Annotated in this window: 83 protein-coding genes (1 of these 83 cut by a window edge); 20 read left to right on the top strand and 63 right to left on the bottom strand. The window is 59.5% G+C overall.

Annotated features, from left to right (window positions below):
* The 8 genes from DNI29_RS17605 to DNI29_RS17570 all read right to left on the bottom strand — a co-directional run.
* Positions 1–3108 (bottom strand): DUF6531 domain-containing protein (locus DNI29_RS17605; RefSeq protein ID WP_123823306.1); only part of this gene is annotated, 3108 nt, incomplete at its 3' end.
* Positions 3109–3159: 51 nt separating this feature from the next.
* On the bottom strand, positions 3160–3996 hold the full coding sequence (locus DNI29_RS17600) for a hypothetical protein (protein ID WP_123823305.1): 837 nt from the start codon (positions 3994–3996) through the stop codon (positions 3160–3162).
* Positions 3997–4034: 38 nt separating this feature from the next.
* Positions 4035–5891 (bottom strand): type VI secretion system Vgr family protein, encoded by a 1857-nt coding sequence (locus DNI29_RS17595; protein WP_110979431.1) that lies wholly within the window; start codon positions 5889–5891, stop codon positions 4035–4037.
* A 182-nt stretch (positions 5892–6073) separates the two neighbouring features.
* Positions 6074–6667, bottom strand: coding sequence for a hypothetical protein (locus DNI29_RS17590; RefSeq protein ID WP_110979430.1), 594 nt, complete (start codon positions 6665–6667; stop codon positions 6074–6076).
* 79 nt (positions 6668–6746) lie between these two features.
* A complete protein-coding gene (locus DNI29_RS17585; RefSeq protein WP_110979429.1) occupies positions 6747–7226 on the bottom strand; it encodes a hypothetical protein in 480 nt (159 codons plus the stop codon).
* Positions 7227–7338: 112 nt separating this feature from the next.
* On the bottom strand, positions 7339–8148 hold the full coding sequence (locus tag DNI29_RS17580; protein ID WP_123823304.1) for a hypothetical protein: 810 nt from the start codon (positions 8146–8148) through the stop codon (positions 7339–7341).
* A 506-nt stretch (positions 8149–8654) separates the two neighbouring features.
* Complete coding sequence (locus tag DNI29_RS17575; RefSeq protein ID WP_238388134.1) at positions 8655–9335, bottom strand: spheroidene monooxygenase; 681 nt, start codon at positions 9333–9335, stop codon at positions 8655–8657.
* A gap of 162 nt (positions 9336–9497) precedes the next feature.
* Complete coding sequence (locus DNI29_RS17570; protein ID WP_110979427.1) at positions 9498–10007, bottom strand: pyridoxamine 5'-phosphate oxidase family protein; 510 nt, start codon at positions 10005–10007, stop codon at positions 9498–9500.
* Between the two features lie 102 nt (positions 10008–10109).
* Here DNI29_RS17570 and DNI29_RS17565 point away from each other — a divergent pair, with 102 nt between their 5' ends.
* Positions 10110–10727 (top strand): acyl carrier protein phosphodiesterase, encoded by a 618-nt coding sequence (locus DNI29_RS17565; RefSeq protein WP_110979426.1) that lies wholly within the window; start codon positions 10110–10112, stop codon positions 10725–10727.
* A 551-nt stretch (positions 10728–11278) separates the two neighbouring features.
* Here DNI29_RS17565 and DNI29_RS17560 read toward each other — a convergent pair.
* Both DNI29_RS17560 and DNI29_RS17555 read right to left on the bottom strand, forming a co-directional pair.
* Positions 11279–11794, bottom strand: coding sequence for an FKBP-type peptidyl-prolyl cis-trans isomerase (locus DNI29_RS17560; protein WP_110979425.1), 516 nt, complete (start codon positions 11792–11794; stop codon positions 11279–11281).
* 310 nt (positions 11795–12104) lie between these two features.
* Complete coding sequence (locus tag DNI29_RS17555; RefSeq protein ID WP_110979424.1) at positions 12105–13025, bottom strand: isoaspartyl peptidase/L-asparaginase family protein; 921 nt, start codon at positions 13023–13025, stop codon at positions 12105–12107.
* A gap of 209 nt (positions 13026–13234) precedes the next feature.
* Here DNI29_RS17555 and DNI29_RS24215 point away from each other — a divergent pair, with 209 nt between their 5' ends.
* A complete protein-coding gene (locus tag DNI29_RS24215) occupies positions 13235–13786 on the top strand; it encodes a hypothetical protein (RefSeq protein WP_123823303.1) in 552 nt (183 codons plus the stop codon).
* 85 nt (positions 13787–13871) lie between these two features.
* Here DNI29_RS24215 and DNI29_RS17545 read toward each other — a convergent pair whose 3' ends face one another.
* The 4 genes from DNI29_RS17545 to DNI29_RS17530 form a co-directional block, all read right to left on the bottom strand.
* Positions 13872–15854: an AAA domain-containing protein gene (locus DNI29_RS17545; RefSeq protein ID WP_110979422.1), complete on the bottom strand. Its 1983-nt coding sequence runs from the start codon at positions 15852–15854 to the stop codon at positions 13872–13874.
* 458 nt (positions 15855–16312) lie between these two features.
* On the bottom strand, positions 16313–16870 hold the full coding sequence (locus DNI29_RS17540; RefSeq protein WP_123823302.1) for a hypothetical protein: 558 nt from the start codon (positions 16868–16870) through the stop codon (positions 16313–16315).
* A 191-nt stretch (positions 16871–17061) separates the two neighbouring features.
* On the bottom strand, positions 17062–17922 hold the full coding sequence (locus DNI29_RS17535) for an SDR family oxidoreductase (protein WP_110979420.1): 861 nt from the start codon (positions 17920–17922) through the stop codon (positions 17062–17064).
* 435 nt (positions 17923–18357) lie between these two features.
* Complete coding sequence (locus tag DNI29_RS17530) at positions 18358–19227, bottom strand: helix-turn-helix domain-containing protein (protein ID WP_110979419.1); 870 nt, start codon at positions 19225–19227, stop codon at positions 18358–18360.
* A gap of 166 nt (positions 19228–19393) precedes the next feature.
* On the opposite strand from DNI29_RS17530, the gene mgrA reads away from it, so the two are divergent.
* Positions 19394–20386, top strand: a complete 993-nt coding sequence (gene mgrA, locus DNI29_RS17525; RefSeq protein WP_110979418.1) for an L-glyceraldehyde 3-phosphate reductase — start codon at positions 19394–19396, stop codon at positions 20384–20386.
* Positions 20387–20565: 179 nt separating this feature from the next.
* Here mgrA and DNI29_RS17520 read toward each other — a convergent pair whose 3' ends face one another.
* The 9 genes from DNI29_RS17520 to DNI29_RS17480 all read right to left on the bottom strand — a co-directional run bounded on the left by DNI29_RS17520 (position 20566) and on the right by DNI29_RS17480 (position 32608).
* Positions 20566–20991: a DUF1810 domain-containing protein gene (locus tag DNI29_RS17520; protein WP_110979417.1), complete on the bottom strand. Its 426-nt coding sequence runs from the start codon at positions 20989–20991 to the stop codon at positions 20566–20568.
* A 304-nt stretch (positions 20992–21295) separates the two neighbouring features.
* On the bottom strand, positions 21296–22021 hold the full coding sequence (locus DNI29_RS17515) for a M48 family metallopeptidase (RefSeq protein WP_110979416.1): 726 nt from the start codon (positions 22019–22021) through the stop codon (positions 21296–21298).
* Positions 22022–22110: 89 nt separating this feature from the next.
* Complete coding sequence (locus DNI29_RS17510; RefSeq protein ID WP_110979415.1) at positions 22111–22617, bottom strand: PPC domain-containing DNA-binding protein; 507 nt, start codon at positions 22615–22617, stop codon at positions 22111–22113.
* Positions 22618–22761: 144 nt separating this feature from the next.
* Positions 22762–23634, bottom strand: a complete 873-nt coding sequence (locus DNI29_RS17505) for an aldo/keto reductase (protein ID WP_110979414.1) — start codon at positions 23632–23634, stop codon at positions 22762–22764.
* Positions 23635–23817: 183 nt separating this feature from the next.
* A complete protein-coding gene (locus DNI29_RS17500; protein ID WP_123823301.1) occupies positions 23818–25605 on the bottom strand; it encodes a S41 family peptidase in 1788 nt (595 codons plus the stop codon).
* 146 nt (positions 25606–25751) lie between these two features.
* Positions 25752–27248, bottom strand: a complete 1497-nt coding sequence (locus DNI29_RS17495; protein WP_110979412.1) for an efflux transporter outer membrane subunit — start codon at positions 27246–27248, stop codon at positions 25752–25754.
* Between the two features lie 295 nt (positions 27249–27543).
* Positions 27544–30711, bottom strand: coding sequence for an efflux RND transporter permease subunit (locus DNI29_RS17490; protein ID WP_110979411.1), 3168 nt, complete (start codon positions 30709–30711; stop codon positions 27544–27546).
* Between the two features lie 298 nt (positions 30712–31009).
* Positions 31010–32158, bottom strand: coding sequence for an efflux RND transporter periplasmic adaptor subunit (locus DNI29_RS17485; RefSeq protein ID WP_110979410.1), 1149 nt, complete (start codon positions 32156–32158; stop codon positions 31010–31012).
* A 174-nt stretch (positions 32159–32332) separates the two neighbouring features.
* Positions 32333–32608, bottom strand: a complete 276-nt coding sequence (locus DNI29_RS17480; RefSeq protein ID WP_110979409.1) for a hypothetical protein — start codon at positions 32606–32608, stop codon at positions 32333–32335.
* A gap of 204 nt (positions 32609–32812) precedes the next feature.
* On the opposite strand from DNI29_RS17480, the gene DNI29_RS17475 reads away from it, so the two are divergent.
* Positions 32813–33709 (top strand): methylated-DNA--[protein]-cysteine S-methyltransferase, encoded by an 897-nt coding sequence (locus tag DNI29_RS17475; RefSeq protein WP_110979408.1) that lies wholly within the window; start codon positions 32813–32815, stop codon positions 33707–33709.
* A 154-nt stretch (positions 33710–33863) separates the two neighbouring features.
* On the opposite strand, the gene DNI29_RS17470 is transcribed toward DNI29_RS17475, so the two are convergent.
* From DNI29_RS17470 to DNI29_RS17440, 6 genes are all read right to left on the bottom strand, one after another.
* Positions 33864–35243: a sensor histidine kinase gene (locus DNI29_RS17470; protein WP_110979407.1), complete on the bottom strand. Its 1380-nt coding sequence runs from the start codon at positions 35241–35243 to the stop codon at positions 33864–33866.
* Positions 35244–35438: 195 nt separating this feature from the next.
* The gene (locus DNI29_RS17465) at positions 35439–36116 is read right to left on the bottom strand and encodes a response regulator (RefSeq protein ID WP_110979406.1); all 678 of its coding nucleotides are present in this window, start codon (positions 36114–36116) and stop codon (positions 35439–35441) included.
* Positions 36117–36381: 265 nt separating this feature from the next.
* Complete coding sequence (locus tag DNI29_RS17460; protein ID WP_110979405.1) at positions 36382–39717, bottom strand: UTP--glucose-1-phosphate uridylyltransferase; 3336 nt, start codon at positions 39715–39717, stop codon at positions 36382–36384.
* A 207-nt stretch (positions 39718–39924) separates the two neighbouring features.
* Positions 39925–40878: a UTP--glucose-1-phosphate uridylyltransferase gene (locus DNI29_RS17455; RefSeq protein WP_238388133.1), complete on the bottom strand. Its 954-nt coding sequence runs from the start codon at positions 40876–40878 to the stop codon at positions 39925–39927.
* A 589-nt stretch (positions 40879–41467) separates the two neighbouring features.
* Complete coding sequence (locus DNI29_RS17445; RefSeq protein ID WP_202910499.1) at positions 41468–42586, bottom strand: VWA domain-containing protein; 1119 nt, start codon at positions 42584–42586, stop codon at positions 41468–41470.
* 35 nt (positions 42587–42621) lie between these two features.
* On the bottom strand, positions 42622–43170 hold the full coding sequence (locus DNI29_RS17440) for a CbrC family protein (RefSeq protein WP_110979403.1): 549 nt from the start codon (positions 43168–43170) through the stop codon (positions 42622–42624).
* A gap of 394 nt (positions 43171–43564) precedes the next feature.
* Between DNI29_RS17440 and DNI29_RS17435 the strand changes: the two genes are divergently transcribed.
* Positions 43565–46003, top strand: a complete 2439-nt coding sequence (locus DNI29_RS17435) for a zinc-dependent metalloprotease (RefSeq protein ID WP_202910497.1) — start codon at positions 43565–43567, stop codon at positions 46001–46003.
* Positions 46004–46222: 219 nt separating this feature from the next.
* Here the strand turns inward: DNI29_RS17435 and DNI29_RS17430 are convergent, their stop codons facing one another.
* The 7 genes from DNI29_RS17430 to pxpB all read right to left on the bottom strand — a co-directional run bounded on the left by DNI29_RS17430 (position 46223) and on the right by pxpB (position 51391).
* Entirely contained in the window at positions 46223–46585 is a 363-nt protein-coding gene (locus tag DNI29_RS17430) for an Imm51 family immunity protein (protein WP_110979402.1), read from the bottom strand.
* 174 nt (positions 46586–46759) lie between these two features.
* Positions 46760–47314: a peptide deformylase gene (locus DNI29_RS17425; RefSeq protein WP_110979401.1), complete on the bottom strand. Its 555-nt coding sequence runs from the start codon at positions 47312–47314 to the stop codon at positions 46760–46762.
* A 154-nt stretch (positions 47315–47468) separates the two neighbouring features.
* On the bottom strand, positions 47469–47669 hold the full coding sequence (locus DNI29_RS24210; protein ID WP_123823300.1) for a hypothetical protein: 201 nt from the start codon (positions 47667–47669) through the stop codon (positions 47469–47471).
* An 18-nt stretch (positions 47670–47687) separates the two neighbouring features.
* Positions 47688–48878: an NRAMP family divalent metal transporter gene (locus tag DNI29_RS17420; RefSeq protein ID WP_238388132.1), complete on the bottom strand. Its 1191-nt coding sequence runs from the start codon at positions 48876–48878 to the stop codon at positions 47688–47690.
* A complete protein-coding gene (locus tag DNI29_RS17415; RefSeq protein ID WP_110979400.1) occupies positions 48875–49654 on the bottom strand; it encodes a LamB/YcsF family protein in 780 nt (259 codons plus the stop codon). The genes DNI29_RS17420 and DNI29_RS17415 overlap by 4 nt, the downstream gene beginning before the upstream one ends.
* Positions 49651–50658, bottom strand: coding sequence for a 5-oxoprolinase subunit C family protein (locus DNI29_RS17410; RefSeq protein ID WP_110979399.1), 1008 nt, complete (start codon positions 50656–50658; stop codon positions 49651–49653). Before DNI29_RS17410 ends, DNI29_RS17415 begins: the two co-directional genes overlap by 4 nt.
* Complete coding sequence (gene pxpB / locus DNI29_RS17405) at positions 50648–51391, bottom strand: 5-oxoprolinase subunit PxpB (protein WP_110979398.1); 744 nt, start codon at positions 51389–51391, stop codon at positions 50648–50650. Before pxpB ends, DNI29_RS17410 begins: the two co-directional genes overlap by 11 nt.
* Positions 51392–51523: 132 nt before the next feature.
* Here pxpB and DNI29_RS17400 point away from each other — a divergent pair, with 132 nt between their 5' ends.
* Positions 51524–54052, top strand: coding sequence for a M1 family metallopeptidase (locus tag DNI29_RS17400; protein ID WP_110979449.1), 2529 nt, complete (start codon positions 51524–51526; stop codon positions 54050–54052).
* Between the two features lie 22 nt (positions 54053–54074).
* Here the strand turns inward: DNI29_RS17400 and DNI29_RS17395 are convergent, their stop codons facing one another.
* The 19 genes from DNI29_RS17395 to DNI29_RS17305 all read right to left on the bottom strand — a co-directional run bounded on the left by DNI29_RS17395 (position 54075) and on the right by DNI29_RS17305 (position 78923).
* Positions 54075–54536 carry a hypothetical protein gene (locus DNI29_RS17395; protein WP_110979397.1) on the bottom strand — a complete coding sequence of 154 codons (462 nt, stop codon included), beginning with the start codon at positions 54534–54536 and terminating at the stop codon, positions 54075–54077.
* A gap of 35 nt (positions 54537–54571) precedes the next feature.
* Positions 54572–56932, bottom strand: a complete 2361-nt coding sequence (locus DNI29_RS17390) for a DUF5682 family protein (RefSeq protein ID WP_110979396.1) — start codon at positions 56930–56932, stop codon at positions 54572–54574.
* Positions 56933–56962: 30 nt separating this feature from the next.
* Complete coding sequence (locus tag DNI29_RS17385; protein ID WP_110979395.1) at positions 56963–57445, bottom strand: DUF6985 domain-containing protein; 483 nt, start codon at positions 57443–57445, stop codon at positions 56963–56965.
* 7 nt (positions 57446–57452) lie between these two features.
* Complete coding sequence (locus DNI29_RS17380; protein WP_110979394.1) at positions 57453–58103, bottom strand: SMI1/KNR4 family protein; 651 nt, start codon at positions 58101–58103, stop codon at positions 57453–57455.
* A gap of 94 nt (positions 58104–58197) precedes the next feature.
* Positions 58198–58779 carry an SMI1/KNR4 family protein gene (locus DNI29_RS17375; RefSeq protein ID WP_110979393.1) on the bottom strand — a complete coding sequence of 194 codons (582 nt, stop codon included), beginning with the start codon at positions 58777–58779 and terminating at the stop codon, positions 58198–58200.
* A 55-nt stretch (positions 58780–58834) separates the two neighbouring features.
* Complete coding sequence (locus DNI29_RS17370; protein ID WP_110979392.1) at positions 58835–59539, bottom strand: SMI1/KNR4 family protein; 705 nt, start codon at positions 59537–59539, stop codon at positions 58835–58837.
* 68 nt (positions 59540–59607) lie between these two features.
* A complete protein-coding gene (locus tag DNI29_RS17365) occupies positions 59608–60705 on the bottom strand; it encodes an ATP-binding protein (RefSeq protein WP_110979391.1) in 1098 nt (365 codons plus the stop codon).
* 307 nt (positions 60706–61012) lie between these two features.
* Positions 61013–62611, bottom strand: coding sequence for a DUF5691 domain-containing protein (locus tag DNI29_RS17360; protein ID WP_110979390.1), 1599 nt, complete (start codon positions 62609–62611; stop codon positions 61013–61015).
* On the bottom strand, positions 62611–64023 hold the full coding sequence (locus tag DNI29_RS17355; RefSeq protein WP_110979389.1) for an SWIM zinc finger family protein: 1413 nt from the start codon (positions 64021–64023) through the stop codon (positions 62611–62613). The genes DNI29_RS17360 and DNI29_RS17355 overlap by 1 nt, the downstream gene beginning before the upstream one ends.
* Before the next feature lie 59 nt (positions 64024–64082).
* On the bottom strand, positions 64083–64433 hold the full coding sequence (locus DNI29_RS17350; RefSeq protein WP_110979388.1) for a hypothetical protein: 351 nt from the start codon (positions 64431–64433) through the stop codon (positions 64083–64085).
* A gap of 356 nt (positions 64434–64789) precedes the next feature.
* Positions 64790–65374 carry a hypothetical protein gene (locus DNI29_RS17345; RefSeq protein ID WP_110979387.1) on the bottom strand — a complete coding sequence of 195 codons (585 nt, stop codon included), beginning with the start codon at positions 65372–65374 and terminating at the stop codon, positions 64790–64792.
* 114 nt (positions 65375–65488) lie between these two features.
* Positions 65489–67789: an efflux RND transporter permease subunit gene (locus tag DNI29_RS17340; RefSeq protein ID WP_110979386.1), complete on the bottom strand. Its 2301-nt coding sequence runs from the start codon at positions 67787–67789 to the stop codon at positions 65489–65491.
* Between the two features lie 280 nt (positions 67790–68069).
* Positions 68070–68945: a glycerophosphodiester phosphodiesterase family protein gene (locus DNI29_RS17335; RefSeq protein ID WP_110979385.1), complete on the bottom strand. Its 876-nt coding sequence runs from the start codon at positions 68943–68945 to the stop codon at positions 68070–68072.
* 108 nt (positions 68946–69053) lie between these two features.
* Positions 69054–70553, bottom strand: a complete 1500-nt coding sequence (locus tag DNI29_RS17330) for a calcineurin-like phosphoesterase C-terminal domain-containing protein (RefSeq protein WP_110979448.1) — start codon at positions 70551–70553, stop codon at positions 69054–69056.
* 139 nt (positions 70554–70692) lie between these two features.
* Positions 70693–71967, bottom strand: coding sequence for a DUF5689 domain-containing protein (locus DNI29_RS17325; protein ID WP_123823299.1), 1275 nt, complete (start codon positions 71965–71967; stop codon positions 70693–70695).
* Positions 71968–72094: 127 nt separating this feature from the next.
* A complete protein-coding gene (locus DNI29_RS17320; protein ID WP_110979383.1) occupies positions 72095–73564 on the bottom strand; it encodes a SusD/RagB family nutrient-binding outer membrane lipoprotein in 1470 nt (489 codons plus the stop codon).
* A 34-nt stretch (positions 73565–73598) separates the two neighbouring features.
* Positions 73599–77084 (bottom strand): SusC/RagA family TonB-linked outer membrane protein, encoded by a 3486-nt coding sequence (locus DNI29_RS17315; protein WP_110979382.1) that lies wholly within the window; start codon positions 77082–77084, stop codon positions 73599–73601.
* A gap of 131 nt (positions 77085–77215) precedes the next feature.
* Complete coding sequence (locus DNI29_RS17310) at positions 77216–78235, bottom strand: FecR family protein (RefSeq protein ID WP_110979381.1); 1020 nt, start codon at positions 78233–78235, stop codon at positions 77216–77218.
* A 118-nt stretch (positions 78236–78353) separates the two neighbouring features.
* Positions 78354–78923 (bottom strand): RNA polymerase sigma-70 factor, encoded by a 570-nt coding sequence (locus DNI29_RS17305; RefSeq protein ID WP_110979380.1) that lies wholly within the window; start codon positions 78921–78923, stop codon positions 78354–78356.
* A 269-nt stretch (positions 78924–79192) separates the two neighbouring features.
* On the opposite strand from DNI29_RS17305, the gene DNI29_RS17300 reads away from it, so the two are divergent.
* The 5 genes from DNI29_RS17300 (at position 79193) to DNI29_RS24205 (ending at position 82157) form a co-directional block, all read left to right on the top strand.
* A complete protein-coding gene (locus DNI29_RS17300; RefSeq protein WP_110979379.1) occupies positions 79193–79735 on the top strand; it encodes a TonB family protein in 543 nt (180 codons plus the stop codon).
* A gap of 271 nt (positions 79736–80006) precedes the next feature.
* Positions 80007–80222, top strand: coding sequence for an SRPBCC family protein (locus DNI29_RS24970; protein ID WP_238388131.1), 216 nt, complete (start codon positions 80007–80009; stop codon positions 80220–80222).
* A 95-nt stretch (positions 80223–80317) separates the two neighbouring features.
* Positions 80318–81112, top strand: coding sequence for a thymidylate synthase (locus tag DNI29_RS17290; protein WP_110979378.1), 795 nt, complete (start codon positions 80318–80320; stop codon positions 81110–81112).
* A 14-nt stretch (positions 81113–81126) separates the two neighbouring features.
* Complete coding sequence (locus DNI29_RS17285; RefSeq protein WP_110979377.1) at positions 81127–81441, top strand: hypothetical protein; 315 nt, start codon at positions 81127–81129, stop codon at positions 81439–81441.
* 509 nt (positions 81442–81950) lie between these two features.
* The gene (locus tag DNI29_RS24205; protein WP_123823298.1) at positions 81951–82157 is read left to right on the top strand and encodes a hypothetical protein; all 207 of its coding nucleotides are present in this window, start codon (positions 81951–81953) and stop codon (positions 82155–82157) included.
* A gap of 9 nt (positions 82158–82166) precedes the next feature.
* On the opposite strand, the gene DNI29_RS17275 is transcribed toward DNI29_RS24205, so the two are convergent.
* The 3 genes from DNI29_RS17275 to DNI29_RS17260 all read right to left on the bottom strand — a co-directional run bounded on the left by DNI29_RS17275 (position 82167) and on the right by DNI29_RS17260 (position 84867).
* On the bottom strand, positions 82167–83003 hold the full coding sequence (locus tag DNI29_RS17275) for an aminotransferase class IV (protein WP_110979375.1): 837 nt from the start codon (positions 83001–83003) through the stop codon (positions 82167–82169).
* A 41-nt stretch (positions 83004–83044) separates the two neighbouring features.
* Positions 83045–84178 carry a DNA-processing protein DprA gene (gene dprA, locus DNI29_RS17270; protein WP_110979374.1) on the bottom strand — a complete coding sequence of 378 codons (1134 nt, stop codon included), beginning with the start codon at positions 84176–84178 and terminating at the stop codon, positions 83045–83047.
* 326 nt (positions 84179–84504) lie between these two features.
* Complete coding sequence (locus DNI29_RS17260; protein WP_110979372.1) at positions 84505–84867, bottom strand: MerR family transcriptional regulator; 363 nt, start codon at positions 84865–84867, stop codon at positions 84505–84507.
* Between the two features lie 220 nt (positions 84868–85087).
* Here DNI29_RS17260 and alaS point away from each other — a divergent pair, with 220 nt between their 5' ends.
* The 6 genes from alaS (at position 85088) to DNI29_RS17230 (ending at position 93457) form a co-directional block, all read left to right on the top strand.
* Entirely contained in the window at positions 85088–87772 is a 2685-nt protein-coding gene (alaS, locus tag DNI29_RS17255; RefSeq protein ID WP_110979371.1) for an alanine--tRNA ligase, read from the top strand.
* 161 nt (positions 87773–87933) lie between these two features.
* Complete coding sequence (locus DNI29_RS17250) at positions 87934–88845, top strand: energy transducer TonB (RefSeq protein ID WP_110979370.1); 912 nt, start codon at positions 87934–87936, stop codon at positions 88843–88845.
* Between the two features lie 57 nt (positions 88846–88902).
* Positions 88903–89871, top strand: coding sequence for an LIC11966 family surface protein (locus DNI29_RS17245; RefSeq protein ID WP_110979369.1), 969 nt, complete (start codon positions 88903–88905; stop codon positions 89869–89871).
* A 180-nt stretch (positions 89872–90051) separates the two neighbouring features.
* The gene (gene gatB, locus DNI29_RS17240; protein ID WP_110979368.1) at positions 90052–91509 is read left to right on the top strand and encodes an Asp-tRNA(Asn)/Glu-tRNA(Gln) amidotransferase subunit GatB; all 1458 of its coding nucleotides are present in this window, start codon (positions 90052–90054) and stop codon (positions 91507–91509) included.
* Between the two features lie 105 nt (positions 91510–91614).
* The gene (locus tag DNI29_RS17235; protein WP_110979367.1) at positions 91615–92133 is read left to right on the top strand and encodes a TlpA family protein disulfide reductase; all 519 of its coding nucleotides are present in this window, start codon (positions 91615–91617) and stop codon (positions 92131–92133) included.
* 178 nt (positions 92134–92311) lie between these two features.
* Positions 92312–93457: a TlpA disulfide reductase family protein gene (locus DNI29_RS17230; RefSeq protein ID WP_162303651.1), complete on the top strand. Its 1146-nt coding sequence runs from the start codon at positions 92312–92314 to the stop codon at positions 93455–93457.
* Between the two features lie 78 nt (positions 93458–93535).
* On the opposite strand, the gene DNI29_RS17225 is transcribed toward DNI29_RS17230, so the two are convergent.
* The 3 genes from DNI29_RS17225 to DNI29_RS17215 all read right to left on the bottom strand — a co-directional run bounded on the left by DNI29_RS17225 (position 93536) and on the right by DNI29_RS17215 (position 95759).
* Positions 93536–94378: a hypothetical protein gene (locus tag DNI29_RS17225; protein ID WP_110979365.1), complete on the bottom strand. Its 843-nt coding sequence runs from the start codon at positions 94376–94378 to the stop codon at positions 93536–93538.
* Between the two features lie 75 nt (positions 94379–94453).
* Positions 94454–94975 carry an acyl-CoA thioesterase gene (locus DNI29_RS17220; protein WP_110979364.1) on the bottom strand — a complete coding sequence of 174 codons (522 nt, stop codon included), beginning with the start codon at positions 94973–94975 and terminating at the stop codon, positions 94454–94456.
* 130 nt (positions 94976–95105) lie between these two features.
* Positions 95106–95759 (bottom strand): protein-L-isoaspartate(D-aspartate) O-methyltransferase, encoded by a 654-nt coding sequence (locus DNI29_RS17215; RefSeq protein WP_110979363.1) that lies wholly within the window; start codon positions 95757–95759, stop codon positions 95106–95108.
* A 211-nt stretch (positions 95760–95970) separates the two neighbouring features.
* On the opposite strand from DNI29_RS17215, the gene DNI29_RS17210 reads away from it, so the two are divergent.
* The 3 genes from DNI29_RS17210 to DNI29_RS17200 all read left to right on the top strand — a co-directional run bounded on the left by DNI29_RS17210 (position 95971) and on the right by DNI29_RS17200 (position 98377).
* Positions 95971–97386, top strand: coding sequence for a sugar transferase (locus DNI29_RS17210; protein WP_238388130.1), 1416 nt, complete (start codon positions 95971–95973; stop codon positions 97384–97386).
* Positions 97387–97524: 138 nt separating this feature from the next.
* Positions 97525–98115, top strand: a complete 591-nt coding sequence (locus DNI29_RS17205; RefSeq protein ID WP_110979362.1) for a riboflavin synthase — start codon at positions 97525–97527, stop codon at positions 98113–98115.
* Positions 98116–98170: 55 nt separating this feature from the next.
* On the top strand, positions 98171–98377 hold the full coding sequence (locus tag DNI29_RS17200; RefSeq protein ID WP_110979446.1) for a hypothetical protein: 207 nt from the start codon (positions 98171–98173) through the stop codon (positions 98375–98377).
* Positions 98378–98465: 88 nt separating this feature from the next.
* Here the strand turns inward: DNI29_RS17200 and DNI29_RS17195 are convergent, their stop codons facing one another.
* The gene (locus DNI29_RS17195) at positions 98466–99056 is read right to left on the bottom strand and encodes a phosphatase PAP2 family protein (RefSeq protein ID WP_110979361.1); all 591 of its coding nucleotides are present in this window, start codon (positions 99054–99056) and stop codon (positions 98466–98468) included.
* Positions 99053–99136: the final stretch of an oxygen-dependent coproporphyrinogen oxidase gene (hemF, locus tag DNI29_RS17190; RefSeq protein WP_110979445.1), read on the bottom strand. 873 nt of this gene lie beyond the right edge of the window; only the last 84 of its 957 coding nucleotides appear in the window; the start codon falls outside the window, past its right edge — the gene reads right to left on this strand; its stop codon occupies positions 99053–99055. Before hemF ends, DNI29_RS17195 begins: the two co-directional genes overlap by 4 nt.

Genomic DNA, 99136 nt, shown 5'->3' with positions numbered 1-99136 from the left:
GTGCCAGCGCTGCTGCACCCCGCCGCTGAGCGTGCGCTGCAGCTCCAGACCCTGCTCGTCGCGCTCGATGCGACTAAGCCAGCTGCCGGCCCGCGCCTGAGTAACTTCGCCCAGGGCATTGCGTTCCAAGGCTAGGTCAGCTCCTAAAGAGGAGTGGAGCCGAACTCGTTGACCACGCTGATCATAGGTCGACGAGACGGTATGCGAGCCCTGTACTTCAACCAACACCCGGCCCAGATCGTCGCGCTCTAGCACCACGGTGCTTTCCGCGGTGTGGGCTTCGCCCAGGGCACCATCGGGTGCGTATGTGTACGTGATGGGCGCTTCCTCATTGTGCCTGACAGTCAACACCCGGCCGGCGGCATCGTATTCGTAACGAGTAAAGCGGCCGGCTGGGCGTTGCACTTCGGTTACGCGGCCGGCCACGTCGCGCTGGTAGTGGCGGGTGAGTCCATCGAACCCGATTTCGGTGACTACCTGTCCGGCGGCATCCAGCTCAAACCGGTACTGCTCGCCCTGTTCATTCTCTACACCGGTCAACTGCCCTTCCGTATTGTAAGCAAAGGCGACCTGCAAGCCTGCTTCCGTACGTGTATCCAGTTGATTGAGGCCCGTGTAGCGGAACTCTACTGTCCGTTTGGCGTCCTGGGCACGTAGGACGTTGCTTTCCCCATCATAGGTAAAGAGTTGCTCGGTGCCGTCGGCTTCGCGCACGGCAATAAGCTGCCCGAGCAAATTGTAGTGCTGGCGGCGTACGTTGCCGCGCGCATCGGTCAGGTGCGTGAGCCGTCCTAGCTGGTCGTATTGGTACGAGCTGATCTGCCCGCTGGCCGTCACGACGTGGCTGATGTTGTGCTGCCCGTCGTAGCGCAAATGCGTGGTTTGCCCGGCCACATCCGTCAGGTCCAGCAGTTGGCCCTGGGCGTTGTAGGTGTAGTGGGTGGTAGCCCCGGCCGGGTCGGTGCGCGCTACCAGATTGCCGTTGGCATCATAGAGCCACTGCCACACGGCTTGGTTCGGGTCGGTCAGCTGCTCGGGCAGGTCCTGGTCGTTGTATTGCGTGGCAACCCGTGCACCATCCGGATACGCGACCAGCGTCTGGTTGCCGCGGGCATCGTACTCGTAGCTGGTGGCCTGGCCCAGCGGGTCACGCTCCAGCATCAGGTCGGTGTCCTCGTTGTAGGTCCACTGGCGCACGGCGCCCAATGAATCGAGCATTACTACGACCAAGCCGTTGTGGTGGGTGTAGTGCTTGGTGTAGCCCACCGAGTTGGTGACGACTGTATGCTCGGGGCTTTCGTAGCGCAGCCGGGTGTCGTAAATGCCCCCGTCGCCCCAGGTGCGCAGGCAGCGGGCCTCGGGGCCGGTGCCGTCGTATTGGAAGTAAAAGCTCAGGCCCACCCGGTTGGTTTCGCGCACCAGCAGGTGGTGCTCGTAGGCAAAGGTCATGGCATGGCCCAGCGCGTCGGTGGTTTTGACCATATCGCCCTCCGCAGAATACTCGTAGCGCACCGCTGCGAAGGTGCCTTCAGCACCCGGGTTGGGTAGGGGAGCGTGCAGGGCCGTCAGGCGGCCGCGTGAGTCCGTGTCGGCTCGCAGCTGACGGCCAGCACTGTCGGTTATGCGGCTAAGGAATCCCTGAGGGGTGTAGGAAAAGCGAATAGCAAAGCCATTCTGGTCTTCCACGGCCCGGAGCAGGTACACGTCATGGACGACTTGCGAATCGAACCCATACCAGAGTCGTTCTTCCTTGTTCCAGATGCGGAAGCCCTGCGCTGCGTTACCAAATGCCTCTAGTTTTTCCGTGCGATTGAAGCTGCCCGCCTCCCCGATAGGAGCGTTAAACAGGGCCAAGCGACCATCGGCCATGCGCAGGGCCAGGGTGCCATCCTCTTCCACGGTCAGGGCCAGATCGTAGCGGTGATGCCAACCGTGGCCTAGGGCCCCTTGGTGAGTGGAGCGCGAATACCAGATTCGCTCCCACACGAAGGGAATGGGGCCGGGTAGCTCAAAATCAACCGCTTCAGTAAACACAAGGCCAGCCGCCACGTCGACGGGGTGGCCTTCGCGAGTACACTTCTTGGGGCCGACGCAGTCTTCTACCGCCTCCAGTTTCCGAGCCTTGGCGCCGGCTTTAGCTACCGCCTTTTCGGTTCGCCGGGCCTTCTTGGCGCCGGTCATTACCTTGCCCATGACTTTTAGCTTGCCGGCCGCTGAGCGAGCGGCGCGGCTGGCCAGGCTCATCACATGGCCTTCCACATCAGCAATGCGGGCGGCGCGGCTGGCCATGCGAGCTACGCGGCTGGTTTTGGCCGCTGCATTCAGGGCGGTGCCGGCGCCGGCCGTGGCGGCAGTCAGGCCTACCTCGAAGGCGACCTGCCCGGTCACGTTGCCCCAGTCGCGCGGCGACATGTTCTGTAGCTTATCACCCACTTTTTGCCAGTTCTCGCCGTTGCTGGCCCAGGCCGCTGCGTTGCTGATGCCTTGCCCCGCACTGCTGGCCGCATTAGACCAGTTCTGCGAGTCGCCAGCCCACTTGTAGGCGTTGGTAGCACCTTCGGCAATGGCGTTGGCGGTATCTACGGGGTGAGTTACGGCATCCCAGCCGCCCTTGGCCAGGCCCCAAAGCCCTTCGGCCAGGCCCTTGCCGCCTTCCCAAACGCCTTCGGCTACCCCCAGTTGGAAGCGGCCAATGTCGCCAACCGGCCCCAGGGTTTTAAGGAAATCATCGGCCTGATCGGCCAGGCTTTTTTCGGGTGCCGGGGGCGGAGCACAAGCGGCCTGGGCGGCGGCCAGGCTGAAGTGAATGCCTACCTTTCCGCCCAGGCCACACTGTAGTTTAGAGTCCTCGAGTAATAAGTGGGCCGGTCCGAGTTGTACGTCATTCTTGACCGGGCTCCAGGTGATGGGTACTACCAGGCAGGGACCCTTCGTGATAGAGCACACCCCCATCGGCGGAACGTTGACCGAGGGTATCTTATCCAGGTCGGTAGCCAGATTCTGGCCGTAGATGGAAGTGCGAGCGTTGAAGGTGACGTTGAAGGTAGCGGGTAGCGTTCCTTTGTCACAGGTCAGAAAAACGCCGGCGGGAACATATTTCTTGGCCATAATAAATCAAGCTAAGCCCTCTAAGGATGATAGGTGGGATAAAGTGGGCTATCAGGCCCGGGCGGCCTGTAGGGTACACACCGTTTTACTCATAAACACGCCCTCTACCCCGTAAACGGTAAACTGGGCTGCGTTAAGCAGGGCGGAGTAATGGTCAAACTCGTAGCTCTCGAGGTGCTGGCTCCGCAGGGTGGTGTCCAGGTCATATTGGTCGGTTAGGGTGCGCAGAGCTTGTCGCGCTGCTTCAGCTGGGTAGGCCGCCGTGTCTACCTGTCCTTTCACCACCAAGCCCAGCTGCACGTCGGCGGGAGGCTGGGGCTGACGGGTTATCTGTGTTTGGAGGGGTAGGTCCAGGTTACCCAAAAACCGGGCAATGGTGCGGGGGCGGCCGGGTAGGGGCTCCTCACTGTAGGCCTGATTATACAGGGCCGGAAACAAGCTGCCGTACTCGTAGCCGCGCCGGAGGATATCTTCCAGGTACCCATCGCCGTGTAGTACCTGGCCAATACCCGCTACCATGCCCGGGGTTATATAGTCGGAGCGGCGGTATTTCTTGAGCAGCTTTGGCTCCAAGTCGGCCCACTGGGCCCGCAGTTCCGGTTTGTTGCAGACGCGCAGCAGTCCACCGGTAGCATCCGTTTCGATAAGAAGGCGGCGCCGAAGCTCGGTCGTATCAGCATCAAGCTGGGCCTGGCCATGGAGTTCCGTCTGCGTGAAATCCAGCACCGACACCTCATATAGCCAGCCTTCGGCGGTTTGCTGCAGGGGCTGCTTGCGGAAGGTTGTACGGCGCGTGTTTTCGTAGAGCAGATTTCCCAGCAGATTGGTCGTCTGCACCGTTACGGTGTAGTCTTGGGGGGTAGGAACCAAAGGAAATGACAACGTCATAGCAGAAGCTAAAGTACAAGCTTAGGAAACGCCCGGCGCTACCCGTTGATTTTCACGGTACTGCCCGATATATCTACCGTGGCACCACTGCTGATTTCCATCTTGCCCGTTGTAGAAACGCTCTTCTCCTTGGCGCTAAACTTCATTTTAGCGGTAGCATCGGCGGTAATATCTTTCTCTGCTTTCAGGGCAATGCTCTCGGATGCCGAGGTAACTTTGATTTCCTTCTCGGCTTCCATCGTGATATTCTTGGCGTGCATCTTGATTTCGCCTTTATCACCGGCTTCCAGCGTGATGGTAGAGCCCAGCACCGTTACCGGGCCGTTGCTTTTGATGGTGATGCTGCCGTCGCCGTTGAAGCCCACTTCCATGGCGGTGCCCTTGTTGTTGGAGTTGGAGATGACAATCTTCTGCTGGCCGGCCGTATCGGTCATCACGAACTTGTTGCCTCCGGCGGTCTGCAGGCCCTTCAGGTTATTTTGGGGGTTGGTGTACTTGGCGCCCTGCTTGTTGCTGGGGTGGAACAGGTTGCCCAGAATCAGGGGCTGCTCGGCGCGGTTGTGCTCGTAGCCCACCAGCACCTGCGAGCCTACCTCCGGGGTGAACAGCTGCCCTTTGCCATCACCAGAGTAGGGCGTGCTGATGCGTACCCAGTCGCTTTCGGCGTCGGTGGGCTTCTCTACGGGCCAGTAGTAGCGCACGCGCACCCGGCCCAGGCGCTCGGGGTCCTGCAAATCAAATACTTCGGCCAGCTCAGGATGGCCTACGGGCTGAGCACGGTAAGGGCCCAGGGGCGGGTGCTCCGAGGACCAGGGCACTGCCTCGAAAATGTTAGTGTAGTTGCCCAGCTCATCCACCGTGTGCACGATGGACGTGATAAAGTACTTGCCAAACGACTCCTCACTTTCCACGTAGCTGCCCAGGCCTACCCCCGAGGCATTAATGACACTACCCAGCTGCATGTCGGGGTTCTCGCCCCAGCCGTTGCAGCTTACCAGGTTGGTAGCGTGCTGCGACTTATAACGGGCCGCTACCTGCTCGGCGGTGGCTTGGCTGTCGAGGGCTACTACGGAGGGCAGTTGCATGGGGTTCGGGAACAGCCGCTCCGACTCCGAGAGAGCAAAGCTGGCCAGCGGGTTCTGCCCCAGCCAGCTCACGCTCTGCGAGGCCGACGTGGACTTCAGGGTTTTGTGCTGCTTCAGGTTGTACTGCGACACCACGAAGGCCGAGTGGCGCAGCGAGATGTTCAGGTTAAAGGAAGCGCGCACCCCGTCGCTGACAAAGTCGATTTCCTGGCCTGTAGGGCGGCCCAACTGCAGCTGCTTGCCATCGTAGTAGAACCACTCGCCGTACTGAGCGGCCAGGCGGTGCAGGAAGGCGAAGTTGCTTTCGTCGTACTGGGCCAGGTAGGGGATGGGGGCTGTGTGCTTGGGCTGAGCGCGCAGGGCCAGCAGGTCGGCGGGGTAGGGCTGGAGCACTTTCTTGAAAATAGCCGCCAGGCCTTGCTTCAGGAAGGTGCGGCGCACGGGGGCATCTTCCAGCAGGTAGGTAGGGCTGTAACCCTGCACCTGGAACGAGCCGGTCAGGTCGCCTTGGTTGCCTACCTCTATCTGCGTGACAATGCCCTGGAAGGTGAAGTCGAAGTCGGTTTTGCCGCCGTTGCCCAAGGCACCTAATAGGTCGTCGGAAGTGCCGAACGAGATGGTGATGCTCTTGCCGCACAGCTCCTTATGGGCCCTCGAGAGGAAGGTGCCGGTGTTACCCTCCAGCCGATCAAAAGGGATATTCAGGCTGAAATGATGGTGCCCAAACAACGACTGGCTAATGGATAAGCTGGTAAACTCCAGAATTTCTTTACCCCCAATCTGAATGCGGGTATCTACCTGTAGTGCCATATACGTGAGGAAGGAATGTGCAACAACTAGCGTTGGGTGGAGGGTAGGGTTATGCTAACGGTACGCGGTAAAAATGGTCGGTAAGGTAAGAGAATCAGCAGACTTAGAGTCCCTACCTCTTCGCCGGATACCAACTGTGAAAACCGGTTGTTGTCGGGTGGCAGCCGACAACGGCTGTTCCGCTACCGGGAAGCTACATATAACCCAATGGCGTGCACCATGGAGGAATCGGCGAAGTGGGAGCTGGGCAGGGTAGCCGCGACCACCACCTTGCGGGCGTTGGGGTTGGGCTGGTAGTTAAACGAAATAGGGTGGCGTTGCCAGGGGGCTTCTTTTACTTCCATAACGTGTCCCGTCTTGCCCGGGCCGAAAACCCGGCGCAGCTCACCCAACTGGATCAGCCGGTCAGCAGGGGGTGAGAAGCTGTAGGGGTTAGTTGTAGCAGCGGGGGTAGCAGGAACCGGATGATGGGCTGAAATGAAAACGTAATCGGGTTGGCGCTGCTGATTCAGATCAACCCGAATGCGATAAGGGCCGGATATTAGAGTAAACGAAGTGCTATCGGGACTGAATTGAGGAGGCGAATCGTGTCTACTCAGCTGCTGGCTCCGCAGATTGGTGATAGGGGTGCCTTTGGCCATTTGAGACGCATACCGATTTACAATGGAAAGCAGGCTCACCGGCTGCTCAAGGGTGGTAGAGGGCTTGGTGCCGGACTCTGTAGCCGTACCACAACCCAATAGCCCCAGAGCCAGCGGGATTATGTATGCTTTCATCCTGTTCAATACCATTTCGTTAGTAGTAAACGTGAAGAATTCCTTATAGAAGCCAGTGCCTAAATGCCTATTGCTGCTCTTACTCTCGCGCAAAAAGGGAAATAGAGTGCACCATAGCTGAGTCAGCGTACTCCGGCGTCGGTAGCAGGGCCCAAATGCTCGCCTCCTGGCTTTTGGTAGAAAGCAGAAAGCTGAACTCCACCGGATACCGTCTCCATTCTTCCTGCTTGGTAAGCATAGCTGGCCTGATCTGCCCTGGTCCAAAGATGCGCCGGAGCTCTCCTAACCGAAACAAGCGGTCAGGTTTGGGTAGGGCAGCTAAGGTAACCGTATCCTGTGAGGGCCTTAGCGCCGAGATAAAAACCGTCCTCATGCGTTGCTCTTCATCCAGATAGGCTTGCACTACACAGGCGTTCAAGGTGAGGATATATGAGGAGCTATCTGGGGTAAAGCTGGGCACGGTATCACCACCATACCATTTGCTTTTTGGGGTGGAAAGTGGTTTGCCCTCTGCCATTTGCACGGCATAGTGCCCCACTACTTCTACTACGCTCGGCATATGGGTGGGAGATGGCGCAACGGGCGTGAATTTCTGCGTCTGGCCGCATCCAACTGCAAAGGCACTCAATAGGCTGTATATAAATAAGCTGCTGGGCCGGGCCATTGGTGACTTACTTTTTGGTCACATTATACAGGGCGATTTTTTTGGCCCCCGGAAAGAAGTGTATTTCCTGCCCCACGCTGCCTTCGGGTTTTTCGAAGCCACGGGGAACCAGGCTTACAGCATACTCATGAATTTGCAGTACAGCCCCCACTTTCAGAATGCCCTTCTTAATCCAGTTCTGCATTACATCAGGAACCATATGTACGCAGCCATGTGACACGCCCAGGAGCATGGTTTCTTTGCGCTGCAATTCCCGATTCATTAAGGTTACCATTTCAAACTTGGAAGTAGTGTGCAAAAAGTCACTCAGTATCTCTTCCTTCTTCCTGCCTGGCTTCGATACCGAGTCTAACTTCCGGTTGCCGTTATAGTCAACGAAATACTTGATGGATACACTGCCAAAGTCGTTGAAAATCCACTTAGTAGGAAGATCACCCTTCCATTGTCCAGTTAGTGAACGGACATTAAAAACGAGTTTTGTAAAATCTACTAATTCCTCGTAACGCCTTTCCAGAGTATAACGAGCACCAGCCGGGTTTTTCAGGAATTCATCCCGCCAGACTGGTAGCGTATGCAGGTGTTGCCACTTACCCTGCATGAACACCTCCACGTAGCCTTTAGCATCCAAACGGATATCGGCTCCCCAAGGCACTACCGAGAAAGGCCACCGACCAGAGCTGATATGTGGACCTACGCTGCCAATCACGAAGCGGCCATGCCTGGTAGAGGAAGATGCTTTTCCCGGTGCATACGGCTCGCCGGCCGGACCGCCCTCAGCATCAAAAACGGTTCCAGGGATAAGAGTGAAGCTATACATAGGATGCAAAGTCTAGCGTAAAATCCTGGTTGATTGTCCTTGAAAAGAAAACCACTTGCCCGTTGATATCAACTGGCCTCAGAAACGGAGCATAACACTTTGCCTACGTAACAGAGGGTAAAACACCAAACGGCTACACTAGTTGAGGGCTGCGCACGGTAATGCGTGGCAATACGCTTCTGTAAAGAGGCAACTGGACAAATCATAGGTAATATCAATAATATGGTAGCTCGCCAAGATAGAAAACTTTGCGGTAAGCCTCTCGCAAAAGGCACGGTAACTCTAAGTCCTAACGCACAGCGTAGGTTTAGCTGAACAGGTGATAACGCTCTGTAAAACCTTGTTTTAGCCGGTTAAGCACATTTTCTGCTTCCAAGGCAGCTATCTGCTAAGCAGGCGGGTTAGTGTGTAAAATTGAGGTAGGGGCCCCCAATAAAAATCAACTCAGCCGGGCTGCTTCAACTAGAGTGCAGACTGTGGGCAAAAGTTGTTGACGCTAGCGCCCGTTACAGCACTCGGCCGTCCCAGGTACCTTCGGTGCGCACCACCCGAAACCGGGCGAACAGCTCCTCGCCGTACCAGTTTTCCTGGCGCGTGAGCTTGATAACCTGCTTATGTTTTTCGCTGCGGTAGGCGTAGTCCTGCATGGCCTGCTGGGATTCCCAGAGGCTAAATGTAGCCTGGCGCACCACCGGCAGCTCGCCCAGCCCAATGGCGGCCTGCACGCCGGGCGCGTGGGCTACGGTGGCGCTGGTAGGAGCTACATAACGCCAAAAGCGCGGCGTTTTCTGCCACCGGATAGAGGCACGGGTAAGCACCGCCACGGGGCCGGCGGCTTCGACGGCTTCGGTGGGGTAGGCGAAGGGATTTACACCGTCCCAAAGCCCGTGCGACTTCAGGGGGGCTAACTCGGCAGTCCAGATTTCAGAGGTGCGCTGCTGGTACTGCTGCCACAAGGGGTGCTCCGTAAAGAACCGGGCGGCGGCCGCTTCTGACTCCCACACGGCCATAAATCCGTAGCGCCGCAGATTGGGCAGCGCCCCGAAGCCGCCGGCCCCACTCCCTAGCAGCTTCTGAAACTGTAGGCCAGCCACCTGCTGCAAAGGCCGCTGGGCGGTGCCCATCTGCGCGAATCCCCACCGCTTCTGGTCGGGCTGGAGGGTGAGAATGGAAAGGGTAGTGAGCACCTGAAAAAAGAGTTAACGAAATGGCCTGGTGTTTTTCGGCACAACCTACGCCTTCATTAATAATAGCGAAGGTCTGCCGAAAAGCTGCCAGGAGCGAGTACGAAACAACAAAAAAGGCCGGAATTGCTTCCGGCCTTTGCCATGCTAGAGGGGGTAGCCCTTCTAGCTCGGGTTCACTTTGGCGTGCTCGTCGCCGGTAGGCTGGTACCGCTCGCCGGTAGCTACGGCTTTCACATAGCCGAAGGCGCGCACCAGCACGTTGCTGGGCTGGTCCCAGTACTCGCCGCGGTCAATAGTAATGCGCAGCAAGGCAATATTGGGGTCCTCGGGGCCTTTTGGGAACCAGGCGCGCAGGCCTTCACTCCACAGCTCCTTGATTTTAGCCTGATCTGTAAGCACCGAAGCCGTGCCGGAGATGGAAACGTACAGGTTATCCTCGGGCTTGGAGTAGCCCAGGTTTACGTGCTGGTCTTTGCGCACCTCATAAATCTTGGCCGAATCTTTCTCCGTGAAAAACCACAGGATGCCGTCGGCCTCGGGCTTATGCGTGTACATGGGGCGGCTATGCAGGCCACCTTCCGCGTCGGCGGTGGTTAGCATAGCTATTTTAATATCCTGGATTCGTTCGATCAGCTTGGTCACGTCGTGACTTTGGGCAACTTGCTCAGCCATTATGTTCAGGTTTTGGTTTTGGTAGAGTAGGATGGTTCAGGAAATACGCGGCCCGCGCCCGAAGGTTCAGTTGTGCCATCTTTGCCCATTGTACCCCCGCCCATGAACTTCCTCGCTCACCTGCTGCTTTCCGGCTCTCCTGCCACTACCCCGCATTACGCCGACATAGTAGTGGGCAACTTCGCCGCCGAAGCCGTACGCGGCCGCGCCGGCCTGCTGGCCTACCCCGAAACCGTGCAGCAAGGCATTCGGCTCCACCGCTTTATCGACAGTTTTACCGATGCCCACCCGGCCGTGCGCCGCACTACCGCCCGCCTGCGGGCGGCGGGCCTGGGCAAGTGGGCCGGGGTAGTGGCCGACGTGGGCTACGACCACCTGCTGGCCCGCGACTTTGCCCACTACCACCCCGATACGGCCGAACCCCTGCCTGCCTTCGCCCAGCGCCTGTACGCACTGCTCCACCAGCGCCGCCACGAGCTGCCCGAGCGCCTGCAGGAAATGCTGCACTATATGCGCCAGCACGATTGGCTGACCGGCTACGCCCACCCCGCCGGCCTGGAGCGGGCCCTCTTGGGCCTCTCGCGCCGGGTGCCCGCCGCCGCGGTGCTAGCTACTGGAGGCGCTGCATTTCTGGCGGAGCTGCCCGCATATGAGGTAGATTTTCAGGAGTTCTGGCCGGAGCTGCGGGCGGCGGTAGAGGATAATAAATGGAAGAGGTGAACTTTGTTACTCACTACTTGCCTAGCAAATAGCATTGCATTATAATCACTAAAAATTCATATTAGCTTTAATCACCATGCATATCTTATTACTACTTAATTCCGATCCTTTATCATTTTTATTGTTCCTGGTTAGGGCAGTTCCTATCGTCGGGCTTTATATAATATTCTTCTTACTTCTTAAACAAAAGCATCAAGTCGTAAACTTTAGAGTAGCTGTAGGTATAGCCTGTTTGCTGCTTTTTATTGGAGTACACGCCTGGTCATCTGAATATAACATGGCAAGGGAAACAGCTATAGATTACTTCTTGTTGCTAATCCTATGTATTCCATTGGTACTGGTAATATTGTCTTACTTTCGGCTAAAAAAGATGCGTAAGTAAAACTCATGTTAATAATACTGAGGTGTAAATATTATTTATGTGGGATAGAGTTTATCGTGCAATACCTTTTTTGTTTTAGTAAGGTAACACCCCGATTTGCATCTGCTACAAACGAAAAAAACGGGGCTACTTGGCCCCGTTTTCTTTAACGATCATAAGCGCAATAGGCCTAGTGATGATGGCCGCCTTCGCCGTGGACGTGGCCGTGGTCGAGTTCTTCGCGGGTGGCGTCGCGGACGGCGGCTACTTTGCCGTCGAAGTGCATGACCATGCCGGCGAGGGGGTGGTTGAAGTCCATCTTCACCGAGTCGGCGCCGATGTCCACTACTTTGCCTTGCATGTGGTGGCCCTGGTTGTCGGCCATGGGCAGGAAGTTGCCGACCTGCAGCATCTCCTCGTCAATCTGCCCGTCGATTTCGAACACGTTCTTCGGGATGTCCACCACAGCCTGCTGATCGTAGTCGCCGTAGGCTTGCTCGGGGGTGAGGGAGAAGCTGAACGAGTCGCCGGCCTGCTTGCCATCGAGCTGACGCTCGAACTCTTCGGGCAGGCCGCTCTGGCCGAACAGAAATACCATGGGGGCATCTTCCTCGGCCGATTCCACAAGGACTTTCTCTTGATTTTCGTCGGTTACGCTCAGGTCGTAGGTGATGGTAACGACTTTGTTTTCGCTGATTTGGGCCATACTTCGGGTGGACAAGGACGTCCGGGGCTGGAAGTGGAGAATTGGGTTTCGGTAGGCTAGTTACGGAAATAGCCCGGATTTGTCGGTGCCTAGGCTGCCGGTATTGCCATTTGAGCGGCTGTGAGGGCCTTTGTAAAATTTTGGCATGGCCAGCATGTACCCAAAACCTAAGCGGCGCCGCGCACTACCGCTGAGCGAATCATTCCTGGTTTAGCCGTTTTCAACCACTTTCCAGCGAAAAGCCCGTTGGCCTGCGCTGATGCAGACCAACGGGCTGATGGGTTTGCGCACTGCTGAGGGGGTAGGGGCGCTACTTCAGTTCCTCGCGCCACACGGTCACGAAGGGTTCCTGTTCTCCAATGCGGTAGGCGCAGCGCATGATGTTGGTATTACTTTCCACCGCCACGTTGCCGTCTTTGTCAATGGCAATGAAGCCTTTGTCTCCTTTCAGGTCTTCATCGCGGAGTTGCACGGCCTCACGGCAGGCTTCGGGGGCGCTTAGGCCGCGGTACTTCACCAGGGCGTACACTTCGTGGGCAAGGGCCCCGCGCAGAATTACTTCGCCGTCGCCGGTGCAGGACACGGCGCAGGCTTCGTTGGCCGCATAGGAGCCGCCCCCGATGATGGGACTGTCGCCGACGCGGCCTTTCAACTGCCCTTCGATGCCGCCGGTGCTGGTGGCCACGGCCAAGTTACCGTCCTGGTCGAGGGCCACGGCGCCCACCGTGTCGTGCTCCTGGGGTTGCTTTTCCTCGTCCTGAATGATTTCCAGCCATTCTTTGCGGGCCTTTTCTGTCTCGAAGTAATGCACGGCTTCCATGGTCAAGCCGTGTTGCAGGGCAAATTCCACGGCTCCTTCATCGGAAATATGCACATGCTCACACCGCTCCATTACGGCACGGGCCAGGCTAACCGGGTTCTTCACGTAGCGGACGCTGTTTACGGCCCCGGCCCGCAGGGTGCGGCCGTCCATGATAGAGGCGTCCATTTCAACCTCGCCCTGTTTGTTGAGGCTGCTACCTCGGCCCGCGTTGAAGTGTTCATTGTTTTCCATGCTGCACACGGCGGCTTCTACTGCTTCAACCGCAGAGCCACCCCGGTGCAGGATTTCCCAGCCGACCTGCAGCGCCTCCTGCAGCCCCTGGCGAATGGCGGCTTCCAGGTCTGGGGTCATTTTGGCGGGGTCCATCGTGACAGCGCCACCGTGAAGTACAATGGTGTAGGTTTTCATAGCGAGGGAAGGGGTAGGGTGGTAGCGGTGGTACGCACAAAAAAAAGCCCCGTTCGTAGCGAAGGGGCTTTTCCGTGTTAGTACGGGGTACGGGGGAAAATACGGAGAGCAGTAATAAAGATTTATTACTTAACTGTCAATTTGATTAGAAGTGGATTGCCAAGGCCAAGCTGGTTATGTCTAGCTTTATGCCCTAAATAGGCACTACTATGCGTGGATTCATCCTATCATTTTTGTTCGGCCTCTCTATTGTATTGATTGGGTGCAGTACTCAGGCTTCTGCAGGATTGTTGGTCGGAAAAAATCAAGTTAGCGTTCAAAAAGCTTCACAATGGAAGCTTATATCAGCTAATTCTGGACAGGCCACGACATTATGGCCTGATTCAACAGTTGCTTATCGGAAAGTGCAGCTATCCAACGTTATAGCGACAGGCTCTATTTACACGGCTACAATACTTTGCAAGCAGGACTCACTGGGTACATTGCAGATGCGGGTTCAGCTGGATCCGCAAAAACATTCCATCAAGAAGTTGCAGTTACTTTACTTCGGTAATAGCTCCAAGCATAAGGTCAAACAAATTGGCGATGGAGTCGGGCATTATGACCAAGAGAACCAACGGTATTACTTCAACGTGGCTTACCAAACGATTTCGGAGCTGCCTGGAAACAGACGATTCTTTAGTGACCTATACGAAATTAAGGGCTGGATTTCTACTGAAACAACTACCGCAACACTCCAACCAATAACCCTCGCGCCTTAAAGAAACGTCACCTCCAGCCGCTGTATACTCAACTTTATGGAGCATACAGCGGCTACAGGTGTCTGATACCAAGTAGCTTGACTACTTACTGCAGCTCCCAGGCGGTGCGGTAGGCCCCGATGCTTTCCACGTAGTCGAGGAAGGCTTTGTAGAAGGGGTGAGAGCCCAGGGTGCTGGAGTCGCCGACGAGCAGGAGCTTGCGGCGGGCGCGGGTCATGCCCACGTTCATGCGGCGCACGTCGGAGAGGAAGCCAATGTCGCCCTGGGTGTTGCTGCGGGTGAGGCTGATGGCAATAATGTCGCGTTCCTGGCCCTGGAAGGCGTCCACGGTGCCGATGCTGAGCATGCGGTGCTCTAGCAGGCCTGCCAGCTCATCGTTGTCTTCCACCGCATCTTTGAGGTAGTTGATCTGGGCGCGGTAGGGGGCAATAACCCCGATAGTGAGCAGATCCTCGGTGTGGTCGGCGGCGTCGTAGGGCTCCAGGAGCTGGGCCAGGCGCTTGAGCAGCAGGTCAGCTTCCTCAGGGTTGGCAATGGAGCGGCTCTCGTCGATGCCCAACTCCTGGAAGCCGAAGCCGGCCGTATCCAGAAACTCCACGGCCATATCCGGGGCGAAGCGCAGGTCGTAGTCGGGCAGGTCGGCGTGGGCCACGCTGGGCGCGGCTTTCAGCCGGCCCTCGTAGAACTGCTCCGAGCTGAACTCCATGATCTGCTCGTGCATGCGGTACTGAATTTCCAGCATGCGGGCCGTTTCGGGCTGACGGCGGATGCACTTCTCGAACAAAGTTTCGCGCAAGCCCTGGGCCGCGGCCTTCTCGCTTTTCACGGTGGGCGGCAACTGCTGGTGGTCGCCGGCCAGCACCACGCGGTTGGCCTTGGTAATCGGAATCCAGCAGCCCGGCTCCAGGGCCTGTGCGGCCTCGTCGATGAACACCGTTTCGTAGGAGAGGTGGCGGATAGCGCGGTTGCCGGCTCCTACCAGCGTGCACGTAATCACCTGCACCTGCTCCAGGAGGTCCTCCGTGATGTAGCGCTCCAGCTGGTCCGACTCCTGCAGCAGCAGGTGAGCCTGCTCTTTCAGCTGACGGCGCTCCTCGCGCTCCTCCCAGCCGAAATGGCGCTTGAACTTACCGGCCTGCTCGCGGTACTGCTCGGCGGTCTGGCGCATGCTTTTCAGCTCAGGGTAGCTCTTATGCGCCATAATCTGGGCATCCAGGGTATGCTCCAGCAGGAGGTCCGACACCCGCGAGGGGTTGCCCATGCGAATGACGTTGACGCCGCGCTCGGCCAGCTTTTCGGTGAGCAAGTCCACGGCCGTGTTGCTGGGGGCGCACACCAGCACCCGCCGCTCCCGCCGGATGGTTTCCAGGATGGCCTGCACCAGGGTGGTGGTTTTGCCGGTGCCGGGCGGGCCGTGAATAATGGCCACATCCTGGGCCGCCAGTACGTGGCGCACGGCTGCCAGCTGGCTTTCGTTCAGGGGCGAGGGGTAGTACAGCGTGGCTTCCGATTCGGGTTTGTAGCGGGCCGGCTTGGCGCCCAGCAGCACGTCGCGCAGCTCGGCCAGGCGGCTTTCGTAGGCGCCCATCACTTTGCCCAGGGCGTACTCCATCTCGCGGTAGCTGACCTCGTCGAAGGTTAGGTCCACGCCCAGCTTGCCCTCATCCACCCAGTCGGGAAGGTCTTCCTTGGTGGTTGCCAGCAGGATTTTGTTGCGCTTGACACTGGTAATCACACCCGAAAGGGTAGGACGGTCGGTGGCGGCGCGGCCGGGAATATTTCCGAACAGGGCCGCGTTCTTGCCCACCTGAAACAGGTGCAGCCCGCCGACTCCGGCCGGGCGCTCCAGCTCAATAACCAGCTTGCCGCCGAAGCCAATGTCCTCGGAGGTTATTTTGACGGGGTACCAGGTGAGGCCCCGCTTTTGGCGCTCGGCAATGGTGGCTTGGGCGCTTTTGATTTTGAATTGCTCTAGGTCCTCCTGCTGCTCGAGCTTCATGAGGGCCTGTACCTTGCGCAGCTCTTTTTCCAGCGCGTAAGGGTCAGTATAGGTAGGTTGTTCAGCCAACAGATTTGGGTATTTGGGATTCGTTGGTAACAACGAAAACAGAAATAAGGTGGCCGAAGGTCGGGGAGAAATTTAACTTTGGCGGCTTATATTCTATTTGTCATGGGCTACATGAGAAACATGCCTAATCCTCCAAAATCAGTTAGCCCGCTAAAGAAATTTATTTCGACGTCTCGCTCAATTGTTACCAATCAAGTGGAATTGCCCCTGGGCATACTGCGTCTGAAGAACAATTTGTATTGGCTGAAACAGCATGGAATTGCCCCTGACAGCTGACGAGCTGGGGATAGTAGAAGCATACCACTCCCAGATTATAGACTTCCGTTAGGAGAGGAGCGCCGTCATTGGGCGCCCAACGCTTTGCGGAAAGAAGATGAAGAGCGTGATACTTTGACAGAGGCATACCGGCCTCAACTGCTCTCTATTCTGCAAAGGGTTCTAAATGAATTGTCTAATTACTAATTATGGCTCAGAATCTGCGTGTAGTGTTTCTGTATCTTTTTATCTGCTCCGAATATGAACAGGTATAGTATTGATTGATCGAAGATAGAAATAACACTTTTGCGTCCGGAGCCGCCCTCCTGGTTGTCACTGACCTCGGCCAGAAGCAGGTTGTTGCTCAGGCGAGAGAACATGATAACCAGACAGCCTTTCTCTGCGCCTGATGCGGTGGTCAAGTTGGCAGTGATGGGTGAATAATAGGGTTTGTGATAAGTTGACTCATCGAGGCTGAATAGAGAATCCAGCAATTGGCTTTCCTTTTTGGTGCCCACGTAGCCCCAGTGGTTTTTTAATTGCTCAGAGAAATTAGACTGAGGTAGCGAAACGATGCTGTCAAACACAGCGATGCACGATGGTTTCAGCTCATTCAGTTCCGGGCTTTTCAGGATGTAACGGTAAGCTTCTTGATAGTATAGTTGAGCTTGTGCATTGGGGAGTTGCTGAGAGTAACAAGCTAATGGAAATAGACACAACAATAAAAAACGTCGAAGTCCCCTCATATTGCCAACAAACAAAAGGTTATAGGAATCATTTTAAGAGCGAGCCAGCACAATTTTGGCCAAAAATTCCAGATGCTCGTGCAACGCCTTCATGGTTTTGATGGTGAATTTATACAATGACAGCGGCGCACTCGACTTGCACCTAACAATAAAGCCCAGCAGCATTGCCAGGCTTTATTGTTAGGTGCAAGTCGAGAGTTATTTATTCACAGCTTGAATATCTCCTTCACTCCCTCTTTCAGCGGGGTAGATGGGCGGCCCAGCCAGTCGGCCAGCTCGGCGGTGACGGTGGATTCCTGGCCGTTTTTGATGTCGGTGAGGAAGCCGGTGATGCGCTCTACCGCTACCTCGGGTAGACTCTGGGTACGCAGTCGAGCTTTGAACTCTTGCTCTTCAATGGGGGTGTACGCCACGGGCCGGCCGGACAGCTCGCTCAGGGCCTGGGCCACGTTGGTGAAGGAATAGGTAGCGGCGCCGGTGAAGGTGAAGATGCGGTTCTCGCAGGCGTCATCGGCCAGCACGTTGGCAATGGCCTCGCCCATGTCGCGGCGCAGGGCGAAGGCCACGCGGCCCTCCCCGGCCGGGAGCTGAATGCCCTTATCAAACACCTGCGGACCTACGAACTGGGGTAGCGTGTCCATGTACAGAATGTTGCGGAATAGCAGGTAAGAGAGGCCACTGGCCCGGATGTAGTCTTCCGTCTGGAAGTGGCGCACCATAAGTTGGTTGGTGAGAGTAGCGGGGTCCTGGAGGGCGCGGCCGGTGTAGGCTATGCACCGTACGCCGGCTTTTTTGGCGGCATCTACCACGTTGTAGTGCTGCTGCAGGCCGTCTTCGTCGGCCCCGCCGGATACCAGCAGCACTTTGCTGATGCCTTGCATGGCCTGCTCCAGGGAGGCTGAGTCGCGGTAGTCGCCTACCCGGATGCTCACGCCCTGGGTTTGCAGGTGGGTGGCCTTGGTTTCGTCGCGCACCAGGGCAGCGAGTTGGTGGGCGGGGAGCTTGCGCAGAAGCTGCTCCAGAACAACGGAGCCGATGTGGCCGGTAGCGCCGGTTATCAGAATCATAGGAAAATGGGTTACGGATACACTGCAAAGGTGCTCCGTGACCAGGCCGCCGGGAAGAGCAAAATGGCGGGAAGGTTGGGCAAAATGGCGGAATGCGCAGGCGCCCCCTGAAGTATCAGCCACCTTAGCCATAAGCTATAGGCTAGTTCCCCCAAGCGGCCTGGATTCAAGGGTGGGAGTTTAACACAATAGCACCAGAGCAATTACAGCATCACAACTAGCCATAACGTCATGTCGAGCTTGTCAAGACATCTCGCGTGCTGACGTTGTAGTGCTAACTCAACGATTCGAGCGAGATTCCTCGACAAGCTCGGAATGACGTTCTTTTGTAGTTATTCTACCCCATCCGCCACCCCTAACCCCACGCCGCTTGATGCGCAGAATCATCTGAGGAGGGGAACTAGCTAGCTCTATTTCGCAGCTTGCTACCGCTACTCAGCTGGCCTGCTTATAGGCCGTGGGGGAGAGGCCGAGGCTGTTGCGGAAAAACCGGCTGAAGGCCGATTGGTCGGTGAAGTGCAGCAGGTCGGCTACCTGGGCTACGGTGAGCTGCTGGTTTTGCAGCAGGGCTTTGGCTTCCAGCATCACGGCTTCCTCAATCCACTCGCCGGCGGTTTTGCCGGTGGTCTGCTTTACCGTTTCGGTGAGGTGCTTGGGCGTGATGCACAGGTGGTCGGCGTAGAACTTCACGCTGCGCTCGGAGGTGCTGTGTGTGTTTACTAAGTGCTTGAACTCGGCCGTGAGCAGCTGGCTGCGGGTTTGGGTGGCCTGGAGCGCCGCCTGCTGCTGGTCGTAGAGGCCCACTACCTCAAAGAGCAGACTGTTAATCAGGCTTTTGATGACCTGGTTGCGGTAGGGAGCTGGGGCCTGAAACTTCTGCTGCAACAGCCGCAACGACGCCGTGATGCTAGCCGCCTCCGCGGCTGCAAGCGGCAGCACATGGCGGGTGGCATTCTCCAGAAACTGAAAATGATCAACGGGAATGTGGTTGCGGGTGGTGATAAACTCCGGGGTAAAGAAAACCGACAGGCTGTCGTGGTCAGCGGAAAAAGACGTCCATTCCTTGATGATGTGGGGCGTAATGAGCATCAGGCTGCCCGGCTCGATGGCGTAAGTTTCCAGGTTGGCTTTCAGCTCCGCCGTGCCGCGTAGGCAGATGCCAATCTTGTAGTAATTGCCCCGGTACGGCACCCCAAGGGGCGGACCGCCGGTGTGCGTGTGCTCGTCGAGGAAAAACACGTCTGCCACCTCGTCGTTGGGGCGGACGAAGTACTGCAGCCGGTAGGTCGGAATCAGGGTGCTCATCGGGCGGTTGAGGCAGAGGGAAGGGGTAGGGCCTGGCGCGGGCCGGGTTGTCGGGCAAAAGGTCGGGAAAAGTAGGCTGGTCGGCGCAAAAACTCCCGGCACCGTACGAAGTATTTCCGGCTTCCTGCGTACTTGCCGCCCTAACGGTATCTACCCTTTCCTACCCATGCCCTACCAACCAAGCCCTACCCGCTATTCCTCCATGCAGTACCGCCGCTGCGGCCGCAGCGGCCTGAAGCTGCCGGCCGTGTCCTTGGGCCTCTGGCACAACTTCGGCGACGTGGACGTGCTCCAGAACTTCCGGTCTACCCTGCACCGGGCCTTCGACAGCGGCGTGACCCACTTTGACCTGGCCAACAACTACGGTCCGCCTCCCGGCTCGGCGGAAATCAACTTCGGCCGCATCCTGAAAGAGGATTTCCGCGGCTACCGCGACGAACTCATCATCTCCACCAAGGCCGGCTACCACATGTGGGAAGGGCCCTACGGCGAGTGGGGTTCGCGCAAGTACCTTATTTCCAGCCTCGACCAGAGTCTGAAGCGCATGAAGCTGGAGTACGTGGACATCTTCTATTCTCACCGACCCGACCCCGATACGCCCCTGGAGGAAACCATGGGCGCCCTCGACCAAGTAGTGCGCCAGGGCAAGGCCCTGTACGTGGGCATCAGCAACTACCAGCCCCAGGAGGCCGCCGAGGCCATGCGGATTCTGCGCGAGCTGGGCACGCCCTGCCTGATTCACCAGCCCAAGTACTCCATGTTCGAGCGGTGGGTGGAAGACGGGTTGCTGGACTTGCTGGGCGAGGAAGGGGTAGGGTGCATCCCGTTTTCGCCCCTGGCCCAGGGCCTGCTCACGGACAAGTACCTGCACGGCATCCCCGAGGATTCGCGCGTGGCCAAGGGGGTAGGCTTCCTCACCGAAAACCAGCTTACGCCCGAGCGCATGAACCAGGTGCAGCAGCTCAACGCCCTGGCCCAGGAGCGCGGCCAAAGTCTGGCTCAAATGGCCCTAAGCTGGATTCTGCGCGACGAGCGAGTAACGTCCGTACTCATCGGCGCCAGCAAACCCGACCAGCTCTCCGACTCCCTGCGCTGCCTGGACAACCTACAATTCAGCGCGGAAGAACTGGCACGGATTGAAGGAATTTTGCAGGGGTAGGAAGCAGGACTATTCTGCTCAAACCGTCTGTCATGCTTGATCTGGCGTCCGCCCCGCGAAGCATCTCTACCCTTACATCCTCACGTAGGAAGTTAGCGGTAAAAATGCTTCGCGGGGCGGACGCCAGATCAAGCATGACAGTTCTAGCGAGGCATCTAGTTGCTGAAAGAGCGAGCAGCTCAGCGGCTAAGCTGCTGTAGGGTTTTGCCGTCGGGGTCGCCGTGGAAAAATTTGTCCAGCACTTGGTCAAAGACGGGGTCGGCGTTGGGCACGCAGGAAAACAGCGTCATGGAGGATTTCAGCTTCACATCATCGGGGCTGCCGAAGATGGCGGTGGCGTTGGTGCCGGGGAGGTCGAGCAGGGCCCGGGATATTTCCAGCAGGCGCGGCCCTAGTACGGGGTGTTGGAGAAAGGCCTCCGCTTCGGCGCGGTCCCAGATAGCGTAGAACTTTGAGGTTTCGCTGAAGCCCAGGCCTCGGATTTGGGGGAAGATGTACCACATCCAGTGGCTGCGCTTGCGGCCATTTTTTATTTCGGCCAACGCTACTGGGTAATCCGTGCGCTGGGCGTCCAGAAAGCGTTGCAAATCGGTTGTTGAGGCCATGCCCTTGCAGTTATAGAGTACACACTGGGCGTATGTACGCACCGGCGGCCGACAGCGCCGTGGCGAGCAGCGGGTTTGATAACCAGGGAGGGGTAGGGACTGGAGTAGCTAGGTGATAAAGCCCTGGTTGTGAATATTAAAAGACGGCCATGTCGAGCTGGTCGAGACAGCTCGCGTGCTGACGTCTGATTGCTACTCCACCATCAGCACGCAAGATGTCTCGACCAGCTCGACATGACGTTCGTTTATTTCTCGCTCAACTCCCTCGGCTGGCCTGCCTCAGTGCTGCTTATCCCACTTAAGTTTAGTCTGCGTCGTCGCCGGTGGGTTGCTGGCCGGTGGGGTTGGCTTGCAGGGCGGCTTTATGCTGGCGCCAGTCGGGCATGAACTGGTCCATCAGGCCCCAGAAGCGGGCGTTGTGCAGGCGCTCGTGCAGGTGTACCAGCTCGTGCACCACCACGTACGCAAGGCAACCCGGAGGCTTTTTGGCTAGCTCCAGACTCAGCCAGATGCGGCGGGCTCCAATGTTGCAGGTGCCCCAGCGGGTGCGCATCTGCTTCACGCCCCAAGCCTCAGCCCGCGCACCCACAAGCGGCTCCCAGTGAGCTAGCAACGCCGGAATCTGCTCTTTCAGGCGGGCGCGGTACCAGGCGCTGAGTACGGCGGCGCGCTCCTCATCGGTAGCCGATTCCGCTACGTGCAGGTCCAGGTGCTCTTCGGTGAGAACCACGCGGGGGCGGTTGGTGGTGGCATGCACCCGTAGCTCGTAGGGGCGGCCCTGGTAGAAGTGCGTTTCGCCGGTGCAATAGGTTAGGGCCGCGGGCGGGGGTAGGGCGGCAAACCGCGCCTGGTGCTTCTTAATCCAATCTTGGCGGGAAAGGACAAACTGATGCAGGGTTTCCTCGGGTAGGCGCAAGGGTACAGCCACGCGCACCCGGCCTTCCGGCGGATACACTGTTACGCGCATGGTCCGGATGGCCTTACGCACTACTTCCACGGCCAACTCGCCAATCTGTATGGTTTTACTCATCTAAACACGGCAGTCAGGCCAGATAAAGGCGGCCCAACCACTACGCAAGGTACGCACGCCGCCGCTACCGATTAGTGGGTGCAGGGACTTTACCAGCTCATCACCGTGGCCCCGTTGCGCTCATCTATTTCCCGGATCTGTCGCTGCTGGTGCACAGTTACGGTAATTTCCATGGAGCCCGTGCCCACTTCCAGCGCCAGAATATGGCCCCCAACGGTGGCAAACGTTTTGTCGGCGGCTACGCCGTGCAGGTGCAGGGCTGGCTTGCCTTCCTTCCAGGCTATGCTGCCGGTGAGGCTGGCCATTTCCACGTCGCGGAAGGCTTTGGGGTCGTAGGTTTTGGTCTGAGCGTTCCAGAAGCCGAACGTAGGGTGCCCAAACCCGATGCCGGCCAAACTGGCCCCCGGAATCTTTTCCCGGGTAGTCAGCTGCTCTAATTCCTGCAGCACATTGTCGCCCTGGCGCAGCACCATCAGAAAGCCGGTGGGCGTGCGCACGTACTTGGGTGCGGCGGGTTTGGCGGCCGTTTGTCCGGTGGCCGCGTGCGCCAACAAGCTCGCACTTAGCGCGAGGCTCGTGAAAAGAAAGTGGTTCATAGCTGAGAAGGGGGTAGGGAAAAAGAAAGGGTAGAGGCATTTTCGTAGTCACTGCCAACGTGGGCAGCCACGAAAAAGCCCGGTTCATACGAAGAACTACGGTAGTGCTTCGTACGAACCGGGCTTGAGGTTACAGTGGGCGGCTTATTCCGGGTCCGAAGAGCCGCCGAGGTTTTCCAGCTCGGCCATGTCGTCGAGGGTGAGGGCTAGGGAAGCGGCCTGCACGTTTTCTTCCAAGTGCTTCACCTTGGAGGTGCCCGGAATCAGAAGGATGTTGGGGGAGCGGTGCAGCAGCCAGCTTAGGGCCACCTGTTGCTTGCTGGCGTTATACTTCTGCCCAATTTTGGTCAGCTTGCTCAGGGCCTCTTCATTGCCGCCAGCCAGCGGATACCACGGAATAAAGGCCATGCCATTTTTCTCGCAGAAGTTCAGCTCGGCCTCCCACTTGCGGTTGTCCACGCTGTACATGTTCTGCACCGACACTACTTTCACGTACTGCTGGGCCTGCTGAATCTGCTCCACGGTTACTTCCGAGAGGCCAATGTGTTTCACCAAGCCTTCCTCCTGCACCTGCTGCAGAAACTCCAGGGTTTGCTCAAAGGGCACTTCGGGGTCAACTCGGTGCAGCTGGTAGAGGTCAATCTTATCAAGTTTGAGGCGCTGCAGACTACCTTCCAGGGCCTCGCGCAGGTGCTTGGGGCTGGCGTCAATGGGCCATTGGTTGGGGCCGGTGCGCAGCAGCCCGCCCTTGGTGCCAATAATCAGCCCCGCCTTATAGGGGTGCAGGGCTTCGGCAATTAGCTCCTCCGATACGTTGGGGCCGTAGCTGTCGGCGGTGTCAATGAAGGTGATGCCCAGCTCCACGGCCCGCTGTAGTACCCGGATGGCTTCGTCGTGGTCCTGGGGTGGCCCCCAGATACCGTCGCCGGTGATGCGCATGGCGCCGTAGCCCATGCGGTTGATGGTCAAATCGCCACCCAGGCGGAAGGTAGTGGCAGGAGAAGGGGAAGTAGCCATGAGAAAGGTGGTTGGTGGTGGACGCAGGAAATACGCGGGGCAGGCCGCCGGTGTTGAGCCCTTCCCCAGATTCTGTTAGCCCACAGTTCACCTGAAAGGGCCCTGTAGTTCAGCTTGCTAGGAAGGCTAACTCCTCTGGTTCGATACGCGGTAGTACCCGTATCTGTGCTTATTCTTCGTGTGCTACCGGGGCGCAGCTGACTGTAGCAACTCTAGAGCTCGGGCCAACTCAGCGTCCTGCCCCAGCCGGATGTTTTGCCGTGTAGGCGTAACCAAAATGTCTGGCGCAATGCCGGTGCCCTGATACCCTACCCCCCGATGCATAACCCGCCGCCCCGTCCAGCTGAGCAGGTAGGCACGGCCCACAGCCGCAAAGTTCATTTCCCCGTTCGTGCCGCCAGTAGGCTGGCCTACCAAAAGCCCCAGCTGGTGACGATGCACCAGCTCCGCAATGGTTTCGCCGTAACTGTAGGTGTGCGGGCCCACCAAGAAGGCCTTTGGAGCCGGGAGGAGCGGCAGTTGCGGCGCTTGGGACCGGGCGGCGGCTCCGCGAAAAGTGGCGTGGTAGAAATTGGGTTGCCGAAGCACGGGGGTAGCCGTGCTATCGGGCAGAAGGGGCTGAGGGGAGAAGTGAGGTAGTATCCGCAGCAAATCGTAGGTAGGGCGCTGGCGGATATCCACCACCAAGGCCCGCGCCGCCTGCAGTTGGGGTAAGGCCCGCCGGAAATCTGCGTAGCGCAGGCGGGCGGCATCCAGGTAAAAGCAGCCGGGAGCTACCTCCCGCACCGGCGGCAACTGGTACAGGCTGCCCTTCGCGGTTTTGAAAGCGAGGGGATAGGAATACAAAGCCCTTGAGCTGTCCTGCAGGGTTAGGTTTGTGGTGGGCGCCATGGCTGCCAGTTCAGATAGCAGGGCTTCGGTGGCTAATTGCCGGGCCACTACGGGGCTGGTGGCCGGAATGGTGCCCTCAAGTTGGGTCAGAAGCTCAGCTACGGGGCGGCCGCTGACTTGCGTTACCACCGTGCCCGGTGCCAACGCCGGCCACAGCCGTTGTGGCGACTGGCGCACCACCACTTGCCCTTCGACCCAGGCTAGCTGCAGGGCCCAGGGCGGTGGTACAATGGAAAGGCCGGTGCGGGTTTTGGGGCTCATGCGCACATGGCGGTCAGGCAAGCGGGCCAGTAGAACCCGGCACGCCTGCAAAAGCTCTGCTTGGGTAGTCGTGTTAGCGGCTTGTTGCAATGCCAGGGGTAGGGCGGCCTCCCACTGCGCCTCGGCCAGCACCTCGCGGTAGGGATAGAAGTGCTGAACAATGTTCCAGGTAAGCATCACGGTAGCCAGCTGGTGGGAGGACTCGGATGGCATAAGCCGCCGGACCCGGCGCCCCTGTTGGCGCTGCAGCGGCTGCCGGTATTGGGTTTGAGTCAGCACGAGGGGTAGCACCAGGCGCACGGAATCGGTGAGGGCGGCTACGTACTGGTGCTGGCCGCCAGGGAACAGGCTGTCCACCACTGCCTTTGGTTCCTCCCGGATAGCACTGGCGTAGGGCAGACCGGCCAGGCGCATCATCACCCGCACCACCGGCAGGCCAGTTTTATCGAGCCCTAACCCGTGGTGCTCCCAGAAATAGTAAGCCGGGGCAGCCGGTAAGGGTGCCGCCGGAACCGGGGCGGCCGCGGGCACTACCTGGATGCGTACTTCCGGGGCCAGGGGCCGAAGCAAGCTGTCGAGGGTGCGGGCCAGGGCGGCATCGGTAGGGGCCCGGCGCACGGCCGGAATGCTGCGCACCAGCACGGTTTCCCAGCTCAGGCGGGCCGTGTGGCGGTTGGGGTAGAAGTATTTCACGTCGCCCACTAGCTTGATTAGGGCCGTGAGGTTGCGGGTTTCGCGGGGCGAGCGGGGTAGCGGAGAGGGGGCCGCGGCGGCTGTAAGAGGCACCAGCGCCAGCAGCAGGCAGATAGAGCGTAGCAAAAATAAACCGGGGTAGTGATGCTCCGAAAAGAGTACCACTACCCCGGTAAGGTTGCAATAACGGCGCAGATGCCCAAGAAAAGCCCTGCTGCTCTTCGGCTTTCGTCAGCTGACGAGGCCGGCCGTTTTGCTGTAGACTATAGTAACTACCGTTGAGGCTCCGCGGCCGGTGCGGGCGTCCAGCCACCACCCAGGCCTCGGTAGAGGTCGATGAGCAGCAGGAACTGTTGGCGGCGGGTGTTGGTCAGGTTCAGCTCGGCATCCAGTACGCTGCGCTGGGCGGTAACTACCTCCAAGTAAGAGGCGTAGTTGGCCTTGTACAGGTCATCGGACACGCTCACGGCCTTGTTCAAGGCTTCTACTTCCTGCTGCTGCAGCTCAAACATGCGCTGGTAGTTGCCAATGCCGCGCAGGCTGGTGCTTACTTCCTCGAAGCCGGTTTGCACCGCTTTCTGGTAGTCGTTGTAGGCAATCTGCTGCTCGGCGGCCGAGCGGCGCAGGTCGGCTTTCAGGCCGTTGCGGTTGATCAGGGGGGCGCTCAAGCCGGCCAGCAGCCCGTAGGCCAGGGAGCCGGGAGAGTTAAACAGCACCGAGGCGCGGTAGGCATTCACGCCGATAAAGGGCGTGAGCGTGAGCGAGGGCAGGAAGGCCGCACGGGCCGCCGATACATCGGCGCGGGCCGCTACTAGCTCTAGCTCGGCCTGTTGCACATCGGGGCGGCGCAGGAGCATACTGGCGGGCAGGCCGGCCTGTACCTGGGTGGGCAGGGGCTGCTGCAGAATGGGTAGGCCCCGGGCAATGCGCTGGGGGTAGCGGCCGAGCAGGCGGTTCAGCTCGTTTTCGGAAGCGGCAATGCGCTGCTGGGCCTCGGCTTCCAGGCTACGGGTGCGTAGCAGCTGAGCCGTGAACTGCTGCACCGCCAGCTCGTTGGCGCGGCCGGCTTGCTTCTGCACCTTCACAATTTCCAGGGCGCGCTCCTGCAGGCGCTGGTTTTTATTCAGCACGGCCAGTTCGTTATCCAGCCCCAGCAGGTTGAAATACAGCCGCGCTACTTCAGACACCAAGGCCGTTTCTACCAAGTGCCGACCTTTCTCGGAGGCCAGCACCCGCAGGTAAGCGGCCTGCCGACGCTGGCGCAGCTTGCCCCAGAGGTCCAGCTCCCAGGAGCTGCGCAGGCCCAGAAAGAAATCGGGGGTAGGGTTGGGGATGCGCTGCCTACCCTCAATGTTGGGCGAAAGGTTGGTGTCGTAGTTGCCGATGCCGTTGAGGGTGTAATCACCGAACTTCTCTACGCCGGCGCTGGCTACCCCATTTACAGTCGGCAGCAGGGCCCCGCGCTGCACTTGCAGGTTGGCCCGCGCAATTTCAATACGCTGAATGGCCGTGCGCAAATCGGGGTTGGCTTGCAGGGCCGTATCAATCAGCCCCACCAGGTTCGGGTCCCCGAAAAACTGCCGCCAGGGCTGATCGGCTAACGAAGTAGAATCAGTGGTAGCGGCGGTGGTCGGGAAAGTTGCCGGCATGGTGGCCGCCGTGGGCTGCACGGTGGGCGCCGCTACCCGGCAGCTGGCGGCCAGGGCTAGCGCGGCCAGGGCCGGTAGTACACGGTGGGTGAGGGGGCGTATCGGGTTTGGTAAGGTCATGGGACTAGCGAGGCTAGAGCTAAAAGCTAAAATCTGGTTCCCCTCCTTGGAGAGGAGGGGTGGTTGATGGGGGTAGGACGACTCGCGCTTGTCATGCTGAGCATGTGGCGCAGCAAGCCAGGATGCGCAGCCGCAGCATCTCGCGTGCTGACGTTGCTGGTGCTATTGATTAGCCAGAGGGAGAGATGCTTCGACTCCGCTCAGCATGACAACGATTTTGTTCTGTCATCATCGACCACCCCCAACCCCTCGCCGCTTGATGCGCGGAATCATCTGAGGAGGGGAGCCACGTTCTTTAAGCGTGGGCGGGTTCCAGGGTTTCGGTGGGTTCGGCGAGCTGCTTGCGCTTCTTTTCCTTCTTATCCCGGCCTGAAAACAGCACGTAGAGGCCCGGAATCAGAATTACGCCGAACAGGGTGCCGATGAACATGCCGCCCGCCGCGGCCGTGCCGATGGAGCGGTTGCCCAGGGCACCGGCCCCGGTAGCAATGGTCAGGGGAATCAGGCCGGCAATGAAGGCGAAGGAGGTCATCAGGATGGGGCGCAGGCGAGAATAGCCGCCCTGCACGGCCGCTTCCAGGGCCGAGAGGCCTTCCTTGCGCTTGAGCACTGCAAACTCAATAATGAGAATAGCATTCTTGCCCAGCAGACCAATGAGCATGACCAGCGAAACCTGGGCGTAGATGTTGTTTTCCAGGCCCAGCAGCTTCAGGAACAGGAAGGCGCCGAAGATGCCGGTGGGCAGGCTCAGGATAACCGGGAGGGGTAGCAGGAAGCTTTCGTACTGAGCCGCCAGCAACAGGTACACGAACAAGAGCACCACCGCAAACACGTAGATGGCCTGGTCACCGCTCAGGATTTGCTCCCGAGTCATGCCGCTCCACTCGTAGCTGTAGCCGCGGGGCAGCTCCTTGGCCGCTACCTCCTCAATGGTCTTAATCACGTCGCCGGAGGAGAAGCCGGGGGCCGCGTCGCCGTTGAGCATGGCCGAGGTGTACATGTTGTAGCGGGTGAGCTGCTCGGGGCCGTACACGCGCTCCAGGCGCACGAAGCTGGAGTAGGGCACCATCTCGTTCCGGTCGTTTTTCACGTACATCTTCAGCACGTCCTCTGGGCTGGTGCGGTAGCCGGGCGCGGCCTGCACCATCACCTTGTACATCTGCCCGAAGCGGATAAAGTTGGAGGCGTAGAACGAGCCCATCAGGGTTTGCAGAGTACTCATGGCCTTGTCCACCGTCACGCCCTTTTTGGCCGCCTGGTCCTGATCGACGTGGATGAGGTACTGGGGGAAGCTGGCGTCGAAGCCGGTGAAGGCCCCGCCCACGGCCGGGGTGTTGGTGAGGGCTGTGATGAATTCGTTGGCTACCTTGGCGGTGGCGGGCAGGTCGCCGCGGCCGGTTTTATCCAGCAGGCGCAGCTCGAAGCCGCTGGAGTTACCGAAGCCGGGCACGGTAGGCGGCGGGAAAAACTGGATGTCGGCGTCGTGGAGGTGCTTGGTTTGCTCGTTGAGCTGGGCAATCAGGTCGGTTACCGATTCCTTGCGGTCGTCCCAGGTCTTAAGGTTAATCATGCCCATGCCGTAGGAGGCACCCGCTACCTCATTCATGAGGCTGTAGCCGGCCAGCGTCGACACCGATTCTACCGGGCCCAGCTTGGCCGCTACCTTCTGGATTTCATCCAGTACTTTTTCGGTGCGCTCCACGGTGGCGCCAGGCGGCGTGGTCACGTTCACGTAAATCATGCCCTGGTCTTCGGTCGGGATGAAGCCAGCGGGCAGGATGGAGTTCACGCCCCAGGTAGCCAGACAGAAGCCGATGAGCAAGCCAATGGTGATGATGCGGCGGTTAGCCACCGTGCGCACCAGCCACTGGTAGCGGGTGGCCAGGGCCTCATAGCGGCGGTTGAAGCCGGCAAAAAACCGGTCCATCAGCCCCTGTTTCTTACCCTCGTGGTGTTCCACGGGCTTGAGCAGCAGGGCACACAGGGCGGGCGTCAAGGTCAGGGCATTCACCCCCGAAATGACGATGGAAATAGCCAGCGTGAGCGAGAACTGGCGGTAGAACACGCCCACCGGCCCTTCCATGAACGAAACCGGTACGAATACCGCCGACATTACCAGGGTAATAGCCACAATGGCGCCCCCGATTTCCGACATGGCTTCCAGGGTGGCGTTCATGGCGGAAAGGTGCTTTTCGTGCATTTTGGCGTGCACGGCCTCCACCACCACAATGGCGTTATCAACCACAATACCAATGGCCAGCACCAGGGCAAACAGCGTGAGCAGGTTGATAGAGAAGCCCAGCAGCTGCATGAAGAACAGCGTACCCACCAGGGCCACCGGCACGGCCAGGGCCGGAATGAGGGTAGAACGCCAGTCCTGCAGGAACAGGTACACCACCACAAACACCAGCAGGAAGGCCTCCACCAGGGTCCGCAACACCTCATGAATAGAAGCATCGAGGAAGCGCGACACGTCGTAGGCCACGTTGTAGGTCATGCCGGGCGGGAAGGACGTTTGCTTCAACTCGGCCATGCGCTCCTTCACCTGTTTGATTACATCGGAAGCGTTGGAGCCGGGGCGCTGCTTGAGCATGATGGCCGCCGAGGGCTTGCCGTCAATCTTGGACACCATGCCGTAGCTGAGCACGTCGAACTTCACCTGGGCCACGTCCTTGAGGCGCAGCACCGAGCCATCGGGGTTGGCCCGCAGCACAATGTCCTCGTACTGCTTGGGCTCGAAGAGCTTGCCGGTGTAGCGCAGTACGTACTGCAGCATCTGGGCATCCTGGCCCGAGCTTTCCCCCGATTTACCCGGCGCCGCCTCCACGTTCTGGGCCCGGATGGCTTCCACCACTTCCTCCGCCGATACATTGTAGGCCACCATGCGGTCGGGCTGCAGCCACACGCGCATGGAGTACTCGCGTTGGCCCATGATTTCAGCAAAGCCTACCCCGTTGATGCGCTTGAGCTCCTGCAGCACGTTGATGTCGGCAAAGTTGTAGATGAACTTCTCGTTCACCTTGGGGTCTTCGCTCATCACGTTGAGGTAGAGCAGCATGCTGTTTACCTCCTTCTCGGTGCTTACCCCCGCCCGAATTACCTCCTCCGGCAGCTCGTCGATGATGGTTTGCACCCGGTTCTGCACGTTCACGGCCGCCAGGTCGGGGTCGGTGCCCACCTGGAAAAACACGGTTATCACCGTCAGGCCGCTGTTGCTGCTCACCGACGACATATAGGTCATGCCCGGCACCCCGTTGATGGCGCGCTCCAGCGGAGTAGCCACGGCCTTGGCGCACACCTCGGCGTTGGCGCCGGTGTAGCGGGCCGTTACCGTCACCGAGGGCGGCACGATATCCGGGAACTGGGTAATGGGCAGCGAGAATAGCGCCAGCCCGCCCAGGAAGGTGATAAACAGGGAAATCACCAGCGAGAGAACCGGCCGGCGAATGAAGAGTGCAAGCATAGGTTGGGGAGTATCGGGAGGGTAGGATGGGTAGGGATGGGTGGCGCTGAGGCTAGAGTTAGCTCTGGATGAAATAGGCGCGACCGGTGGCCTGCGACTCAGGTAGGGACGGACTAAGACTAGCAACTAGCTCCCCTCCTCAGATGAGGAGGGGTTGGGGGTGGTTGACTTCTCGTTGCACATCCTCTAGCTCTAGTTTCTAACTCTAGACTCTCAACCACCCCCAACCCCTCCTCATCTGAGGAGGGGAGCTAGTTGCTAGCCTAGCTTCTAGTTTCATTGAGGAACCAGAAAGAGCCTACCTCGATTCTTGAATCAAATCGTCCATGGCCACGGGCTGGGGCTTGATGATGGTGCCGTCGCGCAGGTCCTGGACGCCTTCATAGACGATGTTGTCGCCGCTTTTGAGGCCGGTTTTTACCACGTAGAAGTCGGAGAGGCGGGTTTGGGGCTGGAAGGCGTGCTGCTTCACGCGGCCCTGCTTATCCACCATGAACACGTAGTTCTTGTCCTGAATCTCGAACACCGATTTCTGAGGTACCAGCACGGCATCTTCTACCGTGTTGCTCAGGCGCACCTTGCCGCTGGCCCCGTGGCGCAAGAGCTGCTGGGGGTTATCGAAGCGGGCCCGGAAGGCAATGGAGCCGGTATTGGCCTGGAACTGGCTTTCCACGGTTTCTACCTTGCCCTTCACGGGGTACGTAGAGCCGTCGGCGAGCAGCAGGTGGGCCACGTTGGTGCTCCGGGCCGAGTCGCGCTTGCTTTTCTTCACGTACTCTAGGTACTCAGCCTCCGACACGTTGAAGTAGGCAAACACCTCGTCGATGTCCGAAACGGTAGTAAGTAAGGTGCCATCCTCAATCACGCTGCCCATTTTCAGCGGAATCCGGTTGATGACACCGTCAAACGGGGCGCGCACCAGGGTGTAGGATAGCATCAGGGCGGCGTTGGCAGCCGTGGAGCGGGCTTGCTGAATGTCGGCCTGGGCGGCGTGGTACTTGGCCTGAGCTACCTCCAGCTCCGTCTTAGAAATGATGTTTTTATCCGTCAGCAGCTTTACCCGTTCCAGTTCCAGGCGAGCTACCCGGGCGGCAGCTTCGGCGCTGCTCAGGGCCGCTTTGGCGCGGCTCAGGCGGCTTTTGTACTCCGTGTCATTGATGCGGAACAAGGGCTGGCCTTTGCGCACGGCTTGGCCCTCATCCACGTAAATCTGCTCCAGAAACCCTTCCAGCCGCGCCCGGATTTCCACGTTCTGCACCGCCTGAATGTCGGCCACGTAGTCGTGGGTCAGGATGGTGTCGCGGGCCGTGAGTTGGGTGATGGGTAGGGTAGGCGGAGCCTCTGCTTTGGTGGTTTCGGCCTGGGTATTGGCGCCGCAGCCGGCCAAAGCAGCCGAGGCCAGCGGAAGCAGAAGCCAGCAGAAGGGTTTCAGGAGGGAAGAAGGCATAGGAAGGTGCTGAGGAAAAGACACAGGTAGAGAGCTTATCCGGCAAAACTCACCCGCCGGTATTAAAGCGAAGTGAGGCTGAGATTAGAAAACATTAAAAGCAGGAGTTTTACACGAAAGCCGCTGAGCAAGCACTAACCGCCAAAACCGCTGCGGAGCCCCTAGGCTGCCCCGTCAGGGACTGATGCCAGCGGCCGAAGCGGTAGACAAGGTGTCGGTGGCGAGGGAGTGGCCCGCTTGGCACTCGGCCAGAGCACGGCGTACCTGCTGCAGCTCTACTTCCGTAACCAGCTCTGAAAGAGGTTCATCGAGTTGGTAGTCGAGGGCATACTCCGGGCCCCGGAACAGCAGGTAGAGGTTTAGGCCTGTTGAGAGCAACAGCGTGCCCAACAGCAGCCATACCAGCAGCCGGTTACGCGAGGCGGAAGATGAAATAGGAAGTCCAGCCATGGCGCAAAGCACGCCCGGTGAGATTAAAACGGTATGAGAAACGAATTAGAAGATGTTAAAAGGCAGCTATACCTCTGGTGACGGGGCTCCGCCCGGAAGGCCGCCTACGCGCTACCCCCTGCCAGCCCACAACTGCGCAAGAACCGGATTGAACCAGGCCCAAGGGGTAGGTACTTTTGCCCAGTACCGTAACCGCTGCCTGCTATGTCTCTTGCCCAAGCCGACCTGGATTATGCCCGCGTGGAGCAGGCCATTGCCTACATTGCCCAGCACTTCACCGCCCACCCAACCCTGGACGAAATTGCCGCGCACGTCCACCTGAGTCCGTTTCACTTCAACCGCCTGTTTGGGCGCTGGGCGGGCACCAGCCCCCAACGGTTTCTGCGCTTTCTGACCAAGGAATACGCCCGGCAGGTGCTCCTGGAATCCGGCGACGTGCTGGCCGCTACCTACCAGGCAGGCCTCTCCGGTACCAGCCGCCTCCACGACCTGTTCGTGACCTACGAGGCCCTGACGCCGGCCGAGTACCGCGCCCAGGCTGCTGGCCTAACCATCCGCTACGGCTTTCACCCCACGCCTTTCGGGGAGTGCCTGCTCAGCCTTACCGACCGCGGCATCTGTGGCCTTACCTTTCAGGCAGCCACCGAGCGAGAGGCAGCTCTGGCTCAGCTTCGTCTCACCTGGCCCCAGGCCACCCTGCAACTTGCGGAGGCGGAAACCAGCGCCGTGGCCCGGCAGCTATTTACTCCTGAGCCTACCTCTAAACAGGCTTTTCCACTTCTACTGAAAGGCACCAACTTCCAGATTAAAGTGTGGGAGGCCCTGTTGCGGATTCCGACGGGCGCGCTGGTTTCTTACCGCGACGTGGCCGCCGCCGTTGGGCAGCCGCGGGCCAGCCAGGCGGTAGGCGGCGCAGTGGGGGCCAACCCCGTCGGGTACCTGATTCCGTGCCACCGGGTCATTCAGCAGCACGGCGGCCCCGGCGGGTACCGGTGGGGACTGGCTCGCAAGCAGGCGCTGCTGGGGTGGGAGGCGGCCCGCCGGGAGGCCCTGCAGGGACAGGCTGAGCCAGAGCTTGCGCTAGGGGCTGTGAACAGGTAGCGTTTCCTGCTCAAGAAGACCGGTCATTCCGAGCTTGTCGAGGAATCTCGCATGCTAACGTCTTAATGGCATTACAACCTCACCACGCGAGATTCCTCGACAAGCTCAGAATGATCGTTCCTTCTTTTACTGGCTACACCCCCCTAGCGTGAGCCTATCCCTGCGCATCCTCGGCAGCCGGAAGCTGTACAACGGCGGTGGCGCCCTTATTCACTTCTGAATGAAGCTCAATCCGGCCGCCGTGCAGGAGCACAATTTTGCGCGTCATGGGCAGGCCGATGCCGTAGCCAGGCGCGTTGGTGTCGGTGCCGGCCCGGTAGAGAGGCTCATAAATGCGGGCCAGTTCGTGGGGCTCCATCCCAATACCATAGTCCGTGACGCGCACCTGCACAGTTTCGGGGGAGGGGTAGCCCAGCTCTACCTGCACCTCCTGGTGCGAGTATTTGCAGGCGTTATCCAGTAGGTTGAGTAGGGCCGTGGTGAGCAGTTGGGCGTTGCCGCGCACCATAAACATGTCCTCCACCTCAGGCGGCAGCAGCCCGAAGTGAAGTTTGAGCGCCCGGTCGGGGTAGCGGGCCTGGCACGAGGCCATGGCCTGGGTCAGGCACTCGTCCAGCCGAACCGGGTCGCGGCGCAGGGAGGCGTCCGTCACCTTAGCCAAGCTCAGCAGGCCGTTGGTCAGCTCGATGAGCTTCTTGATTTCCTCGGTGGCTGAGCTGATGCTGCGTTTAGCTTCCGCCAGGTCCGTGTCGTAGGAGTAGGCGGTTTCCAGGGTGCCCAGCACCGAGGCCAGGGGCGTGCGCAACTCATGGGAAGCATTGCTCAGAAAGCTTTTCTGCGACTCGAAAGCCTGCTCCACGCCTACCAGCATGTGGTTGAAGGTGCGGGCCAGCTGGGCAATTTCGTCGGTGCCGTTGCCCTCGTCTACCCGGGCATTCAAGCGCGAAGCCGTAATGCGCTCTACCTGGCCGATAATCCGCGAAATCGGCTTCAATGATTCCTCCGCGAAGTACCAGCCCGCCAGAATGATGAGCACCAGCGCCCCGAGGTTGGCAGCCAGCAGAATCAGGCCTAATTTCTCCATTTGCCGGTGCCCGAAGTCGTCGTGCCCCGCAGCGAAAATCCAGTACGGCTGCCCGTTGCGCTCATAATACAGCCCAATGGATTCCAGCGGCCCATCGGTAAACTGCACCGGCCGGTTGGGCCGAATCCGCTCTAGGTAGCGGGAATTGAGTTTCTGGCTGAGGTTGTCGGCACTGGTGTAAATAAGGTGCTGGCCGGGCCCGTAAATACTGATTTGCTCGCCCGGAACCGTGAATAAGTCGCGGCGGTGCATGGTGCGCAGCAGCTCGTGGTTCAGGCTGTCGTGGCGCACTAGTACGCGGGCCGTCATGGTGGCCTTGCCGGCTAGCCGGTTGATAAAGCGCTGCTCCCGGGTAGTAGCCTGGAAATAGTAGATAAAAATGGAAAAGCACAGCTGAATGCCCACTACCAGCAGGGTAAAGCGCAGAATCAGCTTGTTGCGGATGAGCATACGGTGAGGTGGTGAGATAGTGAATTGGTGAGTTTATAAAACGTCTGTCATCCTGAGCAGCGCGAAGGACCTCTACCGCTTCTCCCGCTTCGCATGGGTAGTAATTACCCTCGGGAGAGGTCCGTCGCGCTGCTCAGGATGACAGGGGGTAAGGGTTGAAGATGTAGAGCGCCAACTTCTCAGGTTCACCACCGCCTACCCCTCGCGCAGCACGTAACCCATGCCTACTACCGTATGAATCAGCTTGGTATCGTAGCCTTTGTCGAGCTTCTTGCGCAGGTAGCTCACGTACACGTCGATGACGTTGGTGTTGGTATCGAAGTTGAGCTCCCAGACTTTTTCGGCAATATCGACGCGGGAAATGATTTTGCCCCGGTTTAGCAGCAGGTACTCCAGCAGAGCGTATTCCTTGGTTGTCAAGTCGATGCGCTGGCCGGCGCGGGTTACGGTTTTGGAGTCAAGGTTAAGCTCCAGGTCGGCAATACGGAGCACTTGCTTCACGGCGGCCCCCTCGGCGTGGCGGCGGGTGAGCACGCGCGCCCGCAGCAGCAGTTCCTTAAACTCAAAGGGCTTCACGAGGTAGTCATCGGCGCCGGCCTCAAAGCCGGTAACCTTATCGTCGAGGCTGTCGAGGGCGGTGAGCAGCAGCACCGGAACGTGGGCATCCTGCGCCCGAATCAGGCGGCATAGCTCAAAGCCATTCACGTAGGGCAGGTTCACGTCGAGAATAGCCAAATCGTAGCGCTGCTGCTGGGCCAGCGACTGGCCCATGCGCCCGTCGTAAGCTACTTCAATTTCGTAGCCCTCATTCTCGAAGCCTTTTTTCACGAAGGAGGCCAGCTTGGGCTCGTCCTCCACTAGGAGTATTTTCATGCAGGGTGCAAGGTAAGGGGTAGCCGCACGAAGCGGAAACCTGTCAAAAGCTGCTTCCAGTACTTCGCACTGCTACCCCCATCTTACGCATAAAAGCGTGTGGCTGCTGAATCCCTGTTACCGGTTTCAGCAGCCACACGCTTTTTAAGCATTGACCTAACCCATGTTGCGGAGTACGGAGAACTAGAGTTAGAAGCTATTTCCCCTACTCAGTTGAGGAGGGGAAATAGCTCTAGCTATCTAGCCCGCAACCTCAGTTGACCAGCTATTCGAACTGCGCCAGCGAAGCCACGTGGTCCTTGCTGCCGTCGGTGACCCAGGCGTCGAGCTGGGCGGGGTCCTTCATCTGCTGGCCGCGGCTGCGGGGTACCACCAGGTAGCCACAGGGCACGTCCGGCAGAGCCGACATATCACTCCAGAGCTTCTCGATTTGCGCGACGGGGTAGATGTCCTCCTGGCCGTGGCCCCAGCGGTATTTCACGTCCTTGATGGTCACGTAGGTAGGGATGCGCTGGGCCACGCTGCGCACGGCGCGGGCCAGTTGGGCTTCGTCGCCCTGTTGTAAATCCTGGCGGGTGAGGCCGAAGAGTTGCAGCAGCGCATCCACCTGAATCCAGGTGGTCATGGTATTGTAGTAGCTCAGGCCTAGCTCGTCTTCTTCGTGGGGTTGGGCCAGGCCTTCGAGCAGGCGCACCTGCCCGTTCACGCGGGCCAGTCCGCCCCCGCGGTCCTCAATGCGGCGCGGTATCACCTCGAAGGTCAGTACGTTGCGAGAGGCCAGGTGGTAGCCCAGGGCCGCCGCGTGCACGTCGGCGCCCAGCGTGTCGATGTTGTGGAGCATGATGGTTTCCACCTGGGGCTGCTCGCGCAGGAGCTGGGCCAGGGTGCCATTCCGCAGCAGGTTCGACACCTCGTACCAGTGGCCCAGGGGCGAGAAGCGTTGGGCGGCAATGTTGTCGACGTAGTCGGTGCCTTCGCCCTTGCCTTTGGCCCAGGCAATCATACTACCCCGCACCGCGTCGCGAACCTTCTGCTTGTTTTCGTCGAGGGTTTCCTGGGGCATTTCCTCCCACATAAAGCGCAAATCGCGCTCCGTGGGCACAAACCGCTGCCCAATGCTGCGGCCCGCCGAGAGGTACACCGGCCCCGAGTACCCGAAGTTGCCGGTAGCGGCCAGCTGCTTGCGAATAGGCTCGTGGGTGAGGTAGCTGGTGGCCACCAGATGCGGAATGACGGCCCCGTACTGCTCGGCCACGCGGCGCGTTTTGGCCAGGTGAATCTCCAGGAAGCTGCGGTGCACGCCGGCCATTTCCACGAAGGGGTTCAGGGCCTTGATGACGCCTGCGCCCTTGGTCCAGCGGCTGCCTACCCCCGCGGCCAGGCTGAGCACCGCCACCTTGCCCGCCCGGATGGCGGCAGCGCCGGTTTCGGCGTAGTCGGCCAGGGCCTCAAACTGCACGGTGTCCTGGGGCTGCACGTCCTCGATGGTGGTTTCGGCGGAGAGCCGGTTGCGCGAAAGGCCGATGCGACCCTTCTGCAGCTCCTCCCGGATGTCTTCGTGCTGGATGTAGTCGAAGCCGTTTTCCTTTTTGATCTGCTCAGCCTTCTCGTTTTCCGTGCTGCGGTTGCCCTGGGCCGTGGGGTCCGAGACCTTGAACAGGTTGCTGACAATGGTGCGCAGCAGGGGGTAGGCCAGGTTGTTTTGCTCGCAGTAGGTCGTGAAAAAGTCGATTTCGGCCCGCCGGATGTAGGAAATGGTTTCCGGCTCTTGCTTCACGAGTTGCGAGACGTGAATGGCGTAGTACTGCTCCGGCATCAGGGCCTCCGGCCCCTGGTGCAGGCTACCCCAGGAGCCACGCTTGTTGATGCTCCAGTTGTAGACCACCGGCTCCATGGCGAAGGGTAGGGCCGCCGACAGCTCCTGCTTGGTCTGGCGCAGCAGCTCCAGCACCCGCAGCTTGTAGTCCTCGTAGTGCGCGGGGTTCACGAACATGCCCATGCCGCCACCCGACATGCCGCCGAGCATCAGAAAGCCGTAATAATCGGCCCCGAACTCCTTTTTCGCCTTGGCAATGAGCTGCTCGGTGAAGTAAGTAGAAGCCCAGGGAATAATGGTTTTGATGGGCCCCTCGAAGTTACGGGCCGTGTTGGCACCCAGCTTCTGAATATCTCCCTCCCGAATAGCGGCCAGAATGTTGTCAAATACCTCGTTGGTTTGCTGGCGGGCGGCCCATTCCTGCTCGCCGCGGAGCAGGTATTTCTCCGTCACCATCTCCAGAATGGGGCCCACGTTGGAGGCCATGCCGCCGTGCATGAGTACCAGAGAGTTCATGATTTTCTCCCCGATTTCGGGGTGCACTTCCTCACCCTCCAGCACCCGGTGTCGGGGTAGCAGCGTGCCACGACTTATGTCATACTCCGGGTCGCCGGGCTGGGCAAACGTGCCCTGAATGGCCTTGATGCCCGGCCACACGCCGCCGGAATCCTGCCAGCCGCCGCCCGAGCCGCCAATCCACTCGCCCAGAATAGCCCGCGAAGCCACCAGGCGCCGCTCGCTCTCGTCGAGGCCGCCGGTAAGCTGCCGGGTCTGGCCCGTCGCACGCATCAGCAGGCTGATAATGGAACCCAGCAGGTTGGTGGAAACGGCAAAGCGCGAGCCTTTCGGAATGTCGTTTACCTTGGTCACCAGCTCGATGCCCATGCCCGGGGCCACCATGCGGGCCAGAATATCGGGTAGGCTCTGGTTGGTACCCTCGAAGGAGGGTGGAATCAGGCCCGAGGCAATCACGCCGGCCTTCACCAGGCTTAGGTAGTCGTTGCCGAAGTTGAACAGGTCGGCTAGGTCGTGCACGTCCTTGGTCGTGTTCAGGTCGATGCTGGTCAGGCGCAGCACCGGGTCCGGAATCACGCGCACGTAGGCGTGCAGGGGCGGCAGAATGTCTTTGTCGCGCCCGAACACGCCCAGGTCAATGGACAGGTTCACTACCCGCGCGCCCTCGGGGTAGTCCATGCCCAGAAAGAAAATATCCGACCAGCCGCTGTGCGTCAGGTCCATGCGCACGGAGGTACTCTCGTGCAGGATGGGGTAAAACAAACTGCCTTCCTGGCGCTGCAGCAGCTGCGGATGAATGCGGATGGGGTGCTCTTCCTGGTGGCCAACACGGAACATCCACTGGTTGCCTTTGCTGGAGCGCACGCTCTTGCGCACTTGGTCGGCGAGGATCTGGAAGGAGAGGTGGTGGTAGCTTTCGGCCAGGGCACTGAACAGGGTAGCGTTGGGTCCGTGCGCGTCCAGCTCCCGCAGAAAGGTGCTGATAGCATGCTCAAAGCGGCGGCCCAGCAAATCCTCGAAGCCCGCGTAGGGAATCTTGCCTACGGGTGCTACCTCCGCTGATTCCTGCAGGAAAAACCGGAAGCCGGCGTACAGGAACAGGATGGCCCGCACCTTGTCGTAGAGGTTGGGGGTAGCTTTCCGAAACTCGTCCAGCTCCCGCAGGTAGCGCAGCAGCTCCCGGGCCGGCAGCCCGCGGCTCAACTCGTAGAACGAGCGGTTGCGCGCCGCCGGGTCCGGGGAGGTAATGGTATCTATGAATGCATTCATGCAGATGCGTAAGGTCTTATAAAGTAGGTGCTACGGTAGGAGCAGGCTAAGGAGCACTTGTTGTTTACATAGTCCGTCATTCCGAGCTGGTCGAGGAATCTTGCGTACTGAAGTCTGAATAGCAATCCAACGTCAGCATGCGAGATTCCTCGACCAGCTCGGAATGACGGGCAAACCTGCTGTTCCAGATCAGTTGTTCTCAGCCTTTTACTTTCCTTTGCGGCTGTTGGCTTCGGCCAGTAGCTCTACCAGGGTGGTGAGGGTTTCGTCGTGGGCTTCGCCGGCCAGGCCCAGGGCAATTTGGGCACGGAACAGGCCCTGCTTGCGGCTGAGGTCGTAGCGGTTGCCTTTCACTTCCAGGGCCAAGTATTTCTCGGTGGTAGCCAGCTCCTGCAGGGCTGGGGTGAGTAGCACGTTCGGGCCACCCGCTTCAATCTGGGGCTGCAGAATGCTGAACACAGCGGGCGTGAGTACGTGCATACCGAAGAAGCAGAGGTAGTAGCCGGCCCGCAGCCCGGGTGTCTGCAGCTCCAACTCAGCGAGGCTCAACGAGGGCTTCTCAATGATTTTATCAATCTGGTACACCCCAATCTGACCGGCTAGGTGCTTGCCCGTGATGGTGCCGTAGCGGCTTACCTGATGCTCAATGGTAGGGTTCACGGCCGACACGGAGCAGCCTTCCTGCGCGGCCAGGGCCAGTAGCTGGGCGGCGCAGCGCTGCCGGGGCACGTCGGAAACGTAGAGGTAGTCGCCGAGTAGGAGCAGGAAGGGCTCGTTGCCGACAAACTCACGGGCGCAGTACACGGCGTGGCCGTAGCCGCGGGCCTCGTGCTGCTCGGCAAACTGCAGACGGCTGAGCAGGTGGTCGATTTTCTCGGCTTCTTCGCGGGCCCAGTCGATACCCTGGTAGGACTTGAGCAGGTTGTCGCGCAGGGAGCCGAAAGCTTCGAGGTAACGAGGCCCGTCGCCGGGGGCGCACACCACGCACAGCTCCTCGATGCCGCTGCTCAGAGCTTCCTCGGCAATAATCTGAATAACGGGCTTGTGCAGGCCATCCACGTCTACCACCGGCAGCATGGCTTTCTGAATAGTATCGGCTACGGGGTAGAGCCGCTCGCCGCGGGCCGCTGCGGTAATAACCGCCTTCTTTATTTTCATCATAAACGCCAAAAGCAAGCAGGAGGCGCCCCGCATAGGGTAGCGCCAGAAGTAAAGCAATACGGATGAACACGCATCAGGAAACGATGCGAAAAGCAGCCGCAAAGAAACACCGAAAAAAGGGCGGATGCTGCTACCTACGGGTCTGTAATCCTGCTTACTATAGGCTATAAGCCAGTGGTTTATAAGGTTAGGCTAGTGCCGATAGTAGAGAAATTCTACCGAAATCGTTGCCGGTAGTTTAGGCAGTTTCAACCTGCTTTGGCATAAGCTTCCATGCCCACCAGTGCCCTTGCAAAGGTTGATCAAGACCTGAGAATACTGGGGCAGAGAAGTTGACCAGTACGTAAAACCCGTCACGCAGAGCCAGAGGCGCAGTATCTCGCTCAGCTAACATTGTCACAGTAATTGTCATGCTGAGCCCCACGAATAAAATAACTGTCATGCTGAGCGCAGCCGAAGCATCTCTACCTCTGGCTAACTTCTGACGGGAGAACGAAGCGGGAGAGTTGCTTCGGCTGCGCTCAGCATGACACGGTCCTATAGTTTTGTAGTTTCCCTGGGTTGAGTAAGGTAGCCCCATTCAGGCAAGCTACAACGGTGCAGCTTTCAATTCCTGGCCCTGAATGGCGGCGGCCATGAGCTGCGGGAACTGGGCTGGGGTGCAGGCGAAGCTCGGGATGCCCAGGGCGGCGAACTGCTCAGCCACGCGCCTGTCAAAGGAAGGAGCGCCATCATCGGCGAGGGCGAGCAGGGCCACTACGGTTACGCCGGCTGCTTTAAGGGCGGCGGCCCGCTTTATCATTTCCCGCTCATTACCGCCCTCGTATAAGTCGCTGATGAGCACTAGGATGGTATCGGTGGGGCGGGTGATAAGCTGCTGGCAGTAGGTGAGGGCCAGATTGATGTCGGTGCCGCCCCCAAGCTGCACCCCGAACAACAGGTCTACCGGGTCCTGCAGGTCTTCCGAGAGGTTGACCACAGCTGTATCGAACACCACCATGTGGGTTTTCACAGCCTTGATGGACGCCAGCACCGCCCCGAACACCCCGGCGTACACCACCGAGGAGGCCATGGAACCGCTCTGGTCCACGCAGAGCACAATTTCCTTGAGCGCCTGCCCGCGCCGCCCGTAGCCGATGAGCTTTTCCGGCACCACCGTTTTGTACTCGGGCTGATAGTGCTTGAGGTTGGCCCGGATGGTAGCGCCCCAGTTGATTTCGTGGTAGCGGGGGCGGGGGTTGCGCACGGCCCGGCTGAGGGCGCCCTGCACAGCCTGGCGCAAGGGGTTGGCCAGCTTCTGCTCCAGCTCGCGCACTACCTTCCCTACCACCTCACGGGCCGTATGCTTTACCTTCTGGGGCATCACCCGACTCAACGACATAAGCGTGCCCACCAGGTGCACGTCGGCCTGCACGGTGCGCAGCACTTCGGGCTCCAGTAGCAGCTGGTGCAGGCCGAGCCGGTCCATGGCATCTTGCTGCATCACGGCTACCACCGAGGAGGGGAAGTAGGTACGGATGTCGCCGAGCCAGCTGCTGACCTTGGGGGCCGAGCCGCCCAGGCCGGCTTTTCGCTCGCCGTTATTGTCGTAGAGTTGGGTCAGCACTTCATCCATGCGGCCGTAATCCGGCGACAGGGCAATTTCATTGGCGGCGTCGGCGGAGGAGCCAAGCACCAGTTTCCAGCGGGCAGCAGAGGTTGAAGACACAGCAGGGGGTAGGGAATAGGGAGCCGAAAACTACGTTAATCACAATCAATATGGAGCCGATGCTGCCCGCAGTGGCGGCACTGGAACAAGTACCCGGTCAGGCCGCCATCAGCCGACAGACTCCGGAGTAAAAACTCCTCATCGGGCCAGTCCTGCAAATCGGGGCGTAGTTCCGGGAGCAAGGGGCGGATATCCTCGCCTCCTACGTAGCCCAGGAACACGCACATATCCTGGCAATGCGTCAGCCAGACTTCCTGCTGCCAGGAATTGTAGCCGGGCGAGCGGGACACTACTTCCTCCAGTGAGGCGGCGTTGATAGGAGCCGATGCTTCCGCCGGATCAGGCGAATTGCCCTCTACGGAAGCCCAGTCCTGAAACTCCGCGTCCCATTTCGCGGCCGCGCTGCCGTCGGCAATGCACCACGGGCACAGGGCGTCCACCTCGGCCTCGCAGTAAATTGGTCCGGCATAGCTGTACGTGCGCGGCTGATGGCAGCACTCGCAGACAATGTCCTTCTGCTCGAAAAGCCCCAGGGTGTAGGCGTTGGGGTTGAACGTAAAGTGCGGTAGGATGCTGGCGGGCATATTCAGTAAGAGGTACAACGCAAAGTATGCCTTAGGTTGCCAATATACAGCTGTATTCGCACGGCTGCCATTGTAGAACATATTCATAAAAGACCGTCATTCCGAGCTGGTCGAGGAATCTCGCGTGCTGATGTTGTGGTAGTAATCAGACGTCAGTACGCGAGATTCCTCGACCAGCTCGGAATGACGTTCAACGCAGGCACGCGAGATGTCTCGACAGGCTCGACATGACGGGCGGGGGTAGCGAAGATGACTTAAGTAGCAAAGCGGGGGTAGCTCCCGGCGGCTAGCTGCTGAGCAGAAAATACGCGTTCTGCGCACTGCTTGCGGCGGCCTGTGCTGAATACTGCGCATCCCTCGCTACCTTCCGCCATCTTCACTACCTCTCCGCTGCATGAAAAAACTCTACTCGCTCCTAGTTGGCTCCCTGCTCGTTAGCTCCCACTTGGTTTCGGCCCAAAGCCTGGCCGAGAAAACCAAAGGCATGCAAAAGTCGCCGGGCTTTTTCCCGTTTTACTGGGACGAGAAAACGGGCCGGGTGCTGCTGGAAATTGACAAGCTCGATCAGGAAATCCTCTACGTCAGCACGCTACCCAACGGGGTGGGCTCCAACGATCTGGGCCTGGACCGCGGCCAGATCGGGCAGACGCGCATCGTGAAGTTTGTGAAGAGTGGCCCGAAAATTCTGCTGCTGCAGCCGAATTACGATTTTCGGGCCGTGAGCCCGAATGCCGAGGAGCGGCAGTCGGTGGAGAATTCCTTTGCCCAATCGGTACTCTGGGGCTTCAAGGCCGAAGCCCAGGAGGGAAACCGCGTGCTGATTGATTTGACGCCCTTTCTGCTGCGCGACTCTCACCAGCTCGCCGACAAGCTCGAGGACCTGAAGCAGGGCTCTTACAAGGCCGAGGAAAGCCGCTCGGCGGTATTTCTGCCCAACACCAAGTCGTTTCCGCAGAACACCGAGTTTGAAGCCGTGCTGACGCTCACGGGCAAGGGCAAAGGCCGCGAAATCAACTCCGTTACGCCCGACCCCAGCGCCGTGACAGTGCACCTGCACCACTCCTTCATTCAGCTGCCCGACGATAAGTACAAGCCCCGGGCCTTCGATCCGCGGGCTGGCTACTTCGCCAACGAGTACATGGACTACGCCGCGCCCATCGACCAGCCCATCCAGAAGCGACAGATTGTGCGGCACCGCCTCCAGAAGAAAGACCCCACCGTGGCCGTGAGTGAGCCGGTGGAGCCCATCGTGTACTACCTCGACCGGGGCACGCCCGAGCCCGTGCGCTCGGCCCTGCTGGAAGGGGCCGCGTGGTGGAACCAGGCCTTTGAGGCAGCCGGCTACCGCAACGCCTTTCAGGTGAAGATGCTGCCCGAGGGCGTAGACCCCATGGACATCCGCTACAACCTGATTCAGTGGATTCACCGCTCCTCCCGTGGCTGGTCGTACGGCTCCTCCATCGTGGACCCGCGCACCGGCGAGATCCTCAAGGGGCAGGTGTCGTTGGGCTCCTTGCGCGAGCGGCAGGACTACCTGATTGCCGAAGGGCTGCTGCAGCCTTACGAGGACGGCAAGCCCACCAGCCCCGAAATGCTGCGCGTAAGCATGGCCCGCCTGCGCCAGCTGGCCGCCCACGAGGTAGGCCACACCCTAGGCCTGTACCACAACTACGCCGCCAGCACCCGGGACCGGTCGTCGGTGATGGACTACCCCGTGCCCCGCCTCAAACTCCGCCCCGATGGCACCGTGGACCTGAGCGAGGCCTACACCACCGAAATCGGCTCCTGGGATAAGCGTGCCATTCTCTATGGCTACCAGGATTTTGGCCCCCAGGCCGATGAAGCCGTTGCGCTCAAGAATATCATCACCCAGACGCTGCGGGACGGTTACGTGTTCATGGCCGACGCCGACGCGCGGGCTCAGGGTGGGGCTCACCCGCTGGCCCACCTCTGGGACAACGGCACCAGCGCCGCCGACGAGCTGAACCACGTCATGGATGTGCGCCGGGCCGTGCTGGACCGCTTCTCCGAAAAAGCCATTGCCCCCAATCAGCCCATGGCTACGCTGGAAGAAGTGCTCGTGCCCATGTACCTCCTGCAGCGCTACCAGGTAGAGGCTACCTCCAAAGTGCTGGGCGGCCTCTACTATACTTATGCCGTGAAGGGCGACGGCCAGACCGTAACGCGCCTAGTAGAGCCCGCCGAGCAGTGGAAAGCCTTCGACGCGCTTATGCGCACGATTTCGCCTCGCGAACTAGCCCTCTCGGAAGAGCTACTGACTAAGATTCCGCCCCGCCCCGTGAACTACCCGCGCACCCGCGAAACCTTCAGCGCCCGCACCGGCCTGACCTTCGACCCCACCGGCGCGGCCGAATCGGCGGCGGCTACTACCCTGGAGTTTCTGCTGAACCCCCAGCGCGCCGCCCGCCTCGAAGAGTACCACGCCCGCCACCAAGAGCAGCCCGGCCTGGCCGCCGTGCTCGACCGGCTGATGAAACAAACCTGGCAGGCCAAGCCCGAAGCCGGCTACCCCGGCGAGCTGCAGCGCCTGGTAAATACGCTTACCCTGCACCGCCTGCTGGCCCTGGCTGCCACCCCGCAAGCGCCCGCCGGCGTAAAGGCCCTGACCACCATGAAAGTGGACGAGCTAAAAACCTGGCTCCAAAAGGAGGTGAAATCAAACAAAGACGAGAACCGCAAAGCCACCATGTTTGCCGCCCTGCGCACCATCCAGCAGTTCGAAGAAACCCCCGAGAAATTCCAGCCCGCCCCCGCCTTACCCATGCCCGATGGCGCCCCCATTGGCAGCGAGGACGGCTGCGCTGGATTTTGAGGGAGCGTAAGCTTACCCTAGCGGCTATATAAGAACAGTCATGCTGAGCGGAGCCGAAGCATCTCTACCTCTGGCTAACTCAATAGTGAGGACGAAGCGGTAGAGATGCTTCGACTGCGCTCAGCATGACAGTTTTATGTGACTAAAAAATTCAAGTTGTGGATTAGAGCTAGCAACCAGCTCTAATCCACAACTTGAATTTTTTAGTACTGACCAATTCTACTCAAAAAAGTCGCCAGGGTCGGCTTGGCTGAGGTATTTGTTGAGGCTGCCTAGGTCGGCGAAGATGGGGTGGACCAGGTGCAGGAACTGCTGCGTTGCGGCCCAGCTGTCAGCGTAAACGCGGAAGATGTCGCCTTCGCCGGCTAGCTCCAGGTGGTCCAGCAGCTCCGGGGCGTGTTCCTCTACAATGGTTTCGATGTGCTCAGCCCAGGAAGCGCCGTTGCCGCTGAAACCGTGCTTTTCAAACACGGCGTAGTAGTCATCCATTTCTGATAAGTCGACAACAATGCGGTATTGGCGCTCGGGGGTAGCGTGCTCCTGCAGGTCGTAGATGAGGAAGGGGTAGTAGGGGTTGGCCATGAGGTGCAAGGTAGGGGTAGCCAGGCGAAGCAGCAGTGCATGACTACAAAACTGTCATCCTGATCATGTCGCGCATCAAGCGAGGACGAAGGACTTCTACAGAAGGTAACTAATTGCCATTGCAACAAAGCAGTAGCGGTCCTTCGCTGGGGCTCAGAATGACAAATAGGTTTACTACTTCACAACTTCGCCACTACGTCCGTACGGGCTGTCGGCCTTGAACTGGCGCTCGAACTCCTCGCGGGAGCAGAGCGACTTCACGTCCACCATGCGGTCAATAGACAAGATGCCGTCGAGATGGTCGATTTCGTGCTGGAGCAGTTCGGCTAGGTCGTCCTCGGGGCCGGCGTGGGTTTCGTGCCAGTGGCCGTCCAAGTCCTGGTAGCGCACCCGAATCCAAGCGTAGCGCTCCACCTGCATGAAAATGGACAGGAAGGAGAGGCAGGCATCCCAAACCACTAGTTTTTCGGGGCTGTGGTCGATGATACTGGGGTTGATAAGCGGCCAGACCGGACGACCCGGCAGGCGGAGCAGAATCACGCGCTGCAGCTCGCCAATCTGGGGCGCGGCAATGGCGCGGCCGTAGCCGGTGGTGTCGCGCCAGTGGGCCACGGTGTCGGTCAGGTCCGTGACGAGGTTGGCTATGTCGACAGAGGTAGGGTCGGCTACGGGTTCGGCCACCGCACGCAGGGTAGGGTGGCCAAGCTGCAGAATGTCGCGGATGGGCATAAAGAATCTGATGTTGAAGCTAGTTCCCCTCCTCATCTGAGGAGGGGCTAGGGGCGGTTGAGAAACTAGAGCTAAAAACTAGCCCTAGATTAGATACTAGTTGATGTTCAGGTACATCAACCACCCCTAGCCCCTCCTCATCTGAGGAGGGGAATTAGCTTGCTAGTTCTAGTTCTACTTGGAGTGCTTGACGTCTTACAGCATCTGGCGCGGCGGTGTATACCCGACCAGTTTCCACGTTCACCACGTTGGCGTGGGTGATAACTAGGTCGTAAGCCGGTTGAGTCGGGCGGCCGGCGCAGCCCGCAGCCAGTAGGGGCAGGGTTGCGACCAGCAGGCGGGGTAGGAGTTTCATACAGGTCATGTTAGCAGGTTATTTCCCGAGCCCCATTACCTGCTCTACCAGTACGGCGCCACTCATCCACGTCATCAGGAGCACGACCAGCACCCCGAATACCGTCAGGGCCAGCGGGTGGCGGTAGCTCCCTACTACGCTGGGGCGGTAGGCGGCCGCGAGCAGGGTGCCCAGAGTAATGGGCAGAATGAAGCCGTTCAGGGCCCCGGCCCAGACCAGCACGCTCACCGGTTTGCCTACCCCCACGAATACCAGAGTCGAGAAAATGATGAACCCGATAATCCAGCGGTTTTCGTGGGCAGCAATACTGGGGCGCATCGACTTCAGAAAGGAAACCGACGTGTAGGCCGAGCCGATAATGGAAGTAATGGCCGCCGCGAACATCACCACCCCAAACAACTTGTAGCCCACGGAGCCGGCGGCCAGCTGAAACACCGAAGCCGTGGGGTTGCCCTCGTCGATGGCCAGGCCGCGGGCTACTACCCCCAGCGTAGCCAGAAACAGCAGCACCCGAATCAGGGAAGCTACTGATATGCCCATAATGGCGCTGCGCGATACCTCGGGCAGGGCGGCCGGGCCTTTTATGCCGGCGTCGAGGAGGCGGTGCCCGCCGGAAAAGGTGATGTAGCCGCCCACCGTGCCACCCACCAGGGTGATAATGGCCCGGTAGTCGATGGTAGCGGGAACGACGGTGCACAGAGCGGCTTCGGCCATCGGCGGCTGGGTAACCACGGCCACGTAGATGATGGCCAGAATCATGACTAGGCCCATGAGTTGGGCAAACCGGTCCATGAGCGGGCCAGCCTCGCGCACCAGAAAAACAGCAAGTGCCAGGGCCGCCGCCAGCACCGCGCACCAGGCTACCGGGAGGCCCGTGAGTACCTCCAGCCCCAGGCCCGCCCCGCCCACGTTCCCGATGTTGAAGGCCAGCCCGCCCAGCACAATCAGTAGGGAAATACAGCCGCCCAGCCCCGGCAAGACGCGGTTGGCAATATCGGGGGCGCGCAGCTCCGACACGGCAATAACCCGCCAGATGTTGAGCTGCACCCCAATGTCAATCAGAATAGAGGTTAGGATAACGAAGCCAAAGCTGGCCCCCAACGACTGGGTAAAGACGGTGGTTTGGGTGAGAAAGCCCGGCCCTACGGCCGAGGTAGCCATCAGGAAGGCGGCGCCCAGCAGCACGCCCCAGTTGCGGGCCGGCCTCACGCGGAAACCGGCTGATGGGTGCGCACGGCAATGCCTTCCTGCTCCAGCCGCGCCCTAATCTGCTGGGCAAACGCCAGGGCGTGAGCACCGTCGCCGTGTAGGCACACGGTATCGGCCTGAATGGCGACGTCCGCGCCGGATTGGGCGCGCACCCGCCCGTCCTTCACCATGCGCACCACCTGGCTGATGGCCTTATCGGCGTCTGTAATCAGGGCGTCGGGCTGGCGGCGAGGCGTGAGCGTGCCGTTGGGCTGGTAGGTACGGTCGGCAAACACCTCGTGGGCGGTGGCCAGGCCCAGCTTGTGGCCGGCGCTGATGAGGGCGCTGCCGGCCAGCCCGTACAGGCAGGCTTCGGGGTGCACGCGGTACACGGCTTCGGCCAGGGCCTCGGCCAGGGCGGGGTTTACCGCGGCCATGTTGTAGAGGGCGCCGTGGGGCTTTACATGGTGCACCGTGCCCCCCTCGGCCCGTACGAAAGCGGCCAGGGCGCCCAGCTGGTACACCGTCATATCGTAGGCCTCCTCAGGCGAAACCGCCATTTCGCGGCGGCCGAAGCCTACTAGGTCGGGCAGGCCGGGGTGGGCCCCAATGGCTACCCCGTGCTTCAGGGCCAGGCGCACGGTGCGCTTCATCACGGCCGGGTCGCCGGCGTGGTAGCCGCAGGCAATGTTGGCAGAAGTCACGAAGGGCAGAATGGCTTCGTCGTGGCCCAGGGGGTAGGCGCCAAAGCTTTCCCCCATATCACAGTTCAGGTCGACGGCGTAGGGTTGATTCATCGATAATGGAAAAGGGCGAGGCCCCGTTGGAGTTGCTGAATGGTTTTTTCCTGGTGCAGGTACCAGTAGTGCGCTTCCGTGAGGCTGACCTCCTGAAAGCGCAGCCTACCCCCCGGCGGCACCTGAGCCAGGCGGGAAAAGTCGGCGGTGATGACCTGCCCGATGCGGGGGTAGCCGCCGGTGGTCTGATGGTCAGCCAGCAAGACGATGGGCGCGCCGGAAGCGGGTACCTGCACGGTGCCGAATGTAACGGCTGAAGAGAGAATTTCCTGCTCGGCGCGGCGCTGCAGTTCCGGCCCGGCCAGCCGGTAGCCCATGCGGTCCGATTGCGGCGTCACGGTAAACTCTTCCTCCCAGAAAGCCCGCTGGCTGGCCGGCGTGAACAAGTCGTACTCCGGCCCCCGCAGGGCCCGAATGACCGGCGCCGCTTCTGGCCCCGGCGTCAGGGTCGGATCCGGAAACCAGGGCGTAGTGGCCCAGTGCGGACTGGGTTGTGGGCTGAGCAACTGCTGGTGCAGGCGCTGCCCGGCGGGCGTCGGGCCAGGGGCGGGCAGTAGGTCGCCGGCCCGCAAGGCGCGCCCTTCCAGGCCACCCAGGCCGGCCCGCAGGTAGGTTGATTGGCTGCCTAGCACCGCTGGCACCGCCAGTCCCCCGGAAAAAGCCAGGTAGGCCCGACAGCCCGAGCGGGCCGGCCCGAAGGCCAGCTCACTGCCGCGCCTGACGGCTACGGGCCGGTTGAGGGGTAGGAACTCGCCGTCGAGAGTAGCCGATAAATCGGCGCCGGTCAGGGCCAGCAGATGGTCGGTTTCAAACCGGAGGGTAGGCCCCAGCAAGGTAATTTCCAGGCCGGCCGCTCCGGGCGGGTTGTTCACCAGCAGATTGCCCACGCGCAGGGCCAGGCTGTCCATGGGGCCGCTGACAATCACGCCCGCCTGCCGGTAGCCCCGGCGGCCGCCATCCTGAATGGTGGTGAGCAGGCCCGGCCGAAGAATGCTACAGCTCATGTTCCTGCAGGTGCTGGTACTCGGCTTCAGAAATGGGCACGAACCGCAGCCGCTGGCCCGCCCGCAGCAAGCTCGGCGACGTTGCCTCGGGCGTGAACAGGCGGCGCGGGGTGCGCCCAATCAGCTGCCAGCCGCCCGGGGTGGGGAGGGAGTAGATGCCCGTCTGACGGCCGGCAATGCCCACCGCGCCCGCCGGCACCAGGGGCCGGGGCTGAGTTTTGCGCGGGGCCGCCAGCCGTTCGTTCATTCCGCCCAGGTAGGGAAAGCCCGGCGCGAAACCAATCATGTACACCAGGTACTCGGGCTCGGTATGCAGGCGGATAACCTCCTCTGCCGCCAAGCCGGTGTAGCGGCTCAGTAGGTCCAGATCAGGCCCGAAAGCGCCGCCGTAGCACACCGGAATTTCGACCACCGGCGCCGCGTCGGGGGCGGGTAGTTCAGGCAATTGGTGCAGCAGCTGCCGGAGCGACTCCGAAACGCGTTGGTAGGGGTCTTGCTGGCCGGCCTGGCTCACCACCCACGGGTCGTAGTACACAGTGAGGGTAGTGAAGGCCGGCACGTATTCCAGCAACCCCGGAAACGGGTGGGCATCGAGGCTGGCGCCCACGGCCTGAATGGTGCGGTGCGTGGCCTCGCTGATACTTTCGCCGAATTTCAGCACCACGGCCGCGTCGCCGAGGGGGTAGAGCTGAACCGGCGTTGGGCCGGAAGGCGGGGGTAGGGGCTGGTCCATCGGAGGGTTTGCGTTACCTTGGGTGTTCGACCTGATGGAATTTCTCTCGGAATGAAGCTTCAATATAGTACCGGCGCGCGCCGCAGCGTGTTTTTGTTGGCCCTGGGCCTGGTAGCCTGCTCAAAAAAACTCATGGTTTCTAACCCTGCTACCCCCACCGCCGCCCCGGTTGCCGTGGTACCCGGCGTCAGCCAGGAGCTGGCCCAGGACCGCGCCCGCCGCCTTTCCCGCCTGGGCTACGATCTGCATCTGTTCGTGCCGTCGCGCAAGGAGCAGCCCATTGCCGCCACCGAAACCGTCCGTTTCCACCTCACCGATACCAGCCAGCCCGTACAGCTCGATTTCAAGGAGCAGCCCGACCACCTGAAAAGCCTGACGGTGAACGGCAAACCCACGGCAATTGACTTTCGGCAGGAGCACCTGGTGCTACCCCCCGCCAGCCTCCAAACCGGCCCCAACGAGGTGAAGATTGAGTTTACGGCCGGCAACCAGAGCCTCAACCGCAATGAGGACTTTCTGTACACTCTGCTCGTGCCCGACCGTGCCCGCACCGTGTTTCCGGTTTTCGACCAGCCCAATCTGAAAGCGTCCTTTCAGCTCACGCTCACGATGTCGCCCGAATGGCAGGCCCTGGCCAACGGGCCGCTGCTGGACTCTACCACCACGGCCACGAGCAAAACCCTGCGTTTCGCGCCTTCGGACACTATTAGCACCTACCTGTTCTCGTTTGCGGCAGGTAAGTTTGAGCGGGTTGCGCGCACGCTGGGGGGTAGGGAGATGCAGTTTCTGCACCGGGAAACCGACCAGGATAAGGTGCGGCTGAGCCTGGACCCCATCTTCCAGATTCATGCCGACGCGCTGCAGTTTCTGGAGCAGTACACCGCTATTCCGTATCCGTTCCGCAAGTTCGATTTCGTGGCCCTGCCCGACTTCCAGTACGGGGGCATGGAGCACGTAGGCGCCATCGATTACAAAGCCAGCACCCTGTTTCTGGACGAAGGCGCCACCCAGGACCAGAAAATAGCCCGCTCCAACCTCATTGCCCACGAAACCGCTCACATGTGGTTTGGCGATTTGGTGACCATGCAGTGGTTTAACGACGTGTGGATGAAGGAGGTGTTTGCCAACTTCATGGCCGACAAAATCACCCAGGTGGCCGTAGCTAATTCCAACTACGACCTCAAGTTCGTCATCGACCACTACCCCGCCGCCTACGGCGTGGACCGCACCACTGGAGCCAACCCCATCCGCCAGGACCTGGAAAACCTGAAAGATGCCGGCTCGCTCTACGGCAACATCATCTACCACAAGGCGCCCATTATGATGCGCCAACTGGAGCGGCTCATGGGCGAGGAGCCCTTCCGCCAGGGCTTGCAGGAGTACCTGCGGAAGTACAGCTTCGGCAACGCCACTTGGCCCGACCTCATCCAGATCCTCGACGAGCGCACCCCCGCCGACCTGCGGGCCTGGAACCAGGTGTGGGTCAACCAGCCCGGTCGCCCCATCTTCGACTATCAGCTGCAAACCAAAGACGGCAGCAGCACTGAGGTGGTGATTACTCAGCAAGCCGAGGACAAATCGGACCGGCTGTGGCCCCAGCTATTTGAGGTGCTACTGGTGTACCCCGATGGCCGCACTAAGGAGATGACCGTGAACATGAACCAGCGCCAGGTGGTGCTACCCCAGGCGGAAGGCAAAGTCGCCCCCGCGTTTATGTTGTTCAACTCTACTGGCCTGGGCTACGGAGTTTTTCCAATTGACAAACAGCTCACTAGCAACTTGAGCCGGTTGCAGAACCCCTTGGCGCGGGCTGCCGCCTACGTAAACCTCTACGAGAACATGCTTGTGGGCCGCAGCCTCTCGCCGCGCCAGCTGCTGGAGATGTACCGCCGGGCGCTGCCCCAGGAGAAGGAAGAGTTGAACCTCAAGCTGCTAACGGGCCAGCTAACCGATATGTATTGGAAATTGCTAAAGCCCGCGGAACGCCTGGCTTTGGCGCCGACTTTGGAGAAAGAACTGTGGCAAGCCATGCAGCAAAATCCGGCCGCCAACTCCAAGAAACTGCTGTTCAAAGCCTATCAGTCGGTAGCCCTGACCAAGGACGCGCAAACGCGCCTCTACCAGATCTGGGACCAGCAGCAGGCCCCCGCGGGCGTTAAGCTGACTGAAGACGACTACACCGCCCTGGCCCTCGCCTTGGCCGTGCGCGACTACCCCGCCGCTACCCCCATCCTGCTCCGCCAACTCACCCGCATCCAGAATCCCGACCGCAAAAAGCGCATGGAGTTCCTGATGCCTGCCCTTTCGCCCGACGTGCAGACGCGGGACGCCTTCTTTGCTTCCCTCAGCGAGGAGAAAAACCGCGAGAAAGAGGCCTGGGTGACTTCGGCGCTGGCCTACCTGCACCACCCGCTGCGAGCCGCAACCTCCGAGAAGTACCTACCCCAAAGCCTGGCCCTGCTCGAAGAAATCCAGCAAACCGGCGACATTTTCTTTCCCGCTTCCTGGCTGCAGGCCACCCTAGGCTCCTACCAGACGCCCACCGCCGCCCGCACCGTCCGCGACTTTCTGGCCGCCCACCCGAATTATAACCCCAAGCTCAGGGCCAAGCTGCTGCAAGCCGCCGATGACGTGTTTCGGGCTGAGAAGCTGGTGCTGTAGGCTTATATCATCTACGGTAGGGCTAGGGAAGGCTCAGGGTACTCTCGTAAAGCTCGGTAACCAGTTGGTCGCAAGCCGTGCGCACGTCGAGCAGGGCCGTTTCTGCTTCCGAAACGGCATGGCCTGTATCAACTCCCCGGAGCAGCCGTCCGAAGGGCTCTTCCACCTCTATGCGGTGAATACCTGCGGCGGTTTTGCCTACCACAAATCGGGCTCCTAAATCGTCCCAGTAAGCGGAATAGCGAGACGGAAGCTGCAAAAAGCCGGGCTGCGCCAACAATGTTGTGATGGCCTGTGCTGCCGTTGGTGGCAGCGGATTAGCGACTACGTGCTCGTGCAGTTCATCCTTTCCTTGGCGCTGGTGGTAATACTGGATCTGAGCAAAGTAGTTGTACAACTTATCTACTGTGAGTACCACGCTCAAGTGTCGGGCTGTGAACCCATCGGAGTGCAGGTAGAGGAAGATTTCGTTTTCATCCAGCACTAGGTTAGGATACCTTGCCGCACTCTCATAGCATCTCATAGCATTGCGGCGGCCGTGCTTTGGCTAGCCGCTGCCGGCTCAACAAGGCCTAGTAGCTCCCGCAGCACGGGCAGCACCCGTAGCCCTCGCTCTAGGTCAAACTCCGCTTCTGGGGTCGCCGTGGCGGCTGGTCCGCCTTTGGCCAGCGCTAGCACCTGCTGGCGCTCGGGCTGACTGAAATCGGCGAAGGAGCGGCGTAGTAGGGGTACGGTTTCCTGAAAAACAGCTTCGTCGAGGCCAGAAAGCCACTGATCCAGCAAGTCGAAGAGGGCGCGGTTATGGATGATCAGCAGCCCACTACCCCGCAGGAAGCCTTCAACCCAAGCAGTGGCGTAGTCCGTGGATTGGGCGGGCGCCAGGGCCAGGCCCAGTAGGGTAGCCGTATCTTCAGGGGCGAGTTCTTGGGTATCGAAGAGCAAGCGGGTGGCCACGCCGGCGAGTAGGCCACTGCTGGCCGGTTGGCGCGCAATGAGGTGCAGGGCGGCGTACCAGTGCGCCTGCTGGTCCTCTTCGGGGAGCAGGCGGATGGCTTGGTGCGTGGCTTCGATTTGCTCCAAGAGCTGACTGGCAGCGTCCCGGTCGAGGCCGGTGCAGGCCAGGGGCAGGGAGATGCACAGGCGCGGCACCAGATGGTGCACTACCTTGGCTACCTGGGCGGTTTCGGTACGGCGCACGTTGCCGTAGCGCAGCACGTTTACCAGCGGGGGCAGAGCCGTGAGCAGGTGGGCTACGTCGCGGGTGCCGGCGCTCAGGGTTTCGAGGCGGGCCACCAGCGCGGGCAGGGCGGGGCCAAGGTCGGCGCGCAATGCCTCCTCCAGCAACTGGCTGACTTGGCCTAAGTCGGTGGCCTGGTCGGCGCGGTGACGGGCTGCCCCACTAGCGGCGGCCAGAATGGTATTGCCCCAGCGGCCCGCTTCCAGCACACCCAGCACCATTTCCGGGCGCCACTGCAGCTCCCACACCTCATGGAAGGTGCCGCTTTTGCCCTGTACACGCTGCGGCTTGCCCCACTTAATACCTAATAGCTGCAGGCGGTGGAGCAGGTGGCTGCGGCCCAGGTCGAGGTCTTTGCGCAGGTCGAGGGCCAGGGTTTTGTGGGTGGCTTCGGGCTTGAGACGGAGGGCTTTTTGCTGCTGGGCCAGGTCTTGCTGCAAAGGCGAGGCGGGGAGCTCTTCGGGGACTTCACCCAGGGCTTCGCCAATTACCAGCTGCTGATGCACCAAGTCCAGGGCCTCGGCGTAGCCACCCCCGAAGATGCTCACGGCCGCTTCTTCCAGTTCCTCAATGCCGGGCAACGCCAGTCCGCGCACGGCGGCCAGGGCCTCGGCCAGGCGCACGGCCTCAATGGCGTGGGCCGACGACGCATCTATCTGCTGGGCGCGTAGCAGGTGGGCGGCCCGCACCATCCAGTGCGTGACTACCCTCTCGTGGGGCTCCTGAAACAGCAGCTCGTACCAGGCCGGTGACAATACCCCCGCCCCGTAACCCGATTGCCGGGCCAGGCGCTCGTAGGTCCAGGGCACCCAAGTAGCTTCAGTGGGCGCTTTCTTCAGGCCTTTGAGGCGGGCTTTGTCGTCTTTGGCGTAGGTAGGGAGTTCTTCGGCCCGCAGCACCGGCGCGTGCCAGGCCCCGCACACCACCGCTACCCGCTGGTAGCCCTGCTTGAGGGTAGCGCGCAGGGTTTCGCGCATGTAGGCCTCCCGCAGCAAGGTTTCCTCCGATTCGGGCTGGGCCAGTTCCTCGCGCAGGGCCGTCATCATCTGCAGCACTACCTCAAAGGTATTGGCGTGGCCGGTGCTATGCTCAATGCGGGCTTCCCACCACCGTTCTCCATCGGTGTAGCCATCGAGGCGGGCCAGGTGGGCAATGGGGTCGAGGTGCAGCGGGGCTTCGTCGGGGGCTGGGTTGTCGGTAGCTTCTGGGTTTGTAGCGGGTACTTCTGCTTCCGCCGGCGCGGTATCGGGGGGGGGAGCGAGAGTGGTTTCGGCGGCTACTTCAGCAGGGGGCAGCGGCTCGTGTTCCACGGCATCCGGGAGGGCAAAGCGCAACGTCATTGGTAGGTCGAAGCAGCGCAGGTGGGCGCCGTGCTGCTGGCCCCACTGTGCCGCCTGCCACTCCGGCGAGAAGTGGGCGAAGGGCAGAAACGTGGCCTGGGCGTGCTGCTTGGGGTTATAGATGAGCAGGGCCACCGGCGGCTTCAGCTCCGGGGTGGAGGCAAGCGCCAAGGCCTTTTCCCCATCGGCGGGGCACTCCAGCAGCACCATGTCGGGCTGGTAGTCGTCCAGGGCTTTCATGAGGCTGGCGGTGCTGCCGGGGCCGTGGTGGCGGATGCCGAAGAGGCGGAGTTCGGAAGGCATAAAGGGGGTAGGACTACAAATAGGAGTAACTCAGGTTTCGGCAATGCCGCCCATTTCGGCCAGCTGGTTCGCCTCAAACCTGATTTCCAGGCCGTGTTCCGTATCAAGGCCGTAGCGAATAGACAAGCGGAGCGTTTGTTCGTCCGTAATACGGACGTAGGCCACGTCCTGCAAATAAGCAAAATGCTCCTCGGGCGTGCGCAGGTGCAGTGCCGGGGCACGCGACTGGGCTGAGTCCTCATAAAAGGAAGCATACAGCTCCTGGTAACGGGCAAAGGTCTGCTGCTGGAGTTCTGGGAGCAGGCGCGGCGCATCTGCAACGAAGGCCTGGAACGTAGCCGCATACTCGTCGAGCTGCGCCGGGGAAAGGTCGTATTCCTCGTCTTCCTCAAACAGTTCCTCGCCCAGAAACACCTCCACGGGCTGCTCGAAGCCCGGCAGTACAAACTTTTGTTGCGGCGCCATGCCGGCCCAGCTTTCCTCCACAATTTCCCAGAACGGATGCGTTAGCATAGATAGGTTAGTTATAAGCTGAGGCCGGTAGCACACCCTGCCACCGCGCCGCTTGGTGCCAGTTTACCACGTCAATGCTTGCCGCGGCCGCCAGAAACTCATTGCCGTCTTCCAGGGCGTCGGGCTCTAAGAAGTAGCGCCCTTGCTCCAGGTCATCCGCAAATTGTGCGAGCAGGGCCGCCACAGATTCGGCCACCTGAAAAACAGATTCGTTGACCTCGTCCACAAAAATAACCTGCCCGTATCGGCCTGCCGGGGCCGGGTCAAGGTCCACGCACAGCCACGTATGGGAGCCGTCGAAGCTGAGTTGGAGCCAGTAAGGATTCAACACGTTATCGGCTTTTACTGAGGCCTGCGCATACGCCGGCGGACACAGTTCGGAGTCTTGAGCGCGACTCTGAAACGCAGTTGCTACCCTCGCCAGGGGGATAAAGCTCAGGCCGTAGAACAGGCTGCCGAAGTTATCAGCGTCTTCATCGAGGCCGTTGCGCCAGCGGTATAAGGCCTTGTAGTCTTCAGGCAGCGGCTTGCCAACGGCAGCCTCTAGGCCACTCAGCTCGCTTTCGGCAGCGCCATCGTTCAACGACTCAGTCAGAATGCGAGGCGCGTTGGCGGCCAGCCAGGTTTCAATTCGGCGGATAGATTCAGATAGGCTCATGGGGTAGGGAAAGAGTTGGCCGGGCTACCGGTTTCGGTTCGGGAAATCGAGTGGGGTAGGACGCGGCCATAGGCAACGACGCGCCCAGAGCGGCCTACCCCGCTTCAAATTCCTGCGGAAACCCTTTCGGATGCTCTGGCTCCAGTTCCTCCAGATGCTCATCGGTCAGCAATGCAGATGTGGCGCAAGCTTGCTCGTAGGCCTGTACTACGGCGGCCAGCCAAGCGGTCAGGTTGGGGAACAGCACAGTGCGGGCTTCCCAGTCGTGCCAGTGTTCCATGATTTGGCCGGCCTGGCCAGTGAAGGTGCCGTGCAAATCCACGCAGACATGGTCGCCGCCGCCGTTTTCGAGAAATGGCACCCAAGCCGAATGCCACCAGTTCGTCACGAAGTCGCCATCGGCCAGCAGCTCGTTGTTGATGCGCATGCTTTCGGCCGCGCCGTCCAGCGACTGAAGGCAGTTGTTCTGGAAGAAGCTGTCGTAGCCCTCCTGCCCGTTGTGCCAGCCAAACCACTGCCGTAGCTCCGTCGGCAACACCAGGTTAAATTCCGCCTCAAAAGCGGCCAGCTCCGCCGCTGTAGCAGGTGGGCCCAGGGTAGCGTAGTACTCCGGTCGGTGCTGTTGGAGCAGGGTATCGAGGCGGGTGAGTAATTCAGGAAAATTAGAAGCAGACATAAATACTTTTGAGTCTATAGAATAATGTTTGTAGTCGTTGCGCGTGAGTTCACAACTACATTATAAAATGTTCAAATGTGGTATTGAGCTTAGTAAAAGCTATTTCTTGCTCAATCAACTGCGCAAACTCCGCCTGCGACAGCAGCCCATTAACGGTGTAACGATGACGTGGCAGCACGATAGTTTCTGCTTGAACAGGACGCGCATAAACTTCTGCCAGGATTGTATTCCAGGTTGGTTTTAGATATGGGCTAATGGCTTGCGCGGCCCGTTGCCAATCCGCGCGTAAGTCCTCGAAGTCAGTGTAACCTTCCAGATCGTATTCATCGAAAGAAGTGGCTCGGTACAGCATTTCTCGAAAAATGAATCCCTCCAACGATGGCGCTAATACAGTCGTTTCGTTTGCGTCGTGCAGTGAAAGGGTAATTGGCACCTCAGCGTTCATGGCCAAGCTGGGGCAGAAGGCATAAAGGTCGCCAGCACCCGTATGGCCCAGCGGCACGAAGTGGTATGCGGCACTCCAGTCCCGGGGGTGTTCCCAGCTCAAAACTTCCTGAGGGGTGTATAGCTCGAAGTCTTGGGCAAAAAGCAGCATGGGCGGCCGTTGTCGAAGGCGTGGAAAAATGTCGCGGTGCCAATTCGGATTGGGGCCGTCGCTGTCTAAAAACCAGTCGATCATACCATCTTGGTACAAGCGATGGTAGAGCGGAGGCAGTTCAAAGCTGTATTGGCGTTCAATAGCAGTCAGTTGGTCGGACATAACCGGGAAAGCGAGTTACCAGTAGAATTCTTGTCGATAAATCTAGAACGGCAAGTAGGGCTTCAACCTTACTCAACTACCTCCCGGCAGGCGCGGTAGAGGTCTTTCCAGCCGTCGCGCTCTTTTACTACGGTTTCCAGGTACTCCAGCCATACTACACGGTCCTGCACGGGGTCTTTGATGACGGCGCCGGTGAGGCCGGCGGCGAGGTCGGCGGCTTGCAGGGTGCCGTCGCCGAAGTAGGCGGCCAGGGCTAGGCCACTGTTGAGCACGGAAATGGCTTCGCCGGTGCTGAGGGTGCCGCTGGGGCTCTTGAGCTTGGTTTTGCCGTTCTCCGTCACGCCCGAGCGCAGCTCCCGGAAGATGGTCACGAGGCGGCTGATTTGCTCCAGGCCCGCCGTGGTTTCGGGTAGCTGCAGGGCCCGGCCGGTTTTCTCCACCCGCGAGTGCACAATCTGCACTTCCTCGGCAATGGATGTGGGTAGGGGGAGCACCACGGTGTTGAAGCGGCGGCGCAGGGCGCTGCTCAGCTCGTTTACGCCCTTGTCCCGGTCGTTGGCGGTGGCTATTACGTTGAAGCCGCGGGCGGCCTGCACCTCGGTGGCCAGTTCGGGGACGGGTAGCACCTTTTCGGAGAGGACGGTGATGAGCGTATCCTGCACGTCAGAGGGGATGCGGGTAAGTTCTTCCAGGCGCACCATGCTGCCTTCCTGCATGCCTTTGAGCAGGGGCGAGGGCACTAGGGCGGCGGGCGAAGGACCTTCGGCAATGAGGCGGGCGTAGTTCCAGGAGTAGCGGATGGCATCTTCGGAGGTACCCGCCGTGCCCTGAATCAGTAAGTTGGAGTGCCCACTGATGGCGGCCGTGAGGTGCTCCGACACCCAGCTTTTGGCCGTGCCGGGTACGCCCAGCAGCAGCAGGGCGCGGTCGGTGGCCAGGGTAGCCACGGCAATTTCCATCAGCCGCCGCTGCCCGATGTACTTAGGCTCAATCACGAAACCATTATCCAGGGTGCCGCCCAGCAGGTAGGTCACCACGGCCCAAGGCGAGAGCTGCCAGTTGACGGGCTTGGGCCGGTCGTCGAGGGCTTTGAGGGCGGCGAGTTCTTCGGCGTATTGCACCTCGGCGTGGGGCCGCAGGATATCGGAGGACGGATTGAGCGACATAGGAACGAAGGGTTTGGAAGCGGAAGAGAGGGTAGGGAAAATGAAGTCAGGTAGCTTTCAACCGGCCTAGTAGTGATTCAAGTTGCGGATTAAACCTAGTTTTAGCTCCCCTCCTCAGATGAGGAGGGGTTGGGGGTGGTTGATGAGGTAGGAACGATATTAGAGCTAGATTCTAAAACTAGTTCAACGAGTGGTCAACCACCCCCAACCCCTCCTCATCTGAGGAGGGGAGCTAGTTGTTAGCTCTAACCAGTTTATTAGCTCTAGCCTACAGCGTGATTTACTCATTACATTACTTGTAAGCGTACTAGCCCGGGCCGGGCGGCTCCTCTAGTGCTGCGTCGAGTTGCTGGCGGAAGTGTAGGGTATTGAGCAGGCGGGCCAGGCTGTTGTGCAGGTAAGGCACATCCTGGAGCAGAGGTTGCAAGGGTTGGGCGCAGAGGTCGTACTGGGTGGCAGGCACCACGCGGGCCATGTGCTCCAACAGCTGACTGGTGGCATATTGGATGCGGTACAGTCGCTCCGGATGGCTCAGGGCCTCACGGAGTAGTTCCACCACGCGGCTGGTGAGGCGCTCGGGCCAGGGCCCCGGCACCAGCATCAGCAAGGGCAGCCAGTGGGCATCGGGGCCGAAGTAGGAGGTAGCACTGAGCTGCGGCAGCACCAGCTCGGCCATCTGCCGGGGCGTTAGCAGGCGGGCCAGTCCTTCCAGCGGCAGCGGAACCGGGTTTTTGCGCGGCTGCCGCCAGTGCAGCAGGGCAGTGGCCCACTCAGTATCCTGGTGCAGCAGGGTAGCCTCGGCCCAGGCGGTGAGCAGCAGTGCCGCCCACTCCGTGCCGGCCACCAGCTCCAGAATTTTAGGGGCGGTCAGGTCCCATTGCTTGGCCCACAGTTGGGGCGGAATCAGGGCGAGCAGCTGGCCTAGCAGGGCGGCTTTTTCACCCTGAAAGCGGGCGTCGCGTTGCTCAATACCGTCCAGCAGCCAGGTTTTGTCCCAGTCGGTAGTAGGCAGCTCCACCATCAGTTTCTTGTTCAGGAGGCCTTTCTTTAGCTGCACCAAAGGTTCGGCGCGTTGCCATAGGCGCTCGGGCAGCGGGTTACCGGAGAGGCGGGCCAGTTGGGGCAGCACGGTTTGGCGCACCTCTTTGCTTTTGGAGCCCAGGTACTGGCCGAGTAGCTCTGCATCCGCGGCCGAGGCATTTTCGCGCAAGGTGGCCAGCAAAGCCGCTTGGGTTTTGGCGGGTTCCTGGGGTAGGGTGGCAGCCAGTAGCTCGCGGGCCTGCTCGGGCTGCTGCCGGCGCAGGGAAGTCAGGTAGCTCACGCGCTGGGGCAGGGTGCCGGTTTCCCACACAGTCTCGGACTGGGGGAGAGTGGAGGCCGCCAGGATGGGGGCCCAGGCGGGGTTTTGGGCCGCCAGCCACTGCCCGCGCTGGCCCAGCACGGCGGCCGTAGCGGGTTGCAGAGCCGGGCGGGTGCGCGCGTGTTCCAGCAAGTACACCAGCTGCGGATGCGGCACCCGCCGCTGGTGCTCGGCCAGGGCTGTCAGGAAATCCGGCAGCAGATCGGCGTACTGGCCTTCCAGCAGCACGTTCAGGGCCTGGGCTCCGTTGGGGCCGAGCGTAGCCTGGGTTTCGGCAGGCGCGACTGGCACGGCTGGCCCGGCGCTGGAGGCAGGCAGATAGCCGGCCTTCCGAATTAACGACAGCGCCCCGGCCGCCTGGAGCAGGTGCTTTTCGCGGGATGCTTCGTCGGTTTCCGGCCCGGCAGGCAGGCCGGGAACCGTGGGCAGGGCGTCGGGGCTTTGGCGGGTACCCAGCAGGGCCACACGCACCAGCTGCTGCCAGTCGGCGCCGGGGCGGAGGGGGTTGGCCGCCAGGTCGGGGGTAGGAGCTTGGGAGTTAGGCATCAGAGAGCAGATGAAGTTTCAACCGCCGCGCCCCAGCCCACCAGGGGGCGCAGGCCCCGGCCGGTCCACTCGCCAAATACAGTGAGCGGCACGCCCCCACCAACGGCCTGCAGCTCCCACCCAAACAGGTCGTCGCAGAGCAGGGGAACCTCCTGCCCGGCCGGAGGGGCGGACTCAGGCGAAACGGAATCCTGAGCTGGGGAGGCCGCGAACTGTAGCACCCAGCGGCCATCCGGGGTGAAAGTCGGGGTGCCGCCGGTTAGGAGCACGGGCCACTCGCGCAGCCAGGGCTGGCGGGCCAGGGCATTGGCGTAGGCGTCCAGCAACTCGGGCAGGGTAGTGGTGTAGGGCGGAGAGGCGTCAGAAGTGAGGCCGGCAAACGTGAGGGAACCGGGGACGGCGCGCAGCGAAAGCAGACCAGGGTAGAACGTGAGGGTGCCGGTGTAATGGCCGTCGGGTACCAGGGCGGTAGCAAACGCCTGCCCCCCGAAGGAAAACTCTACTACCAGCGCGTAGCGCCCGGTTTGCTGGCCCTGCAGCCAGCAGCGGCGCACCGTCAGGCGGTCTTCCTCGGTAACGTCCACCGAAAGCACCCGCCACTCATCGGCTACTGCTGGCTCCGAGGCCAGAATGTCTTCTTTTTTTAGGTTCACCCCTACCAGCTGCAGCAGTTCCTGGCGGGCTGCCTCCGGCAGCTCGGGCAGGCGTTGGAAAGCCTGGGTCAGCAGGTACAGCTCGCCCAGGCGGGCGAGCATCCGTTCGGGCCAGTCGGCGCCCTGGTGGCGCAAGGTGGGTAGCTCCCGCACCACGCCGGCCAGGCCGGGCAGTTGGTTATCCACCAGGCGGGCGGCCTGGTTTTCCCAGAAGCTCAGGGGCTGGTTGTCGGTAGCCGCCAGTCCGGCCCGCACTAGGTCCAGGAGCCATACGGCCAGTTCCCCGGCGCCGCGCTGCATGCGGCTCATGCGCTGGGCCTCGCGCTTCTGCCGGGCCAGCTCGCTGTCGGATGAAGCCGGGGCCGGAGTGGCACCGTCGGCGCCCGGGAGGGGTAGCTGGGCTTCTTTGGCGGCTTTCTTGGTGGTCGTCTGCTGGCGCTTGTCCAGCCATTCCTGTAGCCAGTCGGGTGGGGTGTTGCCGCTCAGCAGCTGGGGCTGGCGGGCCAGCAGCAGGAGCAGCCCGGCGCCGTGCTTGCAGGGAAACACCCGGCTGGGGCAGGAGCACTTGAAGGCGGGCTCCGTCAGGTCGAGGCCGGTTTGGTAGGGCTTGCTGCCGCTGCCCTTGCACTCGCCCCAGGCGGCGGTGTCGGTGCGGCCCAGGTTGCTCCACTTGGCAGGAGCAGCCAGTTCCAGCCCGCGCTTCAGCGTGCCGGAGTCGGTGATAAGGGCGCGGGCCTGTTCTTCGGTCCAGGAGGTCAATGTTACGCAAGGATTACGCCCGCCCCGAGGCAGACAGGATACCCCGGCAAAGTAGGAGTTCAGCGGGGAAATTCCGCGTCACAGCTCCGGCATTTGTGCAGGGTAGTGCCAGCGTAAAACAGCCGTTTCCACCACGTCGGCCGCGAAACCGGTACCGGGTCAGGCGTGCCGCAACGGGGGCAGCGCGGTGCCGCTGGGGTAGTGCGCTGTTGCTCAAAGGCTTCCACTACAACCTGCGCCGTAGTGGTGTCAGCCTCCTCAATCAGCAACTGATAGTACTTACCTTCCCCAAACGGAAACGTAGGCGGACCGCAGCTTTTCACCAGAGCCGGTACGCCCGCCTCGTGCAACTGCTGGTACAGCGTTACGGCTTCGGCATAAGTCAGGTACTGGGCTGCCTGCAGGAGCATCGGGTAGGAATCAAGGTCACAACTAACTACGGAAACACGGCTTTCCTGCTTGCACTGCCTTTCGTCAGTAATAATTAAAAACGCCTAAAGCGCTAACAGAGGACATAATGGCTCTCTCCAGGGTAGTTGAGCCTGCCTGCTAAAGTGAAGTCACAACAATGGGGTGTTTTTCCTTTACAGGTCAGCGAAACAGCCTCTACTTGCGCTGGAAAAATGGTTTGCTGAAAACAGTGCTACGGTCCCGTAGAGCGCGGGGCAGTGAGTGACCAGTTCTCTACGGGCAAGGCCTCGCCGCTGCAACGGCGAGGCCTTTTGCTGTTCCGGCCCTACCCCTGGCTGGAGCCCAAGCCGTCAGCCTACTTTCGCCGACGCGTGGGGGTAGCAAGGCGGCCGCGCAGCTTCATAATGTACCAGAGCAGGCCCGCGCAGAGCACGGCCAGGCCAGCGGCCAGCAGTTCCCGACTGGTGCGGGCCTCAGAAGCCTCATCGGCGGTGGCTTGCAGATCCTGGAGTTTCTTCTCCCGCTGTTTGTCGCGGAGCTGCAGATTGCTGATCTGGTTTTCCAGGTCGTAAAAGCGCTGGCGGGTGCTGCTCTGGTCGGTCTGGGCCACCGTGATTTGCTGCTTGGCCTGCTGGTTTTCGGCCACCACGGCGGCGGTGCGGCGCAGGGTAGCGGCCTGCACGGCCCGCACAATTTCAGTGTCCTTGCGGATGATGCCTTTCAAGGCATCCACCACTTCCTGCAGGTCCTTTTTGCTGGGCTTGTTGCCGAAGAGGCTGTTGCGCTGGGCATTGGCATCCTCGTATTGCTGCACCATCTGCTGGCGCTCCTGAATCAGGCGGGGCAATGGGTCGTCGGCGGGGGCGGAGGGGGTAGGCGTTTGGGCGAGGGCGCCGGTACAGGAAAGAGCGAGAAGGAAGGGCAGAAGGCGTTTCGTCATAAGGCAAAGTAACGACGAAGCGCGGCGGGTAGTTTACCAAAGCACTTTTCTGCCTCAGTCGTTGCAGAAGGCTATATCATAGACCCCTGATCCTGCGCAATCTGCCCGAGGCAACTACCCGCCCAAGGCCGGCACCGGCTGGCGGATTTCCTTGGGCCGATGGCGGTAAAACCACAGAATCAGGATGGGCAGCAGGGTCAGCTCGGCTACTACCCCAAACAGCAGGGTAAGCCCGATGAGCAGACCCACGTAGAACGTCCCGTCGATGGAGGAGAAAATCAGGGTGGAAAAGCCGCCCACCAGAATCAGGGACGTGACGATAACCGCCTTGCCGGCCATTAGGTAGGTTTTGCGCACGGCCTTGAACAAACTAGGCTCATCCAGCAGTACCAGCTTGAGCTTGCTGATAAAGTGAATGGTGTCGTCGACGGCAATGCCGAAGGCAATGGTGAAGATGATACTGGTACTCACCTTCATGCTCACGCCGGCCGCGCCCATCACGCCCGCTACAATCAGGATGGGGACCAGGTTGGGCACGAGCACCACCAGCGTCATACGCAGAGAGCGGAACAGGAGCAGCACAATGAGCGTGACCATCACAATGTCGATGCTCATGCCCGTAATCATGTTCAAAGTGAGGTTTTCGTTGTTTTTATCGATGAGGTTGGCCGAACCGGTGAGGCGGGTTTGCAGCACGGTACTGTCCACGGAGGCGCGCAGGAAGCGGCGCAAATCGGTGTTCAGGGCATCGGCCCGGATGGAGCCTACGTCGGGCATGCGGCCCGTGAGGCGGCCCTCAGAGCCGTCGGGCAGGGCCAGGGCCCGGAACTCTGGCTTCTTTCGGAATAGCTTCACCTTGCGCGTCAGCCGCTCTAGCTCGGCCTCAGAGTCGGGCAGGCGATACTCGGTTAGTAGCCCGCCGTTCAGGGCCTTGCGCACCGATTTAATAATGGTAACCGGTGAGGCCACGAAGTTCAGGCCGTAGGTCTTTTGCAGGTAGCCTTCAATTTTCTCCGTCTGGCGCAGCACTTCCAGGTCATAGATGGTGCGGCCGGGGGCAGGTTTCAAATCCAGCTCAAAGGGACGCACCCCGGCAAACTGCCGCTCGAAAAACCGAAAATCCAGCTTTACCGGGTCGTTTTTGGAAAGGTCATCGAGTAGAGCCGAGTTGATGCGAATGCGCGAGGCCGAGGCCACTGATAGGACCAGCACCAGGCCGCTGATAGCCACTACCCAGTGGCGCCGCGCCAGCACCACCCGGAACAGGCGGCCTAGCACGCCGTCCCAGCTGTGGCCGGTTTCGCGGGGTACCCGCAGCTGGGGCTTGCGCAGGAGCACCAGCATGGCTGGCAGCAACGTGAAGCTCAGCGCAAAGGTGAGCAGCACGGCAATGCCCGTAAATAGCCCGAAGTTGTAAATGGGCCGAATCGTGCTGGTCATCAGGGTGAAGAAGCCGATGCTGGTCGTCAGGGCCGACAGCCCCGAGCCGAAGCCTGATTCTTTGAGGGCAATCAGCAGGGAATCCTTCTTGCTGGCCCCGTAGCCCAGCTCCGTGACGTAGCGCGTGATGATGTGGATGGTATCGGACATGCCTACCACGAACAGCATCACCGGTAGCAGGGCCGTCATCAGGTCAATGCTCACCCCGAAGGCCGACATCACCCCCAGGCCCCACACAATAGCGCCCAGCACCACCACCAGCGGCAGCACTACCCCCCACCAAGTCCGGAATGTCAGCCACAAGAGCCCCGTCACGAGTACCACCGACAGGCTCATAAACACCATCAGTTCCACCTGCAGCCGGTCTACAAACACCGACTGGGCCACCATTTTGCCGGCCAAGTGATACTCTTCTTCCGCGAAGCCTTGACGCTGCAGCTCCGTGCGTACGGCCGCCAGCAGGGAGTCGCCGGGGGGCTTGCTGAGGTTGGGCGAAGTTTGGAACAGGATGGTGGCCGCCCGCGCATCCCGGGAAATCAGGTTGCCTACCAGCCCCGGCGTGCGGTACACCAGCGCCGAATCCGGAGCCCGGCGGGTTGGGTCCTGGGGGTGGAGGTAGGGAATATTGAACACGCCCAGCCCTTCCACTACCGGGTTCACGGCGTTGGTGGGCGAGGACACCTGCGTGACGTGCCGCCGCTGCTGGATAAAGCGCGTCAGCGAATCCACCTTGGTCAGGAAGCGGGGCTCGAACACCGTTTGGCCCTGCGGGGCTTCCAGTCCCAGCAGCACGTAGTCGTTGTCGTTGCCGAAGCGCTCGGAATACTGCGTGTAGTAGTCCAGGTCTGGGTCGCCGGCAGGGTAGAAGTCGTTGAAATTATAGTTGAAGCGCAGCTGAGCCACGAAAAACACGGCCAAGGCCGTGAGTAGCCCGAGGGCCAGCAGGGTAAGATGAGCGAGTTTGCGAAGCGGCATAAGGGGTAGCGCAGAACCAGCGGAGCGCACAGCGAAAAACAGGGTCGGGGAAAGGCGGCCTAGGCCAGGAAGACGCAGGAAGACAGCTTCCCGTTCGGCTGCCCCAGCGCTTAGCGTAACATGGCTACTGCTAGAAATGTGAGAAGCGTAGCAAAAGTAGCTGCGCAGTCGTCCTGTTCAGCCTGCCTCGCTTCTCTTGTAAAGCATAACAACAAAAGCCCGAAACACGGAGTTTCGGGCTTTAGAGCGAAGGGCTACCTGGGCACCGGACAGCAGTGGGTTACTTCAGTGGAAACAAATCGGGGTAGTCTGTAATGATGCCATCAACCTGCAACTGCACCAGCCGCCGGATGTCGGCAGTTGAGTTGACGGTCCAGGGAATTACCCGGATGTGCTGGCGGTGGCAATCGGCTACCAGCTCAGCTGTAACCAGCCGGAAGGCCGGGCTATAAATAGTGGGCTTAAAGCTGAGGCGCTGCAGATTTACTGTGAGCCCCTGCTGGTTGTCTACCAGCAAGGCCGTGGCCAAAGTGGGCAGCGTGCGGTGCACTACCTCCAGGGTGCGCGGGTCAAACGACTGAACCGTCACCCGCTCCAGTACCTTTTTGCTTGTTAGTACCGCCAGCAGAAGTTGCACGAACTCAGCCGGGGCGGGGTGCAGCACATTGTCTCCGGCCGCAGTGGTTTTCGTTTCAATGTTGTAGTGGGGTAGCGGCAGATGCTTGCGGCGGGCGTAAGCCTCTACCGAGTCGATTACCTCGGCCAAGAGCGGCTTGTACGTGCGTAACAGCTGCTGGCGCGGAAACTTAGGGTTGCCGTGGCTGCCCACGTCGTAGCGCCGGATTTCCGCGTAGGGCAGGTCGTACAGGCGCAGCGCTTTGCCTTCGGCCGGGGTCAGGGGCTGCCCATCGGGCCGGTACACAAAGTCGGCGTTCAGGTAGGGGTCGTGGGAGAGCAGCACCTGCCGGTCCTGGCTAATGGCCACGTCCATTTCCAGGGTGGTCACGCCCAGGTCCAGAGCTTTGCGCATGGCCGGAATAGTGTTTTCGGGCATCAGGCCCCGGCTGCCCCGGTGGCCTTGCACATCAAGCGGGGGTAGCTGAGCGGCCGCGAGAAAAGGGGCCAGCAAAGCAGCAAGAAGCAAGAGCTTTTTCATGATACGGTGAGGTAGGCGGTCCAAAACAGATGCCGCTGGACGCATCCAGCGGCATCTGTTAGCATTCAGAAGGAGTAGAGGGGTAGCGTGTGCAGTTTTTCAGAACAACTACACGCTCACGGCCTCGGAGTACTTCTGCCCAAACCGGTCCGTTACCTCCACCCTAATTTCCTTGGCGCCGGCCGAGGGGCGGGCATAGAACATATGGTCGGCCAGGGTAGGGTCCACCCACTTGTGCTTGGCGGGGCGCTTGTCGCCGGCCTGCAGCTTCACGGCCATGGGGTCGAGGCTGGTTTGCTGGTGCATGGGGCCCTGGCGCTGCCCGTTCTCGTACCAGGTCACCTGCCACTCGGGGTCCCAGTTCCACACGTTTACCACAATGTCGTCGGGGCGGTCGGGGTTGGCGCCCTTGGGGTAGGTCCGGAACTGGTGCTGCCGGTCGTGGCCGATAGACTTGTAGTACCACTTGATGTTCGGGCCATCTACCTCGTACACACCGTAGCCGTTGGGCGAGCCGTCGGTGCAGATGGGGCCCGTCCACCAGGCTCCGCACACGGCGCCGTGGGTGTGTTCAATGGTGTTTTCGTGGAAGATTTTCTCGCACACATGGGTGTGGCCCGACATGATGTGGGCCGTGTAGGGCTTGAGTAGGCGGTACAGCTCGTGGCGGTTCGACACCACCCCGCCCAACGACTCGTCCTTGAGCTGGTTGCGCCGCTTGTCGCCGCTGTTCACCGGAATGTGCAGGGCCACTACCACCGTCGTACCCGGCTTCACGTGGCTTAGGTCTTGCTCCAGCCACTGTAGCTGGGTTTCGGTGAGGTAGCCAATGTACTTTTTGGGCGGGCCGATGAAGAACACGTCGTCGAGCACCACATAGTGCACCTCGCCCCGGTTGAAGGAGTAGTAGGTAGGGCCGAACAGGCTCTTGAAGGTCTGCGCCGAGCCCTCATCGGCGCGGGCCGTGAGGTTCATGTCGTGGTTGCCGATAACCTGAAAGAAGGGGATGCCGGTCACTTCTACTGCCTTCTTGTAATCATCAAACAGCTCGAAATGGTCCCACACCAGGTCGCCGCAGCCAATGGCGAAGGTACTGGGGTTGTTGTATTGAGCCGCAAGTGCCTTCAGGTCAGGGGCCGATACGGTAATCAGCTCGTTAGTGTCCTTCTTATCAATCATCTGCGGGTCGGCCCACACCATAAACGTGTGCTTGGTGTCGTCGGTGGGCAGCTTCTGCAGGGCAAAGTCGGCCGTCATGCGCGTCTGGCCGGGCTTAATCGGCTGGTAGAACCGCGCCACGCCGTTCTCGTGCGGAATAGCATACCCGCGGGGCAGGGTGAGGTACACAAACTCGGCGGTGGAGTTGCTGAGTAGCTCATAGCGGCCCGCCTTGTCCGTCAGTACCATGTTATAGCCATCGGTCACGGGCACGCCGGCTAGGCCAGTGCCACCCGCGTGCACGCGGCCTTTAATGGTAAGGGGCGTGAGGTTGAGCTTGTGCGGCGCGGCTTTAGGCTCCGCTATTTCGGCCAGGGCTGCCGGGGCCAGGGGGATGCTCACGCCCGCGCTCAGCAGGCCGATGCTTTGGAGGAATTTTCTTCTGAACATATTCTGGAAAGGCTGTTCGTATCCGTCGTGCTGAGCTTGCCGAAGCATCTCTACATCTTCTTTGCAGTTCTAGGCCAGTTGATTAGCCAGCGGTAGAGATGCTTCGACAAGCTCAGCATGACGATCAGGAGGGCAAGGCTTAGTTTTCGTAAATGGCGATGTCGTCGAGGCCGAGGCGGCCGTTCAGGACGGTGGGCGGGTTGCTCGTGCCCAGGCCCAGCTTATTGATGCGGAAGCGCACCGGGCCGCTAATGTTGAGCAGGAAGGTGATGGAACGCTGCCAGTTACCGGCATCGGTGATGGTTTGGCCGGTTTGTTTCCAGGTCTTGCCCTGGTCCTGGGAATACTCCAGCTTCCAGGAGCTGGACGCATCGGTATAATAGGCTCCGTAGAGCAGGGTCACTTTGCTGGCTCCGTTGGGTACATCAAACTTCATTTCCACAAAGGCTGATTCCGAGAGCCCCTGCTGCATCCGAATGCCCTGGGCGCCGGTGTACCGGTCGCGGCCGGAGGTGTTGCCGAGGATGGACTGGTAGAGCTTCCAGGGGCCCGTTCCGAAGTTCACGGTGTTGTCGGGTACGGCGGCGGTATTCATGTTATAGCTGCCCTTGGTAGCCTGGGGCACGGCCTCGAAGCTCTCAGGGAAGCCTGCGTACACAGGGCCGCTGGGGTCAATGGCATCAGAGGGGTTGCGCAGCCAGAGCTGGAGTGCGGGCGTGGCAGTGCTACCCACCGCAATACCCACAAAGGTGGCGCTGGCGGGCATCCGGCGGGTAGCAAAGCTGGCCGTGGCCTCGGTGTGCAGCCCAATCCGGTTGTCGGAGCCATCGGCCAGCACTTTGTCGCCGCCGTAGGTGTCGCCCGATACGGGTAGGGGCGTAATGTTGCCGCCCGTCACGCGCACCAGGGTGCCTTCGTAGGCCTCGGGGGTAGCTAGGAGGTTGGCAATGGTGGTTTCGCGCACCACCGGCGTTTTGCCGCTGCTTACTTTGGTGACGTTGGCTGGCGTCAGGCCCTCAATGCGTAAGGCGCCGCTGCCTTTGCTAAGCGTGGCCCCAGTAATGTCTACCACCACGGAGTCGCCGACGGCGAAGGAGGTAGCACCGGCGGCGGGCAACGGCAGAATCATGCCCCGCACCAGTCCGCGCCGCTTGTTCTGGATTACCAGCGCGTGCTGGCCGCCGGGCACGTTGCCCCCGGCCGCATCGGAAATAACTACACCCACCAGCTGATGGGCCCCGGCGAGCTTCTGCTGGTCCAGCACCACATCGGCACCCTGGTAGAGCCGGCGCACGTCGTCGATGGAAGCAATGGGACTGAGCATTCCTTCGGCGTAGTTCGGGTTTTCCTCCAGGCAGCCGCTGAAACCAAAGGCACTTAGCAGAGCCAGAGGGAGGAGTTTTTTTATGGTCATGAGTTGATAGGCGGTTGTTTTGGTGGTGTTGCTCATCCTCAAGCCTTACACTGGTTAAGGAGCAGAAAGGAAGAAGAGAGCCACCGCAGTTTGGGACTTGGGTTAGCAGTAGTGGCCTACCGCAGGACTAGTTCTGCCACCACACTTTGGTGTTGATGTCGTCGGGGCCCTGGTCGGCGACGGCGGCCTGGTAGTTCTGCTGGTTGAGGCTCTGCACGTACACGGGGTAGTTGATGCGGGCCGGCATGCGGCCGTTGTTGCGCACGCCGGAGCCGATGGGTAGTACCGGGTGGCCCGTGCGGCGGTACTCAAACCACTGCTGGAAATCGGTGAAGAACAGGGCGTAGTACTTCTGCAGATGAATTTGGTCGAGCTGGCGCTCTGGGTTGCTGCCCGGCTCCCACTTCAGGTCAGAGTTGGTGAAGTAGTTGGTGGGTACAGTGTAGCCCCAGAGGGTAATGCCGGCCCGCGTGCCCGTTTCGTAATAGGTCTGGGCGCTGCCCGAAATCCAGCCGCGTAGGGCGGCTTCGGCTAGCAGCAGCTGCACCTCCGGGTAGTTGAGAATGTTGCCCAGCAGCGGCTCAGTCATGAGCGTGGCGGGGTAGGTTGACTTGGCCGCCTGCATCTGGGTAGGGTCGTAGCCACTCGGAATGCCTTCGTAGGTGCCGTTCGACACGGTGGCCCACTTCGGCAGGCGTGGGTCGTTCCACTCGGTCAGGTTGTTGATGAAAAACTCGCTCATCGAGCTGAACGAGCTGAAGTCGGCGGTGCGCCAGGTCTGGAAGGGCGACTGGTAGGGCGCTGTGCCCGTCCAGCGCATAATGGCCGACTCCTCGTTGCTGGCAATGAGGGGGTAGGCCGTGGCGTTGGTGTTCACCATGTCGCGCAGCTTGTCCTGGGGGCTCATGCCGCCCGGGGCAATGGCGTCGGTGCGGTTCGAGACGCGCATCAGTAGCCGCAGGTACAAAGAGTTGCCGAACTTGCGCCACTTCAGGGCATTGCCCTGGTAGAGCGGGTCGAGCTGGGACTGGTCGGGCGTGAGGTTGGTGTTGGCTTTCAGCAGTTCGTTGGCTTCCTCGAGCTTCGTGAACAGGTCGCGGTAAATGTCTTCCTGCTTATCAAATGGCGGCTGTAAAATGCCTTCCCGGCCGGCCGTGGCCTGGGTGTACGGGACATCACCGAAGGTATCCGTGATTAAGGACACCGTCCAGACCTCGCAGATGCGGGCAATGGCCATGAACGTGGGGCTGTTCACGCCCTGGGCGCTGCGGTACATGTCGCGGAAGTCGGTGAGCTGGGTGTACCAGCCGGTCCACATGTAGTCGGCTTCCGAGGGGCGGATAACGTAGCGGTGAACGGCATCGCCGTCGTTGCGCGTCACGTGCACCTGCATCAGCTCGTTGGTGATGCGCCGGGCGCGGTCCATGTTGCGCTTCACCAGGTCCGTCAGGGCCGGGGCCAGCAGCGTTTCGGGCAGCACATTGGGGTTCTGGTTGGGGTTGACGTTCATCTCCTCAAACCCATCGGTGCAGGCCGAAAGCGTAGCCGCACTAGTAGTAGCTAGCAGCAGCCAGGCAAACAGTTGTATCTTTTTCATGAGGTGTTGCTTCGGGATAGAGCGGGCCAGGTTACTAGATTCCTACCGTCAGATTGAGGCCAATAGTGCGGGTGCTCGGGAACTGGCCTAGCTCGAAGCCCAGATCCACGGAGTTGTCGTTGAGGGTGCCGAACTCGGGGTCGAAGGCGGGCCACTTGGTCAGCGTGTACAGGTCGCGGCCGTAGAGGCCGATAGTAGCCTGGGTCAGCTTCAGGCGCTGCAGCAGGCCGGCGGGCAGAGAGTAGTCGATGCGTGCTTCGCGCAGCTTGATAAAGTCGGTGCGAAAGAGGTTGGCTTCCACGTTGTCGCGGCCGTAGTGGCTGGTGTAGTAGGTCGGGATGTTCTCGGCCACCACGTCATTGGGGCGGAAGGTGCCGTCGCCGTTGCTGATCACGCCCTTGCCGATGATGCCGTTGTAGCGGCCGGGCAGCGTGTTCTTGGTTTTGCCCTGCTCGGCCAACACGGCGTGGGTCATGGAGTAGGCTTTGGCCCCGAACTGCCCGTCAATCAGCACATTCAGGCGTACCGGTCCGTAGCGAAACTCGTTGCCAATGCTGGCCTTCCATTTGGGTAGGGCACTGCCCAGGTACATGGCTTGGTTGGTGAGCAGGGGGTAGCCCTTATCGTAAATGATTTGCCCATCGGGGGCGCGTTGGTAGCCGCGTCCGTAGATGTCGCCCATGTTGCCGCCGGGGCGGGCCTCCACGGTGCCGCGCCCGCCGGGGCCGCGCTGAAGCTGGTAGGTAAATACGCTGTCGGCCAGCTCAATTACCTTGTTGCGGTTGGCCGTGTACGTGCCGAATACCTTCCAGCCGAAGCCGGTGGGGTTGGAAATTACTTGGGCATTGGCCTGAATTTCGAGTCCTTGGTTGCGTACTAGGCCTGCATTTAGCGCCGCATAGTCATAGCCGGAGGAGCGGTCCAGCGGTACCTGCAGAATCTGGTCGTAGGTGTTGTTGCGGTACACGGTCACGTCCACGCCCATGCGGTTTTGCAGGAAGCGCAGATCGGCGCCCAGCTCTACGCTGCGGGTGCGGCGCGGCTTCAGGTCGGCGTTGGCAATGACGTTGGGGTTGCTCAGGCCCGAGGGGAAACCCGTGGCCGTAGCATAGGTGTAGGAGGTGAGGTAGGGGGTAGTAGAGCCGCTACCCACCTCAGCATAGGAGCCGCGCAGCTTCACAAAGGATATGGCTTCCGGCAGCTTCACCAGCTCCGATACAATGGTGCTTAGGCTAGCCGAAGGGTAAATGCTGATGTTCTCGATGCCGTTGGGGCCGGCCAGGGTGCTGCTCCAGTCTTTGCGGGCCGTGAGGTCGAGGTACAGGAACTTGTTGTAGGCCACCGTAGCCAGTCCGTAGAAGCTGTTCACGCCAAACTCGGCCCGGTAGGGCAGCGTGAGGGGCAGGTCGCGGCTGTTAGAAAGGTTGAATACGCCCGGATACAATAGGCGCTCAGCCCGTAGCTCGTTCTTGTCGTAGCGGTTGTTGAGGCGGCTGCCACCCCCGGAGGCCGTCACGTCGAACTTGCCAAAGGTGTGGCTGTACTGGAGCAGAAAATCGTGGTTGATTTCCTGGGAGAAGATGTTCTGGGTGCGGTACATGCCCTCCTTATACTTCTCCGTGTCTTTGGGGCGCTGCTGGGAGCGGGCCTCGTAGGCAAAGTCGATGGCCGAGCGCAGCATCAGGTTCCAGTCCTTGGAGAAGCGGTAGTTCACCTGCACGTTACCCGTCACGGAGTGCCGATTGGCCTTGTTCAGCATCTCGTAGGCAATCAGGTAGGGATTATCTACGAGGCTGCTGAAGGGGTAGCGCTGGGTGATGCCCTCCGCACCCGGCACCCAGTAGGGCCGCAGCCAGCCCAGGTCGGCGTTGGGCAGCTGGAACATGTTCCAGTACATGATCGTCTGGTTGTTGTAGCCAGTCGAGGGGAGGTTGTCGCTGTAGCGGTTGGTGTAGTTGATCTTGCTGGAAACCTGCAGCTGATCCGTGATTTTGTGGCTGGCCGACAGCGCCACCGTGTTGCGCTTATAGCCCGTGTTCGGGATAATCCAGGTGTTCTGCAGGTTGGTGAGCGAGAGGCGCAGAGACGTGCGCTCATTGCCGCCGTCGATGGCAATGGTGTTGGTGAACGTCTTGCCCGTCTCAAAGAAATCCTTGCGGTTGTTCTTGTAGGGTACCCAGGGGGTACGCTCGGTGCCGGCCGCGTTAGTAGTGGGGTCGTACTGGAAAAACGACTGGCCTAGAAACGGCGCGCCCCAGGCCGAGCTGGTGCTGCGGGTACTGGCCCCATCGGCCGTATTACCGAAAGAATAGTAGTTCTGCCCAGCATCACCCTGCCCAAACTCATACTGGTAATCAGGCGTGCGCGAAATAGACTCGATGGCGGCGTTGGAGTTGAAGGTAACGCCAATGCCACGCTTGCGCATCCGGCCCGATTTGGTAGTGATAATAACGGCCCCATTGCCGCCCCTTGCCCCGTAGAGCGCCGTAGCTGCCGGCCCCTTCAGCACCGATACCGACTCAATGTCCTCGGGGTTGATGTCGTTGAGGCTGGTGCCAAAGTCCACCGGCGACTCGCTTTGCAGGTAGGCCGAACTGCCGTTGCCGGTGTTGCGGCTGCTGCCGCCCAGCACCACGCCATCCACCACAATCAGGGCGTCGTTGTCGCCGGCCAGGGAGCTTTCCCCGCGCAGAATAATGCGGTTAGTGCCGGCCGGTCCGCCACCCGAGCGCACCAGGTTTACCCCGGCCACCTTGCCCGACAGCGCATCGGTCCAGTTGTTGGATTTGGCCTCGGTCAGTTGCTCTCCATCTAGCTTAGTTACGGCATAAGGCAGGGCCTTTTCCTCGCGCTGAATACCCAGCGCCGTCACAACTACCTCGTCCAGACTCTTAGAGTCCTCCTGCAGCACTATATCGTAGGAGCTGGCTTGGCCCCCGATGGTAAGTTGCTGGGTGGTGTAGCCGATGTAGGAGAAAATCAGCACGCTGCCCGGTTCCACGGCCAACTGGTATGAGCCGTCGGCGTCGGTGGTTGCGCCCGCAGTGGAGTCCTTTACCCGAATGGTCACGCCAGGCAGGCTTTCGCCTTTGGCATCCCGTACGTGGCCCCGCACCAGGGTAGGGTCGGGGGATGAGGTGCTGGCCTGGGCGCCGGGGCCGGGCTTTACCACAATGCGCTTGTCCTGCTGGGTGAACTGCACCTTCGCCTGCGCGGCTAGCAGCTGTAGAACGGCCCCCAGGTTGCTATGCGGCGCGTTTACCGTAACCCGGCGGCTGAGCAGGGATGTTTGGTCTACGAGTAAGAACCGGTAGCCAGTCTGCTGCTCCAGGCTAGCCAATACGTCGGCGAGGGGCTGCTGCTTCACGATGACGGCGCAGGGAACCGTTGCCAGACTTGGAGCCATTATCTGCTCGGTAGCAGCCGCTGCGGCCGCCGTGACGCTCAGCGCCGATAGGCCTAGGCCGAACAACACGCGCCATTCGCTGCTGTTTTGCCAGGAGTACCACGTTTTTCTCATAAGTTTGGGCGTGAGCGTTGTTAAATGACACAAGGTTTAAGAGCACTCCAACTAGCCCGCAGTTCGCACCTGCGGGGTTTTCTATCGGAAGCCGGCGTGTTCCCGCACGTCGGCTTCTTCGGGGGATGTTTCTATTTCTGAGGCGCGGCGGGCCCCTGGTGCTGCAGATAGATGACCTGACCTTCGCGGCGGTAGGAGATGGGGCCCGCCAACTCCAGGGCCTCCAGCACGGCCGTCAGGGGCTCATTATCGAAGGTGGCCCAGAGCTTGACCTCAGCCGTGGCGGAGTCAGCGAATACCAGCTTTACTCCGTAGAGGCGCTCAATCTGGCCCGCTACGTCGGCTAGCTTCTCATTCTTGAATACCAGCTTGTTGGTGCGCCAGCCGGTCACCTTGGCCTCATCGAAGGCCTTCCGGTAGATGCGGCCCGTGCTGCGGTCGGCGAGCAGTTCCTGGCCGGGCGTCAGCAGGTAGGTGTCGTGGGCATCTTGCACCCGTACCCGGCCCTCTACCAGCGAAACGGCCGTTTGGCTGGTCTGCGGAAAAGCCCGCACGTTGAACTTGGTGCCCAGTACCTGCGTGACCCAGGTACCGCTATGCACCCGAAACGGCCGGCCGGCATTCTTGCTGACTTCAAAAAAAGCCTCGCCCTGCAGGTACACTTCCCGGGTAGAGCCGATGAACTGAGCTGGGTAGCGCAATTGGCTTTGCGGGGCCAGCGTCACAAAAGACCCATCAGGTAGGTGCAGGGCCCGGCGCTGACCGGCTGCCGTGCGGTACGTCTGGTAGGCCACTGCCGGGGTTGAGGGAGCACGCAGCACCCATAGGCCAGTTATAACAAGCAAGGCTATCAGCACCAGGCTGCCCACCAGATACGTGCGTCGCAGCTTTCTCCGGCCGCCGGCCAGTACGGGTTGCGGGGTGGGTGCAGCAGGTGCCGCTAGGCGGGCTTTCACGGCTCGCAGGGCCGCGGCCGTTTCGGTAGGGGCAACCGGAGTCTGGCTGTGCTGCCAGAGCGTTTTCAGCTGTTCAAACGTCTGCTCATTCTCCGCCGAGGCAGTAAGCCAGGTAGCCAGCCGCTCATTTTCCTCCGACGAAGTTTGCCGGGCCAGACAGCGGGTAATAAGTAAGTAAAGCTCCTGCTGTTCCACGTAAAGAAAGGCCCTGAATAACGACCTTCCCTACCATGACGCCTACGCCCGCTAACCTCGTGACACGCAAAATCAGGCTTAACAGAAGCGTAACAGTCGTAACAATGGCGTAACCCAGCTACCGGGTGCCCGACACGTACAGAGCTTCTTTCAGAAAGCGCAGCGCCCGGAACATGTGGGTCTTCACGGAGTTCAGGGAAATGTCGAGCAACGTCGCTATTTCCTCGTAGGTGAGGTTACTGTCGCGGTGCAATTGAAAGACTAGCCGGGAGCGGGGAGGCAGTTGGTCAACGAGTTGCAGTAGCAGCTCGCTGAGCTCATGGTAGGCCAGTACCTGGTCGGGCTGAAGGTAGGCCGCTTCGGGCTGCTGTTCCAGCAACTCCTCATCGGGGGCGGGTGCTAAGCGGCGCTGCTGCCGGAGCCGGTCGTAGCAGCGGTGCTTAACGGCGGTGTGGAGGTAGGCTGCCAGAGAGCCCTGCACGTTTAGCTCGGTGCGGTTCGTCCATAAGGAGCAGAACACATCGGCGGCGGCATCTTCGGCCGCATCAGAGGGGTAGGGTAAGAGGGTTTTCGCGTACCGCAGCAGGCCAGGGTAGTAGCGGGTAAACAGAGCATCAAACGCCGCTTCATGGCCCAATGCCAAGGCATTCAGAAGCTGCTGATCAGAGAAACTAGTTGCCGTCGCCATATCAGTAGGCAAAGCTACCGGGCCTCATATTGGCCTTGGGTTACTCTTTTATTACCAAAAAATGACCAAATCGAGGCGGCGCTACACCCGATGCAGGTTCCTAGGCTAGTCAACAGCGCTAGATAATGTCCATGCTGAAGTCTTCAGAGCCAATGCTCAGGTCGGGAGCTTGCATGCGGTAGGGAGGGTAGGCGAAAATCAAAGATAGAATTTGCGTACACTTGAGTACGGATGTGAAGCTCTCTTTAGCTTAATCACTATGAGCATTTATGCTGCGTAATTATTTAGTATTAATTCTGCTGCTCCTCACCCTAAGCTGGGGTAGTAGCCCGGCACAGGCGCAGACGAGTTATAACCGCTGGGACGCCACGCCGGTAACCACGCCCAAGCCTACTACCTCTACTGCACAGCGAGGGGCACAGTTGGCGCGGGCTAAAGCGCAGCAGGATTCTGTGCGCAGAGGAGCCTACTGGAACAATGTGCTGCCTCTTAAACGAGGTATTGGTCAGCGGATGCGTACTCAACAGCTGCAACCTGAGGATGCTGGTTATTTCGATTTCATGAGACGCTCCATCCTATATCCTGTGGAAGCCTTGCGGGCCCAAACCGGAGGGACTATCTGGCTGCGGCTTTCAGTAGATGCTACTGGCAGGGTAACCCAAGTCACAATAGCCGAGAGTACTATACCCTCAGGAGCAGGTGGGGAGGCTACCATGAAGCAGCAGGCGCGCGAGGTAGTACAACACCTGCGTTTCGAGCCTTCTGCTGCTGTCACGGAGGAGGAAGTGAAAATGTCATACGTCATTCAATAACAGTGCTGGTCATCGAAGTTGTTACCCACATTAATGCGCCGCTAGAAATCTGCTTTCAGTTGGCTTTGAGTGTTGACCTGCACACCGTTTCCACACACACACTGGTGAAGAAATTGTAGGCGGCGTGCGCAGCGGCCTACTGCAGCTCGGTGACTCGGTGACCTTCCGGGCCCGACATTTTGGGGTTTGGCAGACGCTGACCAGCATGGTAACCTTGCTAGAGTCGCCAAACTACTTCTGCGACGAAATGCAGCGGGGAGCCTTTAAAAACATGCGACACGAACACTATTTTAAGGCGAATGGCACAGGTACAGTAATGCGTGATGTGTTTGCCTTTGAGTCGCCGCTAGGAGTTCTGGGCAAGCTGGTTGATGCACTGATACTACGCCGCTACCTGCAAAAGTTTCTTGAAGCCAGATGCGCTGTTATTAAGCAATATGCGGAGTCAGATAGCTGGCGAGATATACTTAATGTGCCTGCTTCTTAGTGTTATCAAACGATGAAAGGGCCATGGTCCAAGTAAGTCAGCAGCGTAGGGCTACGGTAGTTTCCTTACTTTTAGGCTCTCATTCTGCCTACCCTATGCACCAGTACCAAACCCTTCTGCAGCACATTCTCACGCACGGCACCCGCAAAACCGACCGCACCGGCACGGGTACGCTTTCAGTGTTTGGCTACCAGATGCGCTTTAACCTGCAGGAAGGCTTTCCGCTGGTAACCACCAAGAAGGTGCACCTGAAAAGCATCATCTACGAGCTACTGTGGTTTTTGCGCGGCGACACCAATATTGCCTACCTCAAAGATCACGGCGTAAGCATCTGGGACGAGTGGGCCGACGAGAACGGCGAGCTAGGCCCCGTGTACGGCAAGCAGTGGCGCGCCTGGACCGGTCCCGACGGGCAAACCATCGACCAGATTAGTGATATCGTGCGCCAGCTGCGTCAGACGCCCGATTCGCGCCGCATTGTGCTGTCGGCCTGGAACGTGGCCGATTTGCCTCAGATGAAGCTGCAGCCTTGCCATGCTCTGGTGCAGTTTTACGTGGCCGACAACAAGCTCAGCTGCCAGCTTTACCAGCGCTCGGCCGACGTGTTTCTGGGCGTGCCCTTCAACATTGCCTCCTACGCCCTGCTCACCCTCATGATGGCCCAGGTAGTAGGGTTGGAGCCAGGCGAGTTCATCTGGACCGGTGGCGACACTCACCTCTACAGCAACCACCTGGAGCAGGCCCGCTTGCAGTTGGAGCGGGAGCCCCGTGCGCTACCCCAGATGCACCTAAACCCCGCCGTGCAGGATATTTTCGGCTTCCAGTTCGAGGATTTCAAGCTGGAAAATTATGACCCCTGGCCCGCTATTAAAGCGCCCGTGGCTGTATAAGCTCGGCAGAAGCTATGCTCGGTATCGACGACCTTATCGGGGAGGTCATTGCTGAATCCATTTTTGGCGGCCTGTTTCGCTTCGTGGGCAGGCTACTGAAAAGCATGTTTTTATTCGCAGTGTCGCCGTATTTGCTGCTGCGGGGCTGGCTGCGCGTTCGGCCCAACTCCGGTGGCGTGCGGGAGCTGTACCAGCAGGGCAAGCAGGCTGCCGCGCACGATATGCAGTATGTGCTTTCGGTGGTGGTTGCGCTACCCCTGGCTGCATTGTTTGCGGTGGTAGCTTGGCAGGGCTGGAAGGCGCTGCTAAGCTGGCTGCAGCAAGGCTAATGACGAATTGATCTGTATCTGCCAAACAGAAAATGCACTAACTCAACAATATAAAATACTAATTCCTAAGAAATCAGGAGTTGTGTAACGATAAGAGGGTTAGGCTTATACTAAGGGGGTAGGGGATTGAGCATGCGATAAGTGAAGAAAACTATAGAAAAAGTATTGTTGCGGTAGATCCATCTGCTATTTTGACTGCGTAATTGGCAGATATGGAGGAAACCTATACTCAAGTTCCCGTCTTTACTTTTCCGTCTTTGCTTACCCGGCAGCAGCGTGCCTGGGTAGCACTGTATTCTCTTAGCACCGGCTGCCCAGACCGTGCGGAGGTGCTAAAGCAAAACGCCGTTACGGAAGCAGATCTGGCTGAATTTATTGACAGTTGGCTTCGGCTACGGAGCCGGATTTCTATGCGGGCGTATTGAGCTTTTAACGCTCTGAAAACCCGAGTAGAAAAATTATATTGAAGTAAAAAAATCCAATTACTATAGTTGTGCGTATGCTCAACTATGAATGCCTCTGTACTATCGTATCCGGCTAGCACTGCCTCCGCCCCTGCCTTGAGCCGGCGGCAACGTGCCTGGATAGCATTGTACTCTTTGGATGCTGGTCACCGTGACCGAACAGAGGTGCTACAGCAGAACAACGTGACGGAGGCCGATTTGCTCGAATTTGAGGAGAGCTGGCTACAAATGCGCTGCCGCTTGGATCAGTAAACCAATAGTTCAACGGTTCGCTGCAGCGTCTAAGGTGCGCAACTGGGCCAAGATAGGGTGCTGCTCGGAGTGAAACAGTACCTGCCCAACTTGCTGTACTGCCCGAATCCCGGTGATATTGGCGGTGAAAACAGCCTCGGCCTCTAGCAGGTCAGCGGGCAGAAACAAACCTTCCCGCCAGGACAAATTCAGGTGCTGCGTGATACGTCGCAAGTGAGCCAGGCGGGTTCCGGCGACGCAGCCGCTGGCCTCGGCCGGATAGTAAATAGTGGTATCCCGTATCCAGGCTATGGCGGCAGCCACCGTTTCGGCAACGTAGCCCGCTCCTGACACTAGTATTATCTCATCAAGTTCCTGCCGGGCCCGTTCCTGGGCTGCCAGCACATACGTGAGGGCGCTAGGTCCCTTACAAAATGACACTGGCGAGGCCTGCAGGCGCACCGATTCGGCAAAGGCGGCGCGCAGTACGGGCGTATCATTTGCGGTGAAGGGCTGCAGGGTTAGCAGCCAATCCGGGTTGGAAGAGGTAGGCGTGTACAGCCCGCCGCCGCTGCGCCATAGCTGCAGCCGTACCCGCGCCGCCGCGTGGGTATACTCCGTGTGCTGGTGCACCAAGCGGCCGGCGGTAGCGGCCAGAGCCTGGGCTGAGGCTAGCTCAGGCGGCAGGGTGAGAGACAGCGCAGCGGCTGCCCGTTGCATGCGTTGCCAGTGGTAAGGCAGATAGCGCACACCACCAGCATCCCACACCAACGTTTCAAAAAAGCCGTCGTTGAAGTACAAGCCCCGATTTGGGAGGGGTAGGGCAAAGTCGGAATCGGCGACCAGAAGTCCGTTGTAAAGCAGCACGCGGAGAAAGAAAGAGCCCGTAACGAGGGGCTAACGATTTATTATACCAGCACAAACCGCTTGCCCGGCAAGGCCTTGATGACAGCCCGAAACTCCAGCCCCAGCAGCAAGGAAGTCGCCGTATGAATGGGTAGCTGCGCCTTCCAGGCCAAGGTATCGAGGTGCTCTTCGCGGTTAGCGGCCGCCTGAAGTACGGCAATCAACTGAAACTCTTCCGCGGTGAAGTCGGCCGGATCGTAGGGGGTAGGGCCCTTGAACTTGCCCTGCAGATGCAAGGCCGCATCCCAGTTCAGTAGCTCCTCCAGGTCCTTGGGCTCGGAATACAGAGCCGCTTTATTGGACTTAATCAGCTCGTGGCAGCCCTCGGAGGCCGGCGAACCCAGCGGCCCCGGCACTGCCAGCACGTCGCGGTTGTAACCCTGGGCCAGGTCGGCGGTGATGAGGGCGCCACCCTTTTTTGCGGCTTCTACCACCACAGTTCCATCAGCCAGGCCGGCAATAATTCTGTTTCTAGCTGGGAAATTATACTTATCGGGCTGAGTGCCGAAGGCAAACTCCGTGAGCAGACCGCCCTGGCTGAGCATCTTCTCGGCGGTTTTGCGGTGGGCCGGGGGGTAGAGCTTGTCCAGACCTGTAGCCATTACGCCAATGGTTTCGAGCCCTTCCTGCAAGGCCGCACGGTGGGCGGCAATGTCAATGCCGTAGGCTAGGCCGCTGATAATCAGGGGCTGGTGCGAAGCAATGCCTTTTACTAATTTCTCGGTTTGTTCGCGGCCGTAGTCGGTGGCCTGGCGGGTGCCTACTAGGGCCACGGTTTTGGGGTGGTTCAGGTCGGCAGTTCCCTGGTAGTAGAGCAGGGTAGGCGCATCGGGGAGTTGCTTTAGCCGTGCCGGAAACTGCTTGCTGGTGTAGAACAGAATCTGTACGCCGTCCTTCTCTGCTTTGCGTAGGGCGGCTTCGGCTTGGTTTAACGCAGCGGTGCGCTCAGCCCCGGTCAGGATGGCAACGGTAGCAGGCCCTACCCCCGGAATCTTGCGCAACTTGCCCGGCGGCAGATGCAGCACGTTTTTGGCCGAGCCCCCATAGCTCATCAGCTGCCGCGTCAGCTGCGGCCCGATGTTAGGGAAAAGCGTAAGGGCGACTTCGTAATAAAGATCCTGTGTAACAGATTCCACTTGATTGGTAATATATCAATGTTAAATCAAGGATAGATACTTACTAAGTAAACGCATAATGGGAAGCGCACCTAGGGCTAGGGCTACTACTCTGGAAGTACGACGGTGTTTGGCCTGCTCGTATATCCCCAGGGCCAGCAGACCGAGCAAGTAGGCACCTAAAATAGTGGCAATTATTCTGTATTCATCAGTATAGTTGCGGCTTTCCTTATCGCCCATTAGCCACAGATACGCAAAGAAAACTACCCCTATATCTGCTAGGAGCACCCTAACAAGGTCCCATAGTACAGCGACAATTGTTTTCCAGTTTCTGATATCTGTAAACATTACCCCTGCTGGGCCTTGCCAATGGTGTCCAGCTCCTTTTTCATCGTCACCATGAACTTGCGGACCCGCTCCAGGCTCTGAATCACGTCGATTTTCTCCTTGAGCTGGGGCCCTTTTTGTTTGAGCATGTCGCGGGCGCCGGGAATGGTGTAGCCGCGCTCCTTTACCAGGTGGTAAATGGTGCGGAAGATGTCGATGTCTTGAGGGGTGTAGAGTCGGTTGCCCTTTTTGCTTTTGCGCGGGCGCAGTTCCTCAAACTCCGTTTCCCAGAACCGAATCAGCGACGGAGCCACGTTGAACTGGGCCGCTACCTCGCCGATGGTGAAGTATTGTTTCTCGATGTCGCGCTCTTTATAGGGCATAGGGGAGAACTCAGAGGTGAAACGAGGATGAGAGAAAGTAGCCGAAAAACTGTTCTGATAAAGCCCAGCTTTCACTTCGGGTTTCTCACTTCTGTAAAGAGGGCTAACTTTGCCCACCACGGCTTTCTATCCGAAAGCGAAAAGTAGCCAAAATACCGGCCGCTGCCAATTTTAACGAACCTCACGAGTGCCAACGGTCTGTTGGCGTACTATCTATTTTATGTCACTTCCCACCGCCAGCCACGTCCGCCAGCAGTTCCTGGATTTCTTCGCCTCCAAAGGCCACCACATCGTGCCCTCAGCGCCCATTGTGGTAAAGGATGACCCCACGCTGCTGTTCATCAACTCGGGCATGGCCCCGTTCAAGGATTACTTCCTCGGCAACAAACCCGCGCCCTTCAAGCGCATTGCTGATACCCAAAAGTGTCTGCGCGTGTCGGGCAAGCACAACGACCTGGAAGAGGTAGGCTACGATACCTACCACCACACCATGTTCGAGATGCTCGGCAACTGGTCGTTTGGTGATTACTTCAAGAAGGACGCCATTGCCTGGGCGTGGGAATTGCTTACGGAAGTGTATAAGCTGCCCAAGGACCGCCTCTACGTGACTTACTTTGAAGGCGACAAGGGCGACGGCCTCGGCCCCGACACCGAGACTCAGGAGCTATGGCGCCAGTACACTTCCGACGACCGGATTCTGCCCGGCAACAAGAAGGATAACTTCTGGGAAATGGGCGACACGGGTCCTTGCGGCCCCTGCACCGAAATCCACATTGACCTGCGCGACGAGGCCGAGGTAGCCCAGAAAGGCGGCGCCGAACTGGTGAACGCCGACCACCCCCAGGTAGTCGAAATCTGGAACAACGTGTTCATGGAGTTCGAGCGCCGCGCCGATAAGTCGCTGCTAAAACTACCTCAGCAGAACGTAGATACGGGCATGGGCTTCGAGCGTTTGATGATGGCCGTGTCGGGCGTAAAGTCGAACTACGACACCGACGTATTCCAGCCCCTGATTCAGTTCATTGCCGCTCAGGCTGGCTTGCAGTACCACGGTACGGCGCCCGCCACCGTGAACGACCAGCCGGTTACCGAGAACGAGAAAACGGACATTGCTATCCGGGTTATTGCCGACCACATCCGGACCATCAGCTTTACCATTGCCGACGGTCAGCTGCCTAGCAACGTGAAGGCCGGCTACGTAATCCGCCGGATTCTGCGCCGCGCCGTGCGCTACGCCTTTTCCTCGCTGAACCAGAAGCAGCCTTTCCTCTACAAGCTGGTGCCCGTGCTGGCCGACCAGATGGCCGACATCTTCCCCGAACTCAAGCAGCAGCAGCAGTTTGTGCAGCGCGTGATTGAGGAGGAAGAAATTGCCTTCCTGAAAACCTTGGAGAACGGTCTGCGCCGCCTCGACGCGCTGGAGGAAACCGCCCGCCAGAACGGCAACCGCATCGATGGCAAAACCGCTTTCGAACTGTCGGACACGTTTGGCTTCCCCCTGGACCTTACTGCCCTCATTGCCCGTGAAAAAGGCCTGACGGTGGATGATGAAGGTTTCAAGAAAGAGCTGGAGGCCCAGAAAAACCGCTCGCGCAATGCCCAGGAAGCCGAGCAGAGCGACTGGACCATCGTAACCGAATCGGAGGAGCAGCCTGCTTTCGTGGGCTACGACCAGGAGCAGGCTCCGGCCCGCATTCTGCGCTACCGCCGCACCGACCGCAAAGGCAAAACCGAGTACCAGGTAGTGCTCGACCAGACGCCGTTCTACGCCGAGTCGGGCGGGCAGATTGGCGACACGGGCTACCTGGTGTCGCCCCTGAGCAAGGTGCGCGTCCTGGACACGAAAAAGGAAAACGACCTCATCGTGCACACCGTGCTGGACCTGCCCCAGGACCTGGATGCCGACTTCAGCGCCGAAGTGGACCACGCCCGTCGTGACCAGATCCGGCGCAACCATACCGCCACGCACTTGCTGCAAGCTGCTCTGCGCGAGGTAGTAGGTACCCACGTGGCCCAGAAAGGCTCTTTAGTTAACGAAAAGCTGCTGCGCTTCGACTTCAGCCATTTCACCAAGGTAACCGACGACCAGTTGCGCCAGGTGGAAACCATCGTGAACCGCAAGATTCGGGAGCAGATTCCGCTGGATGAGCGCCGCAATGTGCCCATCGACGAAGCCAAAGCCCTGGGTGCTACCGCTCTGTTCGGGGAGAAGTACGGCGAGTTCGTGCGTGTCATCACCTTCGACCGGGACTTCTCGGTGGAGCTCTGCGGCGGCACCCACGTGCGCACCACCGGCGACATTGGCTTCTTCAAGATTACCTCGGAAAGCGCGGTAGGAGCAGGTGTGCGCCGCATTGAGGCCGTTACAGCCGAAGCTGCCGAAGCCTTCGTAAACCAGCAGCTGGACTTGCTAGGCCAAGTGCGCGAGGCCTTGGGTAACCCCCAGCACCTCATTCCCAGCATCGAGAAGCAAACCGAGGAGAATGCCGGCCTGCGCAAGCAGATTGAGCAGTTTGCCCAGCAAAGCATCAACCAGCAGAAAGACCAACTGGTGGGCCAGGTAAAGCCGCTTAACGGCGTGAGCTTCCTAGCAGCCCAGGTGCAGGCTACCTCCGCCGATGCGCTTAAAACTCTGGCCTTCAACCTTCGTCAGGCCGTGCCCAACCTGGTAGCTGTGCTCGGTGCCGAAATCGAGGGCAAGCCCCAGCTGGCCGTCATGCTCGATGATGAGCTGGCGAAAGGTGGTAAACTCAACGCTAGCACACTGGTGCGCGAGCTGGCCAAGAAAATCCAGGGTGGGGGCGGCGGTCAGCCGTTCTTCGCTACCGCCGGCGGCAAGAACGTAGCCGGCATCGTGGCGGCTATAGGCAGAGCCGAAGAACTAGTGAGCAAAGCACTGGCATAGTAACTCACGCCCCATAAATGGAAACAACTGACCGGTGGCTACTCTGGATTTCTCTGGAGAGGCTACCGGTCAGTTGCTATTTAGGCTGGATCAGTATGATATAGTAAGAGATAACTACAAACGCTTTGCGCTTATTTTATACCTGCTTCAAATAGTTACATTTGCCGGAATATATTATTGGCTTACTCACATTGAAAAATTATCTATTAGTGCTTGGTCTGGTATTTACCAGCCTCACTGTTCAAGCGCAACAAGCTGCTAGCTTACCGCCAACTCCCAAAGCTGAGTATGTCAGCAAAGGCGGAGAAGTTCTACCTTCAGCAGAAGGAGCCGCGTATCAAAGACGTACTGAGTTACAAAATGACTCAGCCGGTTTCGTCCGGACTTACTATCTGGACGACAAGCCTCATTCGGTTTCGTACTATGAAAACGTTGAGCGTCGTATTCAGCACGGCATCAGTAAGGGCTGGTATAAAAACGGCCAGCTAAGCTTTCATTCTGAATATTCGCATGGCAAGCCTGTGGGAATTCATGAAGGCTTTCATGAAAATGGTAAGCTCATGTATCGTCAGGGGTACGTCAATGGTAAGCGGGAGGGCGAAATGGTGCTGTACTACCCTGATGGCCAGCTAAAACGCCAGGAGGCTTGGGTAGATAATAAGCGAACCACTGGCGTTTGCTTTAATCCGCAGGGACAGGAAATTCCCTTTTTCGAGTACGAAGTACTGCCTAAGTATCCGGGAGGTCAGGAGGGGCTGCTACAGTACATTGGCCGTACGACTCGCTATCCGGGAAAAGCGCTTCGTCGGGGAATAGAGGGTAGAGTGCTTATCAAATTTGTAGTGGATAGCACAGGGCTGGTGCAACGAGCTAGTGTGGCAAATAAAGTAGATCCTTTGTTGGATGCGGAGGCCCTGCGAGTTGTAAGAGGACTAGCCCGCTTTGAGCCAGGCCGCCAGGATGGCCGTGCGGTGATGGTGTACTACACGGTGCCTATAACTTTTGCTATAAAGCAGGAGCCTCTTTTTCGTCGGCGCCCGCCCAAGGTGTCGATGGCGGCGCCTAAGTCCTAATACTCTGGCTGGTGGCTGTTAATACGTTGATTTCTGTAAAATCCTTCTTCTTATTCTATGCGCTTTTCTACCCTTCTGATTACTGCTGGCCTCCTGACTGGTCTCACTACCCTAGCTCAGGCCCAAACCTTCACCGACCCCGGGTCTTACAACAATTTTATTGTGAGTGAGCAGCGGGCCATGCTCAAGAAAAACCTGCGCTACATCAGCAAATCGGCCCACTCCGACAACGAGAATAAGATTGACGCCAAGCGTCAGGAGCTGATCAAGCAAACCGAAGCTTCCCTGAACAAAGTGGCCAAAATGCCCGCGTTCAAGGACGATAAAGGCTTTAAGGAGCAAACCACCGAGGCCTTTTACCAGCTGCTGAAAGTGTACTCTGAGGACTACAAAGCGGTGGATATGATGGCGGCTACCCGCACGGCTACCGTTGAGAACATGGAGCAATACTTCAAGCTTCAGGAAATTGCCGAAGCCAAGCTGCAGGTTGTTAACGACTCAGTGGACGCAGCCCAGCGCCGGTTTGCCAAGCGTCATAACATGACTATTTCTGCCGACCCTGAAGGTAAGCGCCTGGCCGAGTACATGCGCCAAGTGTCGGAGGTGAACAGCTACCAGCATAAGGTGTACCTAGCGCAGTTCCGCATTGAGAAGGCTACGGCCAAAATGACGGATGCAATGAGCGCCCAGGACCCGGCCGCATTCGAAGCCGCCCGCCTGCAACTGGTGGATGACTCCAAAACTGCTACTGCCGAGCTGACTGCCATTCCGGCCTTTCGCGGCAAAGATGCCCGCTACCGCGACGCAGCCCGCAATCTGGTGAAATTCTATGCCGGATTTGCTACCACCCAGGCCGCCCAGATGAAGGAGCTGCTGGAACGCAAAGACGCCCTTACTAAAGCCGATGCCGACAAGTTCAACGGCTTCATCAACCTCTACAATAGTCAGAACCAGAAGCTGGCTGCCGCCTACAACCAGGCCGGCAACGCCTTCCAGGCTGCATACATTCCGGTGTTCAACGACTAGGGCAGTTACTCAACGCTCTTCGTGGCATTCCGAGCGGGGGTAGGAATCTGGGTTAGCTTCTCGTAAGTAATCCGGATTCCTACCCCCGCTCGGAATGCCAGGTTTATGGCCCCGCCGGAATAGTGCTTACCTTGCAAAAAAATCAGCGCAATCAGCCTAATCAGCGCGCATCAACGATTTATGGACGAAAGCATTAAAGCCAAATACCAGCCCGTCATTGGTCTGGAGGTACACGCCCAGCTGCTTACCCGCAGCAAAATGTACTCTTCCGACGAAAACGAGTACGGCGCTCTGCCCAATAACAACCTCAGCGTTATCACGCTAGGCCACCCCGGTACCCTGCCCCGCGTGAACTACACGGCCGTGGAGTATGCCATGAAAATGGGCCTAGCCACCAACTGCCAGATCCGCCGCGACAACCTGTTTGCGCGCAAAAACTACTTCTACCCCGACCTTCCCAAGGGCTACCAGATTACCCAGGACAAAACTCCTATCTGCACCGGCGGCCACGTAGAAGTTCGCCTCTCGGATGGTTCGACCAAGAAAATCGGCATTACCCGCATCCACATGGAGGAAGACGCAGGCAAATCGATGCACTTAGCGGGCGAGGTAGAAACGCTGGTGGACCTGAACCGGGCTGGTGTGCCCCTGATTGAAATTGTATCGGAGCCTGATATTCGGAATGCTGAGGAAGCCTATGCCTACCTCTCCGAAATCAAGAAACTGGTGCAGTACCTGGGCATCTGCGACGGCAACATGGAGGAAGGCTCCCTGCGCTGCGACGCCAACATTTCGGTAATGCTGAAAGGCGCCGACCAGTTTGGTACCAAGGTGGAGGTGAAGAACATGAACTCCTTCCGCAATGTGCAGCGGGCCATTGAGTACGAGATTGAGCGGCAGATTGCCCTAGCTGAAGCCGGCGAGGTAATCGATAGCGAAACCCGGGGCTTTGATGCGCAAACCGGTACCACCAGCGGGCAGCGCAGCAAGGAAACCATGAACGACTACCGGTACTTCCCGGAGCCCGATCTGCCCCCGGTTATCATTGATGATGAATGGCTGCACCGCGTGCAAGCTGAGTTGCCAGCTTTGCCCCAGCAGCTCTACGCCCGCTTCACCGGCGAGCTGGGCCTCTCGGACTATGATGCCAACGTGCTGACTGCTGACAAGGACGTAGCCCTGTTCTTTGATGAGTTGACGCGCCTCACCACCAATGCCAAAGCGGCCGCTAACTGGGTAACCGGCCCCGTAAAAGCCTACCTCAACGAGCGAGCCCTAACCCTCGACCAGTTCCCGCTTACGCCCCAGCATCTGGCCGATATCATTGGACTCATTGATGAGAACAAGGTAGGACACTCGGTTGCTAGCAAGCAGCTATTTCCCTACCTGCTCGAAAACCCTGGGCAAACTGCCGCCGCTGCTGCTGAGGCCCAAGGGCTCTTGCAGCAATCGGATGCCGGTGCGCTGGAAGCCATGATTCAGCAGGTGCTGGACGCCAACCCGGCCAAGGTCGCCGAATACCGCGCCGGCAAAAAGTCGTTGACCGGCATGTTTATGGGGGAGCTGATGAAGCTGACAGGCGGCAAGGCTGACCCGAAAATGGCCAACCAGCTGCTGCGCCAGAAACTTGACGCGTAATCCTCACTACTTTCAACAAAAAACCACCGGCCCGGCGGCCGGTGGTTTTTTGTTAACTTCGGGGCAGGGTTATTTATTCTGTTCCGTTATAATTTACTACCCCCTATGATGCGTCGAACCCTTAGCGGAGTGCTTGTGCTGTTGGTGGGCGTAAGTTGCCAGAGGCCAGCGGCTACTGCTACCCCGGCTGCCGTTGTAAAGCCCAGCACCCCGGCAGCCCCCGACATCAACCTGCCTGGGCTCGATGGCAGCAAGCTGGCGCTGAGCAGCCTGCGTGGCAAGTATGTGCTCGTTGATTTCTGGGCTTCCTGGTGTGGGCCCTGCCGGGCCGAGAGCCCCAACCTGCGTAAAATCTACGGGCAGTTTCATAGCCGGGGACTGGAAATCTACAGCGTGTCGCTGGACGTGAACAAGGCACGTTGGCACCAAGCCATTGCTGCCGATGAACTGACGTGGCACCATGTTTCGGACCTGAGGGGTTGGCAGAGTGCCGGGGCCCGGGCGTACGGGGTGCATTCCATTCCGTACTCGGTGCTGCTGGACCCGGAGGGCCGCGTACTGGCCCATAATCTGCGCGGCCGGGCTCTGGGGCAGAAGATTTCGGAATACATTCCGCTGGATTAACTAACGACGGATAAGCTTGCGCCAATGGCCGGAACCAAACCCCGCGCCTTACGTGTAGGTAGCCCAGGGAAGCGCAACCGCAATTCCGCCTAAAAGTGACAACTTGCGGCCGGTTTCTACGTCCATAGCCACACGGTACCGGTGCCATCACCGGTCAGTTTTCCGAATGATGCACAAGATGAAAAGCTTGCTTTACGTAGGCGCCCTGCTGGGCATGACCAACGCCTGCAATAAAAACACTACCCCCACCAGCAGCGCCAACGGAGCGGCTACCGATGCCAGCAGCTATCAGCTCACGGGCCAGCTGCAGAATGCCCCGGCCGGCACCAAGGTTTACCTAGCCGAGTTGGGCGAAACCCAGTTCGTTTCGCGCGATACTACCACGGTAGATGATAAAGGCCAGTTTAAGTTTACCGGCAACCTCCCCGAGGCGGGCATCTACCAAGTAAAGCTGACCGACCAAAACCAGGCGCTGGTAGCCTTGGAAAATGGCCGTCAGGTGCAGCTTTCCGGCGACGCGCAACGCTTCGGCCAGAGTTACACCGTAAAAGGCTCCCCCGATTCGGATCTGCTACAGCAAATTACCCAGACGATGGAGACCTCACGCCAGCAGATGCAGCAGCTGGAGCAGCGCTTTAACCGGGCTGCCGAGCAAAATCGGCGCGACTCCCTGACTATCCTGCAGCAGAAGGCCATGACCCTGCAAAGCCAGGGTTCTGTGGGCCTGAGCCGCCTGGTGCGCCAGAACCCCAACTCGGTGGTGTCAGCGTTTGTGGTGACCAGCCTCATCAACCCAGACGATAATTTTGCCCTGGCCGACTCGGTGGCAAATGTGCTAAAGAAAAACCGTCCTGATTCGCGCTATACCAAGGCCCTGGTGGCCCGCTTGGAGCCCCTGCGCACTACAGCGGTAGGCGTGCAAGCTCCCGAAATCAGCCTGCCCAGCCCCGAGGGCAAAGATGTGACCCTAAGCAGCCTGCGTGGCAAGTACGTGCTCGTTGATTTCTGGGCTTCCTGGTGCGGGCCTTGCCGTCAGGAAAACCCTAACGTGGTGAAAGCCTACAATAAGTTTAAAGCCAAAGGCTTCGAGATTTACAGCGTGTCCTTCGACCAGGACCGGGGTAAATGGCTCAAGGCCATCCAAAACGATAAGCTCGCCTGGACCCACGTTTCCGACCTGAAAGGTTGGGAAAGCGCCGCCGGCCAAACCTACGGTATCAAATCCATCCCGCAGTCATACCTGCTTGATCCTCAAGGACGCATCATCGCCAAAAACCTGCGTGGTGAGGCCCTGGACGCTACCCTGGCTTCGGTGCTGAAGTAGGAAAGCACAAGCGTCAACTCGACACAAAAAAAGCCCCTCAGATGAATACCTGAAGGGCTTTTTTATGGACGCTTCCGATTAGCTCATAAACATGCGCTGCACAGCCTGCCAGAGTTGCTTTTTACGACCCGCATCGTACTCCAGCATGCTGATTTCACTGGCTCCCAGAAAAGCCGTGTCGCCGAACAGCAGCACGGGTTCGTAAGGCTGGGTGGTATACACGGCCACGTCGAGCAGGTTTTTGCCAAAGGCTAGAAACTGCTTAGCAGCCAGGTGCTGGCGCAGGCTGCACAGCGCCACTGGGTAGCTGGGGTGCTCCACATTCACCAGCACCACATCCTCCACAATCAGCCGGATAGCCTTGAGCAGGTTGTTGAGGAATACATTGCGGGGCAGCTTTTTAAACTCCTCGGCTGGCAGGCGCACCAGAATAATGAGCCCGTTGGCATTGCTACCTAGCGTGGAAAAGGGGATGTGTGCTACCGGCGACTGGGTAGGGGTAGGCTGCACTCGTCCGGCCGGCGCTGCCGCCGCCGCCGGCAACTGAGCCACGGTAAGGTTGGTTGCTTGGCGCGGAGTCTCCACGGCTGGTGGTGGGGTAGGAGGTGCGAGAGAAGCAGGCACCGGGGCCGGTGTAGGGGGGGCGGCCGGTGCAGGCGGCGGAGCAGTGGTGGCCTCTACCGAAGGCAAGCTACTTAGGGAAGGCAATTTGCCGGGCAGAGCAGGCGGTGCGGCTGGTGCCACTGGGGCAGCAGGTAACAGTGGCGTAACCGGAGGAGGATTGAGGCCGGCAGTGGGGGTAGGTGCTGCTGCCTCCAGGCTACTGGCTGGGGTAGAGGTAGCAGCTGGTTCCGCCACTACGTAAAGTGCGGCATCAGTATAGAAGTTCTGAAAGAAAGCCAGGGTAGCAGCGGTGTCCATAGGTAAGGGCGCGGTAAGCCGATAACAGCCGAAAATACGGAATATTCAGGGCCTGACAGCCGCCAAACAAACCGGTTATTCCATATCGAAGAGAGCCTTCAGCTCAGTAGCTTCGTGCGGATTCATGCGGCCGCCTAGCACTAGGCGGAGTTGGCGGCGGCGCAGGGCGCCTTCGTAGAGGCTGATTTCTTCGGCACTTTCGGCTACGGCTTCCGGCACATCAATCGGCCGGCCCGACTGGTCTACCGCCACGAACGTGAAAAAAGCTTCGTTGGATTTGATTTTGGTACCGCTCGGAATGTCCTCGGCCCACACGTTGATGTGCACTTCCATGGAAGAGCTGAAGGAGCGTGTTACTTGCGCCTCAAGGGTCACCACGCTTCCCAGCTTAATACCTTCCCGGAACGAAACGTTATCGACAGAGGCCGTCACCACGATGCGGTTGGAGTGGCGCTGGGCCGAAATAGCGGCCGCTACGTCCATCAGGTGCATCATGCGGCCCCCCATCAGGTTGTTAAGCGTGTTGGTATCGTTGGGCAACACGAGTTCGGTCATCCGAACAAAGGAGTCTTTAACGAGCTTTTGTTTGCGCAGCATGAACAGCAGATAGTCTGAATATTTTTACAAAGGTACGAGTAGGACGTGGTGAAATAGTGAGAGGTCAAGTTTGACAGGAAGTATGCGCGGAGCTGCGCAGTTAAAACAGCAAACTCACCATGTTTCCATTTCACTTATTCCAGCCCGCTTGGCCCAGCAGGGGCACGAAGCGGAATTCTTCTAGCACCTGGCGCGAAAACTCCTCTTCACTTTCGCGCACCACGCGCACCATGCGCTGGGTTTGCTCATCCCCGACGGGAATTACCAGGGAGCCGCCTACCCGCAACTGGCGCAGCAGAGGGCGCGGTAAGGCAGGAGAACCGGCCGTAACCAGAATCTTATCGAAAGGGGCGTGTTGGGGCAAGCCCAAGGAGCCGTCGCCGCAGAACAGGTGGGCGGGGCGGTGCAGGGCGGCCAAACGGCGGGCCGTGCGCTCGAACAGCACGGGATTGTATTCAATGCTGAATACCTGCGTCGTCAGCTCCAGCAACACACAGCATTGGTAGCCCGAGCCCGTTCCGATTTCCAGCACCCGCTCGCCGGGGCGTACCTGCAGTAGCTCGGTCTGGTAGGCAACGGTGTAGGGTTGCGAAATGGTCTGGCCTTCGCCGATGGGAAACGCCTTATCTTGGTAGGCGTGGGGCTGAAAAGCGGCCTCAAAAAACAGGTGGCGCGGTACTGTGCCGATGGCCGTCAGCACCCGCTCGTCGCGGATGCCCTTGCGGCGCAGCTCCTCAACCAGCGTGCGGCGCAATCCTCGATGACGGTACGTATCGGCTTGCATAAGGGGGTAGCAAACAGCCACGGCGGGTGGCTGGGTAGGTCGGGCAAAGGAAAGACGGGCTTCGGCGCAGATTGCGGGTAATTCCTACCTTTACGCGACTCCGAACAGCGGGACCCATCGAGGCCCTGAATCTTAAATGGAGCGCGAAATTACGGCATTAGCCCCATAAAATTACGTTGATTGCCGGCCGGACCGGATAGTTTACTTACTCTTGATTCGTACTTTCCAAAAACTGAAGCTGATAGCAGCCGACTTCGGAGCGGCTTTAGTGGCGTGGATGTGCTTTTTTCTGCTGCGCAAGTATCTGCTGCAGGAAATCGACGTCGATTATCAGTTTGCTGCCGATGCCGCTTTCCTTTCCGGCTCGGCGCTGATGATTGGTGCTTTCTGGACCGTACTGTACGCCCTAATGGGCGAGTACAATGATATTTTCCGCAAGTCGCGCCTGGCTGAGCTAATCCGGCTGGGGCAGGTATCGGTGCTGGGGGCCATCATCATCTTCTTCGTGTTGCTACTTGATGATGAAGGGGTGCAGAACTACCACAGCTACTACAAAACCATTTCAGCTTACTTTCTGCTACACTTCACCCTGACGGCCGTGCTGCGGGTGTGGGCTATCAGTAGTGTGCAGCGGCTTGTGCGCGGAGGCGTTATTACGTTCAATACACTGCTGGTGGGCTCCGGGGCCCTGGCCCTGGATACGTACCAGGAACTGCGCCGCACCGGCCGCCACCTAGGGTTACAGCTGGTAGGGTTTACGCCCCTGGGCGAGGTAGTAGATGAAACCCTAGCCGCCGAGTTGCCTGCCCGCGGCTCTTACCGCCGCCTCCCGGCCCTTGTTCGGGTGCTGGATATTGAGCAGGTAATTATTGCTATTGAGCCTTCCGAGCACCGCACCATTCAAGAGATTCTGACGCTGCTGGAAGGTACGCCCGCCCGGGTCAGCATTCTGCCCGATTTGTATCAGATGCTGCTGGGCTCGGTGAAAGTCAGCCACGTTTTCGGCACCCCACTCATTGAAATAAAGCAAGACCTGCTGCCGCCCTGGCAGCGGGTGCTCAAGCGTCTGCTCGATGTAGTGCTTTCGGTCCTATTCCTGCTGCTTGCCTGGCCGGTATATGCCTTCACGGCGGTTATGGTGAAGCTGTCTTCGCCGGGGCCTGTATTTTACTCCCAGGAGCGTATTGGTCGGCACGCCCACCCGTTTCGCATCTATAAGTTCCGGTCTATGTACGTAGATGCCGAGAAACAGGGTCCCGCGCTTAGCTCCGACCACGACCCCCGCATTACGCCCTGGGGGCGGTTTATGCGCAAGGTGCGGCTCGATGAACTACCGCAGTTCTGGAATGTTATCAGGGGCGACATGAGCCTGGTAGGCCCCCGGCCAGAGCGACAGTTTTTCATCGACCAGATTATGGAGTTGGCCCCCCACTACCGCCATCTGCACCGCGTGCGGCCGGGCCTCACCAGTTTGGGTCAGGTAAAGTACGGCTACGCCGAAACGGTACCGCAAATGGTGGAGCGTCTCAAATTCGATATCCTCTATATCGAAAACATGAGCCTGGCTATGGATTTCCGGGTTCTGCTCTACACCCTGAAAATCATTATTGAGGGCCGGGGAAAATAACTGCTTTTTGAATTATGGGTTAAGCAGTATGAGTATGGGTTAATCAATGGCTCACCTCACTCATATTTCCTGTTACTAGAAAACCGAATGAACAGGGTTGCTACCCTATAATTCTTACTTCATAACTCAAACGAACCCATGTTTACTGGCATTATTGAAACCCTGGGCACCATTCAAGATGTGCGACGGGAGGGTACCAATATTCACTTCACGGTGGCTTCCGGCTTTGCCTCGGAGCTAAAAATCGACCAGAGCGTGGCCCACGATGGCGTATGCCTGACGGTAGTGGCCGTGGATGCAGCAGCCGGCACCCACGTGGTTACGGCTATTGATGAAACGCTGCAGAAAACCAACCTGAGCCAGTGGGCGCCGGGACGCCTGGTAAACCTGGAGCGGTGCTTATCAGCCAACGGACGGTTTGATGGGCACATTGTGCAGGGCCACGTGGACCTCACGGCCGAGTGCGAAGCGGTAGAAGACCAGAATGGTTCCTGGCTGTTTCGCTTCCGCCACGAGCCCGGCCCCGGTCGCGTAACCGTGGAGAAAGGCTCTATCTGCATCAATGGCACCAGCCTGACGTGCTTCAACAGCACCGACGACGGCTTTTCAGTAGCCATCATTCCCTATACCTACGAGCACACCACGTTCCAGGACCTGCGCCCCGGCCACCGGGTGAATTTGGAATTTGATATTGTAGGCAAGTATGTGGCGAAATTGCTGGGTAAATAAGCCAACCGGGCGTTAGGGGTTGCGTATGAATCAGAGTACCTACCCGCTGAACGTCATGTCGAAACGCGAATTAATAGAGCCTACGCCCGGCGACAAGCGCTACGTGCGCCGCAACGAAAAGGGCGAGTTTACCAGCAATGTGGACCTGAACCGTTCCCTGTCCCAGGACGACCGGCACAACTCCCAGATAACCAGCAAGCCCGGCCAGGGTGACCACGGCGACGGCCACACCGGCAACCGCAAGCCCGCCAGCAAAAAGTAGTTCACAAGAAATAGAAAAGCCCCTGCAGGACATCCTGTAGGGGCTTTTCGTGTGTGATTGGGGTAGGAACTTGGAATAAATAAGGAGCTTAAACCGACATGACAGGCTCATTTGTTGGCCACCAGCGCGGGGCCAAGCGCTGGTAAGCAGTTACGCAGGCCCAGGCCGTACCGGAGCCAAGCAAAGCGCCCGCAAGCACATCGGAGGGGTAATGCGCCCCTAGGTACATGCGGCTGTAGCTTACCAACGCTGCCCATATAAAGAGCATCACCTTGGCTACCCGGTAGCGGGAAGGGAGCAGCAAACCCATAAAAACGGCCAGCGCAAAGGAGTTGGCGGCGTGAGATGACAAGAACCCGAATTGCCCGCCGCAGCCATTTACCAGATTCAGGGTAGTTGAGAGGGTAGCGTCGTGGCAGGGGCGCAGCCGGGCAAAGTAAGGTTTAAATAGCCGGCTGGAAATGCCATCGGCCAGGGCCACACTCAGGCCCAGCAGGGGCAGGATGAGCAAGGCCCGGCGCTGGTAGAGGTAAACGAGCACCACCACCAGCACGAAGTAGGCCGGAAACCACACGAACCGCTCCGAAAAAAAAACCATCCACGCATCTAGCTTGCGCGAGTGGTGCGAGTTGGCGGCTAGCAGCAGCCAACGGTCCAGGGATTGAAGATGCTCGATCAAGCGGTTGTAGGAGGGTCAGTAAGCCAGTCGATGCCCTTTTGGAGCCACTGTTGGGTAGCGGCTTCGGGCGAGCCGGGCTG

The organism is Hymenobacter sediminis (assembly GCF_003231285.1).
GTDB lineage: Bacteria > Bacteroidota > Bacteroidia > Cytophagales > Hymenobacteraceae > Hymenobacter > Hymenobacter sediminis.
This window is presented reverse-complemented; position numbering and strand designations above follow the sequence as displayed.

Excerpts from the sequence above, each read along its gene's own strand:
- DNI29_RS17600 (WP_123823305.1), bottom strand. The coding sequence starts at position 3,996 with ATGACGTTGTCATTTCCTTTGGTTCCTACCCCCCAAGACTACACCGTA.
- DNI29_RS17595 (WP_110979431.1), bottom strand. The coding sequence starts at position 5,891 with ATGGCACTACAGGTAGATACCCGCATTCAGATTGGGGGTAAAGAAATT.
- DNI29_RS17590 (WP_110979430.1), bottom strand. The coding sequence starts at position 6,667 with ATGAAAGCATACATAATCCCGCTGGCTCTGGGGCTATTGGGTTGTGGT.
- DNI29_RS17585 (WP_110979429.1), bottom strand. The coding sequence starts at position 7,226 with ATGCCGAGCGTAGTAGAAGTAGTGGGGCACTATGCCGTGCAAATGGCA.
- DNI29_RS17580 (WP_123823304.1), bottom strand. The coding sequence starts at position 8,148 with ATGTATAGCTTCACTCTTATCCCTGGAACCGTTTTTGATGCTGAGGGC.
- DNI29_RS17570 (WP_110979427.1), bottom strand. The coding sequence starts at position 10,007 with ATGGCTGAGCAAGTTGCCCAAAGTCACGACGTGACCAAGCTGATCGAA.
- DNI29_RS17565 (WP_110979426.1), top strand. The coding sequence starts at position 10,110 with ATGAACTTCCTCGCTCACCTGCTGCTTTCCGGCTCTCCTGCCACTACC.
- DNI29_RS17560 (WP_110979425.1), bottom strand. The coding sequence starts at position 11,794 with ATGGCCCAAATCAGCGAAAACAAAGTCGTTACCATCACCTACGACCTG.
- DNI29_RS17555 (WP_110979424.1), bottom strand. The coding sequence starts at position 13,025 with ATGAAAACCTACACCATTGTACTTCACGGTGGCGCTGTCACGATGGAC.
- DNI29_RS24215 (WP_123823303.1), top strand. The coding sequence starts at position 13,235 with ATGCGTGGATTCATCCTATCATTTTTGTTCGGCCTCTCTATTGTATTG.
- DNI29_RS17535 (WP_110979420.1), bottom strand. The coding sequence starts at position 17,922 with ATGATTCTGATAACCGGCGCTACCGGCCACATCGGCTCCGTTGTTCTG.
- DNI29_RS17530 (WP_110979419.1), bottom strand. The coding sequence starts at position 19,227 with ATGAGCACCCTGATTCCGACCTACCGGCTGCAGTACTTCGTCCGCCCC.
- mgrA (WP_110979418.1), top strand. The coding sequence starts at position 19,394 with ATGCCCTACCAACCAAGCCCTACCCGCTATTCCTCCATGCAGTACCGC.
- DNI29_RS17520 (WP_110979417.1), bottom strand. The coding sequence starts at position 20,991 with ATGGCCTCAACAACCGATTTGCAACGCTTTCTGGACGCCCAGCGCACG.
- DNI29_RS17515 (WP_110979416.1), bottom strand. The coding sequence starts at position 22,021 with ATGAGTAAAACCATACAGATTGGCGAGTTGGCCGTGGAAGTAGTGCGT.
- DNI29_RS17510 (WP_110979415.1), bottom strand. The coding sequence starts at position 22,617 with ATGAACCACTTTCTTTTCACGAGCCTCGCGCTAAGTGCGAGCTTGTTG.
- DNI29_RS17505 (WP_110979414.1), bottom strand. The coding sequence starts at position 23,634 with ATGGCTACTTCCCCTTCTCCTGCCACTACCTTCCGCCTGGGTGGCGAT.
- DNI29_RS17495 (WP_110979412.1), bottom strand. The coding sequence starts at position 27,248 with ATGACCTTACCAAACCCGATACGCCCCCTCACCCACCGTGTACTACCG.
- DNI29_RS17490 (WP_110979411.1), bottom strand. The coding sequence starts at position 30,711 with ATGCTTGCACTCTTCATTCGCCGGCCGGTTCTCTCGCTGGTGATTTCC.
- DNI29_RS17485 (WP_110979410.1), bottom strand. The coding sequence starts at position 32,158 with ATGCCTTCTTCCCTCCTGAAACCCTTCTGCTGGCTTCTGCTTCCGCTG.
- DNI29_RS17480 (WP_110979409.1), bottom strand. The coding sequence starts at position 32,608 with ATGGCTGGACTTCCTATTTCATCTTCCGCCTCGCGTAACCGGCTGCTG.
- DNI29_RS17475 (WP_110979408.1), top strand. The coding sequence starts at position 32,813 with ATGTCTCTTGCCCAAGCCGACCTGGATTATGCCCGCGTGGAGCAGGCC.
- DNI29_RS17470 (WP_110979407.1), bottom strand. The coding sequence starts at position 35,243 with ATGCTCATCCGCAACAAGCTGATTCTGCGCTTTACCCTGCTGGTAGTG.
- DNI29_RS17465 (WP_110979406.1), bottom strand. The coding sequence starts at position 36,116 with ATGAAAATACTCCTAGTGGAGGACGAGCCCAAGCTGGCCTCCTTCGTG.
- DNI29_RS17460 (WP_110979405.1), bottom strand. The coding sequence starts at position 39,717 with ATGAATGCATTCATAGATACCATTACCTCCCCGGACCCGGCGGCGCGC.
- DNI29_RS17455 (WP_238388133.1), bottom strand. The coding sequence starts at position 40,878 with ATGATGAAAATAAAGAAGGCGGTTATTACCGCAGCGGCCCGCGGCGAG.
- DNI29_RS17440 (WP_110979403.1), bottom strand. The coding sequence starts at position 43,170 with ATGCCCGCCAGCATCCTACCGCACTTTACGTTCAACCCCAACGCCTAC.
- DNI29_RS17435 (WP_202910497.1), top strand. The coding sequence starts at position 43,565 with ATGAAAAAACTCTACTCGCTCCTAGTTGGCTCCCTGCTCGTTAGCTCC.
- DNI29_RS17430 (WP_110979402.1), bottom strand. The coding sequence starts at position 46,585 with ATGGCCAACCCCTACTACCCCTTCCTCATCTACGACCTGCAGGAGCAC.
- DNI29_RS17425 (WP_110979401.1), bottom strand. The coding sequence starts at position 47,314 with ATGCCCATCCGCGACATTCTGCAGCTTGGCCACCCTACCCTGCGTGCG.
- DNI29_RS24210 (WP_123823300.1), bottom strand. The coding sequence starts at position 47,669 with ATGAAACTCCTACCCCGCCTGCTGGTCGCAACCCTGCCCCTACTGGCT.
- DNI29_RS17415 (WP_110979400.1), bottom strand. The coding sequence starts at position 49,654 with ATGAATCAACCCTACGCCGTCGACCTGAACTGTGATATGGGGGAAAGC.
- DNI29_RS17410 (WP_110979399.1), bottom strand. The coding sequence starts at position 50,658 with ATGAGCTGTAGCATTCTTCGGCCGGGCCTGCTCACCACCATTCAGGAT.
- pxpB (WP_110979398.1), bottom strand. The coding sequence starts at position 51,391 with ATGGACCAGCCCCTACCCCCGCCTTCCGGCCCAACGCCGGTTCAGCTC.
- DNI29_RS17400 (WP_110979449.1), top strand. The coding sequence starts at position 51,524 with ATGGTTTCTAACCCTGCTACCCCCACCGCCGCCCCGGTTGCCGTGGTA.
- DNI29_RS17390 (WP_110979396.1), bottom strand. The coding sequence starts at position 56,932 with ATGCCTTCCGAACTCCGCCTCTTCGGCATCCGCCACCACGGCCCCGGC.
- DNI29_RS17385 (WP_110979395.1), bottom strand. The coding sequence starts at position 57,445 with ATGCTAACGCATCCGTTCTGGGAAATTGTGGAGGAAAGCTGGGCCGGC.
- DNI29_RS17380 (WP_110979394.1), bottom strand. The coding sequence starts at position 58,103 with ATGAGCCTATCTGAATCTATCCGCCGAATTGAAACCTGGCTGGCCGCC.
- DNI29_RS17375 (WP_110979393.1), bottom strand. The coding sequence starts at position 58,779 with ATGTCTGCTTCTAATTTTCCTGAATTACTCACCCGCCTCGATACCCTG.
- DNI29_RS17370 (WP_110979392.1), bottom strand. The coding sequence starts at position 59,539 with ATGTCCGACCAACTGACTGCTATTGAACGCCAATACAGCTTTGAACTG.
- DNI29_RS17365 (WP_110979391.1), bottom strand. The coding sequence starts at position 60,705 with ATGTCGCTCAATCCGTCCTCCGATATCCTGCGGCCCCACGCCGAGGTG.
- DNI29_RS17360 (WP_110979390.1), bottom strand. The coding sequence starts at position 62,611 with ATGCCTAACTCCCAAGCTCCTACCCCCGACCTGGCGGCCAACCCCCTC.
- DNI29_RS17350 (WP_110979388.1), bottom strand. The coding sequence starts at position 64,433 with ATGCTCCTGCAGGCAGCCCAGTACCTGACTTATGCCGAAGCCGTAACG.
- DNI29_RS17345 (WP_110979387.1), bottom strand. The coding sequence starts at position 65,374 with ATGACGAAACGCCTTCTGCCCTTCCTTCTCGCTCTTTCCTGTACCGGC.
- DNI29_RS17340 (WP_110979386.1), bottom strand. The coding sequence starts at position 67,789 with ATGCCGCTTCGCAAACTCGCTCATCTTACCCTGCTGGCCCTCGGGCTA.
- DNI29_RS17335 (WP_110979385.1), bottom strand. The coding sequence starts at position 68,945 with ATGAAAAAGCTCTTGCTTCTTGCTGCTTTGCTGGCCCCTTTTCTCGCG.
- DNI29_RS17330 (WP_110979448.1), bottom strand. The coding sequence starts at position 70,553 with ATGTTCAGAAGAAAATTCCTCCAAAGCATCGGCCTGCTGAGCGCGGGC.
- DNI29_RS17325 (WP_123823299.1), bottom strand. The coding sequence starts at position 71,967 with ATGACCATAAAAAAACTCCTCCCTCTGGCTCTGCTAAGTGCCTTTGGT.
- DNI29_RS17320 (WP_110979383.1), bottom strand. The coding sequence starts at position 73,564 with ATGAAAAAGATACAACTGTTTGCCTGGCTGCTGCTAGCTACTACTAGT.
- DNI29_RS17315 (WP_110979382.1), bottom strand. The coding sequence starts at position 77,084 with ATGAGAAAAACGTGGTACTCCTGGCAAAACAGCAGCGAATGGCGCGTG.
- DNI29_RS17305 (WP_110979380.1), bottom strand. The coding sequence starts at position 78,923 with ATGGCGACGGCAACTAGTTTCTCTGATCAGCAGCTTCTGAATGCCTTG.
- DNI29_RS17300 (WP_110979379.1), top strand. The coding sequence starts at position 79,193 with ATGCTGCGTAATTATTTAGTATTAATTCTGCTGCTCCTCACCCTAAGC.
- DNI29_RS24970 (WP_238388131.1), top strand. The coding sequence starts at position 80,007 with ATGCGACACGAACACTATTTTAAGGCGAATGGCACAGGTACAGTAATG.
- DNI29_RS17290 (WP_110979378.1), top strand. The coding sequence starts at position 80,318 with ATGCACCAGTACCAAACCCTTCTGCAGCACATTCTCACGCACGGCACC.
- DNI29_RS17285 (WP_110979377.1), top strand. The coding sequence starts at position 81,127 with ATGCTCGGTATCGACGACCTTATCGGGGAGGTCATTGCTGAATCCATT.
- DNI29_RS24205 (WP_123823298.1), top strand. The coding sequence starts at position 81,951 with ATGAATGCCTCTGTACTATCGTATCCGGCTAGCACTGCCTCCGCCCCT.
- DNI29_RS17260 (WP_110979372.1), bottom strand. The coding sequence starts at position 84,867 with ATGCCCTATAAAGAGCGCGACATCGAGAAACAATACTTCACCATCGGC.
- alaS (WP_110979371.1), top strand. The coding sequence starts at position 85,088 with ATGTCACTTCCCACCGCCAGCCACGTCCGCCAGCAGTTCCTGGATTTC.
- DNI29_RS17245 (WP_110979369.1), top strand. The coding sequence starts at position 88,903 with ATGCGCTTTTCTACCCTTCTGATTACTGCTGGCCTCCTGACTGGTCTC.
- gatB (WP_110979368.1), top strand. The coding sequence starts at position 90,052 with ATGGACGAAAGCATTAAAGCCAAATACCAGCCCGTCATTGGTCTGGAG.
- DNI29_RS17235 (WP_110979367.1), top strand. The coding sequence starts at position 91,615 with ATGATGCGTCGAACCCTTAGCGGAGTGCTTGTGCTGTTGGTGGGCGTA.
- DNI29_RS17230 (WP_162303651.1), top strand. The coding sequence starts at position 92,312 with ATGAAAAGCTTGCTTTACGTAGGCGCCCTGCTGGGCATGACCAACGCC.
- DNI29_RS17225 (WP_110979365.1), bottom strand. The coding sequence starts at position 94,378 with ATGGACACCGCTGCTACCCTGGCTTTCTTTCAGAACTTCTATACTGAT.
- DNI29_RS17220 (WP_110979364.1), bottom strand. The coding sequence starts at position 94,975 with ATGCTGCGCAAACAAAAGCTCGTTAAAGACTCCTTTGTTCGGATGACC.
- DNI29_RS17215 (WP_110979363.1), bottom strand. The coding sequence starts at position 95,759 with ATGCAAGCCGATACGTACCGTCATCGAGGATTGCGCCGCACGCTGGTT.
- DNI29_RS17205 (WP_110979362.1), top strand. The coding sequence starts at position 97,525 with ATGTTTACTGGCATTATTGAAACCCTGGGCACCATTCAAGATGTGCGA.
- DNI29_RS17200 (WP_110979446.1), top strand. The coding sequence starts at position 98,171 with ATGTCGAAACGCGAATTAATAGAGCCTACGCCCGGCGACAAGCGCTAC.